At 66.7% G+C, this 113,193-nt stretch carries 102 protein-coding genes, 3 tRNA genes and 1 pseudogene; 67 read left to right on the top strand and 39 right to left on the bottom strand.

Translation table 11 applies throughout. The annotated features are described in order from the left end of the window. Positions 1-12: 12 nt before the first annotated feature. Entirely contained in the window at positions 13-2,085 is a 2,073-nt protein-coding gene (gene ppk1 / locus MXC99_RS11175; protein ID WP_247725530.1) for a polyphosphate kinase 1, read from the bottom strand. Between the two features lie 243 nt (positions 2,086-2,328). Here ppk1 and ppx point away from each other — a divergent pair, with 243 nt between their 5' ends. From ppx to MXC99_RS11135, 8 genes are all read left to right on the top strand, one after another. Beyond that, the gene (gene ppx, locus MXC99_RS11170; RefSeq protein WP_247725529.1) at positions 2,329-3,831 is read left to right on the top strand and encodes an exopolyphosphatase; all 1,503 of its coding nucleotides are present in this window, start codon (positions 2,329-2,331) and stop codon (positions 3,829-3,831) included. Positions 3,832-3,846: 15 nt separating this feature from the next. Beyond that, the gene (locus MXC99_RS11165; protein WP_247725528.1) at positions 3,847-4,965 is read left to right on the top strand and encodes an MlaE family ABC transporter permease; all 1,119 of its coding nucleotides are present in this window, start codon (positions 3,847-3,849) and stop codon (positions 4,963-4,965) included. Continuing rightward, positions 4,962-5,756 carry an ABC transporter ATP-binding protein gene (locus tag MXC99_RS11160; protein WP_247725527.1) on the top strand — a complete coding sequence of 265 codons (795 nt, stop codon included), beginning with the start codon at positions 4,962-4,964 and terminating at the stop codon, positions 5,754-5,756. Before MXC99_RS11165 ends, MXC99_RS11160 begins: the two co-directional genes overlap by 4 nt. A 2-nt stretch (positions 5,757-5,758) precedes the next feature. After that, positions 5,759-6,703 (top strand): MlaD family protein, encoded by a 945-nt coding sequence (locus MXC99_RS11155; RefSeq protein WP_247725526.1) that lies wholly within the window; start codon positions 5,759-5,761, stop codon positions 6,701-6,703. 31 nt (positions 6,704-6,734) lie between these two features. Continuing rightward, the gene (locus MXC99_RS11150; protein WP_247725525.1) at positions 6,735-7,373 is read left to right on the top strand and encodes an ABC-type transport auxiliary lipoprotein family protein; all 639 of its coding nucleotides are present in this window, start codon (positions 6,735-6,737) and stop codon (positions 7,371-7,373) included. 43 nt (positions 7,374-7,416) lie between these two features. Further along, a complete protein-coding gene (locus tag MXC99_RS11145; protein WP_247725524.1) occupies positions 7,417-9,069 on the top strand; it encodes an acyl-CoA synthetase in 1,653 nt (550 codons plus the stop codon). A gap of 98 nt (positions 9,070-9,167) precedes the next feature. Next, positions 9,168-9,968, top strand: a complete 801-nt coding sequence (locus tag MXC99_RS11140) for an enoyl-CoA hydratase (RefSeq protein ID WP_247725523.1) — start codon at positions 9,168-9,170, stop codon at positions 9,966-9,968. A 13-nt stretch (positions 9,969-9,981) separates the two neighbouring features. Continuing rightward, positions 9,982-10,752 carry a TatD family hydrolase gene (locus tag MXC99_RS11135; RefSeq protein ID WP_247725522.1) on the top strand — a complete coding sequence of 257 codons (771 nt, stop codon included), beginning with the start codon at positions 9,982-9,984 and terminating at the stop codon, positions 10,750-10,752. 9 nt (positions 10,753-10,761) lie between these two features. On the opposite strand, the gene MXC99_RS11130 is transcribed toward MXC99_RS11135, so the two are convergent. Continuing rightward, positions 10,762-11,364 carry a TetR/AcrR family transcriptional regulator gene (locus tag MXC99_RS11130; protein ID WP_247725521.1) on the bottom strand — a complete coding sequence of 201 codons (603 nt, stop codon included), beginning with the start codon at positions 11,362-11,364 and terminating at the stop codon, positions 10,762-10,764. Positions 11,365-11,512: 148 nt separating this feature from the next. Between MXC99_RS11130 and MXC99_RS11125 the strand changes: the two genes are divergently transcribed. Further along, a complete protein-coding gene (locus MXC99_RS11125) occupies positions 11,513-13,309 on the top strand; it encodes an acyl-CoA dehydrogenase (protein WP_247725520.1) in 1,797 nt (598 codons plus the stop codon). Positions 13,310-13,507: 198 nt separating this feature from the next. On the opposite strand, the gene MXC99_RS11120 is transcribed toward MXC99_RS11125, so the two are convergent. The 6 genes from MXC99_RS11120 to ompR are packed head-to-tail and all read right to left on the bottom strand — an operon-like array spanning position 13,508 to position 17,661. Then, positions 13,508-14,290: a peptidylprolyl isomerase gene (locus MXC99_RS11120; protein ID WP_247725519.1), complete on the bottom strand. Its 783-nt coding sequence runs from the start codon at positions 14,288-14,290 to the stop codon at positions 13,508-13,510. A 10-nt stretch (positions 14,291-14,300) separates the two neighbouring features. Then, on the bottom strand, positions 14,301-14,591 hold the full coding sequence (locus MXC99_RS11115) for a BolA family protein (RefSeq protein ID WP_247725518.1): 291 nt from the start codon (positions 14,589-14,591) through the stop codon (positions 14,301-14,303). Next, positions 14,588-14,887, bottom strand: coding sequence for a YciI family protein (locus MXC99_RS11110; RefSeq protein ID WP_247725517.1), 300 nt, complete (start codon positions 14,885-14,887; stop codon positions 14,588-14,590). The genes MXC99_RS11115 and MXC99_RS11110 overlap by 4 nt, the downstream gene beginning before the upstream one ends. After that, positions 14,887-15,495 (bottom strand): septation protein A, encoded by a 609-nt coding sequence (locus MXC99_RS11105; protein ID WP_247725516.1) that lies wholly within the window; start codon positions 15,493-15,495, stop codon positions 14,887-14,889. Before MXC99_RS11105 ends, MXC99_RS11110 begins: the two co-directional genes overlap by 1 nt. Beyond that, positions 15,492-16,892 (bottom strand): ATP-binding protein, encoded by a 1,401-nt coding sequence (locus MXC99_RS11100; protein ID WP_247725515.1) that lies wholly within the window; start codon positions 16,890-16,892, stop codon positions 15,492-15,494. The genes MXC99_RS11105 and MXC99_RS11100 overlap by 4 nt, the downstream gene beginning before the upstream one ends. Positions 16,893-16,899: 7 nt before the next feature. After that, positions 16,900-17,661: an osmolarity response regulator transcription factor OmpR gene (gene ompR, locus MXC99_RS11095; RefSeq protein WP_247725514.1), complete on the bottom strand. Its 762-nt coding sequence runs from the start codon at positions 17,659-17,661 to the stop codon at positions 16,900-16,902. 374 nt (positions 17,662-18,035) lie between these two features. Between ompR and MXC99_RS11090 the strand changes: the two genes are divergently transcribed. Genes MXC99_RS11090 through MXC99_RS11075 form a run of 4 tightly spaced genes read left to right on the top strand, consistent with a single transcriptional unit; the run spans position 18,036 to position 20,397 of the window. Beyond that, positions 18,036-18,287, top strand: a complete 252-nt coding sequence (locus tag MXC99_RS11090; RefSeq protein WP_247725513.1) for a hypothetical protein — start codon at positions 18,036-18,038, stop codon at positions 18,285-18,287. Between the two features lie 42 nt (positions 18,288-18,329). Further along, on the top strand, positions 18,330-19,022 hold the full coding sequence (gene tsaB / locus MXC99_RS11085) for a tRNA (adenosine(37)-N6)-threonylcarbamoyltransferase complex dimerization subunit type 1 TsaB (protein ID WP_247725512.1): 693 nt from the start codon (positions 18,330-18,332) through the stop codon (positions 19,020-19,022). Beyond that, complete coding sequence (gene rimI, locus MXC99_RS11080; RefSeq protein WP_247725511.1) at positions 19,022-19,486, top strand: ribosomal protein S18-alanine N-acetyltransferase; 465 nt, start codon at positions 19,022-19,024, stop codon at positions 19,484-19,486. The genes tsaB and rimI overlap by 1 nt, the downstream gene beginning before the upstream one ends. Next, entirely contained in the window at positions 19,486-20,397 is a 912-nt protein-coding gene (locus MXC99_RS11075; protein ID WP_247725510.1) for a uracil-DNA glycosylase, read from the top strand. The genes rimI and MXC99_RS11075 overlap by 1 nt, the downstream gene beginning before the upstream one ends. 112 nt (positions 20,398-20,509) lie before the next feature. Here MXC99_RS11075 and lplT read toward each other — a convergent pair whose 3' ends face one another. Further along, a complete protein-coding gene (gene lplT / locus MXC99_RS11070; RefSeq protein ID WP_247725509.1) occupies positions 20,510-21,763 on the bottom strand; it encodes a lysophospholipid transporter LplT in 1,254 nt (417 codons plus the stop codon). 227 nt (positions 21,764-21,990) lie between these two features. On the opposite strand from lplT, the gene MXC99_RS11065 reads away from it, so the two are divergent. From MXC99_RS11065 to MXC99_RS11055, 3 genes are all read left to right on the top strand, one after another. Continuing rightward, positions 21,991-22,911 (top strand): LysR family transcriptional regulator, encoded by a 921-nt coding sequence (locus MXC99_RS11065; RefSeq protein WP_247725508.1) that lies wholly within the window; start codon positions 21,991-21,993, stop codon positions 22,909-22,911. An 8-nt stretch (positions 22,912-22,919) separates the two neighbouring features. After that, a complete protein-coding gene (gene radA / locus MXC99_RS11060; protein WP_247725507.1) occupies positions 22,920-24,323 on the top strand; it encodes a DNA repair protein RadA in 1,404 nt (467 codons plus the stop codon). Positions 24,324-24,436: 113 nt separating this feature from the next. Continuing rightward, entirely contained in the window at positions 24,437-26,446 is a 2,010-nt protein-coding gene (locus MXC99_RS11055) for a chorismate-binding protein (protein ID WP_247725506.1), read from the top strand. Between the two features lie 46 nt (positions 26,447-26,492). Here MXC99_RS11055 and MXC99_RS11050 read toward each other — a convergent pair whose 3' ends face one another. The 6 genes from MXC99_RS11050 to MXC99_RS11025 all read right to left on the bottom strand — a co-directional run bounded on the left by MXC99_RS11050 (position 26,493) and on the right by MXC99_RS11025 (position 32,937). Continuing rightward, entirely contained in the window at positions 26,493-26,942 is a 450-nt protein-coding gene (locus tag MXC99_RS11050) for a hydrogenase maturation protease (RefSeq protein ID WP_247725505.1), read from the bottom strand. Between the two features lie 79 nt (positions 26,943-27,021). Further along, positions 27,022-28,494 carry a Ni/Fe hydrogenase subunit alpha gene (locus MXC99_RS11045; RefSeq protein WP_247725504.1) on the bottom strand — a complete coding sequence of 491 codons (1,473 nt, stop codon included), beginning with the start codon at positions 28,492-28,494 and terminating at the stop codon, positions 27,022-27,024. 90 nt (positions 28,495-28,584) lie between these two features. Beyond that, complete coding sequence (locus MXC99_RS11040) at positions 28,585-29,127, bottom strand: NADP oxidoreductase (RefSeq protein WP_247725503.1); 543 nt, start codon at positions 29,125-29,127, stop codon at positions 28,585-28,587. Further along, positions 29,124-29,855: a 2Fe-2S iron-sulfur cluster-binding protein gene (locus MXC99_RS11035; protein ID WP_247725502.1), complete on the bottom strand. Its 732-nt coding sequence runs from the start codon at positions 29,853-29,855 to the stop codon at positions 29,124-29,126. Before MXC99_RS11035 ends, MXC99_RS11040 begins: the two co-directional genes overlap by 4 nt. Continuing rightward, positions 29,852-31,657 carry an NADH-ubiquinone oxidoreductase-F iron-sulfur binding region domain-containing protein gene (locus tag MXC99_RS11030; protein WP_247725501.1) on the bottom strand — a complete coding sequence of 602 codons (1,806 nt, stop codon included), beginning with the start codon at positions 31,655-31,657 and terminating at the stop codon, positions 29,852-29,854. Before MXC99_RS11030 ends, MXC99_RS11035 begins: the two co-directional genes overlap by 4 nt. After that, positions 31,654-32,937: an MFS transporter gene (locus tag MXC99_RS11025; protein WP_247725500.1), complete on the bottom strand. Its 1,284-nt coding sequence runs from the start codon at positions 32,935-32,937 to the stop codon at positions 31,654-31,656. The genes MXC99_RS11030 and MXC99_RS11025 overlap by 4 nt, the downstream gene beginning before the upstream one ends. A gap of 317 nt (positions 32,938-33,254) precedes the next feature. Between MXC99_RS11025 and MXC99_RS11020 the strand changes: the two genes are divergently transcribed. The 4 genes from MXC99_RS11020 to MXC99_RS11005 all read left to right on the top strand — a co-directional run bounded on the left by MXC99_RS11020 (position 33,255) and on the right by MXC99_RS11005 (position 38,355). Beyond that, on the top strand, positions 33,255-34,946 hold the full coding sequence (locus tag MXC99_RS11020; protein WP_247725499.1) for an ABC1 kinase family protein: 1,692 nt from the start codon (positions 33,255-33,257) through the stop codon (positions 34,944-34,946). 160 nt (positions 34,947-35,106) lie between these two features. Beyond that, positions 35,107-36,162, top strand: a complete 1,056-nt coding sequence (locus tag MXC99_RS11015; protein ID WP_247725498.1) for an AI-2E family transporter — start codon at positions 35,107-35,109, stop codon at positions 36,160-36,162. 145 nt (positions 36,163-36,307) lie between these two features. Continuing rightward, positions 36,308-36,616 (top strand): DUF485 domain-containing protein, encoded by a 309-nt coding sequence (locus tag MXC99_RS11010; RefSeq protein WP_247725497.1) that lies wholly within the window; start codon positions 36,308-36,310, stop codon positions 36,614-36,616. After that, positions 36,613-38,355 carry a cation acetate symporter gene (locus MXC99_RS11005; protein WP_247725496.1) on the top strand — a complete coding sequence of 581 codons (1,743 nt, stop codon included), beginning with the start codon at positions 36,613-36,615 and terminating at the stop codon, positions 38,353-38,355. The genes MXC99_RS11010 and MXC99_RS11005 overlap by 4 nt, the downstream gene beginning before the upstream one ends. Positions 38,356-38,415: 60 nt before the next feature. Here the strand turns inward: MXC99_RS11005 and MXC99_RS11000 are convergent, their stop codons facing one another. Both MXC99_RS11000 and MXC99_RS10995 read right to left on the bottom strand, forming a co-directional pair. After that, positions 38,416-39,855, bottom strand: a complete 1,440-nt coding sequence (locus MXC99_RS11000; RefSeq protein WP_247725495.1) for a sensor histidine kinase — start codon at positions 39,853-39,855, stop codon at positions 38,416-38,418. Next, on the bottom strand, positions 39,839-40,513 hold the full coding sequence (locus MXC99_RS10995) for a response regulator transcription factor (RefSeq protein ID WP_247725494.1): 675 nt from the start codon (positions 40,511-40,513) through the stop codon (positions 39,839-39,841). The genes MXC99_RS11000 and MXC99_RS10995 overlap by 17 nt, the downstream gene beginning before the upstream one ends. Positions 40,514-40,739: 226 nt before the next feature. Between MXC99_RS10995 and MXC99_RS10990 the strand changes: the two genes are divergently transcribed. After that, positions 40,740-42,026, top strand: coding sequence for an MgtC/SapB family protein (locus tag MXC99_RS10990; RefSeq protein ID WP_432654248.1), 1,287 nt, complete (start codon positions 40,740-40,742; stop codon positions 42,024-42,026). A 33-nt stretch (positions 42,027-42,059) separates the two neighbouring features. Here MXC99_RS10990 and MXC99_RS10985 read toward each other — a convergent pair whose 3' ends face one another. Both MXC99_RS10985 and MXC99_RS10980 read right to left on the bottom strand, forming a co-directional pair. After that, positions 42,060-42,329, bottom strand: a complete 270-nt coding sequence (locus MXC99_RS10985) for a biotin/lipoyl-containing protein (RefSeq protein ID WP_247725493.1) — start codon at positions 42,327-42,329, stop codon at positions 42,060-42,062. A gap of 156 nt (positions 42,330-42,485) precedes the next feature. Then, positions 42,486-43,847, bottom strand: coding sequence for an MFS transporter (locus tag MXC99_RS10980; protein ID WP_247725492.1), 1,362 nt, complete (start codon positions 43,845-43,847; stop codon positions 42,486-42,488). 529 nt (positions 43,848-44,376) lie between these two features. Between MXC99_RS10980 and MXC99_RS10975 the strand changes: the two genes are divergently transcribed. The 14 genes from MXC99_RS10975 (at position 44,377) to brxC (ending at position 59,874) form a co-directional block, all read left to right on the top strand. Then, positions 44,377-45,837 (top strand): methylenetetrahydrofolate reductase C-terminal domain-containing protein, encoded by a 1,461-nt coding sequence (locus tag MXC99_RS10975; protein WP_247725491.1) that lies wholly within the window; start codon positions 44,377-44,379, stop codon positions 45,835-45,837. A gap of 36 nt (positions 45,838-45,873) precedes the next feature. Then, positions 45,874-46,554: a cobalamin B12-binding domain-containing protein gene (locus MXC99_RS10970; protein ID WP_247725490.1), complete on the top strand. Its 681-nt coding sequence runs from the start codon at positions 45,874-45,876 to the stop codon at positions 46,552-46,554. Beyond that, complete coding sequence (locus tag MXC99_RS10965) at positions 46,551-47,819, top strand: uroporphyrinogen decarboxylase family protein (protein WP_247725489.1); 1,269 nt, start codon at positions 46,551-46,553, stop codon at positions 47,817-47,819. The genes MXC99_RS10970 and MXC99_RS10965 overlap by 4 nt, the downstream gene beginning before the upstream one ends. Positions 47,820-47,841: 22 nt before the next feature. Beyond that, positions 47,842-48,516 (top strand): hypothetical protein, encoded by a 675-nt coding sequence (locus MXC99_RS10960; protein ID WP_247725488.1) that lies wholly within the window; start codon positions 47,842-47,844, stop codon positions 48,514-48,516. Then, complete coding sequence (locus MXC99_RS10955; RefSeq protein ID WP_247725487.1) at positions 48,513-50,600, top strand: ASKHA domain-containing protein; 2,088 nt, start codon at positions 48,513-48,515, stop codon at positions 50,598-50,600. The genes MXC99_RS10960 and MXC99_RS10955 overlap by 4 nt, the downstream gene beginning before the upstream one ends. Further along, a complete protein-coding gene (locus tag MXC99_RS10950) occupies positions 50,597-51,499 on the top strand; it encodes a dihydropteroate synthase (RefSeq protein ID WP_247725486.1) in 903 nt (300 codons plus the stop codon). The genes MXC99_RS10955 and MXC99_RS10950 overlap by 4 nt, the downstream gene beginning before the upstream one ends. A gap of 2 nt (positions 51,500-51,501) precedes the next feature. Next, positions 51,502-52,716, top strand: coding sequence for an amidohydrolase family protein (locus MXC99_RS10945; protein ID WP_247725485.1), 1,215 nt, complete (start codon positions 51,502-51,504; stop codon positions 52,714-52,716). Further along, positions 52,713-53,609 carry a bifunctional methylenetetrahydrofolate dehydrogenase/methenyltetrahydrofolate cyclohydrolase FolD gene (gene folD, locus MXC99_RS10940; protein WP_247725484.1) on the top strand — a complete coding sequence of 299 codons (897 nt, stop codon included), beginning with the start codon at positions 52,713-52,715 and terminating at the stop codon, positions 53,607-53,609. Before MXC99_RS10945 ends, folD begins: the two co-directional genes overlap by 4 nt. A 54-nt stretch (positions 53,610-53,663) precedes the next feature. After that, positions 53,664-53,738 (top strand) — tRNA-Val (locus tag MXC99_RS10935). A gap of 72 nt (positions 53,739-53,810) precedes the next feature. Next, positions 53,811-53,885, top strand: a tRNA-Val gene (locus MXC99_RS10930). 263 nt (positions 53,886-54,148) lie between these two features. Next, positions 54,149-55,036, top strand: a complete 888-nt coding sequence (locus MXC99_RS10925; RefSeq protein ID WP_247725483.1) for a helix-turn-helix transcriptional regulator — start codon at positions 54,149-54,151, stop codon at positions 55,034-55,036. Further along, positions 55,033-55,632 carry a DUF1819 family protein gene (locus MXC99_RS10920; protein ID WP_247725482.1) on the top strand — a complete coding sequence of 200 codons (600 nt, stop codon included), beginning with the start codon at positions 55,033-55,035 and terminating at the stop codon, positions 55,630-55,632. Before MXC99_RS10925 ends, MXC99_RS10920 begins: the two co-directional genes overlap by 4 nt. 2 nt (positions 55,633-55,634) lie before the next feature. Then, positions 55,635-56,219, top strand: coding sequence for a DUF1788 domain-containing protein (locus MXC99_RS10915; RefSeq protein WP_247725481.1), 585 nt, complete (start codon positions 55,635-55,637; stop codon positions 56,217-56,219). A gap of 43 nt (positions 56,220-56,262) precedes the next feature. Further along, on the top strand, positions 56,263-59,874 hold the full coding sequence (brxC, locus tag MXC99_RS10910) for a BREX system P-loop protein BrxC (protein WP_247725480.1): 3,612 nt from the start codon (positions 56,263-56,265) through the stop codon (positions 59,872-59,874). Positions 59,875-59,895: 21 nt separating this feature from the next. On the opposite strand, the gene MXC99_RS10905 is transcribed toward brxC, so the two are convergent. Both MXC99_RS10905 and MXC99_RS10900 read right to left on the bottom strand, forming a co-directional pair. Continuing rightward, a complete protein-coding gene (locus MXC99_RS10905; RefSeq protein WP_247725479.1) occupies positions 59,896-60,312 on the bottom strand; it encodes a putative toxin-antitoxin system toxin component, PIN family in 417 nt (138 codons plus the stop codon). Continuing rightward, complete coding sequence (locus MXC99_RS10900; RefSeq protein WP_247725478.1) at positions 60,312-60,551, bottom strand: ribbon-helix-helix domain-containing protein; 240 nt, start codon at positions 60,549-60,551, stop codon at positions 60,312-60,314. Before MXC99_RS10900 ends, MXC99_RS10905 begins: the two co-directional genes overlap by 1 nt. 84 nt (positions 60,552-60,635) lie before the next feature. Between MXC99_RS10900 and pglX the strand changes: the two genes are divergently transcribed. From pglX to egtD, 9 genes are all read left to right on the top strand, one after another. Then, entirely contained in the window at positions 60,636-64,250 is a 3,615-nt protein-coding gene (gene pglX, locus MXC99_RS10895; RefSeq protein WP_247725477.1) for a BREX-1 system adenine-specific DNA-methyltransferase PglX, read from the top strand. Beyond that, positions 64,243-65,403: an AAA family ATPase gene (locus MXC99_RS10890; protein ID WP_247725476.1), complete on the top strand. Its 1,161-nt coding sequence runs from the start codon at positions 64,243-64,245 to the stop codon at positions 65,401-65,403. Before pglX ends, MXC99_RS10890 begins: the two co-directional genes overlap by 8 nt. After that, positions 65,403-66,152: a hypothetical protein gene (locus MXC99_RS10885; RefSeq protein WP_247725475.1), complete on the top strand. Its 750-nt coding sequence runs from the start codon at positions 65,403-65,405 to the stop codon at positions 66,150-66,152. Before MXC99_RS10890 ends, MXC99_RS10885 begins: the two co-directional genes overlap by 1 nt. Positions 66,153-66,302: 150 nt before the next feature. Beyond that, entirely contained in the window at positions 66,303-68,537 is a 2,235-nt protein-coding gene (locus MXC99_RS10880; protein WP_247725474.1) for an argonaute PAZ domain-containing protein, read from the top strand. Positions 68,538-68,570: 33 nt separating this feature from the next. Further along, positions 68,571-71,189 (top strand): BREX-1 system phosphatase PglZ type A, encoded by a 2,619-nt coding sequence (pglZ, locus tag MXC99_RS10875; RefSeq protein ID WP_247725473.1) that lies wholly within the window; start codon positions 68,571-68,573, stop codon positions 71,187-71,189. Between the two features lie 7 nt (positions 71,190-71,196). Then, complete coding sequence (brxL, locus tag MXC99_RS10870; RefSeq protein WP_247725472.1) at positions 71,197-73,227, top strand: protease Lon-related BREX system protein BrxL; 2,031 nt, start codon at positions 71,197-71,199, stop codon at positions 73,225-73,227. 103 nt (positions 73,228-73,330) lie between these two features. Then, on the top strand, positions 73,331-74,533 hold the full coding sequence (chrA, locus tag MXC99_RS10865; RefSeq protein WP_247725471.1) for a chromate efflux transporter: 1,203 nt from the start codon (positions 73,331-73,333) through the stop codon (positions 74,531-74,533). A gap of 454 nt (positions 74,534-74,987) precedes the next feature. Further along, positions 74,988-75,365 (top strand): DUF3641 domain-containing protein, encoded by a 378-nt coding sequence (locus tag MXC99_RS10860; protein WP_247725470.1) that lies wholly within the window; start codon positions 74,988-74,990, stop codon positions 75,363-75,365. Further along, positions 75,362-76,312 (top strand): L-histidine N(alpha)-methyltransferase, encoded by a 951-nt coding sequence (gene egtD / locus MXC99_RS10855; protein WP_247725469.1) that lies wholly within the window; start codon positions 75,362-75,364, stop codon positions 76,310-76,312. The genes MXC99_RS10860 and egtD overlap by 4 nt, the downstream gene beginning before the upstream one ends. 22 nt (positions 76,313-76,334) lie before the next feature. Here egtD and senA read toward each other — a convergent pair whose 3' ends face one another. Beyond that, complete coding sequence (senA, locus tag MXC99_RS10850) at positions 76,335-77,489, bottom strand: selenoneine synthase SenA (protein ID WP_247725468.1); 1,155 nt, start codon at positions 77,487-77,489, stop codon at positions 76,335-76,337. A 17-nt stretch (positions 77,490-77,506) separates the two neighbouring features. On the opposite strand from senA, the gene senB reads away from it, so the two are divergent. The 7 genes from senB to MXC99_RS10815 all read left to right on the top strand — a co-directional run bounded on the left by senB (position 77,507) and on the right by MXC99_RS10815 (position 83,916). Continuing rightward, positions 77,507-78,514, top strand: a complete 1,008-nt coding sequence (gene senB, locus MXC99_RS10845; protein WP_247725467.1) for a selenoneine biosynthesis selenosugar synthase SenB — start codon at positions 77,507-77,509, stop codon at positions 78,512-78,514. A 154-nt stretch (positions 78,515-78,668) separates the two neighbouring features. Then, complete coding sequence (locus MXC99_RS10840; protein WP_247725466.1) at positions 78,669-79,532, top strand: putative selenate ABC transporter substrate-binding protein; 864 nt, start codon at positions 78,669-78,671, stop codon at positions 79,530-79,532. A 19-nt stretch (positions 79,533-79,551) separates the two neighbouring features. Beyond that, the gene (locus tag MXC99_RS10835; RefSeq protein WP_247725465.1) at positions 79,552-80,394 is read left to right on the top strand and encodes a phosphonate ABC transporter ATP-binding protein; all 843 of its coding nucleotides are present in this window, start codon (positions 79,552-79,554) and stop codon (positions 80,392-80,394) included. A gap of 1 nt (position 80,395) precedes the next feature. After that, the gene (locus MXC99_RS10830) at positions 80,396-81,238 is read left to right on the top strand and encodes a PhnE/PtxC family ABC transporter permease (RefSeq protein ID WP_247725464.1); all 843 of its coding nucleotides are present in this window, start codon (positions 80,396-80,398) and stop codon (positions 81,236-81,238) included. Positions 81,239-81,308: 70 nt separating this feature from the next. Further along, entirely contained in the window at positions 81,309-82,121 is an 813-nt protein-coding gene (gene phnE, locus MXC99_RS10825) for a phosphonate ABC transporter, permease protein PhnE (RefSeq protein ID WP_247725463.1), read from the top strand. A gap of 80 nt (positions 82,122-82,201) precedes the next feature. Beyond that, complete coding sequence (locus MXC99_RS10820; protein ID WP_247725462.1) at positions 82,202-83,671, top strand: permease; 1,470 nt, start codon at positions 82,202-82,204, stop codon at positions 83,669-83,671. 2 nt (positions 83,672-83,673) lie between these two features. Continuing rightward, entirely contained in the window at positions 83,674-83,916 is a 243-nt protein-coding gene (locus MXC99_RS10815) for a thioredoxin family protein (RefSeq protein ID WP_247725461.1), read from the top strand. A gap of 83 nt (positions 83,917-83,999) precedes the next feature. Here the strand turns inward: MXC99_RS10815 and MXC99_RS10810 are convergent, their stop codons facing one another. Beyond that, positions 84,000-84,494, bottom strand: a complete 495-nt coding sequence (locus MXC99_RS10810) for a helix-turn-helix domain-containing protein (RefSeq protein WP_247725547.1) — start codon at positions 84,492-84,494, stop codon at positions 84,000-84,002. Positions 84,495-84,652: 158 nt separating this feature from the next. Between MXC99_RS10810 and MXC99_RS10805 the strand changes: the two genes are divergently transcribed. Both MXC99_RS10805 and MXC99_RS10800 read left to right on the top strand, forming a co-directional pair. Next, positions 84,653-85,159 (top strand): 4Fe-4S dicluster domain-containing protein, encoded by a 507-nt coding sequence (locus tag MXC99_RS10805; protein ID WP_247725460.1) that lies wholly within the window; start codon positions 84,653-84,655, stop codon positions 85,157-85,159. Positions 85,160-85,195: 36 nt separating this feature from the next. Continuing rightward, complete coding sequence (locus tag MXC99_RS10800; RefSeq protein ID WP_247725459.1) at positions 85,196-85,588, top strand: hypothetical protein; 393 nt, start codon at positions 85,196-85,198, stop codon at positions 85,586-85,588. Positions 85,589-85,697: 109 nt separating this feature from the next. Here the strand turns inward: MXC99_RS10800 and MXC99_RS10795 are convergent, their stop codons facing one another. Beyond that, positions 85,698-86,069 (bottom strand): DUF3693 domain-containing protein, encoded by a 372-nt coding sequence (locus MXC99_RS10795; protein ID WP_247725458.1) that lies wholly within the window; start codon positions 86,067-86,069, stop codon positions 85,698-85,700. Between the two features lie 256 nt (positions 86,070-86,325). On the opposite strand from MXC99_RS10795, the gene MXC99_RS10790 reads away from it, so the two are divergent. The 7 genes from MXC99_RS10790 (at position 86,326) to MXC99_RS10760 (ending at position 91,116) form a co-directional block, all read left to right on the top strand. Then, positions 86,326-87,423 (top strand): replication initiation factor domain-containing protein, encoded by a 1,098-nt coding sequence (locus tag MXC99_RS10790; RefSeq protein ID WP_247725457.1) that lies wholly within the window; start codon positions 86,326-86,328, stop codon positions 87,421-87,423. Between the two features lie 21 nt (positions 87,424-87,444). Continuing rightward, positions 87,445-87,723, top strand: coding sequence for a hypothetical protein (locus tag MXC99_RS10785; protein WP_247725456.1), 279 nt, complete (start codon positions 87,445-87,447; stop codon positions 87,721-87,723). After that, a complete protein-coding gene (locus tag MXC99_RS10780) occupies positions 87,720-87,965 on the top strand; it encodes a hypothetical protein (RefSeq protein WP_247725455.1) in 246 nt (81 codons plus the stop codon). Before MXC99_RS10785 ends, MXC99_RS10780 begins: the two co-directional genes overlap by 4 nt. Beyond that, positions 87,962-88,159, top strand: coding sequence for a major capsid protein (locus MXC99_RS10775; RefSeq protein WP_247725454.1), 198 nt, complete (start codon positions 87,962-87,964; stop codon positions 88,157-88,159). The genes MXC99_RS10780 and MXC99_RS10775 overlap by 4 nt, the downstream gene beginning before the upstream one ends. A 115-nt stretch (positions 88,160-88,274) precedes the next feature. Then, entirely contained in the window at positions 88,275-89,807 is a 1,533-nt protein-coding gene (locus MXC99_RS10770; protein WP_247725453.1) for a hypothetical protein, read from the top strand. Continuing rightward, on the top strand, positions 89,807-90,103 hold the full coding sequence (locus MXC99_RS10765; RefSeq protein WP_247725452.1) for a DUF2523 family protein: 297 nt from the start codon (positions 89,807-89,809) through the stop codon (positions 90,101-90,103). Before MXC99_RS10770 ends, MXC99_RS10765 begins: the two co-directional genes overlap by 1 nt. Then, a complete protein-coding gene (locus MXC99_RS10760) occupies positions 90,100-91,116 on the top strand; it encodes a zonular occludens toxin domain-containing protein (protein WP_247725451.1) in 1,017 nt (338 codons plus the stop codon). The genes MXC99_RS10765 and MXC99_RS10760 overlap by 4 nt, the downstream gene beginning before the upstream one ends. A 71-nt stretch (positions 91,117-91,187) precedes the next feature. On the opposite strand, the gene MXC99_RS10755 is transcribed toward MXC99_RS10760, so the two are convergent. From MXC99_RS10755 to MXC99_RS10720, 8 genes are all read right to left on the bottom strand, one after another. Further along, positions 91,188-91,487, bottom strand: a complete 300-nt coding sequence (locus MXC99_RS10755) for a hypothetical protein (protein ID WP_247725450.1) — start codon at positions 91,485-91,487, stop codon at positions 91,188-91,190. A gap of 1,430 nt (positions 91,488-92,917) precedes the next feature. Then, positions 92,918-93,946 (bottom strand): zonular occludens toxin domain-containing protein, encoded by a 1,029-nt coding sequence (locus MXC99_RS10750; protein ID WP_247725449.1) that lies wholly within the window; start codon positions 93,944-93,946, stop codon positions 92,918-92,920. Continuing rightward, positions 93,943-94,239 (bottom strand): DUF2523 family protein, encoded by a 297-nt coding sequence (locus MXC99_RS10745; RefSeq protein WP_247725448.1) that lies wholly within the window; start codon positions 94,237-94,239, stop codon positions 93,943-93,945. Before MXC99_RS10745 ends, MXC99_RS10750 begins: the two co-directional genes overlap by 4 nt. Next, positions 94,239-95,771, bottom strand: a complete 1,533-nt coding sequence (locus tag MXC99_RS10740) for a hypothetical protein (protein WP_247725447.1) — start codon at positions 95,769-95,771, stop codon at positions 94,239-94,241. The genes MXC99_RS10745 and MXC99_RS10740 overlap by 1 nt, the downstream gene beginning before the upstream one ends. Positions 95,772-95,886: 115 nt before the next feature. Beyond that, positions 95,887-96,084, bottom strand: coding sequence for a major capsid protein (locus MXC99_RS10735; protein ID WP_247725446.1), 198 nt, complete (start codon positions 96,082-96,084; stop codon positions 95,887-95,889). Then, the gene (locus tag MXC99_RS10730; RefSeq protein ID WP_247725445.1) at positions 96,081-96,326 is read right to left on the bottom strand and encodes a hypothetical protein; all 246 of its coding nucleotides are present in this window, start codon (positions 96,324-96,326) and stop codon (positions 96,081-96,083) included. Before MXC99_RS10730 ends, MXC99_RS10735 begins: the two co-directional genes overlap by 4 nt. Continuing rightward, positions 96,326-97,303, bottom strand: a complete 978-nt coding sequence (locus MXC99_RS10725) for a phage/plasmid replication domain-containing protein (protein ID WP_247725444.1) — start codon at positions 97,301-97,303, stop codon at positions 96,326-96,328. Before MXC99_RS10725 ends, MXC99_RS10730 begins: the two co-directional genes overlap by 1 nt. A gap of 225 nt (positions 97,304-97,528) precedes the next feature. After that, complete coding sequence (locus MXC99_RS10720; protein WP_247725443.1) at positions 97,529-97,834, bottom strand: hypothetical protein; 306 nt, start codon at positions 97,832-97,834, stop codon at positions 97,529-97,531. Positions 97,835-98,003: 169 nt separating this feature from the next. Here MXC99_RS10720 and MXC99_RS10715 point away from each other — a divergent pair, with 169 nt between their 5' ends. The 3 genes and pseudogenes from MXC99_RS10715 (at position 98,004) to MXC99_RS10710 (ending at position 98,826) form a co-directional block, all read left to right on the top strand. Then, a complete protein-coding gene (locus MXC99_RS10715; protein WP_247725442.1) occupies positions 98,004-98,198 on the top strand; it encodes a hypothetical protein in 195 nt (64 codons plus the stop codon). Positions 98,199-98,318: 120 nt separating this feature from the next. Continuing rightward, a pseudogene (locus MXC99_RS17060) lies at positions 98,319-98,483 on the top strand (helix-turn-helix domain-containing protein); the annotation flags it as partial. A 258-nt stretch (positions 98,484-98,741) separates the two neighbouring features. Then, positions 98,742-98,826, top strand: a tRNA-Leu gene (locus MXC99_RS10710). A 78-nt stretch (positions 98,827-98,904) separates the two neighbouring features. Here the strand turns inward: MXC99_RS10710 and rfbD are convergent. From rfbD to MXC99_RS10685, 5 genes are all read right to left on the bottom strand, one after another. Continuing rightward, complete coding sequence (gene rfbD / locus MXC99_RS10705; RefSeq protein ID WP_247725441.1) at positions 98,905-99,825, bottom strand: dTDP-4-dehydrorhamnose reductase; 921 nt, start codon at positions 99,823-99,825, stop codon at positions 98,905-98,907. Then, positions 99,822-100,892 (bottom strand): dTDP-glucose 4,6-dehydratase, encoded by a 1,071-nt coding sequence (rfbB, locus tag MXC99_RS10700; RefSeq protein ID WP_247725440.1) that lies wholly within the window; start codon positions 100,890-100,892, stop codon positions 99,822-99,824. Before rfbB ends, rfbD begins: the two co-directional genes overlap by 4 nt. 113 nt (positions 100,893-101,005) lie before the next feature. Then, on the bottom strand, positions 101,006-102,211 hold the full coding sequence (locus MXC99_RS10695; protein WP_432654247.1) for a lipocalin-like domain-containing protein: 1,206 nt from the start codon (positions 102,209-102,211) through the stop codon (positions 101,006-101,008). A 58-nt stretch (positions 102,212-102,269) separates the two neighbouring features. After that, positions 102,270-104,816, bottom strand: coding sequence for an FtsX-like permease family protein (locus MXC99_RS10690; RefSeq protein WP_247725439.1), 2,547 nt, complete (start codon positions 104,814-104,816; stop codon positions 102,270-102,272). Further along, positions 104,813-105,496: an ABC transporter ATP-binding protein gene (locus MXC99_RS10685; protein ID WP_247725438.1), complete on the bottom strand. Its 684-nt coding sequence runs from the start codon at positions 105,494-105,496 to the stop codon at positions 104,813-104,815. The genes MXC99_RS10690 and MXC99_RS10685 overlap by 4 nt, the downstream gene beginning before the upstream one ends. A 254-nt stretch (positions 105,497-105,750) precedes the next feature. Here MXC99_RS10685 and hpnC point away from each other — a divergent pair, with 254 nt between their 5' ends. From hpnC to hpnE, 3 genes are all read left to right on the top strand, one after another. Further along, positions 105,751-106,626, top strand: a complete 876-nt coding sequence (gene hpnC, locus MXC99_RS10680; RefSeq protein WP_247725545.1) for a squalene synthase HpnC — start codon at positions 105,751-105,753, stop codon at positions 106,624-106,626. After that, the gene (gene hpnD / locus MXC99_RS10675) at positions 106,623-107,456 is read left to right on the top strand and encodes a presqualene diphosphate synthase HpnD (protein ID WP_247725437.1); all 834 of its coding nucleotides are present in this window, start codon (positions 106,623-106,625) and stop codon (positions 107,454-107,456) included. Before hpnC ends, hpnD begins: the two co-directional genes overlap by 4 nt. Positions 107,457-107,547: 91 nt before the next feature. Continuing rightward, positions 107,548-108,876 carry a hydroxysqualene dehydroxylase HpnE gene (gene hpnE / locus MXC99_RS10670; RefSeq protein WP_247725436.1) on the top strand — a complete coding sequence of 443 codons (1,329 nt, stop codon included), beginning with the start codon at positions 107,548-107,550 and terminating at the stop codon, positions 108,874-108,876. 126 nt (positions 108,877-109,002) lie between these two features. Here the strand turns inward: hpnE and MXC99_RS10665 are convergent, their stop codons facing one another. Both MXC99_RS10665 and MXC99_RS10660 read right to left on the bottom strand, forming a co-directional pair. Beyond that, on the bottom strand, positions 109,003-109,458 hold the full coding sequence (locus MXC99_RS10665; protein WP_247725435.1) for a type II toxin-antitoxin system YhaV family toxin: 456 nt from the start codon (positions 109,456-109,458) through the stop codon (positions 109,003-109,005). Further along, entirely contained in the window at positions 109,458-109,775 is a 318-nt protein-coding gene (locus MXC99_RS10660; protein WP_247725434.1) for a type II toxin-antitoxin system PrlF family antitoxin, read from the bottom strand. Before MXC99_RS10660 ends, MXC99_RS10665 begins: the two co-directional genes overlap by 1 nt. Before the next feature lie 243 nt (positions 109,776-110,018). Between MXC99_RS10660 and MXC99_RS10655 the strand changes: the two genes are divergently transcribed. Next, on the top strand, positions 110,019-113,081 hold the full coding sequence (locus MXC99_RS10655) for an ankyrin repeat domain-containing protein (RefSeq protein WP_247725433.1): 3,063 nt from the start codon (positions 110,019-110,021) through the stop codon (positions 113,079-113,081). The last annotated feature ends 112 nt before the right edge of the window (positions 113,082-113,193 follow it).

Below are 113,193 nucleotides of genomic sequence, written 5' to 3'. Positions count from 1 at the left end.
CGGGTGAAACCTTCAGCTGCTCGCCGCCAGTTCCTTCAGCAGGATCAGCTGCGCCACGCGGCGGATGCTGCGCGGGTGCTTGCGGCGATAGCTGCCGTCGGGCTGCATGTCCCAGGCCTGGCAGTTGTCGCCCAGATAGGGGCGCAGCCCTTCCTTCATCACCCGGCGCTTGAGGCGGGGGTCGAGCACCGGGAAGGCGATCTCGATGCGGCGGAAGAAGTTGCGGTCCATCCAGTCCGCGCTCGACAGGTACATCTGGTCTTCGCCGTCGGCGTGGAAATGGAAGATGCGGTGATGTTCGAGAAAGCGCCCCACCACCGAGCGCACCCGGATGTTGTCCGACAGCCCGGGCACGCCCGGGCGCAGCGCGCAGGGGCCGCGGATGATCAGGTCGATCTCCACCCCGGCCTGCGAGGCGGCGTAGAGCGCCTCGATGGTTTCCGGCTCGAGCAGGGCGTTCATCTTTGCCAGGATGCGCCCGCGCCGGCCCGCGCGGGCGATCTCGGCCTCGCGTCCGATCGCGGCCACGACCTTGGGCTGCAGCGTGAACGGCGACTGCCACAAGTGGCGCAGCTCGGTCGCCTTGCCCAGGCCGGTGAGCTGCTTGAACACTTCGGCGACGTCCTCGCCGATCTCCTTGTTGCAGGTAAGCAGGCCGAAATCGGAATAGAAGCGCGTGGTGCGCGGATGGTAGTTGCCGGTGCCCATGTGCACGTAATGGCGCAGGCCGTCCTCCTCGCGGCGCACCACCATCAGCAGCTTGGCGTGGGTCTTGTAGCCGAACACGCCATAGACGACATGGGCGCCGACGTCCTCGAGGCGGCTGGCGAGGGCGATGTTGGCTTCTTCGTCGAAGCGTGCCATCAGCTCGAGGACGACGGTGACTTCCTTGCCTTTTTGCGCCGCGCGGGCGAGATGCTCCATCAGCACCGAGTCGGTGCCGGTGCGGTACACGGTCATCTTGATCGCCAGCACCTGGGGGTCGTCAGCCGCCGCGCGCAACATCTCGATCACCGGGGCGAAGCTCTGGAAGGGGTGATGGAGCAGGATGTCCTGGCTGCGGATGGCGGCGAAGATCGGCCGGCGCTTTTCCAAGGCCTTGGGCAGGCCGGGGACGAACGGGGGGTATTTGAGGTCGGGGCGCTCGACCCAGTCCGGGATCTGCATCAGGCGCACGAGGTTGACGATGCCCGGGGTGCGATAAAGATCGTCGTTGTCGAGGTGGAAGTGCTGCAGCAGGAATGAAGCCATGTCCACCGAGCAGTTGTCGGCGACTTCGAGCCGCACCGCGCCGCCGAACTGGCGCTGCTGCAGTTCGCCCTTGAGCGAGGCGCGCAGGTCCTTGACTTCTTCTTCGTCGACGAACAGATCGGAGTTGCGCGTGACCCGGAACTGATAGCAGCCGAGCACGTGCATGCCGCTGAACAGTTCGCCGACATGGGCGTGGAGCACCGAGGACAGGAACACGAAACCATATTCGAGCCCGCAGATTTCGTGCGGCAGCCGGATCACGCGCGGCAATGCCCGCGGCGCCTGCACGATGGCCGCACCCGAGTCGCGGCCGAAGGCGTCGCGCCCTTCGAGTTCGACGGCGAAGTTCAGGCTCTTGTTGAGCACACGCGGAAAAGGGTGGGCCGGGTCGAGGCCGATCGGCGTCAGCACCGGCATCACCTCGTTGAGGAAGAAGGTGCGGATCCAGGCCCGCTGCGCTTCCGTCCACTGGTTGCGGCGCAGGAACACGATGCCTTCCTGCCCCAGCGCGGGCAGGATGTCTTCATTGAGCAACTGGTACTGGCGGGCGATGATGGCATGCACTTCGCGGCTGACGCGCTCGAGCAGCTCGCTCGGAGAAATGCCGTCCTCGCCCGATTTACGGCTGCCGACGCGGATCTGCTCCTTGAGGCCGGAGACACGGATCTCGAAAAACTCGTCGAGATTGCTCGAAACGATGCACAGGAAGCGCAGGCGCTCGAGCAAGGGCACGGTCGAATCGGCGGCCTGGGCGAGGACGCGGCGCTGGAACTGGAGCAGGGATAGTTCGCGGTTGATGAAGTGGTCGGCGGGATAGTGGTGGTCGTTTCTCATGGAGGTTCCGGCTGGGGTGGGCGCGAGTCGGCATCGATGATTATGTGACAGTTTTACTTCGCGTTCATGACAGGTGCCGGGTATGAAGAGCGACAAAACGTATCGCGGCGGATCCGTGCCGCGCACGCCGGTGCCGCAACGCTGCGGCGGATGCGCCGCGGCCGGATGGACGCGCCGGGGGAGGGCATCGCCGATGATGCTAAAATCGCCCCCTCCGGCGCCGGCGGCGTCCTCCGAAGTGTGATGATGCGAGATCTAATTGCGGCCATCGACCTGGGCTCGAACAGTTTCCGCCTGCAGGTCGGTCGTATCGTCAACGACCAGATCTATCCGCTCGACGGCCTCAAAGAAGCGGTCCGGCTGGCGGCCGGCCTGTCGCCGGACAAGATGCTCGACCTCGCCGCGCAGCAGCGCGGGGTCGCGGCGCTGCAGCGTTTCCACGAGCGCCTGCACGATTTCGCTCCGCAACGGGTGCGCGCGGTGGCGACCAACACCTTGCGGGTGGCGAAGAACAGTGCCGAGTTCCTGATCCGCGCCGAGGCGGCGCTGGGCTTCCCGATCGAGGTCATCGCCGGGCGCGAGGAAGCGCGGCTGATCTACGTCGGCGTAGCGCATACCCTGCCCGATCCGCACCGCCAGCAGCTGATCGTCGACATCGGCGGCGGCTCGACCGAGTTCATCATCGGCAAGAGCTTCGAGCCGGTGCTGCTGGAGTCGCGCTACATGGGCTGCGTCGGCTTCAGCCTGCGCTTTTTCCCCGACGGGCGGATCGACAAGCGCAGCCTGAGGGACGCCGAACTCGCCGCGCGGCGCGAGTTGCAGACCATCGTCCAGGCTTACCGCGAGGCCGGCTGGGAAGAGGCGGTGGGCTCCAGCGGAACGGCCAAGGCCTTGCTCGAGATTCTCGAACAGAACGGTTTTTCCAGCGGCGGCATCACCCGTGACGGGCTCGAGCGGCTGAAGGCCGTGCTGCTGCGCGCGGGGCGGCTCGACGCGCTCGATCTGGCCGGGCTCAAGGGCGACCGCCTGCCGGTGATCCTGGGCGGGTTCGCGATCATGAGCGCGGTGTTCAAGGAGTTCGGCATCGAGCGCATGGTCTTCTCCGAAGGCGCGCTGCGCCTGGGTGTGCTCTACGACCTGCTCGGACGCTATCACCATCACGACCTGCGCGACGCCACGGTGGCGGCTTTCGTGCGCCGTTACGGGGTCGATACCCGCCAGGCGCAGCAGGTCGCCGACACCGCCTGCCATCTGCTCGAGCAACTCGCCCCGGAGATGGTCGACCCCGAGCATCTCGACCGGCGTTTCCTGCGCTGGGCCGCCATGCTCCACGAAATCGGCATTTCGGTGGCGCATTCGAGCTATCACAAGCACAGCGCCTACATCGTCGCCAACGCCGACATGCCGGGCTTTTCACGGATGGACCAGGCCCGCCTGGCGCGCCTCGTGCTGTCCCACCGCGGCAAGCTCGAGCGGGTCTCTTCGATCGACGCCGACAGCGTGGACTGGCTGCTGGTCGCCTGCCTGCGGCTGGCGGTGGTGGTGCATCGCGCCCGCGACGCGCGCGGCATCCCGCCGATCGAAATGCGCCGCGAGGGCAGGGGGTTTTCGGTGAACACTCCGGCGAGCTGGCTGCAGAAGCGACCGCTGACTGCCGCGGCGCTCGAGGAAGAGCGCCGCCAGTGGGTCGCGCTCGGGCGCGGACTGTACGTGCGCGCGCTCGGTGCGCGCAGCGCGGCGGCCTGAGCGGCGACGATCGCCATGGCTGCGGGTATCGATCGCGGAATCGTCATCGATCGTGCGGCGGGGACGGTGTGCCTGGCCGGAGAGTGGACGCTGAGGGCGTTGGCCGCGCGGGTCGCGGCGCGGCGGCGTGAGCTGGCGGCAGCGCAGGGCTGTGCGCACTGGTCGCTGTCCGCCATCGATCGCCTCGACAGCTTCGGTGCGCTCTTGCTGTGGCGTGCCTGGGGGGGGCGATGGCCGGCGCAGGTCGAACTGAGCGACGCCCACCGCGCCACCATCGAGCGCGTCGCCCGCGCGGCGGCGCGGCCGCTCGTGCTGGCCCCTTCGTTTACGGCCGCGGACGCGGTCGCGATGCTGGGCGCGGCGATCCTCGGCCTGGGCGTCCATCTGCGCGATTTCGTCGCCCTGCTCGGCCAGCTCCTGCTCGATCTGCTGCATCTTGCCCGCCATCCGCGCGAATGGCCGATGCTGGAAATTTCGGCCAATTTCCACAAGGTTGCGGTCAAGGCGATGGCGGTGACCGCCCTGGTGGGTTTTCTGATCGGCGTCGTGCTGTCCTATCTGTCGGCCCTGCAGCTGAAGATGTTCGGCGCCGACACCTTCATCGTCAATATCCTCGGTCTGGGCATCATCCGTGAACTCGGGCCGGTGCTGGTGTCGGTGCTGGTGGCGGGACGCTCGGGGTCGGCGATGACGGCCCAGCTCGGCGTGATGCGCGTCACCGAGGAAATCGATGCGCTCGCGGCGATGGGTATTTCGCGCTCGCTGCGCCTGGTGCTGCCCAAAGTGATCGCACTGACGCTGGCGATGCCGCTGCTGGTGCTGTGGACCTCGGCGGTCGCGCTGCTCGGGGGCTGGCTGTCGGCCTGGATCGAGCTCGATCTGTCGTTCCGCTACTTCATCGATGCCTTGCCCGATGCGGTGCCGGTGGCGAACCTGTTCATCGGCCTTTCCAAGGGAGCGGTGTTCGGCTTGCTGATCGCCCTCATCGCCTGCCATTTCGGCCTGCGCGTGCGCCCCAACACCGAGAGCCTGTCGACCAACACCACGGCGTCGGTGGTGTCGGCGATCACGGTAGTGATCCTGGTGGATGCGATCTTCGCGATCGCCACCCGCTCGATCGGGATTCCGGGATGAGCGCCGGCCGGCCGCAGGGCGCTCCGGTGGTTTCGCTGCGCGGCGTGGCCACGCGCTTCGGCGCCAACGTGGTGCACCAGGGGCTCGACCTGGACGTCGAGGCCGGGGAGATCGTGGCCCTGGTGGGCGGCTCGGGCAGCGGCAAGACGACCTTGCTGCGCCACGTCATCGGCCTCACCCGGCCGGCCGAGGGCGAGGTGCGGCTGTTCGGCGAAGCGCTGCACGCCGGCACGGTGCACGAGCGCATCGCGCGCCAGCGCCGCTTCGGCGTGCTGTTCCAGCAGGGGGCGCTGTTTTCCGCCTTTACCGTGGGTGAAAACATCGCCTTTCCGCTGCGCGAGCTCGGCATCGTGCACGAGGAAGAAATCCGCGATCTCGTCGCCCTGAAGCTGGCGATGGTCGAAATGGAGCCCGAGCACGCGCGGCTGATGCCGGCCGAGCTCTCCGGCGGGATGGTCAAGCGTGCGGCCCTCGCCCGTGCGCTGGCACTCGAGCCCGAGCTGTTGCTGCTCGACGAACCGACCGCTGGCCTGGACCCCGACCGCAGCGCCGCTTTCGTGCGCCTGATCCTGGCGCTGCGCGGCGAACTGGGGCTGACCGTGGTGCTGGTCACGCACGACCTCGATACCCTGGCGGCGATGGCCACCCGGGTGGCGGTGCTGGCCGACAAACACATCCTGAGCTATGCCACGCTGGAAGACACGCTGAAGGTCGATCATCCTTTCATCGAGCGCTTCTTTCACGGCGAGCATGGCCGCCGGGCCCTGGCCCGGGCACAGGGAGAGCGCTGATCATGGAAAACCGAGCCCACGCCCTCGCCGCAGGCCTGTTCGCACTCATCCTCGGAGCCGCGTTGCTGGGCGCCCTGTGGTGGTTCTCGAACGAGCGCGAGCCGATGCGCGATCTCGTCCTGGTCGCCCGCGGCGACATCAACGGCCTCGGCCCCCAGGCCCGGGTGCGTTACCGCGGGCTGGCAGTCGGGACGGTCAGCGCGGTGCGCATCGACCCGCAACCACCGCACGACATCCTGGTCCATGTCCGCGTCGTCCAGAATCTGCCGCTGACCCGGGGAACGCGCGCCACCCTCGGCACGATGGGAGTGACCGGGCTGGCCTACGTCCAGCTCGACGATCGCGGGGAAGACCCGACCCCGCTCGCCGGAACCGCCGACGCCCCGCCGCGGATTCCGCTCGAGCCCGGCCTGCTCGACCGGATCGCGGAGCGGGCGCTCGCGGCGGTGGACCGCTTCGATATGGTCGGCACCCAGGTCGCGCGAATGTTCGACGCCGAAAACGTCGCCCGCCTGCGCGCGACCTTGCAGCGGCTGGAATCGGCCGCCGAAGGCATGGATCGCAGCTTCGCCGATGTGCCGGAAACGCTTCGGGCGCTGCGTGCAGTGCTGAGCCCGGCCAACCTCGCCAGCCTGCAGGCGACCCTGGGCAATCTCGAGCAGGCCAGCGCCGAGGCCACGCCGGCGGTGGCCGAGTTGCGTGGGCTGCTGGTCCGCATCGAGCACATGACGGTGCGCCTGGACGAGGCCGCGACGGCGACCAGCAGCGGCCTCATCGACGGCACCCTGCCGCAGCTCAACGAACTGCTGCGCGAACTGACCGCGACTTCGCGCCGGGTCGGGCGCCTGGTCGAGGAGGTGGAGAGCACGCCGCAGGTCCTCCTGACCGGCCGGGCGGCGCGCGAACCGGGGCCGGGAGAGCCAGGCTTCGGGGCGCTCGCGCAGTGAGCGCCCACTTTCGATACGGACGACAACAACCATGATCTCCGGCCTATTTCCAGAATTTCCCCGCCTGCGCGGCATCGTGATCGGTCTTGGGGTGGCCGCCGCGCTGGCCGGCTGCAGCGGCCTGAACCTGAAACCCCCGCCGATGGCCTTCTACGATCTGGGCCTGGGCGCGCCGGCCGGGCTCGAGCCCCGTTTCGCGCCCCTGCGGATCGAGGTCGCGGCGCCGCCCTGGCTGGCGAGCAGCGCGCTGCAGTACCGCCTCCAATGGGACGATCCCCTGCGTCGGCGCAGCTACACCGAAAGCCGCTGGGTCGCCCAGCCTGCCGACATGCTGGCGCTGGCCTTGGAACGGGCGCTGAAACCGGATGGCAGCGGCAACCGCTGCCGTTTGCGGATCGAGGTGGACGAGCTCGTGCAAGTGTTCGACGACGTCGAGCGCAGCCGGGTAGAGGTGGTGCTGCGCGCCGGGCTGGTGCCGCCGCGCAGTGACGAGGCTCTGGCGCAGCGCGAATTCCGCGCCGACGTGCCGGCACCGAGCGGCGATGCGGTCGGTGGCGTGGGCGCATTCCGGGCCGCGGCGGATCGGCTCGCGGGGGAACTGGCCGACTGGATCGCCACCCTTCACCGTGCGGGGCCGCCCTTGGACGCGGGGACGCGCTGCCGGGGCTGAAGCGGACCCGATGGCCGCGCATGCGAGAGGAAAGGAGCCGAGGATGAGCGGGACCGGAAATTCGCCCTACGATACGGGGCTGGAGCGCAATGCCGCCAATTACGCGGCGCTGACACCGCTGACCTTCATCGAGCGCAGCGCCGCCGTCTATCCGCAGCGGCTCGCCGTGATCCACGGGCGCCGGTGGTATACCTGGGCCGAGAGCTTCGCCCGCTCGCGCCGCCTGGCTTCGGCGCTGAAGCAGCTCGGCATCGGCCGCAACGATACCGTGGCGGTGATTCTCAACAACACGCCCGAGATGTTCGAATGCCATTTCGGCGTTCCCGCCTGTGGCGCGGTGCTCAACACCATCAACACCCGCCTCGACCCCGAGGCCGTCGCCTTCATCCTGGCGCACGCCGAGGCGAAAGTGCTGCTGGTCGATCGCGAATACGCCGCGGTGGCGAAGAAAGCGCTCGCGCTCGCCGGGCGCAGCGGCCTCGTCGTGATCGATGTCGACGACACCGAGTACGTCGGCCCGGGCGAACGGCTGGGGCGGATGGACTACGAGGCGCTGCTCGCGAGCGGCAGCGAGGGCTTCGTCTTCGAGCCGCCGGCCGACGAATGGGATGCGATCTCGCTGAACTACACTTCGGGCACCACCGGAGACCCGAAGGGGGTCGTATACCACCATCGCGGCGCCTATCTCAACGCCTTGTCGAACATCGTCTCGTGGGGCATGCCGCCGCATGCGGTCTACCTGTGGACGCTGCCGATGTTCCACTGCAACGGCTGGTGCTTCGCGTGGTCGATGGCCGCCAACGCGGGCACCAACGTCTGCCTGCGCCGGGTCGATCCGCGTCTGATCTTCGATGCCATCCGCGCGCATCGGGTCACCCACTACTGCGGCGCACCGATCGTGCATTCGATGCTGGCGAGCGCGCCCGCGGCCTGGCGTGAAGGGATCGACCATACCGTGCATGGCCTGGTCGCCGCCGCGCCACCGCCGGCCGCGGTGATCGAGGGCATGGCGAAGATCGGCTTCGATCTCACCCACGTCTATGGCCTGACCGAAACCTACGGCCCGGCGGCGGTGTGCGCCAAGCACGACGAATGGGCCGATCTGGCGCTGTCCGAGCAGGTCGCCCTCAACGGCCGTCAAGGCGTGCGCTACCACGCCCAGGAAGCCATCACGGTGATCGACCCCGACACCATGGAGCAGGTACCGCGCGACGGCCGGACCATGGGCGAAGTCATGTTCCGCGGCAATCTGGTGATGAAGGGCTACCTGAAGAATCCGCGGGCGACCGCCGAGTCGTTCCGCGGCGGCTGGTATCACACCGGCGATCTGGGGGTGCTGCAGCCCGACGGCTACGTCAAGATCAAGGACCGCGCCAAGGACATCATCATCTCGGGCGGAGAGAACGTATCGTCGATCGAAATCGAGGACGTGCTCTATCGCCATCCCGCGGTGATGGCCGCGGCGGTGGTCGCGCTCGCCGACGAGAAGTGGGGCGAAGTGCCCTGCGCCTTCGTCGAACTGCGCGAGGGGGCCGAAGCGGACGCCGCGGCGCTGCTCGCCCATTGCCGCGCACACCTGGCCGGGTTCAAGATGCCGAAGAAGATCGTCTTCGGCGCCTTGCCCAAGACCTCGACCGGCAAGATCCAGAAGTTCATGCTGCGCGAACGGGCGCAGTCGGCGGCAGCATCCGGGTAGGGTGTCCCACTGCGCGGCGGGGGCACGGAGTTGGGCCGGGAGCGGGCGAGGAGGTACCATGGCGCCGCGCCCGCGCTGATGACCTGGAGCCCCGACCGATGGCGATGCCGCCCGACACGACCGCTGAACCCTTGCTGCTGCGCCGCGACGATGCCGGCGTCGCGACGCTGACGCTCAACCGTCCCGCGCGCTTCAATCCCTTGTCGCTGGCGATGCTCGAAGCCCTGCTCGAGGCCTTCGATGCCATTGCCCGGGACCCGCAGGTGCGGGTGGTGGTGCTCGCCGGTGCGGGCAAGGCATTTTGCGCCGGCCACGACCTGAAGGAAATGCGCGCGACGCCTGCCCTGGGGTTCCAGCAGCAGCTCTTTCGCTCGTGCAACCGCCTCATGATGAAGCTCGCCGAGCTTCCGCAGCCGGTCATCGCGCGCGTGCATGGCATCGCCACGGCGGCCGGCTGCCAACTGGTGGCGATGTGCGACCTCGCAGTCGCCGCCGACAGCGCCCGCTTCGCGGTGTCCGGGATCGATGTCGGCCTGTTCTGCGCCGCCCCGGGCGTGGCGCTGTCGCGCAATGTCGGGCGCAAGCAGGCGTTCGAGATGCTGGTGACCGGGCGCTTCATCGACGCGCACGAGGCCAGGCGCTGCGGCCTGCTCAACCGGGTGGTTGCCGAGGCCGCGCTCGATGCCGAAGTCGCGGCGCTCGCCGCCGCCATCGTCGCCCGGTCCGCAGCGGCGATCCGTTCCGGCAAGCAGCTGTTCTACAGGCAGCTCGAGATGGGGGTGGATGCCGCCTATCAGCTTGCGGCGGAAACCATGGCGCACGACATGATGTACGACGATGCCGCCGAAGGCATCGATGCCTTCCTCGCCGGGCGCCCGCCGATGTTCAAGGGCAGCTGAAACCGAGCCCCCGATGCTGATCGACACCCACGTCCATCTCGATGCGGCCGAGTTCGATGACGACCGCGAGACGGTGATCGCCGCGGCCCGCGCCGCCGGCGTGGACGGCTTCGTCGTGCCCGCAGTCGGGGCGGAAAACTTCGATGCGGTGGCGGCGCTGGCCGCGGCCCGCAGCGATACCGCGTGTGCGCTCGGCGTTCATCCCCTGTACGTGATGCGGGCCCGCGCGGAAGATCTCGATGTGCTCGACCAGCGTTTGGGCGAGGGACTCGCGCTGGCGGTGGGCGAGATCGGCCTCGACCATTTCGTGCGCGATGTCGATCCGGCGCGTCAGCTCGATTTTTTTGCCGCCCAACTCGGCCTCGCGCGCAAGCACGGCCTGCCGGTGATCCTGCACGTGCGTCGCGCGATCGACCCGATCCTCGGGCAGCTGCGCCGCATTACCGTTCCCGGCGGCATCGCCCACGCCTTCAACGGCAGCCGGCAGCAGGCCGAGATGTTCATCGCCCTCGGCTTCAAGCTCGGCTTCGGCGGATCGATGACGTTTTCCGGCTCGACGCGGATCCGCGCGCTCGCCGCCAGCCTGCCGCTGGAGGCGATCGTGCTGGAAACCGATGCGCCCGACATCCCGCCGGCCTGGGGGCAAGGGCAGCGCAATACGCCCGCGAATCTGCGGGCCTATGCCGAGCTGCTCGCCGAGCTGCGCGCCCTCCCCGTGGAGGAAATCGTCGCCGCCACCGGGCGCAACGCCAGCGCCGCGCTCGGCGGCTGGAGGCCGCGCTGACTTCCTGGCTCAGTCCGGGGCAGGCGTTCTGGCGCTCCCCGAACGTGCGATCAGGTCTGCGATATCGCGCTTGAGCCGGGCGATGTCGCTGTCGAAACGGTCGTAGATCATCAGCGACACACCGAACACGTAAGCGTAGAGCAGCATGCAGCGGCTGGACGCTTCCTCCATCGGTACCCCGCAGGCGAGAAACAGCTCGCGGCCACAGCGTAGGCGGACGTCGTCGACTTCGGCGACGATCGCGGCGGCCTGGGCATCACGGCGCGCCCAGTCGCGCACCGCGAGTTCGATCATCATCCCGCGCCGGCTGCGGCTGGCGCCGTACACGTCGATGACGTGGTAGATCTGTTCGAGCGCCCGTCCCGGCTGGGCCCGGGTCTGCTTGCGGATGTCGCGGATGCGGCCCTCTTTCCAGTGGTGCAGTACGCCCATCAGCAAATCGCGGCGATCGCTGAAGTGCCAGTAGAAGCTGCCTTTGGTGACCTTGAGGCGCTTGGCGAGCACTTCGACGCGCAGTCCGGCGATGCCTTCCTCGGCGAGGACTTCGGTGGCACCCGCGATCCAGGCATCGCGATCGAGCTGCACACGCGGTTTTTTGGCTAAGTTTTCCATACGGTATAGTATGGGTGATTCTTTCTCCATGCGCTACCGTGTACAGCCGTACCGATCTCCCGCCGTCCGGTACGAATCCGGTTCGGCGCATGGCTCCTGCCGCCTGCTCCGGAAATCCGACCCACCACCATCCTGGAGTGATCCACTCATGAGCAACTACAGCGCGCCTCTCCGTGACATGCAGTTCGTGATGCGTGATCTCGCCGGCCTCGACGAGATCACCCGGCTGCCGGGCAACGAGGATGTCACTCCCGACCTGGTCGATGCCATTCTCGAAGAGGCCGACAAGTTCGCCGCTGGCGTCCTGGCGCCATTGAACCGCAGCGGCGACCAGCATGGCGCCAGGTGGCATGACGGTGAAGTCAGCACTGCGCCGGGCTGGAAGGAGGCCTACCGCCAGTTCGCCGAATCGGGCTGGACGGCCATCGCCTGCGATCCGCAGCATGGCGGTCAGGGCTTGCCGAAGCTGGTGTCGACCGCGGTCATGGAAATGTGGAAGTCGGCCAACATGGCCTTCTCGCTGTGCCCGATGCTCACCACCGGCGCGATCGAAGCCCTGATGCTGCGCGGCTCCGAGGCGCAGAAGGCGATGTATCTGCCGAAGATGGTGTCGGGCGAATGGACCGGGACGATGAACCTGACCGAACCCCAGGCGGGATCCGATCTCGCTGCGGTCCGTACCCGCGCCGAGCCGCAGGCCGACGGCAGCTACCGGCTTTTCGGGCAGAAGATCTTCATCACCTACGGCGAGCACGACCTCACCGGCAACATCGTCCATCTCGTGCTCGCCCGCCTGCCGGATGCGCCCGAAGGGGTGAAGGGGATCTCGCTCTTCGTCGTGCCGAAGTACCTGGTCGAGGCCGACGGCAGCCTGGGGGCGCGCAACGACGTGCGCTGCGTGTCGATCGAGCACAAGCTCGGGATCCACGCCAGCCCGACCTGTGTGCTCGCCTTCGGCGACCAGGGCGGCGCGGTCGGCACCCTGGTGGGCGAACCGAACCGCGGCCTCGAGTACATGTTCATCATGATGAACGAGGCCCGCTTCGCGGTCGGCATGGAAGGCCTGGCCCTGTCCGAGCGCGCCTACCAGCATGCCCTGCAGTATGCCAGGGAGCGCGTCCAGGGCACCGAGGCGGGAGTCCGTGGCGGCCCCAAGGTCAGCATCATCCGCCACCCCGACGTGCGCCGGATGCTGATGTCGATGAAAAGCCAGACCGAGGCGATGCGCGCGCTGGCCTACGTCGTCGCCGCCGAGACCGACAAGGCCCATCGTCACGCCGACGCCCAGCAACGCGCGTGCAGCCGGGCCTTCGTCGATCTGATGATTCCGGTGGTGAAAGGCTGGCTGACGGAGAACGCGTTCGAGATCGCCTCGACCGGTGTCCAGGTGCACGGCGGCATGGGCTTCATCGAGGAGACCGGCGCGGCGCAGCATCTGCGCGACGCCCGCATCACCTCGATTTATGAAGGTACGACAGCCATCCAGGCCAACGACCTGATCGGGCGCAAGATCGCCCGTGATGGCGGGGCCGCGATCGGCGCCGTGGTGCGGCAGATGGGTGCGGTCGAAGCCGAACTTGCTGCACTCGGCGACGAATCCTTCGCCCCCATCCGCCGTGCGCTGGGCAGCGGGATCGCCGCACTCGAGGAAGCGGTGGCCTATCTTCTCGCCACCTACGACCAGGACATCAAGGCCGCCTCGGTCGGAGCCGTTCCCTTCCTCCGGCTGCTCGGCATCGTCGCCGGCGGCTGGCAACTGGCCCGTGCGGCGCTGGCGGCCCGGCGCAGGCTCGAGGCCGGCGAGGGCGAGGCGGATTTCTACCGGGCGAAGATCGTCAGCGCGCGCTTCTATGCCGACCACGTCATGGCGCAGGCGCCCGGCCTGGCCTATACGGTGGTGAATGGGGCGGCGGGCGCGCTGGAACTGGACGATACGCAGTTCTGAACCGCCGAGGCGGCGAGCGAGGATCTGGCGCTGCCACCGGCATCGGGCCGGGCGCAACATCGCGCCTGCCGCGGGCGCGGCGCCCTTTCCACTCCCGACAGCCGTCCCCGGCTGCACCGAAAACGACAACGGCGCCGGTCCCGATGCGGGATCCCGGCGCCGATGCTTCCCGTCCTGGCGCTAAAAGCGCGGCCGGGCTTATTCGACCTTGGCCTTCTCGCGCAGCGCCTGGATGTGTTTTTCCACCTTCTGCTGCTGCAGGCGCTGTTGCAACTGCGGTTTGACTTCGTCGAGCGGGGGCGGCTGCACATCGCGCATATCGTCGAGCTGGATGACGTGGTAGCCGAAGTCGCTCTTCACCGGAGTGGCGGTGTATTTGCCTTTTTCCAGCTTCACCATGGCATCGGAGAAAGGCTTCACAAACATGCCCGGGTTGCTCCAGCCCAGTTCTCCGCCGCGATCCTTGGAGCCGGGATCGAGCGACTCCTTGGCGACTTCTTCGAACGGCGTACCGTTCTGCAAGCGGGCGATGATCGCCTTCGCCGCGGTTTCGGTTTCGACCAGGACGTGGCGCGGCTTGTATTCCTTGCTGCCCAGGCGTGCCTTGATGGTTTCGTATTCGGCCTTGAGTTCGGCATCGGAAACCGGGTTGGCGCGCACATATTCCTGCAGGTAGGCGCGGATCAGGATCGCCTGGCGGGCCATGTCCATCTGGGCCTGGACTTCGGCCTTCTTGTCCAGACCCTTGCCGGTCGCGGCCTGGCCCAGGACTTCACGGCGGATCAGCTCTTCCCGGACCGCTTCGTTCAGCTCCTGGCTGTCCGGCGTGCCTTGGGCGCGCTGTTCGGCAAGCATGGTTTCGGCGCGCGAGGCCGGAATGGCGACGCCATTGACTTTGGCGACCGGGTCGGCGGCGAGCGCAGGCCAGGCGAGAAAGCCGGCAAGCAGGGTGACGGCGAGACGGCTCGGAAACAGTTTCATCGGGTATTCCTCAGGGAGTGGAGTGCTTTGCGGCCTCGGTGGCCGAAAAGGCGCGAATGGCCAGGGCGTGGATGTCTTTTTTCATCATCCCGCCCAGTGCCTGGTAAATCATGCGGTGACGGGCCACCGTGCCGTGCCCTTCGAACGCGGCGGACACCAGCGTCAGGCGGTAGTGCCCGCCACCGTCGCGGGCGCCGGCATGGCCGGCATGCAGCGCGCTGTCGTCGCCGACCTCGATCAGCTCGACCGGAAAGGCGGAGCAGAGCGTCGCGCGGATGCGTTCGGCCACTTCGGCGCTCACGGCAGGACCTTCCGGAATGGACGGACGGTGGTGCGGGCGAACACGCCTTGCCTGGCGTAAGGGTCTTCGGCGAGCCAGCGTTCGGCGCTGGCGAGCGAGTCGAATTCGGCGACCACCAGGCTGCCGGCAAAACCGGCCGGGCCGGGGTCGGGGGCGTCGATCGCCGGCATCGGTCCGGCCAGCAGCAGGCGGCCTTCGTCGCGCAGCGCCTCGAGGCGGGCGAGGTGCTCGGCGCGCACCGCGAGGCGGGTTTCCAGCGTCCCCGGCGCGTCCTCGCCGATCAGGGCGTAAAACATCAGTTGCTCTCCTCTTCGAGATGGCGGGACAGGTAGAACCCCTGGCCCAGCACGAACGCCAGCATCAGGCCGATGCCGCCGAACAGTTTGAAATCGACCCAGGTTTCTTCGCTGAAGTTGTAGGCCACGTACAGATTGAGCAGGCCCATGGCGATGAAGAAGCTCGCCCATGCCAGGTTCAGCCGCTCCCAGACCGGATCGGGAAGGCGGATCTGCGCCTCGAGCATGTTGCGGATCAGGTTGCGGTGCAGCAGGGCGGCCGAGCCGAGCAGCACACATCCGAACAGCCAGTACAGCGCGGTGGGCTTCCACTTGATGAACGTGGGGTTATGAAAGAACAGGGTAGCGCCGCCGAACACGGTGATGATCGCCAGGCTCACCCACAGCATGGTGTCGACCTTGCGATGGCGCAGCCAGACCAGCGCGATCTGCAGCGCGGTTGCGGCGATGGCGACGACGGTGGCGATCAGGATCGGCGCCTGGTTGACAGCGATCCCGTCGCCGAGCCAGCCGCTGAGCAGCGCGTGGGCTGCTTCCGGGTGGGCCCCGCCGAGCTTGTAGGCGGCGAAGAAGAGGATGACCGGCAGAAGGTCGAAAAGGAATTTCATGCGGCAGAATTATAGCGGGTGTCGGTTCCGGCGGAGTCCGGTAGATTGAGGATGGCGCGCAGGCCGCCGCCCGGGCGCGGTAGGAGGTCGAGCCGGCCGTGGTGGGCTCGCATCACTCGATCGACGATGGCCAGGCCGAGCCCCGCACCTTTGGTGTTGCTGCGCGCTGCCTCGAGCCGGGTAAAGGGGTGGCGCATGCGCTCGACCTGGTCTTCGGGAATGCCCGGGCCGCGGTCGGCGACTTCGATGCAGGCAAAGCTTTCGCGCCTGCCGATGTCGATGTCGAGCGGGCTATCATCGCCGGCGTAGCGCAGCGCGTTGTCGATCAGGTTGGCGAGGGCGCGACGCAGCGGCAGCACGTGGACGGCCGCTTCGAGCCGCTCCGCGCCGTGGATGCGGATATCGATTCCGCGCAGGCGGTAGGGTTCGGTGACCTCATGCACGAGGCGCACCAGGTCGAGCCGCTGCAGCGCCTGCTGCGGCTCGCCCCGGCCGAAATCGAGGAACTGGCCGATGATCCGGTCCATCTCCTCGATGTCGGCGACCATCGCCGAGACTTCGCTCGTCGGCGCGCCGGACATCTCGATCCCCAGGCGCAGGCGGGCGAGCGGTGTGCGCAGGTCGTGGGACACGCCGGCGAGAATCAGCGCGCGGTCGGCATCGTTGCGCGCGAGGTCTCCCGTCATGCGGTTGAAGGCGCGGGCGACGACGGCGATCTCCTGGGCGCCGGACTCCTCGATCAGCGGTGGCGTGCGTCCGCTGCCGATCATGTTGGCGGCACGCGCGAGCTGGCGCAGCGGGGCGCTGACCCGCGACACGATCAGGTAGGCGCCGAACAGCGCAGCCATCAGCGCGCCGCCCGCCCAGCCCAGCCAGCCGAAGGTGTCGGGGTTGTCGATACGTTCGGGCGGCAGCATCACCCAGTACTCGTCCTCCTCGTCTTCGGGATGAAGGCGGAAACTGACCCAGAAGCCTTCGAGCGTCTTCCACTTCGATGCGAAGCGGGTGTGCTCGCCAAGCTGGCGGCGGACGTCGGCCATCAGCAGGCGCAGGGGTCGGGTGTCGTCGAGGGCGCGGAGTTCGTCGCTGGCCTCGGCGGGATAGATGCGGATCCCCTCGAGCGCGGCGAGTTCGATCAGCAGGTCGGTCCGGCGCTCGATGTCGGCGTTGATCAGCGCGGTGCGGGTCAGATTGACCACTGAGACCACCATCTGCGCCACATCCCGCGCCCGCGCCGGCTCCTGCATGTAGCGGAAGATCTGCGACCACGCTCCGAGAGCCAGGGTCAGCAGCAGTGCAACGAGCAGGAAGGTCTGCCACAGCAGCGTGCCGGGCAGCACACGCGCGAGCAGGCGGCCCGGCGCGGGCCGGCGGGAAAGGGTCTGGCCCCCGGACATCGCAGCTTCAGTCTCCGGTCGCCGCCGGCTCCTGGCCACCGTTCGCCGCGCGTGGGTCTTCAGGCACGAACACGTAGCCGAAGCCCCACACGGTCTGGATGTAGCGCGGCTTGGCGGGGTCGTCTTCCACCAGCTTGCGCAGACGTGAAACCTGCACGTCGATGGCGCGATCGAACACGCCGTACTCGCGTCCGCGCGCCAGTTCCATCAGCTTGTCGCGCGACAGCGGCTGGCGCGGGTGGGTGAGCAGCACCTTGAGCAGGGAGAACTCTCCGGTGGTGAGCTGGATTTCCTCGCCACTGCGGGTCAGCGTGCGCGTCCCCAGGTTCACCGCGACCTGGCCGAAGCGGACGATCTCGTCTTCCGGCGTCGGCGCCCCGGGCAGGGTCTGCGGCTGGCGCCGCATCACCGCCTGGATGCGGGCGACGAGTTCGCGCGGGTTGAACGGCTTGGCGATGTAATCGTCCGCCCCCATTTCGAGGCCGACGATGCGGTCGACATCGTCGCCCTTGGCCGTGAGCATGATGATCGGGATGGGATTGTCCGCCGCCCGCAACCTGCGGCAGATGGTCAGCCCGTCTTCGCCCGGCAGCATCAGATCGAGCACGATCAGGTCGAAATGTTCGCGGTGCAGGGCGCGATCCATCAACGGCGCTTCGCCGACCGCCTTGACGCTGAACCCTTGTTCCTGAAGGTAGCGCGACAGCAACTCGCGCAAACGCGCGTCGTCATCGACGACGAGGATCCGATAGCGTGTTTTCTGATTCATGGCGGGAATCCTACCCTTGCTCCCGCAGCCTTTCCAGCGCTCCGCGACAAAGAGGACAGGGGCAGTGGGTAACGCTTCGTAAGAGCCCCGGCGGGGGGCAATATCGACTTACAAAGCGGAGGTGTGCGGGCCGCCGGGGGCTACCCATGAAATCCGTATTGCCGTATGTTCGGCAACAGCTTCGGAGAACTTCCGCGGCCCGTGTACCTATCATCCGCATCCTGCCCATTCCACCTTGCCCGGCCTGCCCCATCTCCTCGAGCATTCCCTCATCTGACGTTTCCTTCGCCGCCATGCCTGCCCGTGTCCCTGCCGCCTCTGCCCGCGCCCCTGCCGCGCCCCTCTTGGGAGGAATGTTCGCCGCAGCGTTCGTCATGCTCATCGCGATCGCGCCAGCACACGCCGAGCCATCGGAGCGGGAGAACCCGCGGGCGGAGATCGAAACCTCGGCCCACCCGTCGCGGGCCGGCGATTTGCGCCATGTACTGAATTCGGGCAGGGACATTGAAGGAGCTCCGCGGAGCCGGCGCCCGAGCAAGGACGAGCGCGAAGCGCTGCATCGCGATCTGCGCAGCGCCATGCAGGACGTTTATGGCGAACCGCCGCGCGCGCGCGGCCGGCGCTGAACGCGCTGCGAAGCCTCGCCGAGCCGGTAGAATACCGGCACCATGAAAGTACTCGCGATCGAAACCGCCTGCGAACAGGGAAGCGTAGCCTTGCTCTACGAAGGGGAGCTGCTGTCGCGTCGCATCGAAGGGGCGAAAAACCATTCCGAAGCCGTGCTGCGCGATATCCGCGATCTTCTGGGCGAGGCCGGGCTGGTTCCGGCGCAACTCGACGCGGTTGCCTTCGGTGCCGGGCCGGGGGCGTTTACCGGCCTGCGCCTGGCGTGCGGCATCGCCCAGGGGCTCGCACTGGGAGCCGATCTGGGCGTCGCGGCGATCTGCAGCCTGCAGGCGCTCGCGCTGCGCGCCGAGGCCCCGAGGGTGTTCGTGGCCACCGATGCCCGCATGGGCGAGGTCTATCACGCGGCCTTCGTGCACGACACCGAAAACGAGCCTCAAGCGGTAACCGGGATCGGCTGCTGTGCCCCCGGGGAGGTCGTGCTCCCCCCCGGGCGCTGGAGTGCCGCCGGATCGGCGTTCGCGGCGTGGCCGGAAGCCTTGCGCCAGCGTCTCGACGACCGCCTCGACGCCTGTCTGCCATCGTTGCTGCCCGATGCCGCCGAAGTGGCCCGCCTCGCCGTGCGCAGGGTGGAGCAAGGCGCCTTGCTCGCGCCCGAGCATGCCGCGCCTCTTTACGTGCGTGACAAGGTCGCCCTGACTACCGCCGAGCGGCTTGCCCGTGGAGGCCGCGCCTGATGGTGCTGTCGCAGGCGGTGTTGCGCCCGATGCGGGGCGAGGATCTCGACTGGGTCTGCGCATGCGAAGCCGAACTCCACGCTTTCCCGTGGACGCGGGGCAATTTCAACGATTCACTGGCGGCCGGCCACGAGCTGTGGGTCTGGGAGACGGAAAATGGCCCGGATGCAGCGCGGCTCGGTTATGCGGTGGTGCAGCGTGTCGCCGACGAAGCCGAGCTGCTCGACATCAGCGTGGCGCATCACGCTCAGCGCCGGGGAGTGGGGCGCGCGCTGCTTGCGCGCCTGATCGATCATGCGCGCGAACACGGCGCGACCCAGTTCTTTCTCGAAGTGCGGCCGTCGAATGTCGCCGCGCTTGCCCTGTATCGGAGCGCCGGCTTCGAGACGGTCGGCCGCCGGCGCGGCTATTACCCCGCTGCGCAAGGGCGCGAGGACGCCCTGGTAATGAGGCTGGCGCTGTGATGGCCGGGCGGGCGCCTTCGCGCCGTGCCGCGGTGCTGCGCGAGATGGGGCTGGGGCCGCTATGGCGGTTGCGCACGCAGGGCACGCAGCGGGTCGACGAGGAGGCCGGCGAGAGGAGCGCTGAAGCACCGCCCGGCGGTGTCCTGGAGGGGGTGGAGGCGGCTCATGGCGTCCCCCGTCCGCTCATGGCGGTCGCCCCGCAGCCGCCTTCCGCCGCCGTTTCGTCCCCGGCGCTCACTGCGCACGGATTCCCGGAACAGCACCCCACCGGGCGCCGGAGTGCAGAGGCCGCTGCCGGCGACATCGCTCCGCACGCCGATTCAGCGCGCAGTGCGCGCATCGCCACGCTGGGATGGGACGAACTCGAAGAGGACATCCGCCAGTGCCGTGCTTGCGTGCTGTGCGAGCGGCGCCGGCAGGCCGTGCCCGGCGTCGGTGATCGACAGGCGCGCTGGATGCTGGTCGGAGAGGGACCGGGAGCCGAAGAGGATCAGCGCGGCGAGCCTTTTGTCGGCCAGGCCGGCCGCCTGCTCGACAACATGCTGGCGGCGATCGGCCTGCGGCGGGGAGAGGATGTCTATATCGGCAATGCGGTGAAGTGCCGCCCGCCGCACAACCGCACCCCGGAGCGGGCCGAACTGGCCGCCTGCCGGCCTTACCTGGAGCGCCAGATCGCTCTGATCCAGCCACGCCTCCTTGTAGCGCTCGGGCGCCCGGCGGCGCAGGCTCTGCTCGATCGGGAAATCGCCATTTCGGCTGCGCGCGGCAAGCTCTTCGAACATGCCGGCGTGCCGGTGGTAGTCACTTATCATCCCGCTTACCTGCTGCGCAACCCGCGCGACAAGGCCAAGGCCTGGGAAGACCTGTGCTTCGCACGCCGATTCATGGCGCGTACGGCAGCGAACGGCTGATTCGCCGCGGCGGATTCTCTTCTACCGGCCTCCCCAAGAAAACACAGGGCCGCCTCAGGCCTTCCTGTTCCCCCCGGGGGGAGGGAACGGCAAAGCCGTTGCCGGGGGGCGCTCAATGCGTGCTGTGTTCGTCGAGCAGGGCGACGTCGTCGAATTCGCGCTGGTTGGCTTCGTGGCGGCGCTTGATCGCCAGCATCGTACCGGCCACGAAGAGACCGAACAGGACGATGACGATGTCGATCGACAGGCCCGCCATGAGCAGCAGCGCGTAGGTGCCGGTCATCACCAGGATGGACAGGTTCTCGTTGAAGTTTTGCACTGCGATCGAATGGCCCGCCCCCATCAGGATGTGACCGCGATGCTGCAGCAGGGCGTTCATCGGCACCACGAAGAAACCCGCCAGTCCGCCGACCAGCACCATCAGCGCCATCGCCATCCATGCTTCGGTGATCCCCACCATCGCGATCACGCCCACGCCCATCGCGATGCCGAGCGGGATCACCCGCACCGCGCGGCGCAGCGAGATGTAGCGCGCCGCGAGTACCGAGCCGGCGGCGACGCCCAGCGCGACCACTCCCTGCAGCATCGACGCCTGCGACAGACTCATGCCCAGGCTGTGCTCCGCCCACTTGATCACGATGAACTGGAGCGTGGCGCCCGCCCCCCAGAACAGGGTGGTCACCGCGAGCGAGATCTGGCCGAGCTTGTCGCGCCACAGCAGGCGCAGACAGTGGTTGAAGTCGTGGATCAGGTACAGCGGGTTGCTCTTGAGCGGCTTGTGATCGACCCCGGTGTCCGGGATGTAGGCGTTGAAGGCGGCGGCGATCAGATACAGCGTGCCGATGACCAGCACCGCGGCTTCGAACGGCGTGTCGGCAAAGGGAAGGCTCAGCGCCATCAGGGCATCGCCGATGTCGTTGTCGATCATCGCCCCCCCCATCATCGTGCCGATGATGATCGCCGCCACGGTCAGGCCTTCGATCCAGCCGTTGGCCAGCACCAGCAGGCGGTGCGGCAGGTACTCGGTCAGGATGCCGTACTTGGCCGGCGAATAGGCGGCTGCGCCGAGGCCGATGATCGCGTAGGCAAACAGGGGGTGGGTGCCGAGAAAGAGCATCAGACAGCCGCCGATCTTGATCGTGTTGCTGATCAGCATCACGCGCCATTTCGGCATCGAGTCGGCGAAGGCGCCGACGAAGGCGGCCAGGCCGACGTAGGAGAGAGTGAAAAAAAGCTTGAGCAGCGGCTCGTACTCGGAGGGCGCGGCCATGTCGCGCAGCAAGGCGATGGCGACGATCAGCAAGGCATTGTCGGCGAGCGCGGAAAAAAACTGCGCAGCCATGATGATGTAAAAGCCTAGCGGCATCGTCCAGGATCCGGAGTAGGGCGACTCGATGCAACTCAAGTTCGGAGGGCGGTTTATATCACGAAGCCGTGCTTACGGTGATTGACTCCGCGCAAGCCCGCTGCGCAGAGATCCGGTGCCTCCGCCTTCTTACCCCGAAGGGGTATCCCAGCGTCCAAGTTGACGGGATCGCGCAAAACGTAAGTTTTGTGCTTTAATTGCCAATAAATCATACTTATCCACACCAAATGGCAGATCGTAGACTTCAGGTGTTCCACGCGGTGGCCAAGCACGGGTCATTCACCCGCGCCGCCGAGCACCTCCACATGACCCAGCCAGCGGTCACGTTCCAGATCAAGCAGCTCGAAGAGCATTTCGACACCCGCCTGCTCGACCGCGGCCACGGCAAGATCACCCTGACTACGGCCGGCGAGCTCGTCCTGGCCTACGCCGAGCGGATCCTCGGGTTGTCGGCCGAGCTCGATTCGCGCGTGTCCGAACTGACCGACGAGCTCGCCGGCCAGATCAAGATCGGCACCAGCACGACCATCGCCGCCTACTGGCTGCCGCAGATCCTGGAAGGCTTCAAGCGGCGCTACCCGCGCGTGCTGCCGCGGGTGCTGGTGGGGACTTCAAAACTCACCGAAGACCGCGTCGCGGCGCGGGAACTCGACATCGGCCTGATCGAGATCGCCACCGAGCAGCATTCGATCGAACGCCACAGTGCGGCGCGTGACGAACTCCTGGTGATCTGCCGCCCCGACCATCCGCTGGCGCGCTTCGAGCGCCTGAGCGCGAAGGATCTGGTCGGATATCCCTTCATCGACCGCGATCCCGGCAACGGCATTCGCCAGATCGCCGACGAGTTCTTCGAGGCGGCCGGGATCGCCGGCAGCGAAATCACGCTGTGCGCCGAACTGGGCAGCCTGGCCGCGATCAAGCAGCTGGCCGCAGCCGGGCTGGGATTTGCGATCGCATCCCGGCGCGCGATCCGGCGCGACGTCGAGGAAGGACGCCTGGCCGCGGTGCCGCTTGAGCCGCGTACGTATACGCCGCTCGAAGTGATCGTCCCCCGCGACAAGTTCCGCTCGCGCCTGATCACCGCCTTCGCCGACTACGCCTGCGAACAGTTCACCCACATCGCCGAGCAGGAAGAGCGCGAGCGGTAAGGCTGCCCATGGCCAAACCCAAGAGCGCCTTCGTGTGCACCGAGTGCGGTGCGCAAGCCCTGCGCTGGCAGGGCCAGTGTCCGCAGTGCCAGGCCTGGAACACGATGGTGGAGACGCTGCTGGAGCCCGCTGCGCCTGTCTCCGGCAGCCGTTTTGCTGCACTCGCCGGGGTCTCCGCCCGCCTGCAGCCCCTTGCCGCGCTGGCGCCGCGCGAAGAACCGCGCCAGCCCACCGGGCTGGACGAGTTCGACCGCGTGCTCGGCGGCGGCCTGGTCGGCGGTGGGGTCGTGCTGATCGGCGGCGACCCCGGGATCGGCAAGTCCACGCTGCTGCTGCAGGCACTTTCCAACCTCGCCGGCCTGCCCGCTACCGACGGCGGCAGCCCGGCGGACGGCGCCGTGGTGTATGTCAGCGGCGAGGAATCGGGCGAGCAGGTCGCGCTGCGCGCCCAGCGCCTGCAACTGCCGCCATCGACGCTGCAGATGCTGGCCGAGATCAACCTCGAACGCATCCTGCACACTCTGCGCGAAGTCCGCCCCCGGGTTGCGGTCATCGATTCCATTCAAACCGTTTATTCCGAAGCTCTGCAATCGGCCCCCGGTTCCGTCGCCCAGGTGCGCGAATGCGCGGCCCAGCTCACCCGCTTCGCCAAGCAAAGCGGCACCAGCCTGATCCTGGTCGGCCACGTCACCAAGGACGGCACGCTCGCCGGGCCGCGCGTGCTCGAACACATCGTCGACACCGTGTTGTATTTCGAAGGCGACTCCCATTCGAGCTTCCGCCTGATCCGCGCATTCAAGAACCGCTTCGGCGCGGTCAACGAGCTGGGCGTGTTCGCGATGACCGAGCGCGGCCTGCGCGGCGTCTCCAACCCTTCGGCGCTCTTCCTGTCGCAGCACTCGCAGCAGGTCGCCGGCAGCTGCGTGCTGGTGACGCAGGAAGGCACGCGTCCGCTGCTGGTCGAGATCCAGGCCCTCGTCGACAGCGCACAAAGCCCCAACCCGCGCCGCCTGTCGGTCGGCCTCGAGCCGACCCGGCTGGCGATGCTGCTCGCGGTCATGCACCGCCATGCGGGCATCGTCTGCTTCGACCAGGACGTGTTCGTCAACGCCGTCGGCGGCGTCAAGATCGCCGAACCGGCAGCCGATCTGGCGATCCTGTTCGCGATCCAGTCTTCGCTGCGCGACCGCCCGCTGCGCCGCGGCCTGGCGGTGTTCGGCGAAGTCGGCCTCGCCGGCGAAATCCGCCCCGCGCCGCGCGGCCAGGACCGCCTGCGGGAGGCCGCCAAGCTCGGCTTCGATACCGCCATCGTGCCGCGCGCCAACGCCCCCAAGCAGGCGATCGAAGGCCTCCGCGTGATCGCCGTGGAACGTGTCGAAGAGGCGCTCGAGGAGCTGCGCGCGCTCGACTGAGCGCTGCCTGCGGGTACTCGGGCCGCGCCGCCTGGCGGTGCGCGACGGCGGCGTATTGTGCGCCCGCGCGCAAGACCTTAGACTCGCCGCCCCGTCGATCGGCATCGTTTCGCATGTCAGTGCCCGCGCCCACCTCCGGCTGTTTCGCCCTTCTCGATGACTGCCACGCCAGCCCGGCACAGCCGAGCAGCCGCCTGTATACCGGCTTCATCCGCGAGCGGTGCTGCGCCGACCCGGCCGCACTCGAAGCGGTCTGGGCCGAGGTCGCCGGCGACCTCGCCGCCGGCCTGCACGCGGTGCTCGTCGTCGACTACGACTGGGGCCGTGCGCTGGTGCGCCAGGGGGATGCCGCCTCGGCTCCGCCCTCGTCGCCACCGCCGGAGGGAACATCCACCGGGGCGCGAGCGCACGCCGACCCTCGGGCGCCCGCCGTGTCCGCCGGTGTCCTGCGCGTCCTGCTGTTCGCCGAGCGCGCGCTGCTCGCAAGCGCCGAGGTCGAGGCCTGGCTCGCCGCTCAGGAAGCGCTTGCGACCGGTGCCGGTGCCCAGACCGAGCCGGCCGCGGCGGGGACGCTGGCGCTGCAGCCCGGCATCGACCGGGCGGCGTTCGACGCGGCGATCGCCCGCATCCACCGCGCGATCGAGGCCGGCGAGACTTACCAGCTCAACTACACCTACCCGTTCGGAGTCCGTGCCTTCGGCGCTCCGGCCAGCCTGTACCGCCGCCAGCGCCGCCGCCAGCCGGTCGCGTATGGAGCGTGGATCGCCCTTCCTGACGAGGCGCCACTTCCGCCCCCCGGGGCCGACGCCGCCGGGGCTGCGCCGCCGGCATCCGCCGGCAGGCTGCGCCACATCCTGTCGTGCTCCCCCGAGCTTTTCGTGCGCCATGCCGGCGGGCGCCTGCAGGCCCGGCCGATGAAGGGCACGGCGGCGCGCGACGACGATCCGGAAGCCGACGCGCGGGCGGCCCGCAGCCTTGCCGCCGATCCCAAGAACCGCGCCGAAAACCTGATGATCGTCGATCTGCTGCGCAACGATATCGGGCGGATCGCGCGCACCGGCTCGGTGCGTGTGCCCGCCCTGTTCGAAGTCGAGCGCTACGCGACGGTGTGGCAGATGACGTCGTCCATCGAGGCCGCGCTGCCTGCCGACACCGGCTTTCCGGCCGTGCTGCGCGCGCTGTTTCCCTGCGGCTCGATCACCGGTGCGCCCAAGCGGCGCACGATGGAGCTGATCGAAGCGCTGGAAACGGGCCCGCGCGGGCTGTACACCGGCAGCATCGGCTGGATCGACGCCCCGCCGCCGGGCCGTGCCTGCGGCGACTTCTGCCTCTCCGTGGCGATCCGCACGTTGTGCCTGGAGGCGCCACAGGCCGATGGCCTGCGCCCGGGCGTTCTCGGCGTGGGGGCCGGAATCGTCATCGACAGCCGCGCCGCCGCCGAGTTCGACGAGTGCCGGCTGAAGGCGCGCTTCCTCTCCGGGCTCGACCCCGGCTTTTGCTTGTTCGAGACGATGCGGGTTTCGCCCGCGGGCGAGATCGCCCACCTCGATCCGCACCTCGCCCGGCTGGAGGCGAGCGCCGCGGTGTTCGGCTTTGCTTTCGACCGCGATGCGATCCTCCAGGCGCTCGCCGCCCGCAGCGGTCCCGGCCCGGCCGGGCGCGTCATGCGCCTGCGCCTGGCGCTGTTCAAGGACGGACGCAGCGAGATCGTGCTCGCCCCGCTCGAAGACCTGCCGCCGGGGCCGGTCGGAGTGCTGCTCGGCGATGTGCCGATCGACGGGCGCGATTTCTTCCTGCGCCACAAGACCAGCCTGCGCGCGCGCTACGACGCCGCAGTGGCACAGGCGGTGGCGCAGGGGGCGTTCGACGTGCTGTTCCAGAACGACCACGGCGAACTCACCGAAGGCGGGCGCAGCAACGTCTTCTTGCGCATCGACGGCGAGTGGCTGACGCCGCCGCTGCAGGCCGGTGTGCTGCCGGGCGTGACGCGCGCGCGCCTGCTCGCCGACCCCCGCTGGCAGGCGCGGGAAGCGGTGCTGCGGGTGGCCGACCTCGAGCGCGCGCAGCGGATCGTGCTCTGCAACGCGCTGCGCGGCCCGCTGCCGGCGGTGCTGCGACGCTGAGCGGATGTGTGCGGGGGCGCCGCGGGAATCTTCCCGGGCGCGCGTTTCAGGCCGGCTGTTCGAGCCAGCGCCGCGCCCAGTCCAGGGCCGCGTCGAGATGGGCGAGGGCGCGTGCTCCCGCCGGCTGGCCGAGTTCCCATTGCTCGCCGGCAATCGCCAGCAGCCAGGCGGGCGGCGGGTCGCCTTCAACCTCGCGGAACACCGCAAGCAGCGTCGCGGGCGACAGCGCGTGCGAAGTGAAGCCGAAGCCGGCCACAGCCGCCGGCGCCAGCGGCGATACGGCAAAAGGCGCAACGGCGTCGACCGTGGCGTCGACGAAAAGCACGCGGCTGCGGTTGCGCAGGTCGAGCACATGCTCCACCTGAAGCTGAAAGTCGGTCACACATTCGACTCCCTTCAGCCCCATTGCCTCGACTGCTTCGGCGAACAGCGGCCCAAGCGCATCGTCGCCGCGGCTCGGGTTGCCCCAGGCGAAGACCAGCGTGGGCGCGTTCACCGGACTGCCCTCTGGCCGCTACGCGCGCGCCTTCCCGGGGGCGGTGGGCGTTTCCCTGCGGGCGGCCGTGCGGGTGCGCTCATGCCGGGGCGCGCAGCCTGCGTTCGAGCTCGGCGCCGCCGGCATCGACCAGCACCACTTCGAGCGGCATCTTGCCGAGCGCGTGGGTGGCGCACGACAGGCAGGGGTCGAAGGCACGGATCGCCACCTCGATGCGATTGAGCAGGCCCTCGGTGAGCGCGCGGCCGTCGAAGTACTGGCGGGCCACTTCACGCACCGCGGTGTTCATCGCCTGGTTGTTGTGGGTGGTGGAGACGATCAGGTTGGCCATGCTGACAAGATCGTCGTCACCGACTTCGTAGTGATGGATGAGGGTGCCGCGCGGCGCCTCGATGACGCCGACGCCGCTGCGCCGGCGCGCGCCGGTCGTGACCAGCTCGTTGCCTTCGAGGGCATCGTCCTGGAGCAGGGTTTCGATCGTCTCGGCGGCAAACAGCATTTCGATCATCCGCGCCCAGTGGTAGGCGAGCGGGGCGTGGATCGGCGCGCCGTCGCCGTGGGCGAGGAATTCGCCGCGCTCGGCTTCGGCGAGCGGGGTCGGGATGCGGTCGCAGACCTGCAGCCGGGCGAGCGGGCCGACCTTGTACCAGCCGTGCTCGGGGCCGAGCGCGCCGAGGTAGGGAAACTTCATGTAGGTCCAGGGCTTGACCGCCTCGGTAATCAGGCCGGCGTAGTCCTGGACATCGACCTGGTCGTACAGCGTCGCGCCATCGGCGTCGCGCACGCGCAGCGCACCGTCGTAGAGATCTAGGCTGCCGTCGGCGGCGACCTGGCCCATGAAACCGGAACGGAAGTGGCCGAAGCGATCGTAGAGGACGGGGTCGCTGCGGTGCAGGCGCTTCACCAGCGCCACCGCTTCGCGGCTCCAGGCGATGACCTGGCCGAGGTCGCGGCGCAGCTCGGCGCGCTCGTCCGCACTGAGCGCGCGGTTGACTCCGCCCGGCACCGAGCCCGTGCCGTGCACGCGCTTGCCGGCGGTGAGGCGGATGACTTCCTGGCCGTACTTGCGCAGCAGGATGCCTTTGCGGGCGATGTCCGGATAACGCTCGAGCACGCCGACGAGGTTGCGCCGTCCGGCGTCGGCGTCGAAGCCGAACAGCAGGTCGGGCGAGGACAGGTGGAAGAAGTGCAGGGCGTGCGACTGCAGGATCTGGCCGTAGTGCATCAGCCGGCGCATGGCCTCGGCGGTGGGCGTGAGGCGCTCGACACCGAGCACGCGGTCGAGCGCCTTGCTCGCCGCGAGGTGGTGCGAGACCGGACAGATCCCGCACAGGCGCTGCACCAGCACCGGCACTTCCCAGTACGGCCGGCCCTCGATGAAGGCTTCGAAGCCGCGGAACTCGACGATGTGCAGGCGCGCCTGATGGACGCGGCCCTGCTCGTCGAGAAGCAGGGTGACCTTGCCATGGCCTTCGACCCGCGACACCGGATCGATGGCGACGCGGCGCAGGGTTTCGGGCGGGACGGCAGCAGTTTCGAGGTCGGGACGCATGAAGGGCGAGGGGTCCGGTTGCAGGTGGGAGCGCAGATGGGGCAGGCTGGATTCGGGAGAGCGCCGGCCACGGGCCGGCGGCTGCGATCCTCAGTCGTAACGCAGCAGCGGACCGTCGAGCCGGGGAGGGCGGCCGGCGATCAGCGCGCCGAGGAACTGGCGGAAGGCGTCGGCCGAGGGCGGGCAGCCGGGCAGGAAGTGGTCGACATGGACGAGCTCGTGCACTGGCCGGACCTTGTCGAGCAGCAGCGGCAGCTCGGGGTCGTCGGGAATCGTGCTGCCCGCGGCGAGGCCGGTGCCGTTGCAGTAGACCTGGCGCAGGATCGCGCCCAGCGGCAGGTGGTTGCGCTGCGCGGGCAGGCCGCCGTTGATCGCGCAGGCGCCGACCGCGACCAGCACCTTGCACTGGCGGCGGAATTCACGCAGTACGTGGACGTTTTCCGCGTTGCACAGCCCGCCTTCGATGAGGCCGAGGTCGCAGGGACCGCAGTGCTTGATGTCGGTCAGCGGCGAGCGGTCGAATTCGATCCGCTCGAGCAGTCCGAGCAGATCCTCGTCGAGGTCGAGGAAGGACATGTGGCAGCCGAAGCAGCCCGCCAGGGACACGGTGGCGACGCGCAGGCGGGGGCTCATCGGCGCACCTCGCTGCGCCCGGGGGCGGTTTTCGCGCCATCCGCGCGGGCGCCGAGCGGATGGCGGTCGTAGGTGCGGGCGCCGATCGGGGTGGCGAAGCCGGCTCCCTTCTTCAGGATCACGCCCACCGGACAGACGCTGGCAGCGCGGTCGGAGAGGGCGAAACCGGTATCGGCGAGACGCCCCGAGCCGGCATTCACCACCAGGTGGGCCTGCGCCCCGCGGCCGGCGATGGCGAACACGTTTTTGCCGTCGACGTCGCGACTCGCGCGCACGCACAGCTCGCACAGGATGCAACGGTTGAAGTCGAGCAGGACCTCGGGGTGGGACGCGTCGACCGGGCGCACGGGGTAGAAGTGCTCGAAATGCGGATCGAGCATCCCCAACTGGTAGGCGGTGGCCTGGAGTAGGCAGTCGCCGCTTTTTTCGCAGGCGGGGCAGAAATGGTTACCTTCGACGAACAGCAGCTGGAGCAGCGTGCGCCGGGCAGCGTCCAGCTCGGCGCTGGCGTTTTCCACCTCGAGGCCGGCGGCCGCGGGCGTGGTGCAGGCCGCCACTTCGCGCCCGCCGCAGCGCACGATGCACAGCCGGCACGAGCCGTGCGCGCTGAAGTCGGGGTGCCAGCACAGGTGGGGAATGTACTTGCCCGCCGCGCTGGCGGCCTGGATCAGGGTCTGGCCGGGCGAGAACGGGATCGCCTCGCCGTCGAGGAAGAAAGTGTCGCTCATCGCAGCGCTTCGCCGGGGATGGAGTCGGGATCGGGTGGGAAGGGGGGCTCGCAGCCGTCGCGGCCGACGGCCTGGCGGGCGGGGGCGAGCGCGGCCTCGAGGTCGAAGGCGGGAGCGAAATCCCCCGCGTGCAGCCGGCGGGTGAAGGCCGGACGGAACTTGTCGAGGATGTCGGTGAGCGCCAGCGCCGCCGTGCTGCCCAGGCCGCAATGGCTGGTGCTGCGCATCAGGCGGTGCATCGCCGCGAGCTCGTCGAGGTCGTCGGTGGTGCCCCGGCCGGCAGCGATCCGGTCCATCCGGCGGCGGTTCACCGCGGTGCCGACACGGCACGGAGTGCAGAAGCCGCAGCTTTCGTGGGCAAAGAAATCGACGAAGGCGTGCGCGACTTCGAACAGGTCGCGGCCCTGGTCGAAGACCATGAAGGAGCCGCCGGTGGGCACGTCCTCGAAGGCGATGCGGCGGCCGAACTCGGCCGGTGTCAGGCAATGGCCGGCGGCGCCGGCGATCTGCACCGCCTGCGTCGCCCGCGCACCGCAATCGGCCAGGACTTCGGCGACGGTGACGCCGAACGGATATTCGTAGATCCCCGGCCGGTCAACGTCGCCCGACACCGACAGCAGCTTGGTGCCGCTCGACTGTGCGGTGCCGACGGCACGGAAGGCCTCGCTGCCGTGCACCGCGACGAGAGCAGCGAGGGCGAGCGTTTCGACGTTGTTCACCGTGGTTGGCTGGTCGCGATAGCCGCGGCTCACCGGAAAGGGCGGGCGGATGCGCGGCCGGCCGGGGCGGCCTTCGAGCGACTCGAGCAGCGCCGATTCCTCGCCGCAGACATAGGCGCCGGCGCCGAGATGGATCTCGATGTCGAAGTCGAAGCCGCGGCCAAGGATGTCCGCGCCGAGCAGGCCCTGGCGGCGGCGCTCGGCGAGCAGCGCTTCGAGCGGGTCGAGCAGGTGGCGGTACTCGCCGCGCAGATAGATGAAGCCGCGGCACGCACCGACGGCGTGGGCGGCGATGCCCATGCCGTCGATCACGAGCTGCGGAAAATCGCTCAGCAGCACGCGGTCCTTGAACGTGCCCGGCTCGCCCTCGTCGGCGTTGCACACCACGTAATGTGCTTCGCCGGGTGCGGCACGACAGGCCCGCCACTTCGCCGCCGTCGGATAACCGGCGCCGCCGCGCCCGCGCAGGCGCGAAGCTTCGATCTCGGCCAGCAGGCCCTCGGGGGAGCGGGCGAGGGCAGCGGCCAGCGCCTCGCCGGGGGTGAACGAAGCAGACAGCAGCGCATCGCGGCGGCGGAGGTTGGGCTCGATGCGGAACCACTCTGCCGGCCAGTCATCGACCGCAACCCCGCGTCGGATCAGATCGGCCATCGGCACCACGCGCTCGGCGCCCATCCGCGTCAGCGGGCGCTGGTTGACGAGCAGTGCCGGGCCCTGGTCGCACAGGCCGGTGCACGACGTGGTGCCGACGCGGACCCGGCCATTTCCGGCGGGCAGACCGGGGGCCAGCTCCAGCGCCCGGCACAGCGCCGCAGCCAGCGCCGGGCCGCCCTGCATGCGGTCGGTGACGTTGTCCGCGAACAGGATGTCGTAGGCCAGCGCCGGGCCGGTGCGCAACAGGCTGTAGAAGCTCGCGCTGGCCAGGACCCGGGCCAGCGGCAGGCCGAGGGCGGAGGCGATCCGTTCGAGCAGGGCAGTCGGCAGGTGGCCGGCCCGCTCCTGCGCCTGGCGCAGGATCTGCAGCAGCTGCCGCGGGTCGTGGTGGTTGGCGGCGAGAATCGGTTCGAGTTCGGCGTCGGTCATGATCGCGGGGGCGTCGACAGAATCGGCTTGGCCGGGTCCGTCGCAGCGCCAGGTTTGCGGATCCGCCGGGCGATGAGCGAGGCCAGCACCAGGCCGCAGAGCGAAGCGGCCCCGGTGACGGCCCAGGTCCAGTGCCAGCCACCGCTCAGCGCCGCCACCCAGGCGATCAGCGGCGGCCCGAAGAACTGGCCGGTGGAAGACCACTGCTGCATCCAGCCTACCGTTGCCGAGACCGTGCGCTCGCTCGGCGCCACCTGGACGGCGAGCGAGAACAGCGCGCCAGGAATCAGGCCGCCGATCGCCGAGAACAGCAGCACGGCCACGTAGCGCACGACGAACAGCCCGTCGAATGCGCTTCCGAATGCGACCACCGTCCCCAGCGCCATGGAGACGAATGCGCCGTGAAGGATCTGGCGGGCCTCGATGCCACGGTGGAGCAGGCGACCGGCGGCGACGTTGCCGATCACGTTCACCAGGCAGACGAGCGCGGTCAGCGCGCCGCCGAGTCCGCTGCCGAGCCCGGCCTGGTCGTAGATCGAGGGGAGAAAGCCGACCACCCCCAGCCACTGGCTGGAATACATCGCAAAGCATAGGGCGACCAGCCAGGGACCGCTGCTGCCCAGGGTCAGGCGCAGGCGCTGGCGCCAGTCGTCGGTCGCGGAAGCGGCTGCCTCGGCGGGGGCGTCCGCCGCGCGAGCGGTTCGGCGCGAGTCGTCCGAAGGCACGCTCCGCCACAGCCACAGCGCCATGCCGAGCGATATGGCGGCGAGCAGCCACCACCAGCCCTGCCAGCCCACCACGGCCATCACCCACGGACCGCAGAACAGGGCGAGCGCGGTGCCGATCCCCATGTAGCCGCCCCACATGCCCAGATACAGCGCCAGCCGCTGCGGCGGCACCAGCGCGCGCAGCAGCGCCGGCGCGGGCAGCACCGTCAGCAGAAAGCCGAAGCCTTCCACTGCCCGCAGCCCGAGCAGCATCGGCGCATCCGGCGCCACGGCTCCGGCCGCGCTCGCAAGTGCCAGCACGCTCAGCCCGATCAGCATGCTGCGCCGCAGGCCGAGCCCTTCAACGGCGATGCCGGCGAGCAGCCCCAGCGCCATCCCGGCGAACTGCACCAGCGACAGCAGGAAGCCGGCCTGCAGCAAGGTGACGCCGAGCGCCTCGCGTAACACCGGAATCGCCGGCGGCAGCTTGCCGACATGCAGCGCGGCACCGATGCCGACGAGGATCACGACGAGCGCGGGCGCCCCCTTCGGAAAAACCTGTGTTGCCTTCATTCTCGATGCGCCACGCCTGATCAACCGGGAAAGTCTAACAGTACCATCGGCACCGCCCCGGCGGCGCGCCCGAAGCTACGACGTTCGAATGACTTTGCCGGCATGGGGCGAGCGCGGGGGCGGAACTTCAAGGGCGGGGCAGCGGTGTTGGCGAGACCGCGGTCGTGGCGGCGCGGGTGGTCGAGTATCATTGAGCGGAGGCTGTGAAGGCGTCCCCCCGGAGCCGGATCGCGGCGTGGAACCAGGAGCTCGAAGATGACTTGTGGCAGCAGCTCGCTCGCGGGCCGGACCGATGCGGCGCAGGAGCGCGCCGGCTGATGCTCTGGCAAGCCATCGGCGCGGCGCGCGACCTTTCCCGTGCCCACGAAATCGCCTCCGTCCTGATCCATTACGGATTCAGCGATCTGGTGCGGCGGGTCGGCTTGGGCAAGGTCCTTGAGCGTGCAGGCCGGGTGTTGCACTGGCGCACGCCCGAGGAGTTCGCCCACATCGATCCGCCGGAGCGGGTCCGGCGCGCGCTCGAAGAGCTCGGCCCCACCTTCATCAAGCTCGGCCAGGTGCTCGCCACCCGGGTCGATCTCTTCCCGCCGGAATGGATCGCCGAGTTCGGCAAGCTGCAGGACGCCGCTCCGGCGGCATCGTTCGACCGCATCCGTGCGCAGCTTGCGGAAGATCTCGGCCAGGCGCCGGAAGCCGTGTTCGCCGAGCTCGAAATCGAGCCCCTGGCGGCAGCCTCGCTCGCCCAGGTCCATCGGGCGCGGCTCGCCGACGGGCGCACGGTCGTGCTCAAGGTACGCCGCCCCGGCATCCGCCCGCGGGTCGAGGCCGACCTCCACCTCCTCGCCCGCCTGGCCGAGCTTCTCGAAGCCGAAGCTTCCGAGTTGCGCCGCTACCGGCCGCGCGAAGTGGTGCGCGAGTTCACCCTGTCGTTACGCCGCGAGCTGGACTTCGCCGCCGAATGCCGCAACGCCGAGCGCATCGCGGCGAATTTCGCCGATCACCCCGAAGTCGTCATTCCGGCGATCCACTGGAGCTGGTGCGGCGAGCGCCTGAACGTCCAGGATTATGTCGAAGGCATTGCCGGGCGCAATCTTGCCGCGGTCGATGCCGCCGGCCTCGACCGCAAGCTGCTCGCCCGCCGCGGCGCTGCGGCGGTGCTCAAGATGATGCTCGAGGACGGCCTGTTTCATGCCGACCCGCACCAGGGCAACGTCTTCTACCTGGCGGGAAACCGCATCGCCTTCATCGACTTCGGCATGGTCGGGCGCCTCACCGAAAGGCGCCGGCACGAAGTCGCGGTGATGCTGTTCGGGCTGGTGAGCGGCGACTCGGAAGCGGTCGCCGACGTGCTCCTCGAATGGCGCAGCGGCGACGAAGGCGACAGCGCCGCCGACCCCGAGCGCCTGCGGCGGGACATCGACGCCTTCGTCGATCAGTACAAGGGGGTGCCGCTCAAGCGCCTCGATCTCGGCGCGATGCTCTCCGACCTGATGGCCCTGCTGCGCGAACACGGCCTCGCCCTGCCGCCGGAGTTGTCGCTGCTGATCAAGGCCTTCATCACCCTCGAAGGCATGGGGCGCCAGCTCGACCCGGATTTCGACATCGCCGCCGAAGCGCAACCGGTGCTGCAGCAGGTCCTGCTCGCGCACCGTTCGCCGGCCGCCGCCGCCCGCCGCGGCTGGCACAGCCTGGGCGATGCGCTCGAACTGCTCGCCGGCTTGCCGCAGGATCTGGGCGGCCTGCTGCGCGCCGGGCGGCGCGGCAGGCTGCGGCTGCAGATCGACGTGGTGTCGCTCAAGCAGGCGGTCGATCAGCTCGACCGCGCGATCAGCCGCATGACCATCGGTATCGTCACCGCGGCGCTGATCATCGGCACCGCGATTCTGATGACGGTGGTGCGCGACCCGGCCTTGGCCGGGCTGCGCACTTTCGGCCTGCTGGGCTTTCTCGGCACCGTGTTCGGCGGGTTGTGGGTGTTGCTGTCGATCTGGCGCAGCGGCCGGCGCTAACCCGCACCCGCCCGGTGCGGGCTGGAGGCTCGGCCGTGGATGACAATGTGGTCGGCGTTGGGCATGATCCGGGCGATGCCGGCGCTGTCGGCGGGCAAGGTGGCGGAGGTATTGGGCAGGCTCGCCGCTGCGTCCTCACGCTGCCGGGGGAGGGCAGAGCATGATCGATCAGGTCGCGGAAAGGATCGCCCGCCGGGTAATTCTCGGCCTCTTGCTGGGGGGGCTGCTGGCCCTGGGCTACGCGGTGCTGCATCTTTTCATCGTCCCGGTGGCCTGGGCGGTGATCATCGCCTTCGCCACCTGGCCCCCTTATCGTCAGTTGCGCTCCCGTCTGCCGCTAAGCCCGGGGCTGGCCGCGCTGATCATGACCCTGCTGCTGACTGCGGCCTTCGTCCTGCCCGCCCTGTGGCTGGTGATGCTGATGCGCAGCGAGGTGGGGGTGGTGATCGCGGCGGCAACCGAGCTCCTCAAGCAGGATGCGCCCCCGTTGCCGGATTTCATCCGCACGCTGCCGTGGCTGGGCGATTTCCTCCAGGGCTTGATCGGGCAGATCGCGGGCGATCCCGAAGCCTTCCGCGGGCAGGTGAGCGAGTGGGTCCGGCAGGGGGCCGATCGGGCGGTAGCCCTGATCGGTGATGTCGGGCGCAACGCGGCCAAGTTCGGCTTTGCCCTGATCACCGTGTTTTTCCTCTATCGGGACGGCGACCGGGTCCTGGCGCAGGTCCACCGTGTGCTGCACCGCTTCCTGGGGGCGCGCGTCGATGCCTACCTGGTTGCCGTCGGCGGGATGACGAAGGCGGTGGTGTGGGGACTGGTGATCACGGCGCTGGCGCAGGGGCTGGTCGCCGGCCTCGGCTATTGGTGGGCCGGGCTGCAGGCGCCGGTGCTGCTCGGGGCGATCACCGCGCTGATCGCGATGGTGCCGTTCGGGGCGCCCTTCGTCTGGGGATCGGCCAGTCTCTGGCTGCTGGCGGAGGGCGACATGCTGGGCGGGATCGGACTGATGCTGTGGGGGGGGCTGGTGGTGAGCTGGGTGGACAACCTGGTCCGTCCGCTCGTCATCAGCAATGCGACCCGGATACCGTTCCTGCTCGTGATGTTCGGCGTCCTCGGCGGGCTCGCCGCCTTCGGCCTGGTCGGTCTGTTCCTCGGCCCCGTCGTCCTCGCGGTGCTGATGGCGGTATGGCGGGAATGGATCGAGGAAACCGAGCTGTAGTTCATTAAGATGTCGTTAACATTTCATTAAGTATATGTATATAAAGGGGAAATTTATTCTGGCGTAAGCGCCTTGTAAGCCTTCCCGCCTAACTTGCGGCACACCGGGCCCGTGCCCGGCCCGTTCGTGGACGCAGGAGGGAGACATGAAAAACGACCTGGCGGAAAAGATTGCCGCCAACCCCAAGTATCAGGCGCTGGTCAGGACGCGGTCGCGTTTCGGCTGGGCGCTCACCGCAGTGATGATGCTCGTCTATTACGGCTACATCGCCATCATCGCCTTCGACAAGGAGCTGTTTGCCGTTCGACTCGGAGAAGGGGTGACGACGGTCGGCATCCCCGTCGGCCTCGGAGTGATCTTCTTCACTATCCTGATCACCGGCTTCTACGTGCGCCGGGCGAACTCCGAGTTCGACCGCCTGACCCGCGAAATCGTCCAGGAGAGCGCCAAATGAGTGCCCGACATCCCCTTGCGGCAGGCGCCGCGCTGCGTGCCGCAGCACTCGCTGCGACCCTCGGCCTGCTGTCCTCGGCGGCGCTGGCTGCCGGTGGCGATCTCGGCCAGGCGGAAAAACAGGCCACCAACTGGACGGCAATCCTGATGTTCGGCGTGTTCGTCGTGTTCACCCTGTTCATCACCAAGTGGGCGGCGGCGAAGACCAAGTCGGCGGCCGATTTCTACACCGCCGGCGGCGGCATCACCGGTTTCCAGAACGGCCTGGCGATCGCCGGCGACTACATGTCGGCGGCGTCCTTCCTCGGCATTTCCGCCGCGGTGATGATGAACGGCTACGACGGGTTGATCTACTCGATCGGCTTCCTGGTCGGCTGGCCGGTGATCACCTTCCTGATGGCCGAACGCCTGCGCAACCTGGGCAAGTTCACCTTCGCCGACGTCGCCGCCTATCGCTTCAGGCAGACCCCGATCCGCGCCTTCGCCGCTTCGGGCACGCTGGTCGTGGTGGCCTTCTACCTGATCGCGCAGATGGTCGGTGCCGGCCAGCTGATCAAGCTCTTGTTCGGTCTCGAGTACTGGATGGCGGTGGTCATCGTCGGCGCGCTGATGATGGTCTACGTCCTCTTCGGCGGCATGACCGCGACCACCTGGGTGCAGATCATCAAGGCCTGCCTGCTGCTCGCCGGAGCCTCCTTCATGGCCTTCATGGTGCTGCTCGCCTACGGTTTCTCGCCCGAGGCGATGTTCGCCGACGCGGTGCGAGTCAAGGTCGAGACCGCGATCGCCGGGGGCAAGGGTGCGGAGGACGCTGCGACCATCGGCCAGGCGATCATGGGTCCGGGCTCCTTCATCAAGGATCCGATCTCGGCGATCTCCTTCGGCATGGCGCTGATGTTCGGCACTGCCGGCCTGCCGCACGTGCTGATGCGTTTCTTCACCGTGCCCGACGCCAAGGAAGCGCGCAAGTCGGTGTTCTGGGCGACGACCTGGATCGGCTACTTCTACATCCTGACCTTCATCATCGGCTTCGGCGCGATCGTGCTGGTGTCGACCAACCCGGACTTCCTCGATGCCAAGGGCGGGCTGATCGGCGGCGGCAACATGGCGGCGATCCACCTCGCCAACGCGGTCGGGGGCAACGTCTTCCTCGGCTTCATCTCCGCGGTCGCGTTCGCCACCATCCTCGCGGTGGTCGCCGGGCTGACCCTGTCGGGTGCTTCGGCGGTGTCGCACGACCTCTACGCCACGGTGTTCAAGAACGGCAACGCCGACTCCGCTTCGGAGCTGCGGGTGTCGCGCATCACTACCGTGGCGCTCGGCATCATCGCCGTGGTACTGGGAATCGCGTTCGAGAAGCAGAACATCGCGTTCATGGTGTCGCTGGCCTTCGCCATCGCCGCTTCGGCCAACTTCCCGGTGCTGTTCATGTCGGTGCTGTGGAAGGATTGCACCACCCGCGGCGCGACCATCGGCGGTTTCATCGGCCTTGCCACCGCGGTGGTCCTGACCGTCGTCTCGCCGTCGGTGTGGGAAGCCACGCTCGGCAATCCGAAGGGGTCGGCGCTGTTCCCCTACGCTTCGCCGGCGCTGTTCTCGATGGCCGCGGGCTTCGTCGGCATCTGGCTGTTCTCGGTTCTCGACCGCGGCGTTCGCGGCGCCGAGGACCGCGCCGGCTACCTGGCGCAGAAAGTGCGCTCGGAAACCGGCATCGGTGCGGCCGCCGCATCCAGCCACTGAGTACTGCACCCGGCGCCCGCACCGGGCGCCGGCTCGGCTCGCGGGGCGGTGGGCGAATGCTCACCGCCCCGCGTCGTTCACGCGTGGCAGCCTGACCCGGATCTGGGTGCCGCGGCCGTCCGCAGGCGTTTCGATGACGATGCTGCCGCCATGGCTGCGGACGATTTCGCGCGCGATCGACAGCCCCAGGCCGCTGCCGCTCGCCCGCACCCCGGGGTGGCGGTAGAAGCGCTCGAACACCCGTTCACGGACCGCCTCCGGAATGCCCGGACCGTCGTCGGTGACGCTGAGTTCGACTTCGTTCTCGCTGCCCGCGCAGCGCAGGGTGACGCGCCCGCCCGGCGCAGTGTATTTGAGCGCGTTGTCCATCAGGTTGGCGATCAGCTCCTGCAGCAGGGTGGGGTCTCCGGCGACGACCGCCGGCCGGCGGTGGATCCCCAGGTCGATGTCGCGCTGGTCGGCGATGCGCAGCCAGCCTTCGACCATGTCGTCGATCAGGCCGTCCACCGCCACCGGAGTCGAAGTCTCGACCACGCGGCCACCGGCTTCGGCTCGCGCCAGCGCCAGCAACTGGTTGGCGAGCCGGGTAACACGGCCGACCGATTGCCGCAGCCGGCTCCTCGCTTCGTCGTCGAGCGGCTTCGACTCCAGTAGTTCGAGTTCCATCTGCAGTCCGGCCAGCGGCGTGCGCAGCTGATGGGCGGCATCCTGCAGGAACTCGCGCTGTTGCGCGCTGAACTCGCGCAGGCGACCGAAAAGGACGTTGAGGGCGGCGACGAGTTCACCGATTTCGTCCGGCACCGTGGCAGGGTCGATCGGCGACAGGTCGGAACCCGAACGCTTGCGCAGCGAGCCGGCCAGACGCTCGAGCGGCGCCAGCCCCGATGGGATGCCGAAGCGGGCGGCGACCGCCGCGGCCAGCAGGAGCAGCGCTCCGGCCGAAACGAAACCCAGCAGCAGCCGGTCCATCGCTTCGCGCCGCTTGTCGAGGGTTTCACCAACGGTGACGTAGACGCCTTTCCGTTCCAGCTTGCGGTACAGCCGCACCGCGCGCAGGGCCTGCCCGTGGTGCAGGAGGTCGCGGAAAATCGGTTTCGTCGAAGGCAGGCGCACGGCCGTCGTTCCCGCTTCTTCGCCCAGCGGCTGGTAAGGAACGGGCAGGGCGGAAAGCTCGTCGATTTCATCGAGCAGCGGCAGGTCGGCATCCCCTCCGAGGTAGCGCCCCTGCTCGTCGCGCACGCGAAAGAAGATCTCGTCCTCGGTATCGGTGCGCAGCATCACCACCGCCTCCGACGACAGGCCCAGCGCAAGGCCGTCCGGCACCGGGCGGACGTGGGTCGCGACCCCGTGCGCAAGATTCAGCAGGTTCTGGTCGTAAGCGCGGTTGACGACGGTCTTGGCCGTGCCGTAGGCGATTGCGCCGGCCGCCAGCAGCAGCAGCGCGGTCGGTCCGGCCAGGGTGTGGAGCAGGTTGTGGCGGAGGCTAGGCTGTGCCGTCACGCTGCCCTCTGGCGTGCTCGAGGCGGTAGCCGAAGCCGCGCACGGTGCGAATCAGCACCCCGGCCGACTCCAGCCGTGGACGCAGGCGCGAGACATAGACTTCGAGCGCGTTGCCGCTACCTTCGCCCTGCAGCCGTTCGCGGGCGACCGTGCGGCCGTCGGCGCGCACCAGGGCTTCGAGCAGTTCCCATTCGCGCCCGGTGAGCATCAGGGGCTCGCCGGCGAGCGTCGCCAGGCGGCCTTCGGCATCGAGCGCCAGGGGACCGAAGCTCGACCGCGACGCGCTGGCGCCGCCTCCACCGCTGCGGCGCTGAACGGCGCGCATGCGCGCAGTGAGCTCGGCCAGCTCGAAAGGCTTGAGCAGATAGTCGTCGGCGCCGAGGTCGAGCCCGTAGATGCGGTCGTCGAGCGCATCGCGCGCGGTGATCAGGATCACCGGCAGCGCCTGGCCGCGGTCGCGGATGCGGCGTACCACCTCGTAGCCTCCGAGGCCGGGAAGGCCAACGTCGACCAGGGCGAAATCGAAGCTCCGCTCCTGCAGCAGCCGGTCGGCCTGCATGCCGTCGTTCTCCAGTGTCACGTCGTCGCCCTGGCCGCGCAGGAATTCGGTAATTCCGGCAGCGAGCACAGGATCGTCCTCGACCAGCAGGATGTGCATGATGTCCTCATCGGTTCCGGGGGAGGGCGCCGGCGATTCGCCGTTCCGGCAGCCGCGCAGCCGCAATCGTAGCGCGCCCCGCGGCAGGCGGATACCGGCGACGCGGTTTCCCGGCGCGGGGATGGGGCGTAGCGCCGGCCGGGGGCCTCCCCACGTTCCGGAAAAGGTCGGAAAGGGTATGATCATCCAGCCTCCACGCCCGTCCGGGGGACGCCCGGCCAACTGCATGCCGCACGACATCCCGCTCGACATTCCACTCGATGCCGGCCAGATCGAAGCTTTTTTGATCGCGACCGGAATCGGCCTGCTGATCGGCCTCGAGCGCGAACGTGTGCCGTCCGCGCGCGCCGGGCTGCGCACTTTCGCCCTGGTGGGCATGTTCGGCGCATTGACCGCGATGCTCGGCCAGCAACTGGACAGCTTCGCCCCTTTCGTGGCCGGGTTGCTGATCGTCGCGCTGATGATCATCACTGCCTATCTGCGCCATCCTGATCCTTCCGATCCGGGCACGACTTCGGTCGCCGCCCTGGTGGTGTGCTACTGCTTCGGCGCTGCGACCTGGTTCGGCCATGCCCAGCTGGCGGTGATGCTGGCGGTGGCGACGACCGTGCTGCTGTACTTCAAGGCCCAGCTGCGCGGGATCGCGAGCCGGCTCGACGGCCGCGACTGGATCTCGATCCTGCAGTTCGGCGTGCTCTCGCTGGTCATCCTGCCGATCCTGCCGAACGAGGAGTTCGGCCCCTACGGCGCGCTCAATCCACACCAGATCTGGTGGATGGTGGTCCTGATCTCGGGCGTGGGCCTGGCCGGCTACGCGGCCTTGCAACTTGTCGGCGTCCGTTACGGGTCGGTTTTCGTCGGTGTGTTCGGCGGCCTGGCTTCGAGTACCGCGACGACGATGGTGTATGCCCGCCAGGCCAATGAATCTCCGTCACTGACGGCGACCGCGGCATTGGTGATCGTCGTGGCGAACCTGGTGATGGTGCTGCGGGTCGGCGTGATCGCCGCCGTGGTCGCACCCGGAGTCGTGCGTTCGCTGCTGCCGGTCGTGCTCCCCGGCCTTGTCTTCGGGCTGCTGGGGGCGGTATGGCATTGGCGGCAGCTGCTCGAGCGTGGAGAAGCGGTGCTGCCGGCGACGAACAACCCGACCGAGCTCAAGACGGCGCTGGGCTTCGGCGCGCTCTACGCGCTCGTCCTGCTGTGCGCGGCCTGGCTGTCGGATTTCGCCGGCAACCGCGGTCTGTACGTGCTTGCCTTGGTGTCGGGCCTGACCAATGTCGATGCGATCACCTTGTCGAGCCTGCGGCTGTTCTCGCTCGAGCGCCTCGAACTGGTGCCGACCGTGATCGCGATCGGGATCGCGATGATCGGCAACCTCGGCTTCAAGCTCGGCATGGCGGTCGCGATCGGTGGCCGGGCCCTGGGACTGAAGGCGGCCGCCGGGATGGGGGCCGTGGCCCTGGGCCTGGGCAGCGGCATGGTCTGGGTCGGGCTGCGGGGGGCCGCACTTTGAATCCGCAGCCCCTGCGCCGGGGACGTGCGCGAGTCAGTCGCGCTCGATCAGGGCGATGACATCGCCTTCGTCGACGGACTGGTACTCGCCGACCCGCACTTCGGTGATCACGCCCTCGTAAGGGCTGGGGATGTCGAGTGCCACTTTGCCGGTTTCGAGCACGATCAGGGTGTCGTCGCGCGCGACCCGGTCGCCCACCGCGATCAGCACGCTCTGGACGATGATGTCGCCGTTGGCGCAATTGCCGCAGCTGCTCCAGCATTCGGGATACTTCGGAATCCTGATTTCCACGGCTGAAAGCATCGAACGCTCCGCGGTCGGGTAAAGGGTGGACTATACGTCCGCCCATCCCGCCCGAGGAGCGTTCCCGGTTTCCGTCCGATGCTTTCCGGCCTTGCCCGGCCCGCCGTGCTTCTGCCCGAAACCCGCCTCGCAACCTGGAAAGGCGGGCAGGGGGCGTCAGTCCACTTCCATCTTGCCGCTTTCGGCGGCGAACGCCAGGTTCTTCTTCTCGATCGGGGCATGCCGTGCGCTGCGCCCGACCAGCGAGATCGCCAGCCCGGCAATCACCCCGGGAACCGCGAAGGCGAGGAAGTTCATCTGCAGCGGCAGTTCCGCCGCCATCAGCATGCCGCCCAGGATCGGGCCGAGGATCGCGCCCATGCGCCCGACGCCCGAGGCCCAGCCCAGGCCGGTGGAGCGGATGTGCATGGGGTAGTACTGGGCGACATAGGCGTACAGCAGGATCTGCGTACCGATCGTGGTCGCACCGGCGATGGCGACCACGCCATACAGCACCACGGTCGGGTTCTTGAAGCCGAGCAGGCTGATCGAGACCGCAGCGATGGCGAAGAACACCGTCAGCACGCGGCGCAGGTGCAGGCGGTCGGCGATCCAGCCGCCGCCGATGGCGCCGAAGATCGCGCCGAAGTTGAGCACCAGCAGGAAGCCCAGGCTCGAGCCCAGCGCGTAGCCGGCCGAGTTCATCAGTTTCGGCAGCCAGGAGCCGAGCGCGTACACCATCAGCAGGCAGCAGAAGAAGGCCACCCAGAAGCTCACCGTGCTCAGCAGCCGGCCCTCGGTAAACAACTGCCCGACCGAGCCTTTCTGTCCCTTCGCGGCCTCGATCACGAAACGGTCGCCTGTCTGGGCGCGGAACGACGGCTCGACCCGGGCCAGCATCCGGCCGGCTTCCGCTTCACGCTGGTCACGAACCAGGAAGCCGATCGACTCGGGCAGGAAGCGCAGGATCACCGGCAGCAGCAAGAGCGGAACGATGGCGACGAAGAACAGCGACTGCCAGCCGAAATTCGGCAGCATGTAGATGCCGAGCCCCGCCGACAGCATGCCGCCGACCGCGTAGCCGCTGAACATGATCGCCACCAGCGTGCTGCGCATCTTGCGCGGCGCGTACTCGCTCATCAGCGCGACGACGTTGGGCATCACCCCGCCGATGCCGAGCCCGGCGAGGAAGCGGCATACGCCGAATTCGAACGGGTTGCGCGCGAAGCCGTTGATGAAGGTGAAGCCGCTGAACAGGACCACGCAGATCGCGATCGCCTTCTTGCGCCCGATGCGGTCGGACAGCGGGCCGAAGATCAGCGCTCCGAACATCATGCCGAACAGCGCGTAGCTGCCCAGGGCCCCGGCCTGCAGCGGCGGCAGCTGCCATTCCTGCATCAGCTTGGGCAGGACGACGCCATAGATCACCAGATCGTAGCCGTCGAAGATGATGATCAACGCACACCAGAACAGCACGGTCCAGTGGAATCGGTTGAATCTTGCTTCATCGATGATTTTGTTGACGTCAACAGCTCTCATGCGAACTCCGGGTTCTGTTTTCGAGATGTGGCCAAGGCGGGGTATCACGGAAACGAATACCGCCTCATTCGGAAGTTGAATGCTCGTTCATTAGATATGGGGTGTCAATGAAGGTATTAGTAATTTTTTTATATAACGATCAAGAAAAAAATAAATAACAACACCGGAGAAGCTCATTCATACCGAATTTCCTGTCTATTCGGACTGAATTCGGCTGGCAACGTCCGTTTTTACCGGCGCGCCTGAAAAATATAGTTGGAAATCAATCAATCTTGTTTATTTGTATACAGATAGCTAAATAAATTTTACGAATTGTTTGGTGTAGAACGATTTTTCGCTCTTTTCATGCTGTTCTGTTGATAAATATCAAGCTGTTGTGAAGATTATTAAAACTGCGTGCGCCCTTGATTGACCGCCACCTCATCGAGTTGTATACATCTTTCCGTCGGAGCCGGTCAGTGCCCGACGGTTGAAACGCCGTGGAGACGGTTTTCCGGGCGCAATCACTTTCAGCGGGAGTCTGTATACGATGTACTCGGTGCGCCTCTGGTCGGTTCGCAATGCCCGTGTCCTGCATCGGCTGTACACCTTCTTCTCGCGGCTGGCGCCGCGGTTGGCGCCGCTGGTGCGCCGGGTAGGAGAGCGACGGGCGGAAGTCCTGCTGCGGCCGCTCGAGCGGAGCGCGAAAAACGTCCTGTTCGACTGCCGGATGTGCGGCCAGTGCGTGCTGTCCTCGACCGGCATGGCCTGCCCGATGAACTGCGCCAAGCAGATGCGCAACGGCCCGTGCGGCGGGGTGCGCGCCGACGGCCAGTGCGAAGTCGAGCCCGGGATGCGCTGCGTTTGGGTGGAGGCGACCGAAGGCACGAAGCGCATCGCCGCGGACCACCTCGCCCATCCGACGCCGCTGCTGCCGGCGATCGACCAGCGCCGCCGCGGACGTTCGACCTGGATCGAGGTCGTCCATGGGCGTCCGGCGCCGGTGTTCCAGCCCCCGGTGGGCGAACGCATCACGCCCGAGAGCGAGCAGAGCCTGTTCGAACGCAGCTGCACCGCCGGGCGCCCCGTGGTCACGGTCGAGATCGCCCCGCCGGATTCGGCCGATCCGGCTGCGCTGCTGGCGCGCGCCGAACTGTTCCGCGGCCTCGTCGATGCGATGAACATCACCGACGGCGCCGGCGGCAACTGCCACATGTCGAGCGTGGCGGCCTCGGCGATCCTCGCCACCCACGGTTTCGAACCGGTCTATCAGATCGCCTGCCGCGACCGTAACCGGATCGCGATCCAGGGCGATCTGCTCGGCGCCGCCGCGCTCGGAGTGAAGAACATCCTGTGCCTGACCGGCGACGACGTCAGCCGCGGCGACCATCCGCAGGCCAAGCCGGTGTTCGACCTCGACGCCGTGTCGCTGCTGCATGTGGCGCGCGGCATGTGCGACCGCGGTGAATTTGCCTCCGGGCGCAAGCTCGAACAGGCGCCCGACCTCTTCATCGGCGCCACCGTCAATCCCTTCGTCCCCCCTTATGTGGACCGGGTTGCCAATCTCGAAAAGAAGATCCGCGCCGGGGCGCGCTTCATCCAGACCCAGTTCTGCTTCGACGTCGAGCGTTTTGCCGACTTCATGACCGAGGTCCGCCGCCGCGGCCTGCATCGCCAGGCGCACATCCTCGTCGGCGTGGGCACGCTCGGCTCGGCAAAGGCCTTGCGCTGGATGGCGAACAACGTCCCCGGGGTGTGCATCCCGGAAGCCTTGCTCGCCCGCATCGAGTCCGCGCCCGACCAGAAGGCCGAAGCGAAGCAGGTGTGCATCGAGATCATCCGCGCGGTGACCGCGATCGAGGGCGTGGCCGGGGTCCATCTGATGGGCCACCGCAACGAAGCGGTGCTCGCCCGCATCATCGTCGACGCCGGCCTGCGCGCGCCGCCGCCCACCATGGATGAGGCCGATCCTGCCGCCGCCCCGGCGACGTCGCGGCTGGCCGCAGCGTGACACTTGAATCACCGACAAACCGAAGGAGGAGACACCATGAGTGAACAAGACATTTTGAACGCCCTGGAAGGCGAAGAGCGCGAGCTGGTCGAGTGGCTGGCCGACATGAACGAGGACGACGCCCTGGCGCTGGCCAGGCGCATGCTGCTCGAAGACAAGAAGAGCCCGCTGCGCGTGCTCGAACTGTGCCGGATGGCGATGGACATCGTCGGCAAGCGCTTCGAGGAAGGGGAATACTTCCTCCCCGAGCTGGTGCTCGCCGGCGAGATGCTCGAGCAGGTCGGCGCCATCGCCAAGCCGCTGCTGGTCGACGGCGAGGGCGAAGGGGCGAAGAAGCTCGGCCGCGTCCTGGTGGGCACCGTGCACGGCGATCTCCACGACATCGGCAAGAACATCGTCAGCTTCATGCTCGACATCAACGGCTACGAGGTCAAGGACATCGGCATCGACGTGCCGGTCGCCACCTTCGTCGATGAGGTGCGCAGCTTCAAGCCCGACGTGGTGGCGCTGTCCGGCTTCCTGACCCTGGCGTTCGACTCGATGAAGGAGACGGTCGAAGCGTTCGAGAAGGAAGGCCTGCGCGACCAGTTCAAGATCATGGTCGGCGGCGGCCAGATCGACGAGACCGTGCGCGCCTACACCGGCGCCGACGGCTTCGGCGTCAATGCGGTGGAGGCGGTCAACCTGTGCAACCGCTGGCTCGGGGTGGCGGCATGAACGCGCCGATCGAAGCGAGCGCCGCCGCCCAGGTGGCCTACGACGAACGCTGGCAGCGCATCCTCGACTGCGTCGCCCTGAAGCAGCCCGACCGCATGCCGACCGCGTTCTACGCCACCTTCTGGCTTGCCAAGAAATACGGCGGCATCAGCTGCAAGGAGCTGATGTACGACTACGAACAGACGAAGGCGCTGGCCGAGCGCGCGGTGCTCGAATTCGAGCCCGACGCCTGCGCGCCGATCGTCGCCGCGGTGGCCTCGGGGCGCTCGCTCGAAGCGATCGGCTTCAAGCAGCTGCAGTGGCCCGGCCACGGCGTCGACGAAAACCAGCCGTTCCAGTACCTCGACCGCGAGTACATGCTGGCCGACGAGTACGACGAGTTCCTCTTCGATCCCACCGGCTTCTATCTGCACAAATACCTGCCGCGGGTGGCGAGCGCCTTCGAAGGCATCGACCAGCTGCCGATCTTCCCCGGCCTGCATTACTTCCGCCTCATCAACGGCATCCGCCCGTTCGCCAAGCCCGAGCTGCGCGCCAGCCTCGAGCGCATCATCCGCGCCGCCGAGGAGGTGGAGACCTTCGCCGCCCACGGCGCCGACTTCAACGCCCGCATCAAGGCTCACGGCTTCCCGCTGATCAACGGCGTCAATGCGGTCTCGCCCTACGACTTCATCGCCGACTACTTCCGCGGCGCCACCGGCATGATGAAGGACCTCTACCGCAACAAGGACAAGCTCCTCGCGCTGCTCGACAAGGCCTCGATCTTCCTCACCCGGCAGACCATCGCCACCGCCCAGGCCTCCGGCCACCCGATCGTGATGATCCCGATCCACTGGGCACCGGACGCCTTCATGTCCGACAAGCAGTTCCAGACCTTCTGGTGGCCACCGTTCCGCAAAATGCTGATCGGCCTGATCGACGCCGGCCTGATCCCGATGCCGCTGTGGGAAGCCGACTGCACCAAGCGCCTGGAGACGATCCGCGACGTGCCCGCGGGCAAGTGCATCTACTGGTTCGAGCGCACCGACATGGTCAAGGCCTTCGAGGTGCTCGGCGACGTCGTCGCGCTGCGCGGCAACCTGTCGCCGTCGCTGCTCACCACCGGCCGCCCCGAAGAAGTCGATGCCGCGGTCAAGCATCTGGTCGACAACGTCTGGAACAAGGGGGGCAAGCTGATCCTCGACGCCGCCTTCGGCATTCCCGACGAGACTCCGGTCGACAACGTGCGTGCGATGTACGCCGCCGCGCGCAAGTACGCCGGCTGACGTGCGCCTGGAGCCCGCGACCATGTCCGCACCGAGCTGCGCGAGCCTGCTGCGCCAGCTGCCCCCGCCGGCGCCCGACGAGCGTCCCGGAGCGCAGCGCCGGCGCGCGGCTGCGCTCGCCGAAGTGTGCGCCGACGCCCTCGTCGAGCCTGCCTACAGTGTGCGCATCGTCGCCCTCGACGCTCCGCCGGGGGCGACCCTGCGTGCCGGCGGCCAGTGCCTGCATGCCCCGCGCCTGGTGCCGGCCGCGGGCCGGCTCACCGCCCTCGGCGCGGTCGCATGCACGCTCGGGCCGCGCCTGGAAGAGCGCGTGCGGGCCCATTTCGCCGCCCGCCGTCCGGCCGCCGCGCTCGCCCTCGACGAACTCGGCACCGCGCTGCTGTTCGCGCTCATGCGCCACGCCCAGGACCGCCTGGTCGCGCAGGCCGCCCGTCGCGGCCTGCGCGTGGCCGGCGAGCTCGCCGCGGGCGACCCCGGACTCGCGCTCGACGCCCAGTCCGCCGTGCTCCAGCTCGCCGACGGCGCCGCGATCGGCATGCACGCCAGTGCCGCGGGCGCGCTTCATCCACTCAAGTCGTGCACCAGCGTGCACGGGGTCGGCATCGCGCTCCCCGCCAGCGCCTGGTCGCGCTGCGACGCCTGCCCCTCGGCGCCGCGGTGCACGATCGCGCGCCGGCGCAAGGAGACCCCCGCATGAACCGCAGCCAGGAGCGCGCCCCCGCCGCGGACGCGGCGCCCGAGTCAAATCTCCCCGCGGATGCGGCGCCCGGGTCCGGCCGTCCCGCCGACTCCGGCGCCCCCGACGCGTCCTACCGCCTGTATTTCCCCCAGCTCGAACGCGAGATTCCCTGCGCAGCGGGCGAGAGCCTGTTTCACGCCGCCCGCCGCCACGGCGTGCGCATCGTCGGCGCCTGCGGCGGGCGCGGCACCTGCGCGAGCTGCATGGTGCGGGTCAGCGCAGGGGCGCTGCGCCCGCTCGAAGGGCGCGGCGCGCGAGCGTTCGAAATCGAGCTCGACGAAGCCGGACACCCGCTCAACCCGCGGCGCTGGATGCGCGCCTGCCGCATCGGCGCGCGCAGCGACTGCACCGTCGAGATCGGCGCGCGCTCGCTGGCGCCGGTGGTGCGCGCCGAGGAACCCAGCGCGCTCGCCGACGAAGACGCCGGTTTTACCCTCGCCCTCGACCCCGCCGTCCGGGCGCACGAGCTCGACGTCCCCGCGCCCAGCCTCGCCGACGATCGCGCCGATGCCGACCGCGTGCTCGACGCCTGCCGCGAGCGCGAAGCGCACGAAGCCGGGCAGCGGACGATTCCGGCTGCGCAAGATGCCGCCACCCCCGCAGCGCCCCCGCGCGCGCTCACCGTCGCCCCCGCCGCCACCGCCGAACTCGCCGCGGTGCTGCGCGCCGGCAGCAGCCCCCGCTGCCGCCTGCGCGCCTGGCAACGGGGCGGGGCGCTGATCGCGTTCGCCCCGAGCGGGCGGCGCAGCCTGGGGCTGGCGGTCGATCTGGGCACCACCAACCTCGCCGCCTTCCTCGTCGACCTCGACGACGGCCGCACACTCGCCCGCCTCGGCGTGGAGAACCCGCAGACCGCCTGGGGCGCCGACCTGGTGAGCCGCATCGACCATGCGGGCAGCGATCCGAAGGTCGCCGAAGCCCTGCGCGCCGCGGCGTGCGAGGCGATCGATGCGCTCGCCCACGACCTGTGCGCCAGCATCGGCCAGCGCCCGCAGGACATCGTCGATGTCGCCGTGTGCGGCAACACCGCCATGCACCACCTGCTGCTCGGCCTGCCGGTGCGTCAGCTCGGGCGCGCGCCCTTCGTCGCCGCGCTGCGCGACAGCGTCGACCTGAGCGCGCGCGAGCTCGGGCTCGCCGTCGCTCCCGGCGCCTGGGTCCATCTCGCCCCCAACATCGGCGGCTTCATCGGCGGCGACCACGTCAGCGCGCTGCTCGCTACCGAATCGCGCTGGCGCGGACATGGCTGTGCGCTGGTGATGGACATCGGCACCAACACCGAGATCAGCCTCATCCACCACGGCCGCCTGTGGTCGGCGTCCTCGCCCTCGGGGCCGGCGCTCGAAGGCGGGCATATCGGCTGCGGCATGCGCGCAGCCGAAGGTGCGATCGAGAAGGTCACCGTCGACGGCGGGCGTTTGGCGGTGCGCACCATCGGCGGCGGCGAGGCGGTCGGGCTGTGCGGCTCGGGCGTGCTCGACGCGGTGGCCGCGCTGCGCCGCGGCGGCCTGCTCGATGCCCGCGGCCGGCTGTGCGCCACCCACCCGGACATCGTCACCGCTGAAGGCGGCCAGCGCGCCGCCCGGCTCGCCCCCGACGTGCTGTTCACCCAGGCCGACGTGCGCGCGGTACAGCTGGCCAAGGCCGCGATCCGCAGCGCGACCGAGCTGCTGCTGGCCGAAGCCGGGCTCGCCGAGGATGCGATCGAGTGCTTCATCCTCGCCGGCGCCTTCGGCGCCTACCTCGACATCGACAGCGGCATCGACATCGGCCTGTTCCCGCCGCTGCCGCGCAGCCGCTTCGTTCAGGTCGGCAACGCCGCCGGGCAGGGCGTGCGCCGCCTGCTGCGATCGTGCGCCGAGCGTGAACGCGCGCGCGAACTGGCGCGCACCACGCAGGCGTGCGCGCTCAACGCGCGCGCCGATTTCCAGCGCAGCTTCCTCCGCCACATCGGCTTTGCCGAGTCCCCCGATCCCTCCGAGGCCGCCGCAACGACGGCCTGCGCCATCCCCAGCACCGTCACTGAAGAGAGTCCGTCATGAACGAAAGCACCATCAGCGAAACCAACCGCTTCGGCATCCGCATCATCGGCGAGCGCATCAACCCCGGCTTCAAGAGCACGCGCGCGATGTTCGAGGACAAGGACCTCGCCGCCATCCAGGCGCTCGCGCTCAAGCAGGTCGAGGCCGGCGCCTTCGCCCTCAACGTCAACATCGGCCCGCAGGCGATGACCGACCGCGGCTTCCTCGTCGACGTGATCCGCGCCATCCAGGACGTGGTCGCGGTGCCGCTGTCGTTCGATGTGCCCACCGCCGAGCTCTTCGCGCTGTGCCTCACCACCTACGACCGCACCCGCACCGGCGGCGAGCTGGCGATCGTCAACTCGATCACCGAGCACCGCTGGGAAGCGATGCAGCTCTACCGCGACCTGCCGTTCCGGGTCATGGTGATGGCCTCCGAGCGTGTCATCGACGGCGTGGCGAAGAACAACAAGACCGCCGCGGACATCGCCGCCACCGCGCGCCGCGCGGCACTGCGCCTGCGCGACGAGTACGGCATGGCGCTCGATCACGTCTTCGTCGACCTGTCGGTGAGCGCGATCATCGCCGACACCGAGGGCCTGAACCGCGCCACCCTCGACGCGGTGCGCCTGATCGGCGCCGACCTGGAGCTCAAAGGCCTGCACATGATGGGCGGACTGTCCAACATCGGTCAGCAGCTCCCGCCCAAGGCCGCCGACGGCTCGGACCTCAAGCACGGGCTGGAGAACGCCTTCCTCACCCTGGCGGTGCCGCACGGCTTCGACACCGTGCTCGGCACCCCGTGGCGCGGCTACGCGCCGCTGGCCGAAGACGACTACGTGCTCACCGCCTACCGCAATTTCCTCGACACCACCGGCAGCAACGCGCTGCGCGCGGTGCGCAAGCTCTACAAGGCCTGAACATGACCCCGACCGATCGCTTCGCCGTCGTCGCCGACGGCTGGTTCGACGGCGAGCGCCTGCACGGCGCCGGCCCGTTCACCTTCCGCATCGAGGAAGGGCGCATCGCCGACATCGCCGCGGGCGACTTCGGCGCGACGCTCGCCACCCAGGGGATGGAGGTCGTGCGTGGCGGCTTTCTGATGCCCGGGCTGGTCGATGCCCACGTGCACCTGTTCCTCGACGGCGCCCCGACCGACGGCGCCCAGCGCGCCGCCCATCTCAAAAAGCCGGTCGAGGACCTGGTCGACGCCGCCCGCGCCAGCGCGCGCCAGGCGCTCGCCTGCGGCGTGACCCTGGTGCGCGACGCGGGCGACCGTCACGGCATCAACCACCGCCTCCGCGACGAAGCCGCCCACAGCCCCGGCCTTGCCCAGGTGCGCTCGGCCGGGCTCGGGGTCAAGCGCCCCAAGCGCTACGGCGCCTTCATGGCGCGCGACGTCGCCGACGATGACGCGATCCGCGCATCGGTGTGCGAGCTGGCCCGCGACAGCGACGAGATCAAGCTGATCCTGACCGGGATCATCGATTTCGACGCCGGCGCGGTCACCGACGAGCCGCAGTTCGATCTGGCCGCGGCGCGTCTGGTGGTCGACACCGCGCGCGCCTGCGGGCGCGACACGATGGTCCATTGCAGCGGCGCGGCCGGACTGGAGATCGCCGCCCGCGCCGGGGTGGGCTCGATCGAGCACGGCTTCTTCATGCGCCGCGACCTGCTCGCACTGATGGCCGAGCGCGACGTCGCATGGACGCCGACCTTCTGCCCGGTGCATTTCCAGTGGGCGCAGCCCGCAGCGGTGGGCTGGTCGGCACAGACCGTGGGCAACCTGCGCCGCATCCTCGACGAGCATGCGCGCCACCTGCTGATCGCCCGCGAGCTGGGGGTGCGCCTGCTGCTCGGCACCGACGCCGGCAGCATGGGAGTCGAGCACGGCCACGCGGTGCATGAGGAAATCGAGCGCTACCTCGAGGCGGGTCTCACCACCGCCGAAGTGCTGCAGGCCGCCACCGCAAACGCCCGCCGCCACTTCGGCCATCCCCACCCGCGCCTCGAGCGCGGCGCGCCCTTCGATGCGCTGCTGCTCGAACGCTCGCCGTTCGCCGACATCGGTGCGCTGCGCACGCCCTTGCACGCGTGGGCGGGGCAGCCGGCCTGCGAAGGCGAAGCGCTGCAATGAGCGCGCAGATCATCGATGGCAAGGCCCTGTCCCGGCATCTGCGCACCCGGTTCCGGGAAAGGGTGGGGGCGCTCGCGGCCCACGGGGTTCAGCCTGGCTTGGCAGTCATTCTGGTCGGGGACAACCCCGCCTCGCGGCTTTACGTGGCCAATAAGGTGAAAGCCTGCGAAGAGTGCGGGGTCGCCTCCTTCCTCCACGCCTGTCCGGCCGACATCACGGAGGCCGCCCTGCTCGGGCTGATCGCCCGTCTCAACGCCGCGCACACCGTGCATGGCATCCTGCTCCAGTTGCCGCTGCCGCCCCATATCGACATGCGCCGGGTGCTCGAAGCGATTGCGGTGGAGAAGGACGTGGACGGTTTCCATCTCTACAACGTCGGCGGCCTGGTCGTGGGCAACACGATCTTTCCGCCGTGCACGCCCTATGGCGTCCAGCTCCTGCTCGAGACCACCGGCATCGAGGTCGCGGGCAAGAACGTGGTCGTGGTCGGGGCATCGAACATCGTCGGCAAGCCGATGGCCCTGATGCTGCTGCACAAGGAGGCCACCGTCACCGTCTGCCACGCCAGGACGCGCGACCTGGCACAGCACACCATCCTCGCCGACATCCTCATCGTCGCCGCGGGCAAGCCGGGGCTGATCGTGGCGCAGATGGTCAAGCACGGCGCCGTCGTCATCGATGTGGGCATCAACCGCTTGCCCGACGGGCGCATCGTCGGCGACGTCGACTTCGACGGAGTCAGGGACAAGGCGAGCTGGATCAGCCCGGTCCCCGGCGGCGTCGGCCCGATGACCGTGACCATGCTGATCGAGAACACCCTGCGCTCGGCCGAGCGCTGCCTGGAACGAGACGCCGAAGTCGGTCATCCAGTCTGGGATGCTGCCGTGCTTTGACACCACCTTGACGGACGGTTCACGGCCTTCTAGAATGCGCGCTCTTTGTCGGAAGGGCGGTTAGCTCAGCGGTAGAGCACTGCCTTCACACGGCAGGGGTCACTGGTTCGATCCCAGTACCGCCCACCACGCCCCTGCGCGTGACGCCTCCTTCCACAAAGCCTCACAAAGCCGATCGCGCTCCTTCACGGCCGCGTAATCGGGCGGTTAGCTCAGCGGTAGAGCACTGCCTTCACACGGCAGGGGTCACTGGTTCGATCCCAGTACCGCCCACCAGCGCATCCAAAAAGCCAGTTCTCGCGAGCTGGCTTTTTGCTTTGGATCTTGCGTAGCAACCGTGCGGCCAAATTCGGACGGTGTGGCCATGAATCGCCAATCTCGTTGCCGAGGATACGAATTCCCCCTGGGCTGCATTCGGATCTCCGAGGTGGAGGCGCTGCTCAGTCACGCGATGTCGTGCATAGTGCGCATCAAAATGATGCTTACCTGGTCCTTACGCTGGTACCATTCGCGATAGATTCCTCACCGGGTAATGTTTCATGCAGCTTCCGCTGTCGCACTCCCAGCGCGAACGCCTTGCCTACCTCGAGCTGAAGGCCTTTTTTGTTGGCGAGCTGCGTCGAGGAGACCTCGAGGCACGCTTCTCGATCAAGCCGGCGGCTGCGACGCGCGACCTCAACGCCTATCGCGAGTGCGCCCCCGACAACCTGGCCTACGACCGCTACGTCAAGGCCTACATCCCCACCGGGCATTTCCGTCCGCTGTTCCCCTTCTCGGCAGAGCGCATCCTGTCCTGGCTGCTACATGGCTTTGGCGATGGACAGGCACCGACGGTTGCGCGGACCTTTCCGTGCGAGGGCGCGGGCGAGCTGGTCCGGCCCGACTTCGGCCTGTTGGGCGAGATCACCCGGGCGATGCATGGCAATCGTCCCTTGCAGGTGACCTACCTCTCCGTCAACTCGGGGCCGGCAAAGCGGGTGATCGTCCCGGTCGCGCTTGCCGACAATGGTCTGCGCTGGCATGTCCGCGCTTACGACCGTCAGCGCAAGCGCTTTTCCGATTTCGTGCTCACCCGGATCGCCAAGGCCAAGCCGCTCGACGAGCGTGCCGAACCGTACGAGCGCATCGAGGCCGATGAGCAATGGAATCGGCGGATCGAGCTGCAGCTCGTTCCCCATCCCGCTCTGAAGCACCCCGAAGGCGTGGTTGCCGACTATGGGATGAAGGACGGCACGCTGACGCTGAACGTCTCTGCCGCACTGGCCGGGTACGCACTGCTGCGCTGGGCGGTGGATTGCTCCGCAGACCACAGCCTGGACTGCGCACAGCATCACCTTTGCCTGGCCAACCGCGCCGTGTTGGAAGGTGTGGAGAGCGCATTGCTTGCGCCGGGTTACATCCGGCCCGCCTCAGGAGGCGAAGCGTGAGCGTAGCCCTCTACAACGCCGAAATCTCCGCCGGCTCGCTGATGCTGCCCGAGAGCCGGCGCGTCGCCCGCTTCATGCTCACGCAGCCCGACCGCGCGACCTGGTTCGATACGCTCCGAACCGAGAACATCCTGCAGAAGAAGTCGCCTGCGACCGCACGTCGGCAGGCGCGGCTCATCCGCAACCGCCTCGAAACGCTCGACGAGCAGGCGTGGCAACTGGTGGCCGAGGGCGAGCAGGAGCTCGCACTGCAGATCCTCCTTGCCGCTTCGGTCAAGCACAGCCGCCTGTTGGGCGATTTCATGCGCGACGTGGTTGCCGGTCACGTTCGCCGATTCGAGGAAAGCCTGGTCCCGTCGGACTGGGAAGCCTTCCTCGTCGACTGCATCCAGCGCGACCCCGCCGTCGCCGGCTGGTCCGCCACCACCAAGGCCAAGTTGCTGCAGGTCATCCTCCGCATCCTGGCCGAGGCCGGCTACCTCGAATCCACCCGCAGCCTGCGCCTCACGCCGCCGCTGCTGCATCCCGAGGTGCAGCGCTACCTCAAGTCCCGCTCCGAGGCTGCCGTGCTCGGCGCGATGGAGCTCACGCACTGACCATGAACATGACGCAGACCTTCGAGGAACGCCTCAACCAGATCCTGCCGCGCGTCACGTCGGAGGACTTCCTGCACAACCGGGGTCTCGGCAACGAGATCGGCTTCTGGATCTTCGACTACCCACCTGAGCAGGAGCTGGCGATGCGGGAGTTCCTAACCAGTGTTGTCGAACCTGCGCTCAAGAAACGGCAACCCCCGCTGCGCTTCGCCACAATCAACCTGTTCGAGCTCGTCATCGGCCTGCTCGAGGACCGCAAACTCCTCGACAAGGCCATCGACATGCAGGGCAAACAGGGCGACGACAAGGCGCTGGAATCGCTGCGCCGCGTGCTCAAGGAAGACAAGCTCGCCGAGCGCCTCGTGCAGCAGCACAACCCGGGCGCCCTTGATCTGCTGATGCTGACCGGCGTGGGCTCGGCATTTCCGATGCTGCGCACCCACACGCTGCTCTCGGCCCTGCACCCACACCTGAACCACACGCCGCTGCTGATGTTCTTCCCGGGCCGTTACGACGGCTATTCGCTGCGGTTATTCAACAAGCTGTCGGAAGATCACTACTACCGCGCCTTCCGCCTCGTGCCTTGAGCTTTTCGCTTTGACCTTTTCGATTGATCACGGACAACAAGAAATGAAGATCGGCGACCTTTTTACCAAGCCCATCAACCGCCCTATAAACGGGGTGATCAAGGCCGACCAGAAGGACGCCGAGAGCGTCTGGCAGGAACTCGACGAGTACGTCGTCACCAAGCAGCTCACCGAATACTTTCGCCGCTTCTTCGACGCCTACCTGGCAGCGGCCGACAACCCGAACGACCCAGTGCTCGCTGCGCGCATGGGTGTCTGGGTGTCCGGCTTCTTCGGCTCGGGCAAGTCGCACTTCATCAAGATCCTGTCCTACCTGCTCGAGAACCTCGAAGCCACCAACCCCGCCACCGGCGAGAAGAAACGCGCCGCTGCCTTCTTCGACGAGCACAAGATCAAGGATTCGATGCTGCTCGCCGACATCCAGCGCGCCGTGCGCGGCAGCGCCGACGTAGTGCTCTTCAATATCGACGCCAAGGCCGACAGCAAGGATGAGCGCGACGTCATCCTCCAGGTCTTCCTGCGCGTGTTCAACGAGAAACTCGGCTTCAGCGCCGATGCGCCGCACATCGCCCACATGGAGCGCTACCTGGTGGAGAAGGGCGCGTATGACGCCTTCCGTGCGGCCTTCGCCGAAAGCAACGGCTCTACCTGGGAGGCCGAGCGCGATGCGGTCGACTTCCTGCGCGACGACGTCGTGCATGCGCTCTCGGTCGCACTCGGGCAAAGCGAGGAATCCGCCGGCCAATGGTTCGACCGCTCGCGCGACGAGTACCGCATCAACATCGAGTCCTTCGCCAAGCTGGTGAACGCCTACCTCGAGACCCGGCCCGCCGGCCACCGCATCATCTTCCTGGTCGACGAGGTCGGTCAGTTCATCGGCGACAACACCAAGCTGATGCTCAACCTGCAGACGATCACCGAGCAGCTCGGTACCGCGACGCAGGGTAGGGCGTGGGTCATCGTCACCAGTCAGGAAGACATCGACGCCGCCCTCGGCGAGGCCAACAAGGCCAAATCGCAGGATTTCTCCAAGATCCAGGGGCGCTTCCATACTCGACTTTCGCTCGCCAGCTCCAACACCGACGAGGTCATCGGCGAGCGCCTGCTCGCCAAGCGCGAGGGCGCGCACGATACGCTGCGTGACACCTTCGAAAAGTCCGGCGACATCATCAACAATCAGCTCGCCTTCGTCGGCAACTCGGTGAACCTGCGCGGCTACAAGGACGCCGCCGAGTTCGTCAGCGTCTATCCCTACGCCCCCTACCAGTTCACTCTGCTGCAGAAGATCTTCGAATCCATCCGCAAGGTCGGTGCCACCGGCAAGCACCTGTCGCGCGGCGAGCGCTCGCTGCTCGACGCCTTCCAGTCCGCCACCGTGCGCAACATGGATCGGGACGTCGGCCTGCTCATCCCGCTCTACGACTTCTACCCCTCGATCGAGAGCTTCATCGACACCGTCGCCAAGCGCTCCATCGACGAGGCGCCCAACAACGGGGCGCTCAAAGCCTTCGACGTGTTGTTGCTCAAGGCCCTGTTCCTCATCCGCTACATCGCCGATATCGTCAAACCCAACGTCGACAACCTCGCCACGCTCTGCGTCGATCGCATCGACGCCGACAAGCTCGCCCTCAAGCGCCAGATCCAGGAGAGCCTCAGCCGGCTCGAGCAGCAGCGCCTGGTCAGCCGCAACGGCGACCTGTGGTTCTTCCTCACCAACGAAGAGCGCGACGTCGCGCGCGAGATCGGCAACGTCGAAGTGTCCTCGTCCGAAAAGGCCCGCCTGCTGTGCGAGCTGCTGTTCGACGACATCCTGCAGGGCAGTACCCGCATCCGCCACCGCGACACCAAGGGCGATTACGACATCAACCGCCTGCTCGACGGCGCCCCGTACAAGAACGCCAGCCACGAGCTTACCGTCGAGGTCGTCTCGCCGCTGGGCGACGACTGGGACGCGCTCAACGACGCCCGCGCCGTCCTGCGCAGCAGCGAAGGCAACGGCCGGGCGCTGATCCGCCTGGCCGAAGGCGAGCGCTTCGACATCGAACTCACCCTCTACCGCCAGATCGAGAAGTACATCGACAGCCCCAAGGCCAGCAACGCCACGCCTTCGCTGCGCAACATCCTCATCAACCGCAAGGACGAAAACCGTGAGCGCCGCGCCCGCCTGCGCGAGCAGCTCGCCACCATGATGCTGCAGGGTGACTTTTACGCCCTCGGCCAGCGCGTCGAACTCAAGGCGTCCAACCCCGGCAGCCTGCTCGACGAGCTGGGCAACTACCTCATCACCAACACCTACACCAAGCTCGGCTACCTCAAGCACCGCAACGCCGACCCCATCGCCGAGATCAAGGCGGTCCTGCTCGCCGACGACACCGCCCAGCGCAAGCTCGCGCTCGGTGGCGAGGAGGGCAACCCGCTCGCGCTCGTCGAACTGCGCGAGTTTCTCCAGCTCAAGGCGAGCAACACCCGGGTGATCCTGGACGAGGTGGTCAACCGCTTCACCGGCATACCCTGGGGTTGGAAGCCCGACTGGGAGGTCGTCCTGCTGGTCGCACGCCTCTTCATGGCCGGCGAGATCAAGCTGATGATGGACAGCGCCGACCTCGAACCCAAGGCCGCCATCGAGCCGCTCACCAAGTCGGCGCGCTTCAAGCACGTGTCGATTCTCAAGCGCAAGGTGGCCGATGCTGTCAGCATCAAGCGCGCGCGCGAGCTGCACCGCGACCTCTTTGCCGAGATGCCGCCCGAGGCCGAGGACGGCCTGGTCGCCGCCACCCGCGAGCGCCTGGCCGCGCTGCAAGTCGACCTCAAGGGCTACGCCCACGTCGCCGCCACGCCGCATCACCCCGGCAAGACCGTCATCGACAGCGCGATCGCCGCCATCGGCAAGCAGCTCGGGGTGGCCGACAGCTACGAATTCATCGACGCCTTCGTCAAGGGCAAGGACGACTGGCTGGACCTGTCCGACGACATCCACGACGTCATCAGCTTCTACAAAACACAGATCCCCACCTGGCGCCGGTTGCTCGAGGCTCTGGAGCGCTTCGAGCCCAACCGCGAAGCCCTCGACAAGGACGTCAAGGCCGCCTTGGCGCTGTCGAGCCTCGAAGGCATCCGCGACAACCCGAACCCCTGGGGTGCCGTCAGCCAGATCGAGCCACTCGTCACCACGGCCGACACGGTCAACGAGGCGCTCGCCCAGAGCAAGCGCGAGCACGCGCTGCTCTCCATCGACGCCAAGATCGCCGAAGTGGAAAAGGCGCTTGACGCCGCACAAGCCTCGGACGGCCTGCGCAACCGCGCGCTGCTCAAGCTACAGGAGCTCAAGACCAAGGTCGCTGGCCTCACCAGCATCCCGATGATCTTCTACAGCCAGGAACGGGCAGGCGACGCGCTGGATGCGGCGATGACCATGATCGAGTCCGCCACGCCCAAGGCGGTCCCGACCACGGCCGCCGAAAAGGGCAGCGCGACGACTGCCACCAAGACAAGCGGCCCGGTGATTGCGCCCAAGCCGACCAAACCGGTCCGCGCGGCCGACTTCAGCCCCAAGACCTATCTGGAAACCGAAGCGGACATCGACGCCTACCTCGCCAAGCTGAAGGCTGAACTGCTCAAGGCCGTCCAAGCCGGCCAGCGCGTTCGTTTGCAGTAAGCGGTAGAGAAAATGTCGGGCTCAGGTCTTCAAGACTTCATTACAGAACGCTGCTGGCGTCAGGATGCGCGTGCGGCCGACATGGCCGCGCTGCAGCAGGCCGGCCCGGCGGTCGCCAGTCACCAGGTAGTCGGCCTTGCCTGCATCGGCCATGGCCAGCAGAAAAGCGTCGTCCGGGTCGTCTGCCTCGAAATGGCGCGGCAACTGCTCCAGCACCAGGGCGCGCTGCAGGTTGTTGATCATCACCCCCACCTTGGCAGGCTGCAGCACCGCCTGCAGCTTGGGGTAACGACTGGCACGGCGAATTTCTTCCAGCTGGGCGTGGGAGGTCACCAGCTCGAAACGCGCGCTGCGCCAGGCGCGGTAGATCGCATCCGGTGCCCCATGCGGCGAAATCAGCGCACTGAACAGGATGTTGGTGTCGAGCACCACCCGCATTACTGCGCCTTGGCCCAGTCAAGTGCCTCATCCACCATCGCGGCAAGGTCCGCCTCGCTGACGCCAGCATTCGCAGCCTTGGCGTCCTCCGCGCTCAGCTCGAGGATGTGTGCCCGCACCGCTTCTTCGACGAAGCGCGACAGATCGCCCTTGCGCCCGCCGCCCTGGCTGGCCAGAAACATCCGCAATGCCTGGTCGGTCTCCGTGGAGACCGCGACGTTCCAACGTGTGCTTGCCATCTTCGACTCCTGAGATCGGTGTTTATGTGTTTATACACTCACCGACGCCGCGACGCTACATCCTGAAGCGACCAAAAAAACGCCATGAACAAAGCCAAACTCAAAACCTACGCCCCCCAGGCCCGCAAGGACTTCATCGCCGCCGTCACCCAGCGTGCCAACCTGCTCGGCCTCTCGGATTCCGCCGGCAAGTTCGAAGCCCTGCCCGCCGAGCGGCGGGGCGATGTGGTGCTGATCGCCGGGCGCGAATGGCCGGCCCGCGTCGCCCAGCAGCGCGAGCGCCTGGTGCGTCGCATCCAGCGCGACGGGTTTGGCTACACCATGGAGGCGGTGGCCTACACCTGGTTCAACCGCTTCGCCGCGCTGCGCTTCATGGAGCTGCACGACTATCTCGGTCACGGCCACCGCGTGCTCTCCAGCGCCAGCGCCGGCGGCCTGCCGGACATCCTCGCCCACGCGGCGGATCTGGCCGCCAGCCGCGAGCTGCCCGGCCTCGACGCCGCCCATATCGCCGAGCTCAAGCTCGCCGGCAACAAGGACGGCGAGCTCTACCGCCTGCTGCTGGTCGCCCAGTGCAACGCGCTCTCCGCCGCCATGCCCTTCCTCTTCGAGCGCATCGACGACGAAACCGAGCTGCTGCTGCCCGACAACCTGCTACGCACCGACGCGGTCATCGCCAAGCTGGTCGCCGAGATCCCGGAAGAAGACTGGGCCGAGGTCGAGATCATCGGCTGGCTCTACCAGTTCTACATCAGCGAGAAGAAGGACCAGGTCATCGGCAAGGTGGTCAAGAGCGAGGACATCCCCGCCGCCACCCAGCTCTTCACCCCCAACTGGATCGTGCAATACCTGATGCAGAACAGCGTCGGCCGCCTGTGGCTGATGGCCAACCCCGCCAGCACGCTCGCCAGCCAATGGCCCTACTACATCCAGCCCGCCGAACAAACCCCCGATGTAGGAGCGGCTTTAGCCGCGATCACCCAGACCCGCATCGACGAAGACGGCGGCAGCCTCAACCCCGAATCCATCACCGTGCTCGACCCCGCCTGCGGCTCCGGCCACATCCTGGTCGAAGCCTACGCGCTGCTCAAAGGCATCTACCTGGAACGCGGCTACCGCCTGCGCGACATCCCGCGCCTGATTCTGGAAAAGAACCTCTACGGCCTCGACATCGACGACCGCGCCGCACAGCTCGCCGGCTTCGCGCTGCTGATGAAGGCCCGCGCCGACGACCGCCGCCTGTTCAACGACCCGCCCCGGCTCAATGTGCTGAGCCTGCAGGAGAGCAAGGGGCTGGACCTGGACGAACTCGCCACCCATCTGGCGCCCTTTGGCGTGCAGCGCGGCACTGTCAAGGTGCTGCTTGACACCTTCGAACACGCAAAGACCTTCGGCTCGCTGATCCAGATCCCGGATGCGTTGAACGCGCAACTGCGGGCGCTGGCGGAGGCCTTGGAGAAGGCGAACGAGACCGGGGACTTGTATGCGCAGGCGGCGGCGCAGGATTTGATGGCACTGGTGGAGCAGGCGAAGGTGCTGGGGCGGAAGTTCGATGCGGTGGTGGCGAATCCGCCGTATATGGGCGGGAAGGGGATGAACGGCGCACTGAAGGAGTTCGCCAAGGCCACCTTCCCCGATAGCAAGTCAGACCTGTTTGCCATGTTCATCGAACGGGGTTTTGGCTGGTGCAAGGCCAACGGCTTCAACAGCATGGTGACGATGCAGAGTTGGATGTTCTTGTCGTCGTATGAGGCGACGCGGGAGAAGTTGCTCGAACAGCGCACCATTCAGACGATGGCCCATTTGGGCGCAAGAGCGTTTGCCGAGATTTCTGGCGAAGTCGTACAAACAACGGCCTTCGTGCTGCAAGGTCAGCACTTCTTCGGATTCAAACCCACATTCTTCCGCTTGGTGGATGGGCAGGAGGCGGACAAAGAAGCAGCGTTACGGAGCAATCACTATCGCTTTGATACCACGGCGCAAGATGATTTCAAGGAAATTCCGGGAAGTCCGGTTGCGTATTGGGTTTCGGATCGGTTGCGGCACGCCTTTCCGCGTGGACAGCCACTGCGTAAAATTGCCGAAGCCCTCCGTGGAGTTGAGACAGGAAATAACGAAAAGTTTCTCCGGCAATGGCAGGAGGTAGATAGGCGTCGCTTCGGTACGAACCTCAGAGCGAGCAGCTCAGATTACACTTGGTATCCCTACAATAAAGGTGGTGGGTTCAAGAAGTGGTTCGGAAACCGCTGGCTAGTGATCAACTGGCATGACAACGGAAACGATATCAAGGGCCAACCCTATCCGAAAGAAGGGCGGCTTCCTTGGAGAGCGGCAAACGAGGAGTTTTATTTTAAAGATGGGCTCACGTGGGGTGGTCTCACTACTGGAACTGTGACTTTCCGCACCTGCGAATACGGTGCAATTTTCGATTCGAACAAAGGTTCCATGATGTTTCCGCAAGAGGTGGACCGCCCGGTAGTTCTTGGTTTCCTCAATACCGTTCTTGTTTCCCGCCTCCTCAACATTCTCAATCCAACGCTCTCGACTCAGAAGGATGACATCGGCAACCTTCCATTTTTTAGGCCAGAAATATCGGGAGAGCGCGAGATAACAAAGAACACCTTGAAGTGCGTTGATATTGCCAAGGCCGATGAATACTCTTACGAGGGCTCTTGGGACTTCCAAATTCTTCCTGTCTTGACGGCGTCCCCTTACCCCGCGACCAGCCTCGAATCCAGCTACGTCTCTTGGGTCACCAAAAACCGGGACACCATCGCCGAAATGAAGGGACTCGAAGAGGAGAACAACCGTCTCTTCATCGATGCCTACGGTTTGGCGGATGAACTCAGCCCAGAAGTCCCCATCGATCAGATCACCCTCACGGTGAACCCCGCCTATCGCTACGGCGGCAATCTCACCGAAGACGAGCAACGGACCCGCTTCCGCCAAGACAGCATGGCGGAGCTGATCTCCTACGCCATCGGCTGCATGATGGGCCGCTACAGTCTCGACGAACCCGGCCTGATCTACGCCCACGCCGGCAACGTCGGCTTCGATCCGACCCGCTACCAGACCTTCCCGGCCGACGCCGACGGCATCGTGCCGATCACCGACGAATTCTGGTTCGAGGACGACGCTGCCCACCGCGTGCGCGAGTTCCTGCGCGCCGCGTGGGGCGCCGACACGCTGGACGAGAACATGGCCTGGCTCGCCGAGAGCCTGGGCGCCAAGGCCAACGAGACGCCGGACGAAACCATCCGCCGCTACCTGGCCGACAAGTTCTTCAAGGACCACCTGCAGACCTACAAGAAACGCCCGATTTACTGGCTGTTCAGCAGCGGCAAACAAGGCGCGTTTCAGGCGCTGGTCTATCTGCACCGCTACCACGAGGGCACGCTGGCTAGATTGCGCGCCGAATACGTCGTGCCCCTCACCGGCAAGATGCAGGCCCGCATCGACATGCTGGAAAAAGACGCCACCGCCGCCCCCAGCACCGCCGCCCGCAACAAGCTCAACAAGCAGCTCGAGAAGCTGCGCAAGAAACACGTCGAGCTGCTGGCCTACGACGAAAAGCTCCGCCACTACGCCGACATGCGCATCCAGCTCGACCTGGATGACGGGGTGAAGGCGAACTACGGCAAGTTCGGGGATCTGCTGGCGGAGGTGAAGGCGGTGACGGGAGGTGCAAGCGATGATTGAGCAGATTGCCGTCCGGAATTTCAAATCACTGGCGCAGTTCAAGCTGCGGCTCCACCGGTTCAACTGCCTGGTTGGGATGAACGGCGCCGGCAAGAGCACTGTGCTGCAGTCCATCGATTTCATGGCTCAGTTGATGGAAGGGCGCATCGACGAGTGGCTGGAGATGCGCGAGTGGAGCGCATCCGAGCTGAACTGCAAGCTGCGACCCGAGAGCAACGTGGCGGTGGCGGTAAGCTTTCGTGCTTCGGACGGCCAGCAGCTCAACTGGGTAGCGGCTTTCAACAGGACGGAGCTTCAATGCTCGACCGAAACGGTTATCGGGCCGGGCGGGGTCTTGCTTCATGTAAAGGGGCGGCACTATCGGATCGGTGGCGGAAAGGATGCGCCGCTTACGTTCAAGTATCAGGGCTCGATTCTGTCGCAACTGCGCGACGAGGAATTGCCCGCGCCGCTGCTCGAATTTCGCGACTGCATGCGGAAGATCCGCTCCCTTGAGCTGCTTGCGCCCAACCTGATGCGACGCCGGGCCCGGTCCGGGGACCCCGATATCGGTGCGGGCGGCGAGAAGCTGACAGCGTTTCTACACAGCATCAAAGGCGCGGCACGAGAACGGCTACGCGAACTGTTGCGCAGCTTTTATCCCACGCTTGTCGACTTCAAGGTGTCGACGCAGCGCGCAGGCTGGAAGAGGCTGACGGTGATCGAGCAATTCGGCGCACAGCGTCTCGAAACCGAGGCCCGCCACATCAATGACGGCTTGTTGCGCGTGCTGGCCGTGCTGGCGCAGGCGGATTCCGACCGCTCGCTGATCCTGCTCGACGAGATCGAGAACGGCATGAACCCCGAAATCATCGAGAGGTTGGTCGATGCGCTGGTGCAGGCACGCCAGCAGATCCTGGTGACGACACACAGTCCGATGATCCTGAACTATCTGGACGATGCCGTTGCAGCAGAGTCAGTGACCTTCATCTACAAGAACGAGCGTGGTGAAACCCGCGCCCGGCCGTTCTTCGAGCTGCCGCACATCGCCGAGAAGCTGGAGGTGATGGGGCCGGGCGAGGCGTTCGTGGATACGGACCTCAACCGGCTTGCTCAGAAATGCATGACGCTGGATGACGAGGACGAAGCCCGCGAAGCGGCGGAGGCGGGCTGATGCTGTTGTTGCTCAGTGGTGAAGGGCCGAGCGATCTCGGCCGCTGTGCGATGCCGGTCGGGCAGTGTGACGGTGATGCCTTCGAGGCCGGGCCGATGGCGGCGCTGGTCGACCAGATCATTCAGGATGTACTCAAGTTCTCGGTGCTGAAGGATGTGCCCACGCGCTTGCGCTATATCGCCAAGCAATGCCTGAGTGATGTAGCTGACGACCTGCGAGGCAACCGGCGAGCGGTTTCACTGACGGGTAAGAAGCAGGGGCAGGAAACTGGCTACTTTATGAAGATGGCTTGGTCCTACGGCAAGCTTGCCTTACAGATCGAGGCGGATGAAGACGACTCTGCTGTAGCGGTCTTCTTTCGGGACACCGACGGTACCCACTCGATACGCGATGGTGCTTGGGCCGAAAAGTGGCACTCCATTGAACGTGGTTTTGGGCGTGCGGGCTTCGAGCGAGGTGTGCCGATGCTGCCCAAGCCGACTTCCGAAGCCTGGCTGCTCTGCGCCGCCAAGAGCTCGCCGTATCAGGCCTGCAGCGCACTCGAAGATCTGCCGGGAAACCTGGGATCCTCAAGACATCCGAAGAAGGAGCTGGCGCGTGCTTTCGGCGAAGAGAAGTCGAGCGCGGAACTGCGCGAATGGCTGGAAGGGCATCCCTTCGAGCCCGATTCGGCGATGGAGATGGGGAGTTATCGGGCATTTCGGGAGCGGATGGTGGAGGTGCTGAACACCGTCCGTGGTAGAGCCTGATCAGCTTGCGGTTATGCTTTGATAATTTGTGCAAGAGGTTGTTGCACTATTCTTCCCGGGTTGTCGGCTGGCAATGTGCAGTGAAGCGAGGGTGATGAGGCGACGCCGGGTTCGGTTTGTTGTTGGCGATGAATATGGTTGGAGACCGCTTTGACGGAGCTTTCCCTTGCTGCGCTTGAGCTTGATCGCAAGCTGGATGTCCTTCCGGTGTACTGCTACCGGCTGACTTTCGATCGTGATCATGAAGACACCGACCCTACCCAGTTGACTCGCCGTGGCGCCCGCATGTTGAGCGGTGCTAACGGCTGGTGCGCGGTGACTGACGATGGGCCTTGGCGGGTGCTGAGTCTTAGTCCCTTGAAGGTGCTGAAGCACGAATGGGGCGGGACGTGCTGCACCGCGTGCGATGAGACGCCGGGTGTGCTACAGAGCGGGACTCATGCAGAACGTGGTGCGATTCAGCGCCTGTTGAATCAATGTCTCATGCACGGCGGCAGAAAGCTCGCGTATGCCAGCAATGGTCATCTGGAGGCGGAGGCGGGAGCCGGGAATCTGGTCAGACTCACCACGTGCCAGCCCTCGGAGCGTGTGAAGGCGGGTAGTGACTATCTTGATGCCTTTCAGAGCGTGACGCTGATCCCCGAAGTATTGCCCGACGGCACTGCCTTGGTAGGTTTCGATGTAAGGCACCGTCTGCTGCCCCAACCGCATGTGACCCTCGATTGGGTGATCCGCAAGCGCCCAGAATGGATCGAGGGTATTCGTCGTGTCCGGCATCGGTATGCATCCAACGGGCAGTATGGAAGTGCTGACTTGATTGGCATGGTGGCTGATCGAACGGCACTCTCAACCTTTCCGACGCCGAAGGGTGAGGTTAGCTTGCTCGACTACCACGAGAGCAAAGGCAATATTCCAGACTATGAGCGCGAGGCCGTAGCTGCTTCGCAGGTGGTTCATGTGCGGTACGGGAGGGATACACGTGCAAAACCTATGGAGCATCTTGCCGCCTTGCTCCTGCCGATGTTCGATTTCGAGACCCTGAGCAATATAGATAGCCGTTTGCTGGAGCGGATTGCCAGCTCTTTGAAATGGCCGGTAGGGGAACGCTTGAAGGCGGCATTCCGGCTGGTCAAGGGCCTGCAGGTCAGCGAACTCGGCGCTTGTCTGCAGCCCCTTAAGGATACGCATCGCTATCTGCGCACACTGAAGCCGGAGTTTCGCCTTCGTTTTCGCGGTGCTGCGGTCGCCGATAGCGAAAAGGCAGTGTTGCGTCACGGTGCCTACCGGGGGATGACGAGAAAGCTGGTTGTGCCGTTGGTCGTTGGGGGCACGGACCTGGAGCAGGAGGCCGCTGTCCGCCACTTCCAAGAGGTCGAGCGCGTCTGCCGCAAGTGGCATCCCGATCTGACGTCCTGGAAGACTGCTGCCCCTGCAGGTGATGCCGAAGCATTGAACCAACGCCTTGGTCAGCGCAAGCCGGACAACACCTTGCTGTTGATCGGTCTGGGCCGTGGTGCAGACAAAAAGAAGATTCGCGACGTGGCTTACCGCTACGGGCTGGCGACCCAGTTCATGCGCTTGGATCACCCCCCGAGGACCTATCAGCCAAGCTACTACAACAACTTGGCGGCCGGGGTATTCAGCAAGGGTGGCGGTGTGTTGTGCGCGATCGACGACATGCCGGGCGACACCGATCTCTTCATTGGTCTCGATTTGGGCGGTGTCAGCCAGCGGGCGCCCGGGCTTGCCTTCCTGTTTACCCGCGAGGGGGCTCAACTGGGTTGGCAACTCGCGGAAGCGCAGCGTGGCGAGCGAGTCGAGGATGCCGTGTTGGGTGATCTGCTCGAACGTAGTCTGCAAGCATATCGGCAGGTGCACTTGGGCGCGCTGCCGCGCAGGATTGCGCTGCACCGCGATGGGCGGCTATTCGAGTCGTTGGACGTGATTCGCAACTTCGAGCGCGATCACTCGGTACAGGTGGATGTTCTCGAAGTAGTGAAGAGCGGTTGTCCGCCTTTGTATCGACGGGTGGTCGTTGCGGAGAACAAGAAGGCGTTCCGCAATCCTGAGGTGGGTGATGCATTCGAACTGCCGGGGCTGGATGAGTTGATCATCGCCACCTACAGCGGTGAGGAACTCGGATCGAGCTGGGGAGACAAGGTCACAGTGCGGCCGTTGCGCCTGCGCAAGCGTTACGGTGAAACGGATCTCCACACCCTCGCCAGACAGGTGGTGCTCTTGAGCCGCATACACGGGGCATCGCTTTACCGACATCCGCGACTGCCGGTGACGACGCACCATGCGGATCGTTTCGCAACGCTGCGGCAGGAGTGCAATCTGGATGACCTTTCCAAGATGGACCGGCTGTGTCCCGTTTACCTTTGAGCGGACCTGCGGGTTCGTGAATCTGGAGTCGTTTTGAGTCATCAACGCATCGTCGAAGCCCTGCAGGCGCAGTTCGCGACCCAGCACCTTCTGTTCTGGGACGACCCCGATGGCGAGTTCTCCGCATGGGTGGATGGCCTGAGCCTGGAAGGCGTACATGTCCTGCGGCTCGACCGCACGCCAGCCCTGCAGGTGAAGCTCGACGTCGAGCGCGCACCTGGCACGCGCTGGCTGTTCTACCGGCCTGCAGCCGAACCCGATCCGGCGAAGGACTGGCTCCTCGATTTGCGCCTGCGGGGTCGGGCGTTCCGTGCGGACTCGAACTCCATGCTGCTGGACGACCTGGGCCTGACGAGTCAGGCCCTGCGCCCGCATCTGAAGGCGCGCAGCAAGTTCCTGCGGGCCAAAGACCGTGTGGAGAAGCTGCGCCGCCTCGTGACGCCGAGTGATGACGCCGAGGCGCTGGACCGCAAGATGCTGGCGGTGCTGGTGCGCTCGGAGCAGGCGGATTTCCAGACCATTCTTCTTCGCCTGTTGAGTTCGATGGTGCATGAGGGCGAGGCAGATCTGGCGGCCGAGCCGCGTGCGTGGCAGGACATCGTCGCCAATGAGCTGAACTCGGCCTTCTGGGCGTTTGCGCTGCAGACGCTGGGGTATGGCGCAGATGGTGTGGCGCCGGCCTTCACCTTGCGGGATCTGCTGTACCGCATCCTGGTGACGGATTTCTGCCGCTCGCTCTCCGGAGCCGCACCTGAGTCGCTGCGACACTTTGTGCTGCCGGATCGCACGCTGGCGGCCAACGCGTCGGTGTTTGCCGCGCGGTGGCGGACCGATATGGCCGCCTACGAGAGCTACAACCTGTTGTCGGATGCGGTGGCCGGCGAGATCGGCCTGGATGGGGTGCTGAGCGTGCTGCCGGGCGACGCCTTGGCCGAGACCATGACCTTTGCGGTCGTCGAGCGGCGGATCCTGAAGGACCTGAAGGATCGGGTGCTGGCCGGCGCAGGGGCGAGCGACGAGGCGATGCAGGCGCTGATCGCGCGTCGGCGAGATGGGCACTGGGCGAGTCGGCTGATGGCGCAGAGCGCGAGCGAGAGCCGCGCGCTGGCTGCATGCTACGACGCGATCGAGGCTGGGGCGGCTTTCTTCGAGCTGAAGGCCCGTTTCGACGCGGGCTTCAGCTTTGCCAGCGCAGAGGCGGCGCTGATGGCCTATCAGGCAGAGCTGTTCCGCTTCGACCAGTTGTATCGGCATTTCCATGAGGCGGCGGAGAAGGTCGAGCCGATGGGCTGGGCGGTGCTGCATGAACTGCGCGTTCGAATCGAGGAAACCTACACGGGGTGGTTCCTGCCGCAGTTTGGTACCGCCTGGGCGAGGGTCGTCGAGGGCGAGGGGGGCTTGTTGAGTCACTGGACGGCCGCCGGGATGCCGAACCAGCATCGCTTCTTCGACATCCAGGTTGCGCCTCTGCTGGCGGCCGGTGCGAAGCGGGTGTTCGTGGTGATTTCGGATGCCTTCCGTTACGAGGCCGCCGAGGAGCTGGTGCAGCAGCTCAACAGCAAGAGCCGGTTCAAGGCGGGGCTGTCGTCGCAGTTGGGCGTGCTGCCGAGCTACACCACGCTGGGGATGGCGGCGCTGCTGCCGCATCACAGTCTGGCCTACAAGGCCAACAGCAATCTCGATGTGGTGGCCGATGGCCAGCCGGTGGCCACGCTGGAACAGCGCCACGCACACCTGGAGAAGTACGAGGGGCTGGCGATGAAGGCCGACGAGCTGCTCGCCTTGGGCAAGGACAAGGGCAGGGCGCTGGTGCGCGATCGGCGGGTGATCTATGTGTATCACGACCACATCGATGCCCTGGGCGACAAGCAGGCCACCGAGGGGATGACGTTCCGCGCGGTGGACGAGGCTCTGGCCCAGCTCTCGCAGCTCGTGAGCTTCATCATCAACAGCTTGAACGGCTCGACGGTGCTGCTTACCGCCGACCACGGCTTCATCTATCAGGAGGCGCCGCTGCTGGCTGCGGACAAGTCGGCGCTCGACGCGCAGCCGGAGGGCACGCTGAAGGCGAAGAAGCGCTACCTGCTCGGGCGCGGCATCGGCACGTCGCCCAAGGCATGGTGCGGCAACACGGCGCTGACGGCAGGCACGGATCCGGACGGTAGCCTGGACTTTTGGGTACCGAAGGGCGCGAGCCGCTTCCACTTTGCCGGTGGGGCGCGCTTCGTGCACGGCAGTGCGATGCCGCAGGAGATCGTGGTGCCGGTGATCACGGTGCGAGAGAGCGAGTCCGACAAGGAGAAGGCGCGCTACGTGGAGTTCAGCTTGCTCGGGGCCTCGAACAAGGTCGTCACCAACACCCAGCGCTTCGAGTTCATCCAGACCGAGGCCGTTTCCGACAAGGTGCTGCCGCGCACGGTGGTGATCGCGCTACGCGATGGCGAACGGCCGATCAGCAACGAGCAGACGCTCACCTTTGATAGCGCCTCGCAGCTGCTCGACGAGCGCAAGAAGTCGGTGTTCCTGACCGTGCTCGCCGGCACCTACGACAAGACGCGTGACTATTGGCTGACCGCGCGCGATGCCACGACCAAGGTCGAGGTGCTACGCGTGCCGCTGCGGGTTGATCTCGCCTTCACGAATGACTTCTGAAACACACATGGCCGAACCCGTAGATACCGCCCGCCTTGATGGGCTGCTCAATACTCACTTCGCCGGCAAGGTGGTCCGCAAGGACCTGACCAAGCTGATCAAGGAGGGGGCCAACGTCCCAGTGTATGTGCTGGAGTACCTGCTCGGCATGTACTGCGCATCGGACGACGAGGCGACGATCCAGAACGGGATGACGATGGTCAAGCGCATCCTTGGCGAGAACTACGTGCGGCCGGACGAGGCGGAGAAGATCAAGTCGAAGATCCGCGAGAGCGGCAGCTACAAGGTCATCGACAAGGTGACCGTGAAGCTCAACGAGAAGCGCGACGTCTACGAGGCGCTGCTCTCGAACCTCGGGGTGAAGAACGCCGAGGTGTCGGACGCCTTCGTGCGCCAGTTCGAAAAGCTGCTGGTGGGCGGCATCTGGTGCATCGTCACCCTGAACTACCAGTTCGAGGAGAACCAGCGCGGGTCGCCCTTCACGGTGACCGACCTCAAGCCGATCCAGATGCCCAACATGGACATGGCGGGCCTGTTCGAGGGGCGGCGGGCCTTCACCGAGGACGAATGGATCGACGCGCTGATCCGCTCGACCGGCATGGAGCCGAGCTGCTTCAAGGCGCGGGTGAAGTGGCACCTGCTCGCGCGGATGATTCCGCTGGTCGAGAACAACTACAACTTTTGCGAGCTGGGCCCGCGCGGCACGGGCAAGAGCCACATCTACAAGGAAATCAGCCCGAACAGCATCCTGGTGTCGGGTGGGCAGACCACCGTCGCCAACCTCTTCTACAACATGAGCGCGCGCAAGGTGGGCCTGGTGGGCCTGTGGGATACGGTCGCCTTTGATGAGGTGGCTGGCATCAACTTCAAGGACCACGACGGCGTGCAGATCATGAAGGACTACATGGCGTCCGGCTCCTTCAGCCGGGGCAGGGAGGCGATCAACGCCAATGCCTCGATGGTCTTCGTGGGCAACATCAACCAGAGCGTCGAGTCCCTGGTGAAGACCAGCCATCTGCTCGCGCCGTTTCCCGAGGCCATGATCGACTCGGCCTTCTTCGACCGCTTCCATGCCTATGTGCCGGGCTGGGAGATCCCGAAGATGCGCCCGGAGTTCTTTACCAACCAATACGGCTTGATCGTCGACTACCTGGCCGAGTACCTGCGCGAGATGCGCAAGCGCAACTTCGCCGACGCGATCGACAAGTGGTTCAAGCTGGGCAACAACCTCAACCAGCGCGACACCATCGCCGTGCGCCGGACCGTCTCCGGCCTGCTCAAGCTGATCTGCCCGCATGGCGAGTACGACAAGGAGATCGTGCGCCGCTGCCTGGAGTACGCGCTGGAGAGCCGTCGCCGGGTGAAGGAGCAGCTCAAGAAGATCGGCGGCATGGAATTCTACGACGTCCATTTCAGCTACATCGACCTGGAAGCGGGCGAGGAGCGCTTTGTCACGGTGCCCGAACAATCCGGTGGGGCGCTGATCGCGGAAGGCCGGCTCAATCCGGGCACCCTGCACACCATCAGCCTGGGCGACACCGAGATGCCGGGCGCCTATCGCATCGAGATCCAGACCCTCGCCGGCGGCGGCAAGGTCTCGGCCTCGGGCCTTGCGCCGCGCGAGGCGGTCAAGGTCGCCTTCGATTACTTCAAGGCCAACTCGGGCCGGGTGAGCGCATCGATCAAGCCGGGCGAGCACGACTTCCACTTGCATCTGGTGGAGCTGCAGCACACCGGCACCCCGAAAGCGCTGACCCTCGCGGGCTTCATTGCCCTGTGCTCAGGTGCGCTCGCCAAACCGGTTCAGAGCCAGATGGTGGTGATGGGCGACATGAGCCTCGGCGGCACGGTCGTCCAGGTGCGCAACCTGGCCGAGAGCCTGCAGGTGGCCTTCGATGCCGGCGCCAAGCGGATCCTGCTGCCGATGTCGAGCGTTACGGATATCCCATCGGTGCCCGGAGAGCTGTTCGCGAAGTTCCAGACGAGCTTTTACTCGGATCCGGTGGATGCGGTGTTCAAGGCGTTGGGGGTGGAGTGATTCTCGACGCTGCGCCGGATGGTCATAGCCCGTGCCCGTCGCTGCGCACCTCGTCCTGCAGGCGCTAACATCCTCCACCACCGTTACCGATCAAGGAGTGAGCGTGATCGATCCCGCTGGAACCGAGCACAGCCCCTGGGCCGTCTTTCTGATCTTTCTTCGGCTCGGGCTGACTTCTTTCGGCGGCCCGGTTGCCCACCTGGGCTACTTCCGCGGCGAATTCGTGACCCGGCGGCAGTGGCTGAGCGAGCGCAGCTACGCGGATCTGGTTGCCCTCTGCCAGTTCCTACCGGGGCCGGCCAGTAGCCAGGTGGGGATCGCGCTCGGGCTGTGCCGCTCCGGTTATGCCGGAGCCTTGGCTGCGTGGGCGGGGTTCACCTTGCCGTCGGCGATTGCCCTGATCCTGTTCGCGCTGGGCATCGCCCGTTACGGCGAGGCGGTACCGTCCGGCGTGCTGCACGGCTTGAAGGTGGTGGCCGTGGCCGTCGTCGCCCAAGCGGTATGGGGCATGGCCCGCAATCTCTGCCCGGACGCGCCGCGCATCACCCTCATGGCGGCCGCGACCTGCGTCGTTCTGCTGCTGCCATCCCCCTGGGGGCAGGTGGGCATGATGGCGATCGCGGCGATCGTCGGTCTCGTGCTGTTCAAGCCGCCGCAGGGTTCGGCGCATGACGCGCTGCCGACCATGATCGGGCGCCGGGCGGGGGGGCTCTGGCTGACGCTGTTCCTTGCCCTGTTGATCGGATTGCCGCTGCTCTCGGCCCTTTTCCCGGGCCGGGCGCTGTCGATGGTGGATGCCTTCTACCGCGCCGGGTCGCTGGTGTTCGGTGGCGGGCATGTCGTGCTGCCGCTGCTGCAAGCCGAAGTCGTGCCGGGCGGCTGGGTCGGCAACGAGTCCTTTTTGGCCGGCTACGGGGCGGCGCAGGCCGTCCCGGGGCCGCTGTTTACCTTCGCGGCGTTTCTCGGTGCCTCGATGAACGAGGCCCCCTCCGGCTGGCTGGGCGGGGTGATCTGCCTGCTGGCGATCTTCGCGCCATCCTTCCTGCTGGTCGCGGGTGCATTGCCGTTCTGGGAGCGCCTGCGCCGCGACGTCCGCACCCAGGCCGCACTCGCGGGCATCAATGCGGCGGTGGCGGGCCTGCTGCTGGCGGCGCTCTACCAGCCGGTATGGACCAGCGCGATTCATGCACTGCAAGACTTCGGCCTGGCGCTGGTGGCGCTGGTCGCGCTGATGTTCTGGAAACTGCCGCCGTGGCTGGTCGTGATCGGCAGCGGGGCCGCGGGATGGTTGCTGAGCACGGTGTAGGTCGAAGCCTCGCGGCTCGAGCTCGATCCGCCGCTCAAACGCCGGGAAGCAGTCCGTGCAGCCGTGGCAGGTCGGCGGGCAGATCGACGTCGTGGACGGATGGAAACGATTCCACCGTCCACCCGAGACGGCCGATCCGGCGCGAGCAGTGAGATCCTCCCGCCCGGGCAGGAAACCCGCCAGCTCCGGCCCCCGCACGGACCACCTTAGCACCGGATTCAATGTAGTCCATCCTCCGCCCGGAAACGAAGGGGGCGATGCGCTCGCCCATGTCCGCTCCCATGTTCCGTCTCGCGGGCGGAAAGGGTACGACCCGGGACGCAGCGGCTGCGTCGTCATCGGGCCGCAGCGCGATAAGCAAGGTGCAAAACCGTTCAGGTCGTGTAAGGATTACCCGGCTCGTCCGACGATCGAAAGACCGCCAAACGATAACGACCGCTCGCGAGGCTCCCGGATGCACCCGACCTTTCCGCTGCTCGCCGTCACCGACTTTCCCAGGATCCACCGTGGGACGATCGATACCCTGCAGGTAAATCCGGGCTACCGCTTCAACCGGCTGTTCACGATCGCCAACATGCCGATCGCCAGTGTCGGCCAACCACGCCTGCACCTTCGCGACGCCACCGCAGCAATGCTCGCGGGCGGGGTGATCCGCGTCACCGGGCACTGCTACGGCTGCACTGCCGGGCAGGGATCGAGTTGCGGTGGGGCCCTGGCCGAGGGCCGGACGGATGCAGCGAGCTGCACGCCAGAAGTCGACGTCAATCACCAAGCCCGGGCGCCCACGATGGGCGGACCAGCGCGGCGCGGGATGGCGGGAGCAGGGCGGTGAGTTCCCCCCGCTTCGTCCAGTTCGCACCCGAAGCCCCGGCGCGGATCCGGGCCGAACTGCTCGCCGGCCTGAGCGCGCCGGTGGCGACGATCGCGCCGAAATACCTGTACGACGCGCTCGGCGCGCGGCTCTTCGCGGCGATCACCGAACTGCCCGAGTACTACCCGACGCGCACCGAGGCGGCGATCTTCGCTCGACACCTGCCGGAAATGGCCGCAGAACTCGGCCCCGCCGCGACCCTGGTCGACCTCGGCGCGGGCAACTGCGAGAAGGCCGAGCGCCTGTTCGCGGCCTTGGGGGTGCGCCGCTACGTCGCCGTCGACATCTCGGTGGACTACCTGCGCGCATCGCTCGAGCGCCTTCAGCGCGCTCATCCGGCGGTCGCGATGCTGGGTGTCGGCCTCGACTTCGCGCACGCGCTGCGCCTGCCGCCGGAAGCCGGCGAAGGGCCGCGCACGCTGTTCTACCCGGGTTCGAGCATCGGCAACTTCACCCCCGACGAGGCCCTGGCTTTCCTGCGCCAGGCGCACGCCGCGTGCCTGGGGGGAGGCTTGCTGATCGGCGTCGATCTGGTCAAGGCGCGCGGCATCCTCGAGGCGGCCTACGACGATCCACTCGGCGTCACCGCCGCGTTCAACCGCAACCTGTTACGCCACCTGAACCAGCTCGCCGGAACCGACTTCGACCTCGCCGACTGGCGCCATGTCGCCTTCTTCGACGCGCATCACTCGCGCATCGAAATGCATCTGGAAGCGCGGCGCGACACGACCGTGCGCTGGACCGGGGGCGAGCGCCGCTTTGCCGCATCCGCGCGCATCCACACCGAAAACTCGTACAAGTGGCGTATCGAGGATTTCGCCGCGCTGCTCGCCGCGGCGGGGTTTTCGGCATCGCGCCACTGGTGCGACGCACGCAGCTGGTTCGCGGTATTCGCCGCCCATGCCTGAAGCCGCGGTGCGATCTCCGGCCCTAGAGCGCGCAGCTGCGAAAGCCGCTGTAGAGGTCGTTGCGCTCGGGAGTGAAGTAATTGCGGTAGCGCGGATGCGCCATGCGCGGGCTGGTCGCCCGGCTCGCGCCGCGCAGCACGTAGCGCTCGCCGAACCACGGCGCCGAGTAATCACGGTAGGGGTGGGGGGCGAAGCCGGGGTAGGGGACGAAGCGGCTGGCGGTCCATTCCCAGACCTGGCCCCAGCGGAATTCCGGCCGGGTCAGCGCGGCGAGTTCCCACTCGGCTTCGCTCGGCAGGCGGCGCCCCGCCCAGCGGCACCAGGCGTCGGCTTCGTCCCAGCGCAGATGCACGGCCGGACGATCGAGCGCCAGTGCCTCCCAGCGGCCGAACACGCAGCACTGCCAGCTCCCATTCTGGCGGCGCAGATAGCGCGGCGGCGCGGCACCGGTCTGGTCGACGAAAGCCAGGTAGCGGCGCCAGCTCACCACCTCGGCATCGATCTCGAACGCCCCCAGCGTGACTTCATGCGCCGCGAGCTCGTTGTCGAAGGCGAAGCCGTCGCCGTGCCAGCCGAGCGTCCAGCGCTGCGCCGGGACGTTCAGTGCGCGCCCTTCCGGCACGGCCCGCGCCGGTTCGAGCAGGGTTTCCGCCAGGGGAATGCCGAGCGCTTGGGCCATGTAGATCCCGGCCTCGCCGTGCATGTCCTCGTGAAACAGCGCGAGGCGGAAAAAATACAGTTCTGCGTCGCTCTCCGGCATGGCGCCGAGCAGGGCCAGGGTTTCGGCCAGGCCCTCGGCCAGGTAGGCGCGGGTGGCGCCGAGATCGGGCAGCTCGAGCTGCCAGCGCGTTGCGTGCGCGACCTTGCCCGAGTCGTACAGGGCGTCGGCCCGGGGCAGACGCCCCGCCGCGCGTCGGTGGTCGGGATCGCAGGCGATGCCGCGCGCGCGCTGCCGGTTGCGCGCGATCCAGTAGTCCTGGAACCAGCCGACATGCCCGGCTTCCCAGCGCGGCGGGTTGAGCTGCGGCGAATACGGAATCGCCAGCCCTTCGCCGAGGGCGGCGGCATAGGCGTCGAGCAGCGCCAGCGTGCGTGCGCGGCTGTCGGCCAGTGCGGCGGCGAGGAGGCGGCGGCCGCCACGGCGGGCGGCTTCGGCGCGGGCAGGGGAGAGGTTCATGGCGGGAGCGGTGGGCGATGACCGGTGCCCCGAGTATGCCGCAACTGGTGATCGTCAGTCCGGCGCTGCGCGATGCCAACAACGGCAACTGGCAGACGGCGCGGCGCTGGCAGCGCCACCTTGCCGGCGTCTGCCGCGTGCGCATCGTCAAGGCCTGGCCCGATGCGCTCGCTGCCGGCGATACTGCGATGATCGCGCTCCATGCGCGGCGTTCGGCCGAAGCGATCGCGGCCTGGGCCGGTGTGCACCCGGGCAGGGGCCTCGCGGTGGTGCTCACCGGTACCGACCTGTATCGCGACATCGCTGTCGACGCGGCGGCGCGGCGTTCGCTGGAGCTCGCCCAGGCGCTCATCGTGCTGCAGGAATGCGCGCCGCTGGCGCTGCCGGACGCGGTGCGCGCCAAGGCCCGGGTGATTTTCCAGTCCACCACGGCGCGCAAGGCGCTGGCGAAGTCGCCGCACCATCTGCGGGCGGTGATGGTCGGCCACCTGCGCGAGGAAAAATCGCCGCAGACCCTGTTCGCCGCCGCACGGCTGCTCGCGGGCCGGCGCGACCTTTTCATCGACCACATCGGCGCTGCACTCGATCCGGCGCTCGGCGAGGCCGCGCGGGCGACGATGGCAGCGGCGCCGAACTACCGCTGGCTCGGGGGCCGGCCGCATGAGGCGGTGCGCCGCCACATCCAGCGCGCACATCTGCTGATCCACGCCAGCCGCATGGAAGGCGGCGCGCACGTCGTGATGGAGGCGGTCGCGAGCGGCACGCCGGTGCTCGCGTCGCGCATCGACGGTAATGTCGGCATGCTCGGCGCCGATTACGCCGGCTACTTTCCCTGGGGCGATGCCGAAGCGCTGGCGGCGCTGTTGCTGCGCTGTCGCGAATCGGTCGCAGGGGAGGGCGGCGGGCTGATGGCGCAACTGGCCGCGCAGTGCCGCCAGCGTGCGCCGCTGTTCGCGCCGGAGCGCGAGCGCGCCGCGCTGCACCGGCTGGTCGGCGATCTGCTGCGACATGCGGGACAGGCGTGAAGGGACGAAGACCGGGAACGGCGCAGTCCGGGTCGGGGTCGCGCCCCCGGCGGGGCGCTCGAACCGGTTCGGCTTCTGCTATAACAACAGCCCCCGGCGGCTCCGTACCGCATCTTGCCGTCTGCGGAGCCGTAACTCGAGAATGGAGAACCCGATGATTCCGATCCCCCGCCTGATTTCCCGCTGCGTGCTCGCGCTTTCGCTGATGCTCGGCGCCGCCACCGCCCACGCCCAGGTCTTGCGCGTGTCGGCGATCCCCGACGAGGCGCCGACCGAGCTCCAGCGCAAGTTCAAGCCGCTCGGCGACTATCTGGAGAAGGAGACCGGTCTCGAGGTGGTGTTCACCCCGGTCAGCGACTACGCCGCGGTCGTCGAAGGCCTGGCGGCGAAGAAGATCGACCTCGCCTGGCTCGGCGGCTTCACCTACGTGCAGGCCAGGCTGCGCACCCAGGGCGAGGCACTGCCGATCGTCCAGCGTGCCGAAGACGAAGTATTCACCAGCAAGTTCATCGTCCCCGCCGACAGTCCGGTGAAGTCGCTTTCCGAGCTGAAAGGCAAGACCTTCGCCTTCGGCTCGCCGTCGTCGACCTCCGGGCACCTGATGCCGCGTTTCTTCCTCCTCGAGGACGGCATCGACCCCGACAAGGATTTCGCCCGCATCGCCTTCTCCGGTGCGCACGACGCCACCGTCGCCTTCGTCGCCTCCGGCCGCGCCGAAGCCGGCGTGCTCAACGCCTCGGTGATGGACAAGCTGATCGAGAAGGGCGACGCCAACGCCAGCCGCGTCAAGGTGATCGCCACCACGCCGCCGTACTACGACTACAACTGGACGGTGCGCCCCGGGCTCGATCCGGCGCTGCGCGAGAAGATCGCCAACGCCTTCCTCAAGCTCGACCCGGCCGACCCGGCGCACAAGGAGCTGATGGCGTTGCAGCGCGCCTCGAAGTTCGTGCCCACCACCAGCGCCAATTACGACGGCATCGAGCGCGCGGCGCGCAGTGCCGGGCTGATCAAGTAGGCGCCCGCGGAGCGCAGGCATGGGATTCGAGCTCGAGGGCGTCGGCCTGACCCACGGCAACGGCTTTCGTGCGCTGCAGCGGATCTCGCTGCGCGCCGCCCGTGGCGAGCGGGTCGCGGTGATCGGCCCCTCGGGCGCCGGCAAGACCAGCCTGATCCGGCTCCTCGGCACCGCGCTGCGCCCCTCCGAAGGGCGGCTCGAGGTCCTCGGCGCCAACCCTTGGCGGCTGTCGGCCGGCGCGCTGCGGCGCCTGCGCGCACGCATCGGCACGATCCACCAAAGCCCGCCGATCCCGCCGCGGCTGCGCGTGGTCACCGCAATCCACGCCGGCCGGCTCGGCCGCTGGCCGGCGTGGAAAAGCCTGCTGTCGCTGCTCTATCCGGTCGATATCGCCGGCGCGCAGGCGGCACTGGCGCGCGTCGACCTCGCCGACCGCCTGTTCGAGCGCTGCGACCGGCTCTCGGGCGGCCAGCTGCAGCGCGTCGGCATCGCCCGCGTGCTCTATCAGCAGCCCGACCTGATCCTCGCCGACGAGCCGGTTTCCGCGCTCGACCCCGCGCTTGCCGACGCCGCGCTCGGCGAGCTGGTCGCCGCATCCGGGCACAGCGGCGCCAGCCTGTTCGCCTCGCTGCACGCGGTCGATCTGGCACTGAAGTGGTTTCCGCGCATCATCGGCCTGCGCGGTGGCGAAGTGGTGTTCGACCTGCCGACCGCCCGCGTCACCGACTCGATGCTGCACGAACTCTACGCCACCGAGGGTGAGCTGCTGCCGCTGCAAGCGAGGGATGCCCCGACCCGCGCCGCCGCCGATGCCGATGCACAGGCGGCGCCTGTGCACCTGGACAACTGCCGCGGACGTTGACATGGACGCACCGGCCCAGAAGCTTCCGCCGCCCGATCGCGACCCCGACGCACGCGCGCGCCTGGGATGGACGCTGGTCGCGCTGGTGCTGCTGTGGCCGCTGCTGGTGCTCGCCGAGTTCCGCCCCTGGGTGCTGTTCGAGCCCGGCAATCTGCAGGTGATGGGCCGTTTTCTCGGCGGCTTCCTGCCCCCGGCACGCTCGGCCGAATTTCTCGGCTACCTCCTCGAGGCGACGCTGGAGACGATGGCGATCGCCACTGCCGGCATCGCCCTTGCGCTGCTCCTGGCGGTGCCGCTGTCGATCCTGAGCACCCGCGCGCTGGCGGTGGCGGCGATCGGGCCGGGGCCGGGGCGCCTCGGCGGCCGTGTGCTGCGTGCCGCCGGGCGGGCGGTGCTGACTTTCCTGCGCGCGGTTCCCGAGATCGTCTGGGCGCTGATGTTCGTGCGCGTGCTCGGGCTCGGACCGGCGGCCGGCGTGCTCGCGCTGGCGATCACCTACGGCGGGATGCTCGGCAAGGTCTACACCGAGATCCTCGAATCGACCGACACCCGCCCGGCGCGCGCGATCCTCGAAGCCGGCGGCGGGCGCTTCGCCGCTCTCGCTTACGGGCTGCTGCCCAACGCCGCGCAGGAGCTGACTTCGTACACCGTGTATCGCTGGGAATGTGCGGTACGCGCCTCGGTGATCATGGGTTTCGTCGGCGCCGGCGGGCTCGGGCAGCTGATGGACCAGTCGATGAAGATGCTCAACGGCGGCGAAGCGGCGACGATCCTGCTCGTCTTCCTCATCCTGGTGCTGTTCGCCGACGCCCTGAGCGCGGCCCTGCGCAGGGCGCTCGCATGAGCACGCCGGCACGCGGCACGGGCATCCGGGCATTCCCGGCGAGGCCGGGGCCGGGCGGCGAGGGCGGGCGATGAACGGGACGCGCGAGCCCTGCGCGCCGCCGCGCGGCGCAGCCGACTTCTGCCTGAGCTGCGTGCTCACTACGGTCCTGGTCGTGGCCGCGGTGGCGGGGAGTTTCGCCTATCTCGGGATCGACTTCGCCGCGCTCTTTTCGGCCGGCGCGGCGGCCGACATGGGGCGCTTCGCAGCCTCGTTCTTTCCGCCCGACCTCGAACCGGACTTCCTGCGCAAGACGGCCTACGGCGCCATCCAGACCTTCGCGGTGGCCTTGGTCGGCACGCTGCTTGCCGCCGCCGCCGGCCTGCTCCTCGCGCTACCGGCGGCAGAGCGCCACGGCACCGCCGCCCGCCGGCTGGCGCGCTTCGCCCTCAATCTGCTGCGCAGCGTGCCCGAGCTGGTGTGGGCGACGTTGATGGTACTGGCCGCCGGGCTCGGCCCCTTCGCCGGCGTGCTGGCGCTGGCGCTGCACACCACCGGCGTGCTCGGCCGGCTGTTTGCCGAAGCGATCGAGAACGCGCCGCCACAGCCCGAGCAAAGCCTCCGCGACGCCGGCAGCGGCGGGGTGGCGGCCTTCGTCTACGGCACGCTGCCGCTGGTGTGGGTGCAAGCCGTGGCCTACGGACTCTACCGCCTGGAGATGAACATCCGCATGGCCGCGGTGCTGGGCTTCGTCGGCGCCGGTGGTCTCGGCCAGATGCTGTACTTCCACCTGTCGATCTTCCAGCAGGCCCAGGCCGCAACGGTGCTGATCGCGATGCTGGCGCTGGTGCTCGCGGTCGATACGCTGAGCGATCGCCTGCGCGGGTGGATGGGGCGCAGCTGATGTCGGACAGACTCTCCGCTAGCTTTGCCCAGGTGTAGGCTTGGCAGCAGGATTCTTCCTTTCTCGCCGGAGTTCGCATCATGGACACCCTGCTTTCCTGGGTTCTCCCCGTCTTCCACGGCGGGCTGGGCAATCTGGCGGCCTATCTCGCGGCCCACGTGCTGCTGTGCCTGCTGCCGGCCTTCTTCATCGCCGGCGCCATGGCGGCGCTGATCCCCAAGGAAACGATCACCCGCTTCCTCGGGCGCAACTCCAGCAAGACCGTGTCCTACCCCGCCGCGGCTGCCGCAGGCTCGCTGCTGGCGGTGTGTTCGTGCACCATCGTTCCGCTCTTCGCCGGGATCTACAAGAAAGGCGCGGGCCTCGGCCCGGCGATCACCTTCCTGTTCTTCGCCCCGGCGGCCAACATCCTGGCGCTGGTGTACACCGGCGGCATCATCGGGCCCGATCTGGCGATCGCGCGCTTCGTGCTGTCGCTGACCTTCGGCATCGGTATCGGCCTGATCATGGCGTTGCTCTTCCGTGCCGACGACGCCGCCCACGACCTCGCCACCGACAGCGCCTTCGGCGCGCAGGGCGCAGGGATGGGGCGGATGGCGCTGGTGTTCCTGTTCGTGTGGGTGGCGCTGCTGCTCGCCGGCACGCTGAAGCTCGACGTGCTCACCGGGACCTACCTGAACTTCGAGCTGCCGCTCGGCGACGCACAGGGCTGGCAGGCCGCGCTCGACCGCCTGGTGCCCTACGACGCCGCCAAGGGCGAGGAGGGCGTGTCGGTGCAGGGCGTGGTGCTGATCGCGCTGCTGGCCTCGATCGGCTACGCCGCCTGGCGCGGCTTCGAGAACATCGTCGACGGCGCCAACGCATGGACCTGGATCAGCCTGGTGCTGATCGCGGCGACCCTGCTGGTGGCAGCGCTCGCGGTGCAGCCGGTCGACGGCGCCCTGCGCATCGGCCTCACCGGCAAGTTCTTCGCCGTCGCCGCCGCGCTCGCAGCGCTGCACGTGATCGTGCGCCGCCGCCTGAGCGAGGACGAGCTGCGCGACTGGCTGTGGGAGTCGTGGCGCTTCGTCAAGCAGATCTTCCCGCTGCTGGTGGCGGGCGTGTTCGTGGTCGGCATGATCCGTGTGCTGATCCGCCCGGAGTGGATCGAGATGCTGGCCGGCACCAATTCGCTCACCGGCAACCTGGCAGGCGTGGTGTTCGGCGTGTTCATGTACTTCCCGACCCTGGTCGAGGTCCCGATCGCCAAGATGTTCCTCGACCTCGGCATGCACCGCGGCCCGCTGCTCGCTTACCTGATGTCCGACCCCGAGCTGTCGCTGCAGAGCATCCTGATCATCTCGGCGATCATCGGCCGCAAGAAGACCTTCACCTACGTCGGCCTGGTCGCGCTCTTCAGCGCCGCTGCCGGCCTCATCTACGGTGCCTGGATCGACGGCGCCCCCCTGTTCTCGCTCGTGCTCTACCTCGCGGGCTTCATCGCGGTGCTCGCGGTGCTGCTGTCGATCGCCAGCCGGCGCGCGACCGCCTCTTCACTCAAAGGAGTCTGATCATGCTCGACATCAAGGTGCTCGGTCCCGGCTGCGCCAACTGCCGCAAGCTGGAAGAGGTCGCGCGCGAGGCGGTCGCCGCCACCGGCGTGGAGGCGGAGATCACCAAGGTCACCGACATGGGGCAGATCGTCGCCTACGACGTGTTGAAGACGCCCGGCCTGGTGATCAACGAGAAGCTGGTGTCGTCGGGCCGCATCCCGACCGCGTCGACGATCGCGGAGTGGATCCGGGCGGCCGGGTAAGGAGGCGGCTGGCAGGGGGCCGGCGCAGCGGCCCGCCTCATTGCCCGGAAAGGCCGGCGAGCCTCCCAGCGGCGCGCCGTTCCTCAGGGCTCGTCGCGTGCCTGTAGCCCGAGGCGCCGCATCTTCTCCCACAGGGTCTTGCGGGTGATGCCGAGCGCTTCGGCGCTGTGGGTCATGTGACCGCCGTGCTGGTCGAGGACCATGCGCAGGTAATCGCGCTCGCAGTCCATCAGGTAATCGGCCAGCGGGCGCGAGGTCGGCGCTTCGGCACCGACGTCCTGGCCCTCGCCGAAGAAGGCGTCGGCACCCAGGACCGGGCCCGGAGAGAGGATGCAGGCACGCTCGACCGCGTGCTTGAGCTCGCGTACATTGCCCGGCCAGGGGTAGCGTGCGAGCGCCTCCTGCGTGCGTGGATCGATCCGACGGGCTTCTTCCGGATGGGCGCGGTTGAAGGCCTCGATGAAGTGTTGCATGAACCAGACGATGTCTTCCTTGCGCTCGCGCAGCGGCGGAATGCGCAGGTGGATGACGTTGATGCGGTAGTAGAGATCTTCCCGGAAGCGGCCTTCCTCGACCATCGCCAACAGCCGCCGCCAGCGCGGACAAACCTGCCGCCTGGATCGCACCGCAGATCGACGAGCCCGATGGCGCAGCGGCGGGCAGCCGGGGCGCCACACCCTTCGCAGCCGGTCGTCGGCAGTGGTTCCGCCGCCTGGTGGGCCGAGGCGCCGCTGAGGTGGCGCAGTCTTTCGAGGCCCCGGCGTCCGCGCCACCGGCCCTGGACAAGGCGATCCGCCCTGGCCCCTACGCGCTGCCGGAGCGGCGTGAGCTGTTGCAGATCGTCTGCACCCGCAAGGACGACCAGCCCTTCCGCGTGCCGCTGCACGATGCACTGCCCATGATGGCCTTGTCGCTGCAGCCCGGATGCACCACCTGCGAGGCGTGCTTCCGCGTATGCCCGACGGGTGCGATCCAGATCGAGGAGTCGCCGGCGAACTATCAGCTCAAGTTCGACGCCGACCGCTGCGTCGCTTGCGCGGTCTGCCTCGAGGTCTGCCAGCCGCGCGTGCTCGACGCCGACGCCGCCTTCGACGCACGGCCCGAGCAGCCTCGACGCGTGTTGCTGGCCAGGGTCAAGCAGCGCTGCGCCCGCTGCGATCGGCATTTCGTCTCGCCGACCCCGCAGCAAAGCTGCCCAATCTGCCGCGACGACGAAGACGCCTTCGCGGCCATCTTCGGGTGACGCGGCGCGTTTACCGATAGAGGAGGAGAGAACGCCATGGAATGGGAATTCACTGCCGAGGACGTCGTGAAGGCACGTTCGGCCTATGCGCTCGAGGACTTTCGCCGCGACCTGGCCGAGGAGGTCCGCATCAACCTGGGGGCGAGCGGCCCGCTGCAACACGCGCGCGCATTCAACCTGCTCTACGACATGTGCCACGCGCTTGCCACCGGGCGCACGCTCGAGGACTTCCTGCAGCCGTACGCCTACGATCCGCCGACCTGCGAGTTCCTGCGCGAGGTTCAGCCGCTCATGGTTGCCAATGTGGAAATGCTCGGCGCCATCCTGCAGCGGATGATCATGGATGGCGTCGACAAGGGGATGCCGCTCGAGCAGGCGCTGGACCAGGCCGCTTCACGGCATGGACAGATCGTGGCGGCAAGTGCGTAGGGATCGCCCCCGCCGGCGCAGGCTTTGCAAGTGAGGAAGAGCGTGCCGGCTCGTCCAGGGCTCGATCTCCGATTCCGAGCCCGGCGAATCAGCCATCGAAACATGTAGTTTACATAATGCACATCGTAGCAACGGCGGTTTCCAGCACTGGCGCGGCATTGGCGGGCGAGGGTGACGTTAACAAAACGACACCGGCAGCCGCAGTAAATGACGCCGCCATGCTCAAGGTTTTTGCCGCACGCTCCCACATGGCGCGCGTTTCCGGTCGTTTGGTTCGAGCGGCCATGCACTCGGCCATGATCTCCGGTTTCCCCAGCAGCTCGGCCAGGGCTGCGGCCTGATCCTCGTTCGGTGATGCGTTCCCGCGTCGCCAGTCCGAAACGCATGCGCGACTGACTCCTAGTTTTCGCGCTAGGTCGCTGTCGTTCTTGACGATCTGCCTATCCGCAGCCTCGTCTAGATACAGTCGGATCGGTTTCATTTTTCGTTCTCCTGAAGGGGCACCCGGAGCATAGTTTGTTAGATTGTACTTGACAATTTGTCAGACCTTCTCTTACATTCTCGCCGTCAGACGCAATCTGACAAACCACCCCCGCAGGGGTGGGTAATAACCCGGCAGGGCAGGGTGCCGGGGGTGGTACGAGGCTTAAAGGCCCGTCTAGTAATACGGGCCTAATTCGGTAGCCGGGCGCTTGAGCGTCCGCTGCCGGTTCCACGGTAGCCGGGAGGTTCTAACCTTGAAAACTGCAATCATCGATTACCTCGGCCTGACGATCCGCACTCATCCGGACTTGCTCCGGGAGACTGCGGAAAAGCTCCTCAAGCAGTGGCTCGGCGTCGAGTGCCGTTTGATCGAAACGGGCAAGGGTTGGAACGGCTACAAGTGCCGCCTTGACATTGAAGGCGCGGGCCTTGTGGCCTTCGGCGGGAACGGTGACACCCTGCACATTGAGCTGACCGGAGATGGTTGTGTTCAGGTCAAGTCCTGGGAGGAAGTGGCGCTCTGCCTGGAACACCTCGACGGAAAAATCACCCGCGTCGACGTCGCCGCCGATGATATGGAAGGTCAGGGCTACGATATCGACTGGTGCCGCAACCAGTACCAGGAAGGCGGGTTCGATCCCGAGCGCGGCGCGAAACCGAAGGCGCATTTCTACGGTGATGAGGGAAGCGGTTCAGGCTGCACCTACTACGTCGGCTCACGCGAAACCGGCAAGCTGTTCCGGGGCTACGAGAAAGGCAAAGAGCAGGGCGACCCGGATAGCCCTTGGTTCCGTCTCGAGGTCGAGTGGCGCAACCGGCACCGCGAAATTCCGATCAACGTGCTGCGCTTCCCGGAACAGTACTTCGCCGCCGCGTATCCCTGCCTTGCTGACTTCTCCATCGAGCAGCGGCCCATTAAGACCGTGGCCCACTCCGCAGCGGCTCACATTGAAAAAGCGGTCGAGCACGCGAAAAAACAAGCCGGGCGCGTCCTTCATGCACTCCTGACGCTCAACGGCGGCAATCTCGTCGAAGCTGCCGCCCGCCTGCATGTGCCCGAGCTGCCGAAGCGGCTGAAGGGGTGCATTACCGCATTCCTCGCGCTCGATGAGTCGGAGCGCACCTATACCGAGGCCACGGCCCCCGCCTGGGCACATACGGCCACCCCTGACGAAGTCCAAACGCTTCACGCGGCCTACCGGCTTCCGCGTGCCATCTGGCGTGCTGGGGAAGGGGAACAAAACGATTTCGAAGCGGGGCGGAAGGTTGATTTGACCGATCTGCCAGCCGTCCAGGCTTTCCGCGACTACTGGAACCGGGTCAGCGCCGCCCCGATTCCGGCCCTCAATTAAGCGGCCATCAGGAGCAACAAAATGCAGATGCCCTTTGAAGTCCTTTCCTATCGTCACCTGAACGGGAAGAAGAACCCCTCTGACCGTTTCACCATCGTCTGCGGCCTCGTTACGTTGCTCGACGGTCAGCGGGCCTATGCCGAAGCCTTCCTTCGCGGTGAATCCCATTTCCAACCGGGCAGCTACGCGCTCGAAGTCGAAATTCGCGTGAACCAAGATCGCCGGATCACCGCTGACGTGCGCGGCGTGCTGCCGCTTCGCCAGCAACAGCAATCGGCACCGGTTAAGGCTGCGGCGTGATCTGCGTCGAAATCGGTGTGGACGGTGCCGTCTATGCCGTAACCCCACAACCTGCTGACGTTTCCGTCTGCGGGATGGTCATTGTCAGCGCCGACAGCGTGATGAATACGCCGTGGGCACTGACTCCCGAGCAAGGGTCCCAAATTGGTGCATCAATCCTGCTGGTTTGGGCTGTTGCGTTCTCGTTCCGCATGATCGTGCGGGCGCTCTCAACTGTCGATTCTGAGGAGAAAACGACATGAAAAAGCTGCAAACCCTCGGTGCTGGCCTTGGTCTGGCTGTGCTGTCCTCGGCCTCGTTCGCTGCGGCCCCGGACGTGGCTGCCGTTGTTACCGAAATCGAAGGCGCGGCGACTCCGATCGCTGCCATCGGCGCTGCGGTGCTGCTCGTGATGGTCGGCATCAAGGTGTTCAAGTGGGTCCGTCGCGCCATGTGATTCTGCGCGGTCTGTGATCGCCGGGGGCGGGCTTCGGCTCGCCCTTTTTATGTGACTGTCACCCTAAGGGGGAAATCATGGGCGTGTGGGTGCTGGTAGCTATCCTGGGGGCAGCATGGCTGATCTTCAACGACTGATCCGCTCGGCGCTGTGGTTTGCGGTCTGGGTGTTGATTTCGGCGGTGCCGATGCTGGCCTTTGCGGAGGGTGTTACTTTAGTTGGCCCTATTACTTCGCAAGGGAACTTTAACAGCACTTGCGATGCACAATTAAAGTCCATACATGAACCATTCATAGGCTATTGGGCTCCTACAATGACGGAGTTGTTAGCTTTATTGAGCGGTTCTGTGTCTGCTTTTACATGTGGTGGCGCTACTTATCCCGTAACTAAGGTAATGCAAAGTACCACAAAGATTAGATTCAGTTATGCGACTTCTAATAATGCGTTTAGCTCATATGTCGATGTTGTTTATTCTTTTAATGAAGTTTGCGATTTAGAAAATGGCTATACAAGAAACGTTATAACCGGACAATGTGAGGAACCTCCTCCGCCCCCTGAATGCGGGCCGAATTCTTACTTCAACAATAATTTGTGCTACTGCAATCGAGGTTATGAAACGCCGACAGGCGGTGCCTCGTATGTTCCCGGCGATGGCGGATCATGCGTGAGCTATTGCGATCAGACTATCGGCAACATTTCCATTTTCACGACTACGAACACGACAAGCGGCGTTTGCATGATGGGCTGCTGGTATAACCGCGAATCTGTCGTCGGCGGTTCTAACTGCAGCCTTTCTCTTGACATTTCCGCCGATGCAAACAGCCCAGCTACTTACCGTTGCTCGATGGCGGGGACCGGTCAGCACTGCGACAACTACGGCCAGGGCGACGGCTCCGAACCGCCCGCACCCGAACCCGAACCGCCACCACCCGAACCCGAGCCCGAGCCGGAACCCTGCAAAGCGGGCTTTCAGACTGTCTCTGTCAACGGGATCAGTTCGTGCGTGAAGTCGCCGCCGCCGATTGATAATGTGGATCAGGCGCAGCAGACAACAACGAACCCGGACGGCACGACGACGACGACTAATAAAACGACAACAACGAAAGTGAACGATGACGGGACGGTCACGAAAACAACCAACACCGAAACGACGACTAAGGATCAGGCCGGGAACACAATCTCATCCGGGACCAGCTCTCAGTCTGTCGAACAGGGCCTTGAGGGCTTCTGCGAGGACAATCCTACAAGCTCCATTTGTGGCGAGCAGCCCGGTCTTTTCGATGGTGATTGCCAAGGTGAAATCAAGTGCGAAGGCGATGCCCTGCAGTGCGCTATAGCTGCGTCCACCTTCAAGACGCAATGCGCATTGTCTGTAACTGACGACGTTAAAGACGCTTTCCAGCAGATGATCGATTACGACGGCACCGGGGAAGGGGAAGGGCTGGATCGTCGGGAGATTGAAGTCAGTCAGCTTGATGTCTCCATATCGGGCGGTGGTGCGGGCCTTGCGGATCAGTCCTTCTCGATCATGGGCAAGACAATTGTTTTGCCGTTCAGTCAGTTGAATTCCATTCTCGCGTTCTTCGGCTATGCGGTCATGATGATTGCTTGGCTTCAAGCGTACAAGATCATCCGGGAGGCGTTCTGATGCCAGCACTAGCAGCCGCAATTATCACGGCCCTCGGTTGGTCGATGAAATTTCTGGTTGGTCGCGTTCTTCTTGCGTTGGGCCTACAGATGGCGTTGTTTGTGGGGCTCGATCTGACGCTAGATGCAATCATCGATACTGTGTTTTCGAACCTGAATTCGATGGATGGCACCGTCTACGCAATCGTTCGCGCTACTCGCATACCGGATGCAATCTCGGTGATCAGCGCGGCGACGATGACTCGCTATAGCCTTGTGATGGCGAAAACCATGTTCGTTTCTCGGGTGACGTCATGATCTACTTGCACACTGGCCAGCCCGGAGCCGGAAAAACGCTGCTCACTTTGCACGCGGTGCGTGAGCGCGCAAAGACCGAAAACCGGCCCGTCTTTTATGCGGGAATCGAGATCCTCAAGCCGGAAGAATTCCCCGGCTGGCAAGTCCTCGATGACCCGAAAAAGTGGTTCGATTGCCCGGATGGCGCGATCATCGTTCATGACGAGTGTCAGACGCTTTACCGGCCTCGGGGCAATGGCGCTGCCGTGCCGGATTACGTGGCACGGTTCGAAACTCACCGGCACCAGGGCTTCGACATCTACCTGATCACCCAGCATCCCATGCTGGTGGACTCCAATATCAGGCGGCTTGCTGGCGAGCACTCGCACATCGTGCGGGCCTTCGGTGCCAAGCTGGCGACGATGCACACTTGGCAGCAGGTCAAAGAGCAATGCGACAAGGTGCGCGGCGACTCGATGCAAAAAACGGTTCCTTACCCGAAGGAACTTTTCGATGCCTACAAGAGCGCGACCGTCCACACGCATCAGCGCAAGCTTCCGGTGCGTATGCTCTGGCTCCTGCTGGTGCCGATCGGTCTGGCTGCTTCCGCTTGGTATATGTCGCACTGGTATTCTGCACAGGAGGCACCTAAGAAAGCGGAAAGCATCGTCGGCACGTCCATGCCTTCTGATTCTGCCCGCTCACGTCAGCCCAGCGGCCCGAAGTCGTTACAGGAATGGTTGCGGGAACAACAACCGCGAATCCTCGGCCTGCCGCACACTGCTCAGGTCTATGACGAAGTGACCAAGGTCGTTACGGCTCCATACCCTGCTGCCTGCATCGCCAGTACTACTCGGTGCATCTGCTACAGTCAGCAAGGCACGCGGCTCGACACGCCGGAAGCGCTCTGCCGCCAGATTGTCGCAACCGGCTATTTCATCGCCTGGAATACCCAGCAACAGCAGGGGCAGGGCGTAGCGGGGGCGGCGCAGCCGACACCTCTACGCCCTGCATCCATGGTCAAGCCGGGGTGACTGGCGCTGATCATCACGAACGCCTACCGCACGCCAGCCGACAAGGCAAAAGAGCCGCGTTCTTGTGACTGTCACGCATCCCGGTTTGCCTTCGCCCGCTTGACGAGCTCGTCTGCTAGCTCTCGCGCGTCGACCGCCCAGCCCTTCGATACTGCGTACTGTAGGTTTTCAATCAACGCGGTGACGCTCATGTCCTGCGGCGCTTTCTTTCCCGTCTCGTCCTCGATGGCCATAAAAGCGTGACGGTCACGTTCTCGCTGTGCCCGCTTGCGCTCGGCGGCGCTCATCGCCTGACCGGTTGTCGGCCTGCCTCGGCGCTTCGGCTCGCCCAGCATGTTCGGCGTCTTGCTGTCCTCGATCTGCTTTGCCATCACTGCACCTCATCCGGTCGGGCCTGCTTGAACCATTCCCATGCATCTGCCGGGCAGGCGCTGTTCGCCAGTTCCAGCCAGTAAAGCCGATCCGACTCCGAGAGGTTGCACCGCACAAGCCGAAGGGGTTTCTCAGGAAGCCGGGCGCGAGGTCGGGCGATTCGGCAAGGGGGTTGCAGAAACTATCCTCACCTTGCAGCCGGAGTGGGAAACCGTCCAGCCCAGGGGCAAGGAAGAGTGCTTGCGCGAGTCGGGCGGCGTCCTCGACAACCGCTATATGAGGTGCCGGAACGGTCGCCAGGAATGGGTACGCTATGACGCTGACGGTCGACGGAAGGTCCTGCAGGAACGGGCCATTCCACACTGACCACTTGCAGACCATGTGAAACTCAGATGGCACCGTCCGATCTCGCAGCAGCGCGGCACTGCCGATCGGCGCGCATCACGTCATAGCTGCCAAACAGCTGCCGTTCTGTTCTTGAAGCGTGATCTTCCCGGACTGGTCTGAAAACCTGCGGCATCTCTACTGGCGGTTGCGCGCTGCTCGGCCTGCATCGCGCCCGACTGTGCGCACGTGGCAGCGGCGCATCCAGAAAGAAAAAACCCGCCTGATCGCGGCGGGTGTCTGTCCTTTCCAGCTACATGCGGTGTGCCGGGCGCTCAGGCGGCCACGGTGCGAAGTCGCCTTCGAGCGAATGCGGCGGGTAGTGCAGCGTGCGCCAAGTGAAGCAACCGTCGAAGGCGCGAACTTAACATAATGCACATTATCACGGTTTTTGGGGCCGCATTCGACGCGCCCTAGCGGCAGCGCTCAAGGTACTTGCGGGCACGCTTGGCCGCTGGGCTGTGCTCCGGCCGGCGTAGCAAAACGCACACCGCGTGCAGCTCCCACACCTCGACGCCTGCTTCCCGCAGGCGTTTTTTTTCGGCGGTGATCCGCCGCCGCCAAGTGCGCGGACACGGACGGCTGCACGGCCGCGCCATCCGGTAGAACCAAAACAACCGCCGCAGCTCCGCCGCCCACTCTGGAAACATGAACCCCCTCGAGCACTCACACGCCCCACGCCGGCCCGTTGAACGGGCCGGAGGGCGATGATACCCGCCGAGAGGCTCCACACCCTTGACGCGTGCCCGATCGGGCGCTGTGCGGCTTCGCAGAGGGCCCGATGCTGGCCCGGAAAAGCGACCGGACCAGCCCCGACTAAATCACGCCGCCGTCGTCCCGCAAAAAACGCGGGCCACCGCCGCCGCTCAAGTCGGCCCTACCGGGTCGGGCTGTACCTGCTGCACGGCCCGGTCGGTCTGCAGAAAGGCGGTGTGCTGGGCTCTGTTCGGGTTGTCACGCAAACCGGGATGCGTGACAGTCACAAGAACGCGGCTCTCGACTGGCGCGCTAGCGATCCGATGGCGTTCGTAAAAGCGACCGCCCCTCAGCCTGGGCGTGACATGGATGCAGGGCGTAGCGGTGTCGGCTGCGCCGCCCCCGCTGTGCCCTGCCCCTGTTCGGGCCGAGCGTTCCAGGCGACAAAGTAGCCGGTTCCGACAATCTGACGGCAAAGCGCTTCAGGCGTATCGAGCCGCGTACCTTGTTGGCTGTAGCAGATGCACTTGGTAGCGCTGGCGATGCAGGCCGCAGGGTAAGGCGCTGTCACGACTTGCGTAACCTGGTCATAGACCGGAGCGGTGTGCGGCAGGCCGACAATGCGCGGCTGCTGATCGCGTAACCATTCCTGAAGGGTTTTCGGCTCGACCCCTGGACGCGATCTAGTCGCCTCGGAATGGATCGGGAGCTTGCCAGTGACCGACTCGGGGGCTTCGGCCTTGCTCGCTTCCCCTCTGCCGGAATACCAATACGACATGTACCAGAAAACAGCACCGAGCCCCAACGGGACAAGCAACAACCAGAGCATGCGCAATGGAATCTTGCGCTGATGCGTGTGAACGGTAGCGCTCTTGTACGCATTGAACAGCTCTTTCGGGTAAGCCACCGTTTTTTGTATCGAGTTCGTACGCGACTTGTCGCATTGCTCCTTGACCTGCTGCCATGTATGCACAGTCGCCATGCCTGAACCAAAGGCACGCACGATGTGCGAATGCTCACCCGCAAGACGCCGGATGTTGGAGTCAAGCAACATCGGGTGTTGGGTGATCAGGTAAATATCAAGCCCTTGGTGCCGGTGCGTCTCGAATCGCGCGACGTATTCAGGTACTAGCGCCCCGTTGCCGCGTGGACGGTAAAGCGTCTGGCACTCGTCGTGCACGATGATGGCCCCGTCCGGGCAGTCGAACCATTTTTTCGGGTCCTCAAGGACTTGCCAGCCGGGGAATTCTTCCGGCTTGAGGATCTCGATTCCCGCATAAAAGACGGGCCGGTTTTCGGTCTTTGCGCGCTCGCGCACCGCGTGCAGGGTCAGCAGAGTTTTCCCGGCTCCGGGCTGGCCGGTATGTAAGTAAATCATGGCGTCACCCGAGAAACAAACATGGTTTTTGCCATCACAAGGCTATAGCGCGTCATCGTCGCCGCGCTGATCACCGAGATTGCATCGGGAATACGAGTGGCTCGAACAATCGTATACACGACGCTATCCATTGAATTGAGATTGGAAAAAACGGTATCGATGATTGCATCAAGCGTTAAATCCAAACCCACGACGAGCGCCATCTGCAAACCCAAGGCAAGCAGGACCTTGCCTACAAAAAACTTCATAGCCCAGCCGAGGGCCGTGATAATTGCAGCTGCTAGTGCTGGCATCAGAACGCCTCCCGGATGATCTTGTACGCTTGCAGCCATGCAATAACCATGACTGCATAGCCCAAGAATTCAAGAATCGGATTGAGCTGACTAAACGGCAGCACAATGGTCTGCCCTCTGACTGAAAAACTCTGATCCGAAAGACCAGCGCCGCCGCCCGACATGGAAACCTGAAGTTCATTGACGTTGATTTCAAGACGGTCAAGCCCCTCTCCCGGACCTGTTCCGTCGTAATTGATCATGTCCTGGAAAGCATCCTTAACGTCGTCAGTTACAGACAATGCGCATTGCGTTTTGAAGGTGGACGCAGCTATCGCGCACTGCAGGGCGTCGCCTTCGCACTTGATTTCACCCTGACAATCACCATCGAAAAGACCGGGCTGTTCGCCACAAATGGAACTCGTAGGATTGTCCTCGCAGAAGCCCTCAAGACCCTGTTCGACAGACTGAGAGCTGGTCCCGGACGAAATTGTGTTCCCAGCCTGATCCTTCGTCGTCGTTTCGGTGTTGGTTGTTTTCGTGACCGTCCCATCATCGTTCACTTTCGTCGTCGTCGTTTTATTCGTCGTCGTCGTCGTGCCGTCCGGGTTCGTTGTCGTCTGCTGCGCCTGATCCACGTTATCAATCGGCGGCGGTGACTTGACGCATGAGCTGATCCCGTTGACGGAGACAGTCTGAAAACCCGTTTTGCAGGGTTCCGGATCGGGCTCGGGTTCGGGTGGTGGCGGTTCGGGTTCGGGTGCGGGCGGTTCGAAGCCTTCGCCCTGGCCGTAGTTGTCGCAGTGCTGACCGGTCCCCGCCATCGAACAACGGTAAGTAGCTGGGCTGTTTGCATCGGCGGAAATGTCAAGAGAAAGGCTGCAGTTAGAACCGCCGACGACAGATTCGCGGTTATACCAGCAGCCCATCATGCAAACGCCGCTTGTCGTGTTCGTAGTCGTGAAAATGGAAATCTTGCCGATAGTCTGATCGCAATAGCTCACGCATGATCCGCCATCGCCGGGAACATACGAGGCACCGCCTGTCGGCGTTTCATAACCTCGATTGCAGTAGCACAAATTATTGTTGAAGTAAGAATTCGGCCCGCATTCAGGGGGCGGAGGAGGTTCCTCACATTGTCCGGTTATAACGTTTCTTGTATAACCATTTTCTAAATCGCAAACTTCAGTTAAAGAATAAACAACATCGACATATGAGCTAAACGCATTATTAGAAGTCGCATAACTGAATCTAATATTTGTGGTACTTTGCATTACCTTAGTTACGGGATAAGTAGCTCCACCACATGTAAAAGCAGACACAGAACCGCTCAATAAAGCTAACAACTCCGTCATTGTAGGAGCCCAATAGCCTATGAATGGTTCATGTATGGACTTTAATTGTGCATTGCAAGTGCTGTTAAAGTTCCCTTGCGAAGTAATAGGGCCAACTAAAGTAACACCCTCCGCACTGGCCAGCATCGGCACCGCCGCAATCAGCACCCCGACCGCAAACCACAGCGCCGAGCGGATCAATCGTTGAAGATCAGCCATGCCGCCCCCAGGATAGCTACCAGCACCCACACGCCCATGATTTTCCCCTTAGGGTGACAGTCACATAAAAAGGGCGAGCCGAAGCCCGCCCCCGGCAGTCAATCGTTGAACTCGATCACAGAACGCTACGAATCCACTTGAAGACCTTGATGCCGACCATCACCAACAGCACAGCCGCACCGATCGAAGCAACCGGAGCAGCCGCGCCCCCGATTTCAGTAACAACGGCGCTGACATCCGGTGCAGCAGCGAAGGAGGCCGAGGACAGGAAAGCCAGACCGAGGCCAGTACCGAGGGATTGAAGCTTTTTCATGTCGTTTTCTCCTCAGAATCGACAGTTGAGAGCGCCCGCACGATCATGCGGAACGAGAACGCAACAGCCCAAACCAGCAGAATCGCTGCACCGATTTGGGACCCTTGCTCTGGAGTCAGTGCCCACGGCGTATTGATCACGCTGTCGGCGCTGACAATGACCATCCCGCAGGCGGAAACGTCGGCGGGTTGCGGGGTTACGGCATAGACGGCACCGTCGACGCCGATTTCAACGCACAACATCAGGCGGCCTCGGCTGGCACGATCAAATTGGGCAGCGGGGAAACTTCCACCACCTGAACGTGCCGCGTCAGCGCCAAGACGTTGCACGGCGTGCCAACGTCGATGCCGTACTCGAGAAGCTGTTTTCGAACCTTGTAGTACTGCGAAGTCGACAAGTCGGAACGAATGTCCCGCCCTTCGCGCCAGCACGTGGCCCAATGCTGCAGACGGGCCGGGAGCTCGTCCCAGCGCTGCACGCTCAACTGTTCGCGGAACACCTGCTCGGCGAACTTGACGTAAATCACCTTTCCCATGTCCTCACCTCCTGACCATCCCTTCACCTTGTCCAAGCCTTCGCGCTTGAGAAATTCGGAACCTAGTTGCACCTCGAAACGGGCCGTTGTGGCCCCTCCTCCGCTGCGCCGCTTGCCCTGCTGCTCGGCGTCCTTGTCGTAGAGCTTCGCTTTCACCCAGTTGGAGCGCTTCGCGTCATAGCCCCAGGTCGGGCCGTACTTACCCAACTGGGGAAGCTTCTGACCGAGACGCCGAACCATGAGCCCCTGTGCCAGAGATCCATAGTTCGAAGTCCAGTGATTCCCGGCGAGGTCAACGCGGGTAATGTGCGTGCCCCACTCCGCGACCGTGCCTTCACGCCAGCGAGTACCGAAGCCGTGCAGGTCGAAGCCCAGGTCAGACAGCACCTTCGCCCAGCGCTCGATGCACTCCATGACGGTGAAGCCCTGCATGTTGTCGCCGCGCTGGAAACGACCGATGTTGGCCGAGGCATACAGGCGCTTCCCGTCGCACTTCACCCGGATCGAGGTATCCGACGACGGGCAGCGGATCGACTCCCACGAAGCCGACTCCCATTCGAGCTCGCCGTCAGCGGAAACCTTGAGCACCTTGCCCCCGTTGCGGGGCTCGGCGGGGCGCTCGACCGGGTAGTCATGGCGGATCGTGAGCCAGTCGCAGCAGGGAGCGAGGAAGTCAAAATTCATCGCTTTTTTCTCATCTAGGAGAATTAGTTGCAGTGGTACTAGCACTGCAACTCGGAAAACCACCCCGACCCGGCACCGCCACGACCCGCGAACACGCCGGGCACATCAAGTCAAACTGACCCTCAGGCACATCGACGCACCAGTGCGGGATAACCGTGACAGACACGAAAAAGGCAGGGGCCAGCGCCCTTGCCTGTTCCGGTACCGCCTCCGGGTGGCCGTACATCACGCGGCCTGCGCTGCCCGAACCTGCGGAGCGAACCCGACGCACACCGACTTGACGCCGCGGCGGTCGGGCACTTGCTCCAAGGCCAGATCGAGCATGGCCGGGAACTTCACATCGTTGAACTTGTGCAGGGCGTCAATCGAGAGGTCGATTTCCCCCTGTGTGAAGCCGAAACCCTGACTCGTGAACTTCTCGCCGCTCGTCACCTCGACGGGCCGCAGGAACATCACCCGGGCGAAGTCGAAGGGGCTACCCGTTTTGCTCACCCCCTTCAGACGCTGAACACCGATCGCATTTACTCGCATGACAAACCCCTTACTTGGAAACGTAAAATCAGGCGCTTCAGAGCGCCTGCCCAACCACCCAAGCCACGCCGGTGCAAAAACCTACAAACCAGCACAGCCAAGGGAAAACCGCGTCCATGAACATGTGCACGAACGGAAACCGCTCAGGCCATAAGCGGAAGAAATCGCTATGAAGGAACTCGAAACGGTGATCGGAGCGCTTCAGCAAATCTCCGTCGGATTCGTCGTGGCGGCTGCTATCACGTCCCTGCTGTACATCGCCCAGCGAAGACGGAAAGTGCCCAGAGACGAAGCAAGGCTGAACGGCCAAATCACGTTCAGTGTCATCACCTGCGTATGGATCGCAGCAGTCTTGCTTTGGTGAGATCACGACAAGCACCTTGATAAACCTAGTCATGGCGACTAGTCGGAGCGAAACTAATCGAAGCGACTAGTACTTGTCAAGAGGACAAGACGAAGTAAGATTCAGGGCAGGAGGTGCCCCATGGACACAAAAGAGAAGTGCGCCGAGGTGATGCGCGTAAGAGGCTGGACCCAACGCCAGCTAGCGCAAGAGCTTGGAATTCAAGAACAGAACATGACTCACGTCATGAAGGGGCGGAGAGAGCTGCCAACCGCAGCGCTGATCCGCCTAGAACGCCTGCGGGGAACGGATGATCACTCGATCATCGAGCAGCTTCTTAAGACAGCGGCATGCATTGCACTTGCCATTGTCCTTATCTTCTGGACCGGCGAGAAAAATACCGTAATGGCATCAACCGCTTACGTCGAGCAGACGCAACCCGATGCACATTATCACGCTTTACCTGACCCATCTGCCGCGCCCTCGTGGCGGCACTGCGAGCTGCCGACAACCGGAACGCAGGTGCTGTGTATAATGCGCTCCGCTTTTGCATCGGCCAGCTACGCGGGGATGGCGGAATTGGTAGACGCACTGGATTTAGGTTCCAGCGCCGCAAGGCGTGAGAGTTCGAGTCTCTTTCCCCGCACCACACCCTGGGTGTTCCCTGCCGCAGCTCCTGGACTTCACAGGAACATTCTCCGGCAGGCAGCTCCGATCTCCGTGCCGGTCAGCCCAGCATTTCGCGCAGCATTCTTTCCACCCCTTGCCGCCAGTCCGGCAGGTGCAGGCCGAACGCCGCGCGCAGATGCCGGGTGTCGAGCCGTGAATTGAGCGGGCGGACGGCGGCGACCGGGTAATCGGCGCTGGCGATCGGTGCGATTTCTTCCACTTTCAGCACGGCGCCGAGACGGCGTGCCTGCTCGATGACGAAGCCGGCGTAGCCGTGCCAGCTGGTCTCGCCGCCGGCGGCGAGGTGGTAGGTGCCGGTGAGCGCGGGGTCGCGCAGCGTGGCGCGGATCGCATGCGCGCTGACGTCGGCGATCAGTTCGGCGCCGGTGGGGGCGCCGATCTGGTCGGCGATCACGGTCAGGCGTTCGCGCTCGGCGGCCAGGCGCAGCATGGTGCGGGCGAAGTTGCCGCCGCGCGCAGCATGGACCCAGGAAGTGCGGAAGATCAGGTGGCGGCAGCCGTTGGCGCGGACCGCCTCCTCGCCCTCGAGCTTGGTCCGGCCATAGACCGACAGCGGGGCGGTGGGCGACTCTTCCTGCCAGGGGTGCTCGCCGCTGCCGTCGAACACGTAGTCGGTCGAGTAATGGACCAGCAGCGCATCGTTGCGCGCCGCCGCCCGGGCGAGCACGTCGACCGCGGCGGCGTTGATCGTGTATGCGAGCGCCGGTTCGGCTTCGGCCTTGTCGACCGCGGTGTAGGCCGCAGCGTTGACGATGACATCGGGCGCGAAGCGGTCCACGGTGGTGGCGAGCCCGTCGAGATCGGTGAGATCGCCGCACAGCCGAGCGCCCTCACCCGGCCTCATCCCCTCCTCCACGGCCCCGCGGCGATCGAGCGCGATCAGCTCACCGAGCGGTGCCAGCGCGCGCTGCAGTTCCCAGCCGAGCTGGCCGTTCTTCCCCAGCAGCAGGATCCTCATCGTCCGGCCTCGCGCGCCGCGTAGTTGCGCGCCACCCAGTCGCGGTAGGCGCCGCTTTGCACGTTGGCCACCCAGCGCGGGTTGTCCAGATACCACTGCACGGTCTTGCGGATGCCGGTGGCGAAAGTCTGCGCCGGTTTCCAGCCCAGCTCGTGTTCGATCTTGCGCGCGTCGATGGCGTAGCGGCGGTCGTGTCCGGGGCGGTCGGTGACATGGGTGATCAGGCGCGCATGGCTGCCGGCGGCATCCGGGCGCAGCTCGTCGAGCAGCGCGCACAGGCTGTGGACGATGTCGAGGTTGGTGATCTCGTTCCAGCCGCCGATGTTGTAGGTCTCACCCACCCGGCCGTGCGCAAGTACCGTGCGGATCGCACTGCAGTGGTCGCCGACGTACAGCCAGTCGCGCACGTTGAGGCCGTCGCCGTAGACCGGCAGCGGCTTGCCGGCGAGAGCATTGACGATCATCAGCGGGATCAGCTTTTCCGGAAACTGGAAGGGGCCGTAGTTGTTCGAGCAGTTGGTGGTCAGCACCGGCAGGCCGTAGGTGTGGTGCCAGGCGCGCACGAGGTGGTCGCTCGCGGCCTTGCTCGCCGAATACGGGCTGTTGGGCTCGTAGGTCTTGGTCTCGGTAAACGCCGGGTCGTCGGGGCCGAGCGAGCCGTACACTTCGTCGGTGCTGACGTGCAGGAAACGGAAGGCTTCGCGCTCGCCTTGGGGCAAGGCCGACCAGTAGGCGCGGGCGGCTTCGAGGAGGGTGAACGTGCCTTCGACGTTGGTGCGGACGAAAGCGCCCGGGCCGTGGATCGAGCGGTCGACGTGGCTTTCGGCGGCGAAGTGCACGATCGCGCGCGGACGGTGCGCGGCGAGCAGGCGTTCGAGCAGCGCGCGGTCACAGATGTCGCCGTGGACGAAGCGATGCGCCGGATTGCCGTCCACGCTCGCCAGGGTCTCGAGGTTGCCGGCATAGGTCAGGGCGTCGAGGTTGAGCACCGGCTCGCCGCCGCCGGCGAGCCAGTCGAGCACGAAATTTGCACCGATGAAGCCGGCGCCGCCGGTCACGAGGATCACGATCTTGCTCCTGCCCTGATGGGAAAGGGCCGGATTATCGCACCGCGAATGCGCAGCGTCATGAACGCAGGGCGAGAAAAGCGGCGCGGCGCGAGCGGCAGCGGGGGCCGGCGCTACATCCCCAGGCGCTCGGCGTAGCCGGTCATCTCCAGGTAGCCTTCACCGATCTCCACCTCCCTGCCCTGCGCCTCGGCCTGGTACAGGCGCACCGCGCCTTCCCAGTAGATCGCCCCGGTCGACGCCCGGCTGTCGAGTTCCTGGTCGTCCATCAGCGGGCGCAGCAGCAGGCGGCGGCCGTCGTCCAGCTCGAGCGCCCACTCGACCGGATACTCGGTTCCGGTGCGGGGCGAGCGCCAGTGCCGCAGCGGCGTGAAGCGCAGTGCGCCGGGGGCGAACGTGCGCCGCTCACCCTCGGCGCCGGTCCGGGTGCCGGCGTGCCACAGCGCGCCGCCGGCATGGTCACGCATCTGGAACGCCATCAGCGAACCGCCATCGTGCAGATTGATCCCGATCCAGTCCCAGCCGCGCGCGCTGGCAGGCAGGATCTCGCTCGACCACTCGTGGTCGAGCCAGGCATGGCCGCTCACCGCGAACGCGGCCCCGTCCAGGCGCAGGCTGCCGCGGACCGCGAGCTGCGGCCGGCTGTAGTAGTAGCTGGCGTTGCGCGGATCGGGCGCCTTCTGGCTGAAGCCGCGCTCGCCGTTTTCCACCGGCGCCTGCGCGGTGGTGAATTCGAGCTCGAAGGCGAAGTCCTCGGCGGTGATCCGGCTGCGATAGACGGTCGGCCGGCCCGGCCCTGCCTGCTGGCCGGGGGGCGGCGCATCCGCAGCATCGCGGCGATCGACGGCGCCGCTTTCCCGCCCATCGGCTGCATCCCCCCCCTGCCCTGTACCGACGGCGTGTAAGAACCAATCGTCGAGCTGCACCCCGGTGTGCCCTTCCCGCGCGTCGACCAGTCCGGAATAGACGCGCGCCGCCCGTTCGGCATGGCGCAGGCGGCCGCTCGCCGGATCGGCGACGGCGGCGTGGGCGAGGATCAGCTGGCGCGGAGCGAAGCGGCTGGGGTTGTCCTCGCCGATGCGGGTGCGCACGCGGAAGAACGTGAGCTGAAAGCCGCGCTCGGTCCCGGCGGCATCGCGCAGCCAGCCAGTGATGTACCACCATTCGGTGCGGTAGTCGGGATGGGCGCCGAAGTCGCGGGGAAAGGACAGCGCATGGCCGCGGACGACGGGCGGATAGGCCGTCTCCGGCGTCGCTTCGGCATGCACCGCACCGGCTGCCGCCAGCCACAGCACGATCCGGAGCACGGCCCGGAGCAATCCCCTCGGTGCTCCGGACGGATTGCGCGACAACCGCTTCGTCACGTTCGCCGCTCCCTCACCAGTCCGCCTTCACCGCCAGCACGGCCGAAAGCCGCATCGCATGGCCCCCGGCAAGGCGGGCGACAAGCGCCGCAAGCCTGATCAGACTCACCGCGAACACGGCCAGCGCAGCCCAGGGCACGGCCAGCTCCATGCTCCAGTGAAAGCTCTGGCGGTTGATGACCTCGATCAACACCCAGGCGATCGCGCCGCCGGCGATGAGGCCGGCGAGCACGCCCAGCGCGGCGGTGAGTGCGCCCTCGGCGGCGATCAGACGGCCGATCTCGGTTCGCGTCAGGCCGAGGTGGCGCAGCATGCCGAACTCGCCCTGGCGGGTGGTGGCAAGCGCGGCGAAGGTGGTGGCGATGCCGAACAGGCCGATCAGCACCGCCACTGCCTCCATCAGATAGGTGATCAGGAAGGTACGGTTGAAGATCCGCAGGCTGAGCGCGCGGATTTCACCCGGCAGCGCAATCGTGAAGTACGCGCTGCCGAACAGGGCGCGCAATGTGCCGGCGACCGCCTGCGGATCGGTGCCGGGGTGGACGCGGAGGGCGGCATCGTTGACCCGGGTATCGCCGGTCAGGGCGATGTAGTCACGAGGGTCGATCAGCGCCGCACCGTGCTGGCGGGCATAGTCGCGCCAGATGCCGGCGACCACGAAACGCTGCAGGCGGCCGCCCAGGGGCAGTTCGAAGGCGTCGCCCGGTTGCAGGCCATGGCGATCGGCTGCCGCTTCCGAAACCCACACTGGCGGCGGCCCGCCGGCCGGCGCATCGAGCGTGCCGGCAACCAGCGGCAGCCCCCAATTGCCGCCTACCGGGCGGGCAAGCACGCTGAACAGCGGCTCGTCCGCGGACAGCCGCAGATTGACCAGGCGGGTGGTGTCGACGCGGGCGACGCCCGGAATCGCTGCGATCCGGGCCAGCGCCTGGGGATCCAGATAGCCGCTGTTGCCCGTGGAAGAGGCGCGCAGGTAGAGGTCGGCGGGCAGCACCTGGGTCAACCACTCGTCCACCGACACCCGGAAGGAGCTGACCATGATCGCCATCGACACCGCCAGGGCGACGCTGGCCACCACCCCGGCGCCCGCCACCACGGCCTGGCCGGGCATGGTGCCGAGGCGGGCATGCGCAAGCCGCCACATTACGCCCTGCCCCCGGCGCAGCAGCGGCAACGCTGCACGGGTCAGGGCCGGCAAGGCCATGATTGCGGCGACCAGCACCAGCGCCACCGCGGCATAGCCGCCCAAGGGGACACCGCCGATCGGCGGCGGCAGGCAGGCCAGCGCAGCCAGCGCCAGCAGCGCTGCGGCACTGCGTGCGCGCACCCGCGCCGGCATCAGCCCGGCACGTTCGCCCTCGCCCGCGCGCAGGGCGTGGGCGGGCGGCACCCGTGCCGCTTCACGCGCCGGCAGCCAGGTTCCGGCCATGCCGGCAAGCACGCCCAGCAGCAGATAGCTCATGCTCAGCGCCGGATCGAAGCGCAGCGCCGGCGTCAGCCCGCTGAAGAAACCCGCCCCGAGGTCTGCGCCGACCAGGCGGAAGGCGAGTGCGGCCAGGGCATGGCCGACGACGACGCCGGCCCCCCCGCCGATCAGCCCGACCGCGGCCCCTTCGGCGAGCAGCCCGAGCACGAGCTGGCGCCGCACCAGGCCGAGGGCACGCAGCAGGGCGAATTCGCGCCGGCGCCGGGCCACCGACAGCAGCTGGGTGGAAAACACCAGAAAGCCGCCGGTCAGCAGCGCGATCGCCGCCAGCATGGTCAGGTTGACCCGGTAGGCACGGGTCAGCGTGCCGGCCTCGCCGGCCGCCGCTTCCGGCCGGCGCAATGCAAGCCCGGGCGGCAGCAGCGGCGCCAGCGCGGCAGTGGCCGCTTGCGGCGTGACCCCGTCGGCCAGCTTCAGATCGATGCGGCTCAGCACGCCGATGCGCTTGAAATGCTGCTGTGCGCCGGCAAGGTCCATGACGCCGAGCACCCCGCTTGCGCCCGGCAGCGAACCGGCCAGGCGCAGCCGCAGCGGATCGAGTCCGGATTGCGCGAGCAGGGTCGCGCCGTCGATCGCAGGCGGCTGGAGCGTGCCGTCCGCGGCCCGCAGCGCCTGCGACAGCTGTGTCCGCGCCTCGTCGGTGATGAACAGCGCATCGGGCTGCAGCGCGGCGAGGCGGTTCCCGGTTTCGCTGGCAAGCGGCAGCAGTACGGGCTGCACCCGGGCGAGGCGGAACAGGTCGATGCCGAGAATGCGCAGGCTGTCGCTGCGCCCCGGCAGCCGAGCCTCGATTTCCAGCGCCGGGCTGGCGGCTGCGATTTCGGGGCGCAGCGCCAGCACCGGGTAGATCGCTTCATCGAAGCCCTCGCGCGGCCCGACCAGCTGCAGGTCGGCCGCGCCCGCGAGCAGGCGCACGCCGCGCCCGAACTCGTCGAGCGCGGCGCCGTGAATCAGCTGCACCGCCAGCCCCAGGGCCACCCCGAGTGCGATCGCGAACAGCGACAGTGCCGTCGCCAGCCGCCGGCGCAGCAGGCTGGCAAGAAAAACATGGCGCAAGCCGGCGCTGGAGATCATGCCGGCTGCACGGCGTCGAGGGCACGCAAGCCGTTCGGCCCCAGTTCCAGCACCCGGTCGGCACGGGCGGCGGCCAGGCGCGAGTGCGTCACCAGCACGCCGGCGGCGCCGCTGTCGCGGATCTGGCCGAGGAGCAGGTCGAGCACCTCGGCCGCCCGCCCGGGGTCGAGGTTGCCGGTGGGTTCGTCGGCCAGCACCAGCTTCGGCCGGTGTACGAGGGCGCGGGCGATCGCCACCCGCTGCAGCTCGCCCCCCGACAGCTGCTGCGGCGCGTCGCCCGCGCGCGCGCCCAGGCCGACGCGCGCAAGTATCGCGCACGCCTGCGCCTCGGCCTGGGCGTCCGGCGCCTGCAGCAGCCACAGCGGCAGGGCGACGTTCTGCATCAGGTTCAGGTGCGGCAGGATGTGGAAGGCCTGGAACACGAAGCCGTAGTGGCTGCGGCGCAGGCGGGTCATCGCATCGTCGTCGAGGCGGTCGATGCGCTGCCCATCGAGCCGGATCTCGCCGCCATCGACCGGCTCCAGGCCGGCGATGCAGTTGAGCAGCGTGGACTTGCCCGAGCCCGACTCGCCGACGATCGCCACGCATTCGCCGTCGGCGACCGCCAGCGACAGGTGCTCGAACAACACCCGCGGTGGCGGGCCGGGGAGCGTTCTGGCGAGTTCGATCAGTTGCAGCATGGCATCCCCGGCGGTCCAGACGGTGAAGCACGCATTGTGTCATTCATGCGGTTCAAATGGTGCCCCCCTGCTGCCGGCAGGGCTGGCATGCGGTTGATCGAACTCCGGGCCAGGAACGGTCTGTACCGGTGCCTCGCGGACGAAAGCGGCCGAATCCGCAACAAAGGAGCTGAAGGGTATACTCCGCGACCTCCTTACCCTTCCCGCAGGCCTGCATCGGCCTGCGATGAACGCCCCCTCTCTTGCTCCCTTCGATGCCGGTCGAGCACTACGAAAACTTTCCCGTCGCTTCCTTTCTGCTGCCGGCGCGCTTACGCGAGCCGGTGGAGGCGATCTACGCCTTCGCGCGCAGCGCCGACGACATCGCCGACGAAGGCGATGCCCCCGGCGTCGCCCGCCTTGCCCGCCTGCAGGACTACCGCCTCGCGCTCGAAGCCTGCGCTCACGGCATCGCGGTAAAGGACGCCGCGCTGGCGCCGATGTTCGAGCGCCTCGGGCACGCGATCCGTACCCACAAGCTGCCGCTGCAGCCCTTTCGCCACCTTCTCGACGCCTTTGCCCAGGATGTCGGCAAAACCCGCTACCGCGACTTCGACGAGCTGCTCGATTACTGCCGGCGTTCCGCCAACCCGGTCGGCCGCCTGATGCTGTGCCTGTACGGCGCGGCCACACCCGACAAGCTGCGCCGCGCCGATGCGGTCTGCACCGCCCTGCAGCTGATCAACTTCTGGCAGGATGTCGCCCTCGATCTCGCCAAGGGGCGGATCTACCTGCCGCAGGACGACATGGCGCGCTTCGGGGTCGACGAAGCAGCGCTCGCCGCGCTGGCCGAGGACGCCCGCCGCTCGCCGCACGCCGGCGTGCACGCGCCGGGCACCACCGGCTGGCGGGCGCTGATGGCCTTCGAAGTGCACCGCGCACGCACGATGATGCTCGACAGCGCCGCGCTCGCGTGCGGACTGCCCGGGCGCATCGGCTGGGAGCTGCGCCTGGTGGTGGTGGGCGGGCTGCGCATTCTCGAACGCATCGAGGCGGTCGATTACGATGTTTTCCGGCGGCGCCCGAAGCTGGGGGCCGGCGACTGGCCGCGGCTGGCCTGGCGTGCCCTCCATTACGGACGACTCACATGAACCCGCACGACTACTGCCAGGACAAGGCCGCCCAGAGCGGCTCCAGCTTCTACTACAGCTTCATGTTCCTGCCCGCCGAACGGCGCCGGGCGATCACCGCCCTGTACGCCTTCTGCCGCGAGGTCGACGACGTCGTCGACGAATGCCACGACCCCGCACTGGCGCAGAGCACGCTCGAGTGGTGGCGGCAGGAAGTCGACCGCATCTACGCCGGCACCCCCACCCATCCGGTCGGCCAGGCGCTGCAGGATGTGCTCGGCCGCTTCCGGCTGCCGCGCGAGCAGCTGCTCGAGATCATCGACGGCATGGCGATGGACCTGGCGCAGACGCGCTATGCCGACTTCAAGGCCCTGCAGCTCTACTGCTACCGGGTGGCGAGCGTGGTCGGCCTGCTCGCGGCGGAAATCTTCGGCTACCAGGACCGCCGGACGCTCAAGTACGCCCACGATCTCGGCATCGCCTTCCAGCTCACCAACATCATCCGCGACGTCGGCGAGGACGCCCGCCGCGGCCGCATCTACCTGCCGGTCGAGGATCTGCAGCGCTTCGGTGTGCCGGCGAAGGATCTCCTCGAGGCCCGCCACTCGGACGCCTTCCGCGAGCTGATGGCATTCCAGGCCGGGCGCGCCGAGCATTTCTACGATCAGGCCTTCGCCCAGCTGCCCAAAATCGACCGCAAGGCCCAGCGCCCCGGGCTGGTGATGGCGGCGATCTACCGCACCCTGCTGCGCGAGATCGCCGCCGACGGCTTCCAGGTGCTCGATCGCCGCACTTCGCTGACGCCGCTGCGCAAGGTGTGGCTGGCCGGCACCACCTGGTTCAAGGGCTGAGGCCGATGCCCCCGCTCACCGCCTCCGACACCAGCCCGCAACATCCGCAGCTGCATCCGGTGCCCAATCGCCCGCGCGCGAAGGGGGACCGTTGAGCGCGCCCGCGGTCGCCGTCATCGGTGCCGGCTACGCCGGGCTGGCGTGCGCCGTGGAACTGGCGCGCGCCGGCGTGCGGGTGACCGTGTTCGAGCGCTCGCACACGCTCGGCGGGCGCGCGCGCGTAGTGCACAAGGACCACCACTGGCGGGTCGACAACGGCCAGCACATCCTGCTCGGCGCCTACTCCGAACTCACCCGCCTGCTGCGCCTGTGCGGGGTGTCGCCGAAGCAGCTCGCCCATCTGCCGCTGACCCTGCACGTACCCGGCCGCCTGCGCCTGCAAGCGGCGGCGCTGCCCGCGCCGCTGCACCTGGCGGTCGGCCTACTGCGCGCACAGGGGCTGAGCTGGACCGACCGGCTGGCGATGCTGCGCCTGATGCACTGGCTCAAGCGCCACGCCTTCCGCGTGCCGCCGGGCATGACCGTCGCCGGCCTGCTGCGCGAAACCCGGCAGACGCCGCTGCTCGATGCGCTGGTGTGGGAGCCCTTGTGCGTGGCGGCGCTGAACACCCCGGTCGCCGAAGCCGATGCCCAGGTCTTCGCCAACGTGCTGCGCGACAGCCTCGCCGCCGGCGCAGCGGCAAGCGAGCTGCTGATTCCGCGCACTGATCTGTCCGAGTTGTTTCCGGTGCCGGCGGCCCGTTACCTCGCTACCCGGCGCGGCCGGCTGCGCACCGGCAACGCGATCGAGGCGATCCAGCCGGCCGAAGGCGGATTCCGCCTCGAAGGCGACCCCGGCGGCCAGCCCTGGTCCCAGGTCGTGCTCGCCACCGCGCCCTACCACGCCGGTGCCCTGCTCGCCTCCACCGGCGCCTGCGACCGACTCGCAGCACGGATCGACGCCCTCCCCCACGAACCGATCGTCTCCGTCTATCTCGCCCTGGGCAAGGGGCAGCGCCTGCCCGAACCGATGATCGGTCTGGTCGGCGGCACCGCAGCCGAACCGGCGCAATGGGCGTTCGACCGCGGCCAGCTCGGCGGCCCCGAAGGACTCATCGCCTGTGTCATCAGCGCCCACGGCGCACACGAGGCGCTGGCGCGCGACGAATTGATCCTCGCCGTCCACGCCCAGCTCGAGCGCCTACTCGGCCGCCGCCTGCCGGCGCCCGAATGGTCGCAAGTCATCGTCGAAAAACGTGCCACCCTCGCCTGCCACCCGGGCATCGTCCGCCCCGCCATCCGCACTCCACTGCCGGGGCTGTGGCTGGCCGGCGACTACATCGACTCGGACTACCCCGCAACGCTGGAGTCGGCGGTGCGCTCGGGCGTCGCCTGCGCTGCCGCCATCCTCGCAAGAAGCCGCAACGGCAGCGGAGTGTGATCACCGGATTCGGTGTTGCGATGAGCAAACCTGGTCAGGGGGAAGCGCCACTTTAACGCCGGCCCGCCCTTCTGCCCGGGCGCAAAGTTGCCTGCGCCCCGGACGGGTCATCGCCAGGCAGAGGAGCTACCTCTGCATCCAATCCTGCTCGCTGGCAGCGATCAACGCGTTCCAGTCGTCGGGTGGATTGCCCCGCCCCAGCATCTTCTCGAAGACCGCATACGGGTCGGACTTGCTACCCGCCGATCGCAGGGTCTGCTCATCGTTCACCCAGGCGTAGACGATCACCTTGGCCTTCGAGTCATAGCGGAAGAACAGACGGAACCGCCGTCCGATCTTCGCGCGCCGCCAGTGCCGGTACGCAGGGCCCAGGGTGTTGCCCTGACGAAACTCGTCGCGCGCGGGATCGCTCGGCACGGCATCGATGATCAACTGGCTCAGCGCGCGGAACAACTTGACGTTGGCGTTGCCGGCGCCCCCTTGTGGGTCATTCCGCTCCGCCCGCTGCGCCGCCGCGTGCAGTTTGCGCAGCTGCCCGACAGCCCCTTCGTGGAACAACAACGTCCAGCCGTGGCGCTCCATCAGAGCGCCACTTCGCCGTCGATCTCTTCATCAAGGTTCACGGCATGGCCGGCATTGGCCAACATGGCGCGGGCGAGATCGTCCGGCAAGGACTGCAGGTGCCTTCCGGCGCGGATGTCGGCTTCCAGCAGCCCAAGGAACGCACCGATTGCCGGGTCTTCATGCGCGCTCTCGGCGCGCGTGACGACGACTTCGCCGCCGCGCAGTTCGAATGCCACCTTGCCGCCGGTATCGACCCCCAGCGCCTGCCGGATCGACTTGGGCAGGGTGATCTGTCCCTTGGACGTAAGCGTGGCGAGTTCGTGGATGCTGGACATGACCAGGCCCCTCTTCTCTATGGTGATACCCTAAAGTAAGGATTATTCCTTACCTTGTCAATCGGCGAACGTTTGGCCACATCCTGATTTAACGCATCGAGCCTGACATGATGTGGATTGGATGGGTGTGAGCTTGTCCCCATTTAATGGACGCCATCAGGGGCACGGCGGCCCAAGGTCCGCCCGTCGAACCGGTATGGGTATCGGCCTATACTTGCGCCTCCCCACGCCCCTCCGACACCGATGAGAATTCTCACCTACACCGGACTCGACACCAGCCGCGTCCGCACCGCCTACGACAAGGTCTGCGCCGCCATCGCCAGGGGTGATTTCCGCGCCGCCCAGGTGAAGAAGCTGCGACACGGTTCCGCGCACGGCGCCTACTACCGCGCGCGCCTGAACGATGCCGACCGCCTGCTGTTCACCCTGCTGCGCCACGGCGATGAAGTCTGCGCCCTGATGCTGGAGGTGATCGCCCACCACGCCTACGACAAGTCGCGCTTCCTGCGTGGCGCCGCGATCGACCTCGACCAGCTCGACGAGGGCGAGGACGCGCTCGCCGAGGCCGAGCTTGCCGCCGTGCGCACGGCACCGCCGATCCGCTACCTGCACCCCGGGCACGGCACCGTCCATCTGCTCGACAAGCCGCTGTCCTTCGACGACGCCCAGGAAGCCGTCTATCGACGCCCGCCGCCGCTCGTCGTGGTCGGCAGCGCGGGCAGCGGCAAGACCGCGCTCACGCTGGAAAAGCTCAAACACGCCGAGGGCGAAGTGCTCTACGTCACGCATTCGGCCTATCTCGCGCAGAGCGCGCGCGACCTCTACTACGCCCACGGCTTCGAGCATCCGGGGCAGGATGCGGTGTTCCTGTCGTACCGCGAGTTCGTCGAATCGATCCACGTCCCGGGCGGGCGCGAGGCCCGCTGGCGCGACTTCGCCGCCTGGTTCGCACGCATGCGGCAGGCCTTTCGCGGCCTCGACGCCCACCAGGTGTTCGAGGAGATCCGCGGCGTCATCGCCGCGGCGGCCACCGGCGTGCTCGGGCGCGACGAGTACCTCGCGCTGGGCGTGCGCCAGTCGATCTTTCCCGCCGGCGAGCGCGGGCAGCTCTACGACCTGTTCGAAAAATACCGTGCCTGGCTCGGCGAGGCCGGCCTCTACGACCTCAACCTCGTCGCCCACGCCAGCCGCACGCTGGCCGCACCGCGCTACGACTTCGTCGTCGTCGACGAGGTCCAGGACCTCACCCCGGCCCAGCTCGCGCTGGTGCTCGCCACGCTCAAGAAGCCGGGCCACTTCCTGCTGTGCGGCGATTCGAACCAGATCGTCCACCCCAACTTCTTCTCCTGGAGCCAGGTCAAGACACTGTTCTGGCGCGACGCCGAGCGCGCCCGCAGCCAGGAGCTTGCGGTCCTCACCGCCAACTTCCGCAACGGCCGCGAGGCGACGCGGGTGGCCAACACCCTGCTCAAGATCAAGCACCGGCGCTTCGGCTCGATCGACCGCGAGAGCAACTTCTTGGTGGACGCGGTCGGCGGCGAGACCGGCGAAGTCGCGCTGGTGGCAGACAAGGACGCCGCGCTGCGCGAGCTCGACCGCAGCAGCCGCCAATCCACCCGCTTCGCCGTGCTGGTCATGCGCGACGAGGACAAGGCCGCCGCGCGCGCGCGCTTCGGCACACCGCTGCTGTTCTCGATCCACGAGGCCAAGGGCCTCGAGTACGAAAACATCGTCCTCTACCGCTTCGTCTCCGACAACCGCCGCGAGTTCGACGACATCGCCGCCGGGGTCGACCTTGCCGACCTGGCCGCCGACACCCTCGAGTACCGCCGCGCCCGCGACAAGGACGACAAGTCGCTGGAGGTCTACAAGTTCTTCGTGAACGCCCTCTACGTGGCGCTGACCCGCGCCACCCGCAACCTCTATCTCGTCGAGTCGGATACCGCGCACCCCCTGTTCGGCCTGCTGGCGCTCGCCAGCGGCGCCGCGACCAAGGTCGATGCGGTCAAGTCGTCGCTGGAAGACTGGCAGAAGGAAGCGCGCAAGCTCGAGCTGCAGGGCAAGCAGGAGCAGGCCGACGCCATCCGCCGCGACATCCTGCGCCAGACGCCGGTGCCCTGGCCGGTGATGGACGAGGCGCGCCTGCGCGAACTGCTGCAGAAGACCTTCGTCGACAAGGCGCCCGGCGGCAAGCACAAGCAGCAGCTCCACGAGTACGCCGTGTGCTTTGAAGAGCCCGAGCTCGCTCTGCATCTGATCAACGACGCCCGCTTCGATGCCGCGGCCAAGTACGCGCAGCAGCTCACCACCCTCGGGCGCAAGAGCTGGGTGGGCTATTTTCAGCGCAACTTCAAGGACATCCTGCGCCAGTGCGACCAGCACGGGGTCGAGCATCGCCTGCCGATGAACCAGACGCCGCTGATGGCGGCGGCCGCCGCCGGCAACGTGGCCCTCGTCGACGCGCTGCTCGAGCGCGGCGCGAGCCTCTCCGCCGCCGACCACTACGGCTGGAACGCGCTCCACTGGGCGCTGCGCGAAGCCTTCCGCGACCCGGCCTACGCCCGCGGCCCCTTCGCTGCCGTGTATGAACGCGTCGCCCCCTCCACTTTCGACGTCAACACCGGCGAGCGCCTGGTGCGCCTCGACCGCCATCATGCCGAATACCTGCTGTTCCACACCCTGTGGACGCTGTTCCGCAGTCGCTTCACCACGATGCTGCGCAAACCCAACAAGGCCGCCTTCGAGACCGCCGACATCCTCGACGCCTGGCAGCACCTGCCCGCCGCGGTGCTGCGTCCCGAGCGCAACAAGCGCGCGCATCTGTCCAGCGTGCTGTCGCGCAACGAGGTCGCGCGCGACTACGCCTACAACCGCAAGCTGTTCCGGCGCATCGCCCAAGGCTGGTACCAGTTCAACCCACAACTGGGGGTGCGTCGCGACACGCGCGAAGAGGACGGCGAAGCCTGGCAGCCGATCTTCGGCGCACTCAACCTGCCCTTGATCGGCGACTTCGTCCGCATGGACGCCTACCGCCCGCTCCAGGCGCTGGCCCAGGCCGCCGGGGTCGCCGTGGCGGAGCTGCCCCTGCTCAAGGCGGGACGTATCCTTCAAGCCCGCGAGGCGCTGCACGCCCAACAGGAGGCCATGCGCCGGCGCGAGGCCGAACACCAGGCTCCCGCCGCGGCCTCGCAACACCCCGCCGCCCCCGCGCCGTGGGGCACGCCCCGGGCCCGGGCGCTGGAGATCGAGCGCATCCGCGCCGAGATCGCCGCACGCCATGCGCCCAAACCGACAGAGAAGAAATAACCCTAGAAACCTCAGTTGGTGAGGTGCAGTTTGCCCGTAATACTGGCAGGCTAAGGGTTTGGCGTTGATCAAGGAAGTCACCCGATGGGTGAGTCGAAATTGAAGCGTTCGG

Source organism: Thauera aromatica (assembly GCF_023093595.1).
In the GTDB taxonomy this organism is placed as follows: domain Bacteria; phylum Pseudomonadota; class Gammaproteobacteria; order Burkholderiales; family Rhodocyclaceae; genus Thauera; species Thauera aromatica_A.
This window is presented reverse-complemented; position numbering and strand designations above follow the sequence as displayed.

What these genes read in the sequence shown, in the direction of transcription:
- ppk1 (WP_247725530.1), bottom strand. Translation starts at nt 2,085, where the DNA reads ATGAGAAACGACCACCACTATCCCGCCGACCACTTCATCAACCGCGAA.
- ppx (WP_247725529.1), top strand. Translation starts at nt 2,329, where the DNA reads ATGATGCGAGATCTAATTGCGGCCATCGACCTGGGCTCGAACAGTTTC.
- MXC99_RS11165 (WP_247725528.1), top strand. Translation starts at nt 3,847, where the DNA reads ATGGCTGCGGGTATCGATCGCGGAATCGTCATCGATCGTGCGGCGGGG.
- MXC99_RS11160 (WP_247725527.1), top strand. Translation starts at nt 4,962, where the DNA reads ATGAGCGCCGGCCGGCCGCAGGGCGCTCCGGTGGTTTCGCTGCGCGGC.
- MXC99_RS11155 (WP_247725526.1), top strand. Translation starts at nt 5,759, where the DNA reads ATGGAAAACCGAGCCCACGCCCTCGCCGCAGGCCTGTTCGCACTCATC.
- MXC99_RS11150 (WP_247725525.1), top strand. Translation starts at nt 6,735, where the DNA reads ATGATCTCCGGCCTATTTCCAGAATTTCCCCGCCTGCGCGGCATCGTG.
- MXC99_RS11145 (WP_247725524.1), top strand. Translation starts at nt 7,417, where the DNA reads ATGAGCGGGACCGGAAATTCGCCCTACGATACGGGGCTGGAGCGCAAT.
- MXC99_RS11140 (WP_247725523.1), top strand. Translation starts at nt 9,168, where the DNA reads ATGGCGATGCCGCCCGACACGACCGCTGAACCCTTGCTGCTGCGCCGC.
- MXC99_RS11135 (WP_247725522.1), top strand. Translation starts at nt 9,982, where the DNA reads ATGCTGATCGACACCCACGTCCATCTCGATGCGGCCGAGTTCGATGAC.
- MXC99_RS11130 (WP_247725521.1), bottom strand. Translation starts at nt 11,364, where the DNA reads ATGGAAAACTTAGCCAAAAAACCGCGTGTGCAGCTCGATCGCGATGCC.
- MXC99_RS11125 (WP_247725520.1), top strand. Translation starts at nt 11,513, where the DNA reads ATGAGCAACTACAGCGCGCCTCTCCGTGACATGCAGTTCGTGATGCGT.
- MXC99_RS11120 (WP_247725519.1), bottom strand. Translation starts at nt 14,290, where the DNA reads ATGAAACTGTTTCCGAGCCGTCTCGCCGTCACCCTGCTTGCCGGCTTT.
- MXC99_RS11110 (WP_247725517.1), bottom strand. Translation starts at nt 14,887, where the DNA reads ATGTTTTACGCCCTGATCGGCGAGGACGCGCCGGGGACGCTGGAAACC.
- MXC99_RS11105 (WP_247725516.1), bottom strand. Translation starts at nt 15,495, where the DNA reads ATGAAATTCCTTTTCGACCTTCTGCCGGTCATCCTCTTCTTCGCCGCC.
- MXC99_RS11100 (WP_247725515.1), bottom strand. Translation starts at nt 16,892, where the DNA reads ATGTCCGGGGGCCAGACCCTTTCCCGCCGGCCCGCGCCGGGCCGCCTG.
- ompR (WP_247725514.1), bottom strand. Translation starts at nt 17,661, where the DNA reads ATGAATCAGAAAACACGCTATCGGATCCTCGTCGTCGATGACGACGCG.
- MXC99_RS11090 (WP_247725513.1), top strand. Translation starts at nt 18,036, where the DNA reads ATGCTCATCGCGATCGCGCCAGCACACGCCGAGCCATCGGAGCGGGAG.
- tsaB (WP_247725512.1), top strand. Translation starts at nt 18,330, where the DNA reads ATGAAAGTACTCGCGATCGAAACCGCCTGCGAACAGGGAAGCGTAGCC.
- rimI (WP_247725511.1), top strand. Translation starts at nt 19,022, where the DNA reads ATGGTGCTGTCGCAGGCGGTGTTGCGCCCGATGCGGGGCGAGGATCTC.
- MXC99_RS11075 (WP_247725510.1), top strand. Translation starts at nt 19,486, where the DNA reads ATGGCCGGGCGGGCGCCTTCGCGCCGTGCCGCGGTGCTGCGCGAGATG.
- lplT (WP_247725509.1), bottom strand. Translation starts at nt 21,763, where the DNA reads ATGCCGCTAGGCTTTTACATCATCATGGCTGCGCAGTTTTTTTCCGCG.
- MXC99_RS11065 (WP_247725508.1), top strand. Translation starts at nt 21,991, where the DNA reads ATGGCAGATCGTAGACTTCAGGTGTTCCACGCGGTGGCCAAGCACGGG.
- radA (WP_247725507.1), top strand. Translation starts at nt 22,920, where the DNA reads ATGGCCAAACCCAAGAGCGCCTTCGTGTGCACCGAGTGCGGTGCGCAA.
- MXC99_RS11055 (WP_247725506.1), top strand. Translation starts at nt 24,437, where the DNA reads ATGTCAGTGCCCGCGCCCACCTCCGGCTGTTTCGCCCTTCTCGATGAC.
- MXC99_RS11045 (WP_247725504.1), bottom strand. Translation starts at nt 28,494, where the DNA reads ATGCGTCCCGACCTCGAAACTGCTGCCGTCCCGCCCGAAACCCTGCGC.
- MXC99_RS11040 (WP_247725503.1), bottom strand. Translation starts at nt 29,127, where the DNA reads ATGAGCCCCCGCCTGCGCGTCGCCACCGTGTCCCTGGCGGGCTGCTTC.
- MXC99_RS11035 (WP_247725502.1), bottom strand. Translation starts at nt 29,855, where the DNA reads ATGAGCGACACTTTCTTCCTCGACGGCGAGGCGATCCCGTTCTCGCCC.
- MXC99_RS11030 (WP_247725501.1), bottom strand. Translation starts at nt 31,657, where the DNA reads ATGACCGACGCCGAACTCGAACCGATTCTCGCCGCCAACCACCACGAC.
- MXC99_RS11025 (WP_247725500.1), bottom strand. Translation starts at nt 32,937, where the DNA reads ATGAAGGCAACACAGGTTTTTCCGAAGGGGGCGCCCGCGCTCGTCGTG.
- MXC99_RS11020 (WP_247725499.1), top strand. Translation starts at nt 33,255, where the DNA reads ATGCTCTGGCAAGCCATCGGCGCGGCGCGCGACCTTTCCCGTGCCCAC.
- MXC99_RS11015 (WP_247725498.1), top strand. Translation starts at nt 35,107, where the DNA reads ATGATCGATCAGGTCGCGGAAAGGATCGCCCGCCGGGTAATTCTCGGC.
- MXC99_RS11010 (WP_247725497.1), top strand. Translation starts at nt 36,308, where the DNA reads ATGAAAAACGACCTGGCGGAAAAGATTGCCGCCAACCCCAAGTATCAG.
- MXC99_RS11005 (WP_247725496.1), top strand. Translation starts at nt 36,613, where the DNA reads ATGAGTGCCCGACATCCCCTTGCGGCAGGCGCCGCGCTGCGTGCCGCA.
- MXC99_RS10995 (WP_247725494.1), bottom strand. Translation starts at nt 40,513, where the DNA reads ATGCACATCCTGCTGGTCGAGGACGATCCTGTGCTCGCTGCCGGAATT.
- MXC99_RS10990 (WP_432654248.1), top strand. Translation starts at nt 40,740, where the DNA reads ATGCCGCACGACATCCCGCTCGACATTCCACTCGATGCCGGCCAGATC.
- MXC99_RS10985 (WP_247725493.1), bottom strand. Translation starts at nt 42,329, where the DNA reads ATGCTTTCAGCCGTGGAAATCAGGATTCCGAAGTATCCCGAATGCTGG.
- MXC99_RS10980 (WP_247725492.1), bottom strand. Translation starts at nt 43,847, where the DNA reads ATGAGAGCTGTTGACGTCAACAAAATCATCGATGAAGCAAGATTCAAC.
- MXC99_RS10975 (WP_247725491.1), top strand. Translation starts at nt 44,377, where the DNA reads ATGTACTCGGTGCGCCTCTGGTCGGTTCGCAATGCCCGTGTCCTGCAT.
- MXC99_RS10970 (WP_247725490.1), top strand. Translation starts at nt 45,874, where the DNA reads ATGAGTGAACAAGACATTTTGAACGCCCTGGAAGGCGAAGAGCGCGAG.
- MXC99_RS10965 (WP_247725489.1), top strand. Translation starts at nt 46,551, where the DNA reads ATGAACGCGCCGATCGAAGCGAGCGCCGCCGCCCAGGTGGCCTACGAC.
- MXC99_RS10960 (WP_247725488.1), top strand. Translation starts at nt 47,842, where the DNA reads ATGTCCGCACCGAGCTGCGCGAGCCTGCTGCGCCAGCTGCCCCCGCCG.
- MXC99_RS10955 (WP_247725487.1), top strand. Translation starts at nt 48,513, where the DNA reads ATGAACCGCAGCCAGGAGCGCGCCCCCGCCGCGGACGCGGCGCCCGAG.
- MXC99_RS10950 (WP_247725486.1), top strand. Translation starts at nt 50,597, where the DNA reads ATGAACGAAAGCACCATCAGCGAAACCAACCGCTTCGGCATCCGCATC.
- MXC99_RS10945 (WP_247725485.1), top strand. Translation starts at nt 51,502, where the DNA reads ATGACCCCGACCGATCGCTTCGCCGTCGTCGCCGACGGCTGGTTCGAC.
- folD (WP_247725484.1), top strand. Translation starts at nt 52,713, where the DNA reads ATGAGCGCGCAGATCATCGATGGCAAGGCCCTGTCCCGGCATCTGCGC.
- MXC99_RS10925 (WP_247725483.1), top strand. Translation starts at nt 54,149, where the DNA reads ATGCAGCTTCCGCTGTCGCACTCCCAGCGCGAACGCCTTGCCTACCTC.
- MXC99_RS10915 (WP_247725481.1), top strand. Translation starts at nt 55,635, where the DNA reads ATGAACATGACGCAGACCTTCGAGGAACGCCTCAACCAGATCCTGCCG.
- brxC (WP_247725480.1), top strand. Translation starts at nt 56,263, where the DNA reads ATGAAGATCGGCGACCTTTTTACCAAGCCCATCAACCGCCCTATAAAC.
- MXC99_RS10905 (WP_247725479.1), bottom strand. Translation starts at nt 60,312, where the DNA reads ATGCGGGTGGTGCTCGACACCAACATCCTGTTCAGTGCGCTGATTTCG.
- MXC99_RS10900 (WP_247725478.1), bottom strand. Translation starts at nt 60,551, where the DNA reads ATGGCAAGCACACGTTGGAACGTCGCGGTCTCCACGGAGACCGACCAG.
- pglX (WP_247725477.1), top strand. Translation starts at nt 60,636, where the DNA reads ATGAACAAAGCCAAACTCAAAACCTACGCCCCCCAGGCCCGCAAGGAC.
- MXC99_RS10890 (WP_247725476.1), top strand. Translation starts at nt 64,243, where the DNA reads ATGATTGAGCAGATTGCCGTCCGGAATTTCAAATCACTGGCGCAGTTC.
- MXC99_RS10885 (WP_247725475.1), top strand. Translation starts at nt 65,403, where the DNA reads ATGCTGTTGTTGCTCAGTGGTGAAGGGCCGAGCGATCTCGGCCGCTGT.
- brxL (WP_247725472.1), top strand. Translation starts at nt 71,197, where the DNA reads ATGGCCGAACCCGTAGATACCGCCCGCCTTGATGGGCTGCTCAATACT.
- MXC99_RS10860 (WP_247725470.1), top strand. Translation starts at nt 74,988, where the DNA reads ATGCACCCGACCTTTCCGCTGCTCGCCGTCACCGACTTTCCCAGGATC.
- senA (WP_247725468.1), bottom strand. Translation starts at nt 77,489, where the DNA reads ATGAACCTCTCCCCTGCCCGCGCCGAAGCCGCCCGCCGTGGCGGCCGC.
- senB (WP_247725467.1), top strand. Translation starts at nt 77,507, where the DNA reads ATGACCGGTGCCCCGAGTATGCCGCAACTGGTGATCGTCAGTCCGGCG.
- MXC99_RS10840 (WP_247725466.1), top strand. Translation starts at nt 78,669, where the DNA reads ATGATTCCGATCCCCCGCCTGATTTCCCGCTGCGTGCTCGCGCTTTCG.
- MXC99_RS10835 (WP_247725465.1), top strand. Translation starts at nt 79,552, where the DNA reads ATGGGATTCGAGCTCGAGGGCGTCGGCCTGACCCACGGCAACGGCTTT.
- MXC99_RS10830 (WP_247725464.1), top strand. Translation starts at nt 80,396, where the DNA reads ATGGACGCACCGGCCCAGAAGCTTCCGCCGCCCGATCGCGACCCCGAC.
- phnE (WP_247725463.1), top strand. Translation starts at nt 81,309, where the DNA reads ATGAACGGGACGCGCGAGCCCTGCGCGCCGCCGCGCGGCGCAGCCGAC.
- MXC99_RS10820 (WP_247725462.1), top strand. Translation starts at nt 82,202, where the DNA reads ATGGACACCCTGCTTTCCTGGGTTCTCCCCGTCTTCCACGGCGGGCTG.
- MXC99_RS10815 (WP_247725461.1), top strand. Translation starts at nt 83,674, where the DNA reads ATGCTCGACATCAAGGTGCTCGGTCCCGGCTGCGCCAACTGCCGCAAG.
- MXC99_RS10810 (WP_247725547.1), bottom strand. Translation starts at nt 84,494, where the DNA reads ATGGTCGAGGAAGGCCGCTTCCGGGAAGATCTCTACTACCGCATCAAC.
- MXC99_RS10800 (WP_247725459.1), top strand. Translation starts at nt 85,196, where the DNA reads ATGGAATGGGAATTCACTGCCGAGGACGTCGTGAAGGCACGTTCGGCC.
- MXC99_RS10795 (WP_247725458.1), bottom strand. Translation starts at nt 86,069, where the DNA reads ATGAAACCGATCCGACTGTATCTAGACGAGGCTGCGGATAGGCAGATC.
- MXC99_RS10785 (WP_247725456.1), top strand. Translation starts at nt 87,445, where the DNA reads ATGCAGATGCCCTTTGAAGTCCTTTCCTATCGTCACCTGAACGGGAAG.
- MXC99_RS10775 (WP_247725454.1), top strand. Translation starts at nt 87,962, where the DNA reads ATGAAAAAGCTGCAAACCCTCGGTGCTGGCCTTGGTCTGGCTGTGCTG.
- MXC99_RS10770 (WP_247725453.1), top strand. Translation starts at nt 88,275, where the DNA reads ATGGCTGATCTTCAACGACTGATCCGCTCGGCGCTGTGGTTTGCGGTC.
- MXC99_RS10765 (WP_247725452.1), top strand. Translation starts at nt 89,807, where the DNA reads ATGCCAGCACTAGCAGCCGCAATTATCACGGCCCTCGGTTGGTCGATG.
- MXC99_RS10760 (WP_247725451.1), top strand. Translation starts at nt 90,100, where the DNA reads ATGATCTACTTGCACACTGGCCAGCCCGGAGCCGGAAAAACGCTGCTC.
- MXC99_RS10755 (WP_247725450.1), bottom strand. Translation starts at nt 91,487, where the DNA reads ATGGCAAAGCAGATCGAGGACAGCAAGACGCCGAACATGCTGGGCGAG.
- MXC99_RS10750 (WP_247725449.1), bottom strand. Translation starts at nt 93,946, where the DNA reads ATGATTTACTTACATACCGGCCAGCCCGGAGCCGGGAAAACTCTGCTG.
- MXC99_RS10745 (WP_247725448.1), bottom strand. Translation starts at nt 94,239, where the DNA reads ATGCCAGCACTAGCAGCTGCAATTATCACGGCCCTCGGCTGGGCTATG.
- MXC99_RS10740 (WP_247725447.1), bottom strand. Translation starts at nt 95,771, where the DNA reads ATGGCTGATCTTCAACGATTGATCCGCTCGGCGCTGTGGTTTGCGGTC.
- MXC99_RS10735 (WP_247725446.1), bottom strand. Translation starts at nt 96,084, where the DNA reads ATGAAAAAGCTTCAATCCCTCGGTACTGGCCTCGGTCTGGCTTTCCTG.
- MXC99_RS10730 (WP_247725445.1), bottom strand. Translation starts at nt 96,326, where the DNA reads ATGTTGTGCGTTGAAATCGGCGTCGACGGTGCCGTCTATGCCGTAACC.
- MXC99_RS10725 (WP_247725444.1), bottom strand. Translation starts at nt 97,303, where the DNA reads ATGAATTTTGACTTCCTCGCTCCCTGCTGCGACTGGCTCACGATCCGC.
- MXC99_RS10720 (WP_247725443.1), bottom strand. Translation starts at nt 97,834, where the DNA reads ATGCGAGTAAATGCGATCGGTGTTCAGCGTCTGAAGGGGGTGAGCAAA.
- MXC99_RS10715 (WP_247725442.1), top strand. Translation starts at nt 98,004, where the DNA reads ATGAAGGAACTCGAAACGGTGATCGGAGCGCTTCAGCAAATCTCCGTC.
- rfbD (WP_247725441.1), bottom strand. Translation starts at nt 99,825, where the DNA reads ATGAGGATCCTGCTGCTGGGGAAGAACGGCCAGCTCGGCTGGGAACTG.
- MXC99_RS10690 (WP_247725439.1), bottom strand. Translation starts at nt 104,816, where the DNA reads ATGATCTCCAGCGCCGGCTTGCGCCATGTTTTTCTTGCCAGCCTGCTG.
- MXC99_RS10685 (WP_247725438.1), bottom strand. Translation starts at nt 105,496, where the DNA reads ATGCTGCAACTGATCGAACTCGCCAGAACGCTCCCCGGCCCGCCACCG.
- hpnC (WP_247725545.1), top strand. Translation starts at nt 105,751, where the DNA reads ATGCCGGTCGAGCACTACGAAAACTTTCCCGTCGCTTCCTTTCTGCTG.
- hpnD (WP_247725437.1), top strand. Translation starts at nt 106,623, where the DNA reads ATGAACCCGCACGACTACTGCCAGGACAAGGCCGCCCAGAGCGGCTCC.
- MXC99_RS10665 (WP_247725435.1), bottom strand. Translation starts at nt 109,458, where the DNA reads ATGGAGCGCCACGGCTGGACGTTGTTGTTCCACGAAGGGGCTGTCGGG.
- MXC99_RS10660 (WP_247725434.1), bottom strand. Translation starts at nt 109,775, where the DNA reads ATGTCCAGCATCCACGAACTCGCCACGCTTACGTCCAAGGGACAGATC.
- MXC99_RS10655 (WP_247725433.1), top strand. Translation starts at nt 110,019, where the DNA reads ATGAGAATTCTCACCTACACCGGACTCGACACCAGCCGCGTCCGCACC.